This window comes from Azohydromonas lata NBRC 102462, from assembly GCF_001571085.1.
In the GTDB taxonomy this organism is placed as follows: domain Bacteria; phylum Pseudomonadota; class Gammaproteobacteria; order Burkholderiales; family Burkholderiaceae_C; genus Azohydromonas; species Azohydromonas lata.
The window spans coordinates 1-89,956 of sequence record NZ_BCTC01000017.1; the positions used below are offsets into that span (position 1 = coordinate 1).

General features: G+C 69.3%; 81 protein-coding genes, 1 other RNA gene and 1 riboswitch. Of the genes, 43 read left to right on the plus strand and 39 right to left on the minus strand.

The features are described 5' to 3' along the window. The 9 genes from ALA01S_RS08475 to ompA form a co-directional block, all read right to left on the minus strand. Positions 1-268 (minus strand): hypothetical protein (locus ALA01S_RS08475; RefSeq protein WP_157118849.1); only part of this gene is annotated, 268 nt, incomplete at its 3' end. Next, complete coding sequence (locus ALA01S_RS08480; RefSeq protein ID WP_066334706.1) at positions 265-645, minus strand: helix-turn-helix transcriptional regulator; 381 nt, start codon at positions 643-645, stop codon at positions 265-267. The genes ALA01S_RS08475 and ALA01S_RS08480, both read right to left, overlap by 4 nt. A gap of 89 nt (positions 646-734) precedes the next feature. Beyond that, positions 735-1,484, minus strand: a complete 750-nt coding sequence (locus ALA01S_RS32720; RefSeq protein WP_157118850.1) for a hypothetical protein — start codon at positions 1,482-1,484, stop codon at positions 735-737. Between the two features lie 142 nt (positions 1,485-1,626). Beyond that, on the minus strand, positions 1,627-1,875 hold the full coding sequence (locus ALA01S_RS08490) for a hypothetical protein (RefSeq protein WP_157118851.1): 249 nt from the start codon (positions 1,873-1,875) through the stop codon (positions 1,627-1,629). A 2,207-nt stretch (positions 1,876-4,082) separates the two neighbouring features. Beyond that, positions 4,083-5,393 (minus strand): tyrosine-type recombinase/integrase, encoded by a 1,311-nt coding sequence (locus tag ALA01S_RS08495; protein ID WP_084267351.1) that lies wholly within the window; start codon positions 5,391-5,393, stop codon positions 4,083-4,085. A gap of 215 nt (positions 5,394-5,608) precedes the next feature. Then, positions 5,609-5,968: a transfer-messenger RNA gene (gene ssrA / locus ALA01S_RS08500) on the minus strand. A 21-nt stretch (positions 5,969-5,989) separates the two neighbouring features. Beyond that, positions 5,990-6,655, minus strand: a complete 666-nt coding sequence (gph, locus tag ALA01S_RS08505) for a phosphoglycolate phosphatase (RefSeq protein WP_066334714.1) — start codon at positions 6,653-6,655, stop codon at positions 5,990-5,992. Positions 6,656-6,675: 20 nt separating this feature from the next. Beyond that, positions 6,676-7,380: a bifunctional 2-polyprenyl-6-hydroxyphenol methylase/3-demethylubiquinol 3-O-methyltransferase UbiG gene (gene ubiG / locus ALA01S_RS08510; protein ID WP_373862983.1), complete on the minus strand. Its 705-nt coding sequence runs from the start codon at positions 7,378-7,380 to the stop codon at positions 6,676-6,678. A 79-nt stretch (positions 7,381-7,459) separates the two neighbouring features. After that, positions 7,460-8,113, minus strand: a complete 654-nt coding sequence (ompA, locus tag ALA01S_RS08515) for an outer membrane protein OmpA (RefSeq protein ID WP_066334718.1) — start codon at positions 8,111-8,113, stop codon at positions 7,460-7,462. A 280-nt stretch (positions 8,114-8,393) separates the two neighbouring features. Between ompA and gyrA the strand changes: the two genes are divergently transcribed. The 16 genes from gyrA to ALA01S_RS08600 all read left to right on the plus strand — a co-directional run bounded on the left by gyrA (position 8,394) and on the right by ALA01S_RS08600 (position 29,180). Continuing rightward, a complete protein-coding gene (gene gyrA, locus ALA01S_RS08520) occupies positions 8,394-11,036 on the plus strand; it encodes a DNA gyrase subunit A (protein WP_066334721.1) in 2,643 nt (880 codons plus the stop codon). Next, the gene (locus tag ALA01S_RS08525) at positions 11,036-11,602 is read left to right on the plus strand and encodes a DUF2059 domain-containing protein (RefSeq protein ID WP_066334724.1); all 567 of its coding nucleotides are present in this window, start codon (positions 11,036-11,038) and stop codon (positions 11,600-11,602) included. The genes gyrA and ALA01S_RS08525 overlap by 1 nt, the downstream gene beginning before the upstream one ends. 11 nt (positions 11,603-11,613) lie before the next feature. Beyond that, a complete protein-coding gene (gene serC / locus ALA01S_RS08530; protein WP_066334727.1) occupies positions 11,614-12,711 on the plus strand; it encodes a 3-phosphoserine/phosphohydroxythreonine transaminase in 1,098 nt (365 codons plus the stop codon). Continuing rightward, positions 12,704-13,810 carry a prephenate dehydratase gene (gene pheA / locus ALA01S_RS08535; protein WP_066334728.1) on the plus strand — a complete coding sequence of 369 codons (1,107 nt, stop codon included), beginning with the start codon at positions 12,704-12,706 and terminating at the stop codon, positions 13,808-13,810. The genes serC and pheA overlap by 8 nt, the downstream gene beginning before the upstream one ends. A gap of 2 nt (positions 13,811-13,812) precedes the next feature. Next, positions 13,813-14,697, plus strand: a complete 885-nt coding sequence (locus ALA01S_RS08540; protein ID WP_066334730.1) for a prephenate dehydrogenase — start codon at positions 13,813-13,815, stop codon at positions 14,695-14,697. Between the two features lie 61 nt (positions 14,698-14,758). Further along, entirely contained in the window at positions 14,759-16,804 is a 2,046-nt protein-coding gene (locus ALA01S_RS08545) for a bifunctional 3-phosphoshikimate 1-carboxyvinyltransferase/cytidylate kinase (RefSeq protein ID WP_066334731.1), read from the plus strand. A gap of 184 nt (positions 16,805-16,988) precedes the next feature. Continuing rightward, positions 16,989-18,704 (plus strand): 30S ribosomal protein S1, encoded by a 1,716-nt coding sequence (gene rpsA / locus ALA01S_RS08550; protein WP_373862984.1) that lies wholly within the window; start codon positions 16,989-16,991, stop codon positions 18,702-18,704. 21 nt (positions 18,705-18,725) lie between these two features. After that, a complete protein-coding gene (locus tag ALA01S_RS08555; protein WP_066334739.1) occupies positions 18,726-19,046 on the plus strand; it encodes an integration host factor subunit beta in 321 nt (106 codons plus the stop codon). Positions 19,047-19,229: 183 nt separating this feature from the next. Beyond that, positions 19,230-19,538, plus strand: a complete 309-nt coding sequence (locus ALA01S_RS08560) for a LapA family protein (protein WP_066334742.1) — start codon at positions 19,230-19,232, stop codon at positions 19,536-19,538. A gap of 1 nt (position 19,539) precedes the next feature. Continuing rightward, the gene (lapB, locus tag ALA01S_RS08565; RefSeq protein WP_066334744.1) at positions 19,540-20,685 is read left to right on the plus strand and encodes a lipopolysaccharide assembly protein LapB; all 1,146 of its coding nucleotides are present in this window, start codon (positions 19,540-19,542) and stop codon (positions 20,683-20,685) included. A 35-nt stretch (positions 20,686-20,720) separates the two neighbouring features. Next, a complete protein-coding gene (locus tag ALA01S_RS08570) occupies positions 20,721-21,455 on the plus strand; it encodes a glycosyltransferase (protein ID WP_066334745.1) in 735 nt (244 codons plus the stop codon). 58 nt (positions 21,456-21,513) lie between these two features. Continuing rightward, positions 21,514-22,239: a glycosyltransferase family 25 protein gene (locus ALA01S_RS08575; protein WP_169805879.1), complete on the plus strand. Its 726-nt coding sequence runs from the start codon at positions 21,514-21,516 to the stop codon at positions 22,237-22,239. 98 nt (positions 22,240-22,337) lie between these two features. Next, a complete protein-coding gene (locus ALA01S_RS08580) occupies positions 22,338-23,093 on the plus strand; it encodes a hypothetical protein (RefSeq protein WP_157118852.1) in 756 nt (251 codons plus the stop codon). Between the two features lie 416 nt (positions 23,094-23,509). After that, positions 23,510-25,747, plus strand: a complete 2,238-nt coding sequence (locus tag ALA01S_RS31620; RefSeq protein WP_084267352.1) for a glycosyltransferase — start codon at positions 23,510-23,512, stop codon at positions 25,745-25,747. Positions 25,748-26,043: 296 nt separating this feature from the next. Next, positions 26,044-28,089: a glycosyltransferase gene (locus ALA01S_RS08595; protein WP_157118853.1), complete on the plus strand. Its 2,046-nt coding sequence runs from the start codon at positions 26,044-26,046 to the stop codon at positions 28,087-28,089. A gap of 77 nt (positions 28,090-28,166) precedes the next feature. Further along, positions 28,167-29,180, plus strand: a complete 1,014-nt coding sequence (locus ALA01S_RS08600) for an acyltransferase family protein (RefSeq protein WP_157118854.1) — start codon at positions 28,167-28,169, stop codon at positions 29,178-29,180. A gap of 83 nt (positions 29,181-29,263) precedes the next feature. On the opposite strand, the gene ALA01S_RS08605 is transcribed toward ALA01S_RS08600, so the two are convergent. Together ALA01S_RS08605 and ALA01S_RS08610 are read right to left on the minus strand one after the other, a co-directional pair. After that, a complete protein-coding gene (locus tag ALA01S_RS08605) occupies positions 29,264-30,988 on the minus strand; it encodes an ABC transporter transmembrane domain-containing protein (RefSeq protein ID WP_066334762.1) in 1,725 nt (574 codons plus the stop codon). A 182-nt stretch (positions 30,989-31,170) separates the two neighbouring features. Continuing rightward, on the minus strand, positions 31,171-31,926 hold the full coding sequence (locus ALA01S_RS08610; protein WP_238455735.1) for a glycosyl transferase: 756 nt from the start codon (positions 31,924-31,926) through the stop codon (positions 31,171-31,173). 205 nt (positions 31,927-32,131) lie between these two features. On the opposite strand from ALA01S_RS08610, the gene ALA01S_RS08615 reads away from it, so the two are divergent. Continuing rightward, positions 32,132-32,422, plus strand: a complete 291-nt coding sequence (locus ALA01S_RS08615) for a ComEA family DNA-binding protein (protein ID WP_066334929.1) — start codon at positions 32,132-32,134, stop codon at positions 32,420-32,422. A 41-nt stretch (positions 32,423-32,463) separates the two neighbouring features. Here the strand turns inward: ALA01S_RS08615 and ALA01S_RS08620 are convergent, their stop codons facing one another. Both ALA01S_RS08620 and dnaE read right to left on the minus strand, forming a co-directional pair. Then, on the minus strand, positions 32,464-32,961 hold the full coding sequence (locus tag ALA01S_RS08620) for a hypothetical protein (RefSeq protein WP_066334768.1): 498 nt from the start codon (positions 32,959-32,961) through the stop codon (positions 32,464-32,466). An 82-nt stretch (positions 32,962-33,043) separates the two neighbouring features. Then, positions 33,044-36,571, minus strand: coding sequence for a DNA polymerase III subunit alpha (dnaE, locus tag ALA01S_RS08625; RefSeq protein WP_066334770.1), 3,528 nt, complete (start codon positions 36,569-36,571; stop codon positions 33,044-33,046). 40 nt (positions 36,572-36,611) lie between these two features. Between dnaE and ALA01S_RS08630 the strand changes: the two genes are divergently transcribed. Further along, positions 36,612-37,358, plus strand: coding sequence for a sulfurtransferase (locus tag ALA01S_RS08630; protein ID WP_066334772.1), 747 nt, complete (start codon positions 36,612-36,614; stop codon positions 37,356-37,358). 25 nt (positions 37,359-37,383) lie between these two features. Further along, positions 37,384-38,331, plus strand: coding sequence for an alpha/beta fold hydrolase (locus ALA01S_RS08635; protein ID WP_066334773.1), 948 nt, complete (start codon positions 37,384-37,386; stop codon positions 38,329-38,331). A 66-nt stretch (positions 38,332-38,397) separates the two neighbouring features. On the opposite strand, the gene ALA01S_RS08640 is transcribed toward ALA01S_RS08635, so the two are convergent. Beyond that, complete coding sequence (locus ALA01S_RS08640; protein ID WP_066334776.1) at positions 38,398-39,117, minus strand: DUF599 domain-containing protein; 720 nt, start codon at positions 39,115-39,117, stop codon at positions 38,398-38,400. Between the two features lie 58 nt (positions 39,118-39,175). Continuing rightward, a complete protein-coding gene (locus ALA01S_RS08645) occupies positions 39,176-39,877 on the minus strand; it encodes a pirin family protein (RefSeq protein WP_066334781.1) in 702 nt (233 codons plus the stop codon). Positions 39,878-39,954: 77 nt separating this feature from the next. Here ALA01S_RS08645 and ALA01S_RS08650 point away from each other — a divergent pair, with 77 nt between their 5' ends. The 3 genes from ALA01S_RS08650 (at position 39,955) to ALA01S_RS08660 (ending at position 42,385) form a co-directional block, all read left to right on the plus strand. Then, positions 39,955-40,950 (plus strand): LysR family transcriptional regulator, encoded by a 996-nt coding sequence (locus ALA01S_RS08650; RefSeq protein WP_066334782.1) that lies wholly within the window; start codon positions 39,955-39,957, stop codon positions 40,948-40,950. 21 nt (positions 40,951-40,971) lie between these two features. Beyond that, positions 40,972-41,883 (plus strand): tRNA glutamyl-Q(34) synthetase GluQRS, encoded by a 912-nt coding sequence (gene gluQRS, locus ALA01S_RS08655; protein ID WP_066334785.1) that lies wholly within the window; start codon positions 40,972-40,974, stop codon positions 41,881-41,883. Between the two features lie 106 nt (positions 41,884-41,989). Then, on the plus strand, positions 41,990-42,385 hold the full coding sequence (locus ALA01S_RS08660; RefSeq protein ID WP_066334793.1) for a response regulator: 396 nt from the start codon (positions 41,990-41,992) through the stop codon (positions 42,383-42,385). A 75-nt stretch (positions 42,386-42,460) separates the two neighbouring features. Here the strand turns inward: ALA01S_RS08660 and ALA01S_RS08665 are convergent, their stop codons facing one another. After that, entirely contained in the window at positions 42,461-43,093 is a 633-nt protein-coding gene (locus ALA01S_RS08665) for a response regulator (protein WP_066334932.1), read from the minus strand. A 25-nt stretch (positions 43,094-43,118) separates the two neighbouring features. On the opposite strand from ALA01S_RS08665, the gene ALA01S_RS08670 reads away from it, so the two are divergent. The 3 genes from ALA01S_RS08670 (at position 43,119) to ALA01S_RS08675 (ending at position 45,417) form a co-directional block, all read left to right on the plus strand. Continuing rightward, the gene (locus ALA01S_RS08670) at positions 43,119-44,543 is read left to right on the plus strand and encodes a CHASE3 domain-containing protein (RefSeq protein WP_238455734.1); all 1,425 of its coding nucleotides are present in this window, start codon (positions 43,119-43,121) and stop codon (positions 44,541-44,543) included. 292 nt (positions 44,544-44,835) lie between these two features. Beyond that, positions 44,836-45,006 carry a DUF1328 family protein gene (locus tag ALA01S_RS31625; RefSeq protein ID WP_084267354.1) on the plus strand — a complete coding sequence of 57 codons (171 nt, stop codon included), beginning with the start codon at positions 44,836-44,838 and terminating at the stop codon, positions 45,004-45,006. 54 nt (positions 45,007-45,060) lie between these two features. Then, positions 45,061-45,417: an FKBP-type peptidyl-prolyl cis-trans isomerase gene (locus ALA01S_RS08675; protein WP_066334801.1), complete on the plus strand. Its 357-nt coding sequence runs from the start codon at positions 45,061-45,063 to the stop codon at positions 45,415-45,417. Positions 45,418-45,533: 116 nt separating this feature from the next. Here ALA01S_RS08675 and ALA01S_RS08680 read toward each other — a convergent pair whose 3' ends face one another. Further along, entirely contained in the window at positions 45,534-47,177 is a 1,644-nt protein-coding gene (locus tag ALA01S_RS08680) for a DEAD/DEAH box helicase (protein WP_084267355.1), read from the minus strand. Positions 47,178-47,531: 354 nt separating this feature from the next. Then, the gene (gene orn, locus ALA01S_RS08685; RefSeq protein ID WP_066334804.1) at positions 47,532-48,089 is read right to left on the minus strand and encodes an oligoribonuclease; all 558 of its coding nucleotides are present in this window, start codon (positions 48,087-48,089) and stop codon (positions 47,532-47,534) included. Between the two features lie 62 nt (positions 48,090-48,151). On the opposite strand from orn, the gene ALA01S_RS08690 reads away from it, so the two are divergent. After that, positions 48,152-49,414, plus strand: coding sequence for a M48 family metallopeptidase (locus tag ALA01S_RS08690; RefSeq protein ID WP_066334806.1), 1,263 nt, complete (start codon positions 48,152-48,154; stop codon positions 49,412-49,414). Between the two features lies 1 nt (position 49,415). Next, the gene (rsgA, locus tag ALA01S_RS08695; protein ID WP_066334808.1) at positions 49,416-50,324 is read left to right on the plus strand and encodes a ribosome small subunit-dependent GTPase A; all 909 of its coding nucleotides are present in this window, start codon (positions 49,416-49,418) and stop codon (positions 50,322-50,324) included. Between the two features lie 56 nt (positions 50,325-50,380). On the opposite strand, the gene ALA01S_RS08700 is transcribed toward rsgA, so the two are convergent. From ALA01S_RS08700 to rpsP, 6 genes are all read right to left on the minus strand, one after another. Then, positions 50,381-51,370 (minus strand): CobD/CbiB family protein, encoded by a 990-nt coding sequence (locus tag ALA01S_RS08700; RefSeq protein WP_066334814.1) that lies wholly within the window; start codon positions 51,368-51,370, stop codon positions 50,381-50,383. Positions 51,371-51,440: 70 nt separating this feature from the next. Further along, complete coding sequence (locus tag ALA01S_RS08705) at positions 51,441-52,124, minus strand: CoA pyrophosphatase (RefSeq protein ID WP_066334816.1); 684 nt, start codon at positions 52,122-52,124, stop codon at positions 51,441-51,443. A 173-nt stretch (positions 52,125-52,297) separates the two neighbouring features. After that, positions 52,298-52,651 carry a 50S ribosomal protein L19 gene (rplS, locus tag ALA01S_RS08710; protein ID WP_066334822.1) on the minus strand — a complete coding sequence of 118 codons (354 nt, stop codon included), beginning with the start codon at positions 52,649-52,651 and terminating at the stop codon, positions 52,298-52,300. Between the two features lie 164 nt (positions 52,652-52,815). Then, positions 52,816-53,613, minus strand: a complete 798-nt coding sequence (gene trmD, locus ALA01S_RS08715; protein ID WP_066334934.1) for a tRNA (guanosine(37)-N1)-methyltransferase TrmD — start codon at positions 53,611-53,613, stop codon at positions 52,816-52,818. Between the two features lie 39 nt (positions 53,614-53,652). Beyond that, positions 53,653-54,237 carry a ribosome maturation factor RimM gene (gene rimM / locus ALA01S_RS08720; protein WP_066334825.1) on the minus strand — a complete coding sequence of 195 codons (585 nt, stop codon included), beginning with the start codon at positions 54,235-54,237 and terminating at the stop codon, positions 53,653-53,655. Positions 54,238-54,272: 35 nt separating this feature from the next. Beyond that, on the minus strand, positions 54,273-54,569 hold the full coding sequence (gene rpsP / locus ALA01S_RS08725; protein WP_066334828.1) for a 30S ribosomal protein S16: 297 nt from the start codon (positions 54,567-54,569) through the stop codon (positions 54,273-54,275). Positions 54,570-54,843: 274 nt separating this feature from the next. Between rpsP and ALA01S_RS08730 the strand changes: the two genes are divergently transcribed. Next, positions 54,844-55,335, plus strand: coding sequence for a TM2 domain-containing protein (locus ALA01S_RS08730; RefSeq protein ID WP_066334830.1), 492 nt, complete (start codon positions 54,844-54,846; stop codon positions 55,333-55,335). 49 nt (positions 55,336-55,384) lie between these two features. Here ALA01S_RS08730 and ALA01S_RS08735 read toward each other — a convergent pair whose 3' ends face one another. The 8 genes from ALA01S_RS08735 to murJ all read right to left on the minus strand — a co-directional run bounded on the left by ALA01S_RS08735 (position 55,385) and on the right by murJ (position 63,441). After that, positions 55,385-56,395: an inorganic phosphate transporter gene (locus ALA01S_RS08735; protein ID WP_066334832.1), complete on the minus strand. Its 1,011-nt coding sequence runs from the start codon at positions 56,393-56,395 to the stop codon at positions 55,385-55,387. Between the two features lie 31 nt (positions 56,396-56,426). Next, positions 56,427-57,074, minus strand: coding sequence for a DUF47 domain-containing protein (locus ALA01S_RS08740; RefSeq protein ID WP_066334839.1), 648 nt, complete (start codon positions 57,072-57,074; stop codon positions 56,427-56,429). A 214-nt stretch (positions 57,075-57,288) separates the two neighbouring features. After that, complete coding sequence (folK, locus tag ALA01S_RS08745; RefSeq protein WP_066334841.1) at positions 57,289-57,798, minus strand: 2-amino-4-hydroxy-6-hydroxymethyldihydropteridine diphosphokinase; 510 nt, start codon at positions 57,796-57,798, stop codon at positions 57,289-57,291. Further along, on the minus strand, positions 57,795-59,360 hold the full coding sequence (pcnB, locus tag ALA01S_RS08750) for a polynucleotide adenylyltransferase PcnB (protein ID WP_066334845.1): 1,566 nt from the start codon (positions 59,358-59,360) through the stop codon (positions 57,795-57,797). Before pcnB ends, folK begins: the two co-directional genes overlap by 4 nt. Beyond that, positions 59,357-60,025: a histidinol-phosphatase gene (locus tag ALA01S_RS08755; protein ID WP_066334936.1), complete on the minus strand. Its 669-nt coding sequence runs from the start codon at positions 60,023-60,025 to the stop codon at positions 59,357-59,359. The genes pcnB and ALA01S_RS08755 overlap by 4 nt, the downstream gene beginning before the upstream one ends. Positions 60,026-60,053: 28 nt before the next feature. Continuing rightward, positions 60,054-60,716, minus strand: coding sequence for a DnaA regulatory inactivator Hda (gene hda, locus ALA01S_RS08760; protein ID WP_307189672.1), 663 nt, complete (start codon positions 60,714-60,716; stop codon positions 60,054-60,056). Positions 60,717-60,966: 250 nt separating this feature from the next. Next, positions 60,967-61,833, minus strand: a complete 867-nt coding sequence (locus ALA01S_RS08765) for a SirB1 family protein (RefSeq protein WP_174548613.1) — start codon at positions 61,831-61,833, stop codon at positions 60,967-60,969. 36 nt (positions 61,834-61,869) lie between these two features. Beyond that, complete coding sequence (gene murJ / locus ALA01S_RS08770) at positions 61,870-63,441, minus strand: murein biosynthesis integral membrane protein MurJ (protein WP_066334853.1); 1,572 nt, start codon at positions 63,439-63,441, stop codon at positions 61,870-61,872. A 180-nt stretch (positions 63,442-63,621) separates the two neighbouring features. On the opposite strand from murJ, the gene rpsT reads away from it, so the two are divergent. Next, complete coding sequence (gene rpsT / locus ALA01S_RS08775; RefSeq protein ID WP_066334856.1) at positions 63,622-63,939, plus strand: 30S ribosomal protein S20; 318 nt, start codon at positions 63,622-63,624, stop codon at positions 63,937-63,939. A gap of 183 nt (positions 63,940-64,122) precedes the next feature. Here the strand turns inward: rpsT and ALA01S_RS08780 are convergent, their stop codons facing one another. Then, positions 64,123-64,497 (minus strand): DUF3579 domain-containing protein, encoded by a 375-nt coding sequence (locus ALA01S_RS08780; RefSeq protein ID WP_066334858.1) that lies wholly within the window; start codon positions 64,495-64,497, stop codon positions 64,123-64,125. Positions 64,498-64,742: 245 nt separating this feature from the next. Between ALA01S_RS08780 and ALA01S_RS08785 the strand changes: the two genes are divergently transcribed. The 8 genes from ALA01S_RS08785 to ALA01S_RS08820 all read left to right on the plus strand — a co-directional run bounded on the left by ALA01S_RS08785 (position 64,743) and on the right by ALA01S_RS08820 (position 73,104). Further along, a complete protein-coding gene (locus ALA01S_RS08785) occupies positions 64,743-65,942 on the plus strand; it encodes an aspartate aminotransferase family protein (protein WP_066334869.1) in 1,200 nt (399 codons plus the stop codon). Further along, a complete protein-coding gene (argF, locus tag ALA01S_RS08790; protein WP_066334872.1) occupies positions 65,939-66,871 on the plus strand; it encodes an ornithine carbamoyltransferase in 933 nt (310 codons plus the stop codon). The genes ALA01S_RS08785 and argF overlap by 4 nt, the downstream gene beginning before the upstream one ends. 101 nt (positions 66,872-66,972) lie before the next feature. Beyond that, entirely contained in the window at positions 66,973-67,716 is a 744-nt protein-coding gene (locus ALA01S_RS08795; RefSeq protein WP_066334875.1) for a metallophosphoesterase family protein, read from the plus strand. Then, positions 67,706-69,160, plus strand: a complete 1,455-nt coding sequence (locus ALA01S_RS08800) for a serine/threonine protein kinase (RefSeq protein ID WP_066334881.1) — start codon at positions 67,706-67,708, stop codon at positions 69,158-69,160. Before ALA01S_RS08795 ends, ALA01S_RS08800 begins: the two co-directional genes overlap by 11 nt. Before the next feature lie 56 nt (positions 69,161-69,216). Then, a complete protein-coding gene (locus tag ALA01S_RS08805; RefSeq protein ID WP_066334938.1) occupies positions 69,217-69,591 on the plus strand; it encodes a YkgJ family cysteine cluster protein in 375 nt (124 codons plus the stop codon). A gap of 32 nt (positions 69,592-69,623) precedes the next feature. Further along, positions 69,624-69,822: riboswitch (yybP-ykoY riboswitch) on the plus strand. Positions 69,823-69,832: 10 nt separating this feature from the next. Then, complete coding sequence (locus tag ALA01S_RS08810; RefSeq protein WP_066334888.1) at positions 69,833-70,411, plus strand: TMEM165/GDT1 family protein; 579 nt, start codon at positions 69,833-69,835, stop codon at positions 70,409-70,411. An 84-nt stretch (positions 70,412-70,495) separates the two neighbouring features. Next, positions 70,496-72,292 (plus strand): aminopeptidase P family protein, encoded by a 1,797-nt coding sequence (locus tag ALA01S_RS08815; protein WP_066334889.1) that lies wholly within the window; start codon positions 70,496-70,498, stop codon positions 72,290-72,292. Between the two features lie 218 nt (positions 72,293-72,510). After that, complete coding sequence (locus ALA01S_RS08820; RefSeq protein WP_157118855.1) at positions 72,511-73,104, plus strand: hypothetical protein; 594 nt, start codon at positions 72,511-72,513, stop codon at positions 73,102-73,104. Between the two features lie 98 nt (positions 73,105-73,202). Here the strand turns inward: ALA01S_RS08820 and ALA01S_RS08825 are convergent, their stop codons facing one another. Both ALA01S_RS08825 and ettA read right to left on the minus strand, forming a co-directional pair. Beyond that, positions 73,203-76,079: a zinc-dependent metalloprotease gene (locus ALA01S_RS08825; RefSeq protein ID WP_084267357.1), complete on the minus strand. Its 2,877-nt coding sequence runs from the start codon at positions 76,077-76,079 to the stop codon at positions 73,203-73,205. 169 nt (positions 76,080-76,248) lie between these two features. After that, positions 76,249-77,913, minus strand: a complete 1,665-nt coding sequence (ettA, locus tag ALA01S_RS08830) for an energy-dependent translational throttle protein EttA (RefSeq protein ID WP_066334893.1) — start codon at positions 77,911-77,913, stop codon at positions 76,249-76,251. A gap of 298 nt (positions 77,914-78,211) precedes the next feature. Here ettA and ALA01S_RS08835 point away from each other — a divergent pair, with 298 nt between their 5' ends. After that, positions 78,212-79,828 carry a DEAD/DEAH box helicase gene (locus ALA01S_RS08835; protein WP_066334895.1) on the plus strand — a complete coding sequence of 539 codons (1,617 nt, stop codon included), beginning with the start codon at positions 78,212-78,214 and terminating at the stop codon, positions 79,826-79,828. Positions 79,829-80,444: 616 nt separating this feature from the next. On the opposite strand, the gene ALA01S_RS08840 is transcribed toward ALA01S_RS08835, so the two are convergent. From ALA01S_RS08840 to ypfH, 3 genes are all read right to left on the minus strand, one after another. Continuing rightward, the gene (locus ALA01S_RS08840) at positions 80,445-81,302 is read right to left on the minus strand and encodes a 2OG-Fe(II) oxygenase (RefSeq protein WP_066334896.1); all 858 of its coding nucleotides are present in this window, start codon (positions 81,300-81,302) and stop codon (positions 80,445-80,447) included. Positions 81,303-81,357: 55 nt separating this feature from the next. Further along, positions 81,358-82,146: a peroxide stress protein YaaA gene (yaaA, locus tag ALA01S_RS08845; RefSeq protein ID WP_066334898.1), complete on the minus strand. Its 789-nt coding sequence runs from the start codon at positions 82,144-82,146 to the stop codon at positions 81,358-81,360. A gap of 417 nt (positions 82,147-82,563) precedes the next feature. Continuing rightward, positions 82,564-83,271 carry an esterase gene (ypfH, locus tag ALA01S_RS08850; protein ID WP_066334900.1) on the minus strand — a complete coding sequence of 236 codons (708 nt, stop codon included), beginning with the start codon at positions 83,269-83,271 and terminating at the stop codon, positions 82,564-82,566. Between the two features lie 214 nt (positions 83,272-83,485). Here ypfH and ALA01S_RS08855 point away from each other — a divergent pair, with 214 nt between their 5' ends. From ALA01S_RS08855 to ALA01S_RS08870, 4 genes are read left to right on the plus strand one after another with little or no spacing between them, the layout of a single operon-like run. Then, entirely contained in the window at positions 83,486-83,893 is a 408-nt protein-coding gene (locus tag ALA01S_RS08855) for a VOC family protein (protein WP_066334908.1), read from the plus strand. Positions 83,894-83,912: 19 nt separating this feature from the next. After that, positions 83,913-84,371, plus strand: coding sequence for a metallophosphoesterase family protein (locus ALA01S_RS08860; RefSeq protein WP_066334911.1), 459 nt, complete (start codon positions 83,913-83,915; stop codon positions 84,369-84,371). Between the two features lie 27 nt (positions 84,372-84,398). Continuing rightward, on the plus strand, positions 84,399-85,418 hold the full coding sequence (locus tag ALA01S_RS08865; RefSeq protein WP_066334914.1) for an XdhC family protein: 1,020 nt from the start codon (positions 84,399-84,401) through the stop codon (positions 85,416-85,418). Continuing rightward, positions 85,415-86,011: a nucleotidyltransferase family protein gene (locus ALA01S_RS08870; RefSeq protein WP_066334916.1), complete on the plus strand. Its 597-nt coding sequence runs from the start codon at positions 85,415-85,417 to the stop codon at positions 86,009-86,011. Before ALA01S_RS08865 ends, ALA01S_RS08870 begins: the two co-directional genes overlap by 4 nt. A gap of 87 nt (positions 86,012-86,098) precedes the next feature. On the opposite strand, the gene ALA01S_RS08875 is transcribed toward ALA01S_RS08870, so the two are convergent. Next, positions 86,099-88,618 carry a YgiQ family radical SAM protein gene (locus tag ALA01S_RS08875; protein WP_066334922.1) on the minus strand — a complete coding sequence of 840 codons (2,520 nt, stop codon included), beginning with the start codon at positions 88,616-88,618 and terminating at the stop codon, positions 86,099-86,101. Positions 88,619-88,844: 226 nt separating this feature from the next. Between ALA01S_RS08875 and ALA01S_RS08880 the strand changes: the two genes are divergently transcribed. Next, on the plus strand, positions 88,845-89,956 hold a 1,112-nt coding region (locus ALA01S_RS08880; RefSeq protein WP_169805880.1), incomplete at its 3' end, for a methyl-accepting chemotaxis protein.

Sequence of the window (89,956 nt, forward strand, 5' to 3'; positions counted from 1 at the left end):
CTAGGTCAAACAGGGCAGCAGAAAGATCGTTGGGCGTGTAGCAGGGGCGGCCCAGCGTTGCCAGAAAAGCGCTCAGGGCGGCCGGCGTCACCAGGTAGCAGACGCCACCGCTTCCATCGGGCCAGTGGGTGCGCACGCCACACCATTGATTCATGTAGATGGCGCCTGCGGCATCGTGCAACCACGGGAAGCGGCCCATGCCTTCTTGCTGCTTGAGCCACTGCGCCATGCTGGCAGCCAACTTCGGAGCCTGTACGGGGGTGCTCACCGGGCGCCCCTTCCTGCAGCAGCTTGGCGATTGGCCTGCGCGGCGCTGCTGGCCTTCTTGGCGCGCTCTTGCTGGCGCTGGTTCACGTCATCCTGCGGCGCTTCGATCTGCTCACGCAGCCACTGGCGCACCTTGCCGGCCGGCCAGCGAGTGCAGCGCGCGCCCATGCGCACCGGCTCGGGGAAGGTGCCGGCCCGCACCCGCTCGAAGATGGCCGTTGACTTCAGGCCCACCAGCGCGGACACGGCCTTGATGTCCAGCAGCGCCAGCTCTGCCAGGTCGGCAGGCAGGGCGTTGATGAAGGATACCGCCGTGCAAGGCGCGGCAGGCGAAGGGGCAGGCGCTGCGGCCTGCAAGGTGTGAAGCGTGGCGGTCATTTGCGGCCCTTTGTGAAGAAGGCCGCAGGTTCGGGGAGTCGCCCCCTATCGCACCAGACAGACAGGGGATAGATAGGATTTACCGACCATCAGGCGCGGCGCCGCTGGCGTTGGTTTGTCACTTCCTTGCGCGCTTTGCTCAAATAGGCTTTCACGGAATTTGGCGCCATTGCCCACGCATTGCCAATTTCGGCGTGTGCCACTTCGGCTTTCAATTTGTATGGGCTGGCGGTCAATTGCTGGAACTGGCGCAGCAGCTCGGCAAGGTGTGCAGGCGTCCACACGTCGCCGGGACTCTTGGCCGGCCGCAATTCAGGCACGGGTGGACTAGAGCCAGCAACGGCCGGCGCTGGCGCAAGGGTCAGCACTGGCGCAGGCGTGGGCATCAGACCCAGCGTCTGGGCATCACGGGCTGACATGGCAACTTCACTGACTTCAAACATGTCCAGGTCAGACGGCTTCTCAGCAATGTCCACCCAAAACTCATGTAACGCGGCAAGGAAGCCATTCCAGCCAACCCAATTGCGAGTTGGCTGGGTATCCCAAAACGAAATTACCAGTTGATCCGCCTGACAAAGCCAGCGTGCATCTTCTTCAACAAGGCTTGCCCAATCCCCGGGGCGGAGCTTGTAGAGCTGCAGGGGGCCATGCTCTTGCAAAACGGCAATTACTCGTTTGGCAGCCGGCTTCAAAGGTATTTCTTTGGCGTTGACGAAATACCGAACCATATCCGCCAGGCGCACTAAAGCCACTCCGCGCCCGTCCTCGCCTTCAGCCTTCAGCGGCCCCCACTTATCAACGTCATGCGGCGGCATTGCACCGCCGTGCTCTTGTTGCATGTTGCGCCTCTTCTCGCGCCCTTCGTTGAAAGAGCTGCACCAGGCAAGGAAGGGGCTCGCTGTTCGCCATTGGGGATCAGTCGCAGGCTAGGTGCAGCAGCTACTAGTTTGCCGCAGCGTAAGTAAATGCCTTGGCAACAGTTCACGTACCGGCTGCCCGGTGCTGGCGCTGGTGGCCGGCACCGTGCAGGCCTGCGGCAGCCCACAGGCGCGCATGCCCATGGCCCACCGAGGCCAGCGCGGCGCCGTGGTGGCGCTGGCCGCCGGCACAGTGCCCTGCCAGCAGCGCCAGCAGCTCGAAGCCCTGCAACTCGGTCAGCACCTGGCGCAGCAGCTCACGCACCGTCCGGCACATGAGCGTGGAGCTGTGGCGGGTGTGGAACCGTTCCACACCTAGGACGCCAACCGCGAAATAGCTTGCAGCCCACCCCTCACCAGCCATAGCAGCCCAGGCGCTACTTGCCCTGCCGCTACCGCGTTGGTGGCGTTGCATGGTGCAACACCCTTGGCCGTACAACCGAACACGAGGGGTGTTGCCCGGGGCAACACTGGCAAACGAGGTAAGGCGGCCAGCCAGTGGCCTGCAGCCCTGAATCCCGATCTGCCCGAGCGCAGCAGCTCGCACGGCCTGGCACGCAGGCACAACGCCACGGCAGGGGTGGAACCGTCCACCCCCTACAGCTCCGGCAGCTCACGCACCGCCTAGCCGGCGCTGGCAGTAAAGGCCGGTGTTGTACCGTACAACACCCCCGCGAGAACGGGCCGGTAGCAAGCTGCGGCGCCAGTGGCTGAGGCCTTGTACCCCACCAAACGCAACAGCTCACGCCCCCCTGGCACGCAGGCGCAACGCCGCGGCAGGGGTGGAACCGTTCCACCCCCCTACAGCCCTGGCAGCTCACGCCGGCCGCCGACAAGATTGACGGTCTACCGAGACCAGCGCGGCGCCGTGGTGGCGCCAACCGCCGGCGCAGCGTCCCGGCCGACAGCGCCAGCAGCTCGAAGCCGTGCGGCTCGGTCAGCACTAGGCGCAGCAGCTCACGCACCGCCTGCCGCGTGAGCGCGGCGCTGCGGCAAATGTGGAACCGTTCCACACCCGGGGCGCCTGCAACTCGAAGCCCTGCAGCCCGGTCAGCACCAGGCGCAGCAGCTCACGCACCGCCGGGCACGCAGGCACAGCGCCGTGGCAGGGGTGGAACCGTTCCACCCCCTACAACTCCGGCAGCTCACGCACCGCCTGGCCGGCGCTGGCGGCCGGCCACGTCGCCGGCACCGCGTAGGCCTGCGGCAGCCGGCGCAGCGCCCGGCCGGCAGCGCCAGCAGCTCGAAGCCCTGCAGCTCGGTCAGCACCAGGCGCGGCAGCTCACACACCGCCCGGCCGCCGCTGGCCGTAAGGGCCGGTGTTGTACCGTACAACGCCACCGCCAGCCCGGGCCGGTGGCAGGCTGCGGCGCCAGCAGCTTGAGCCTTGCACCCCACCAGGCGCAGCAGCTCACGCACCGCCTGCCGCGTGAGCGCGGCGCTGCGGCAACTGTGGAACCGTTCCACACCCGGAGCGCCTGCAGCTCACGCACCGCCCGGCCGCCGCTGGCAGTAGGGGCCGGCGTTGTACCGTACAACACCACTTCCACCGCCAACCCGGGCCGTGCCGTGTGCCGACACAACGGCGAGGCAGGGGGTGAAACCGTTCCACCCCTACAACTTCGGCACCTCGCATGCCGCCAGCCAAGCGCAGCCCAACGAGGCCAGAGCGGCTTACCTGCAAGCTCAGTGCAGACGCCTGCACCGTCAGGAGCGGCCACACCAAGCGCGCGCAACGCTGCGGCGCGGGGTGAATCTTTCGCGCGGCTTTGGCAGGGAGTGATGCGAGCACCAGGCACACAGGCCCGCCTAGCCTGCTCATGGCTGGCCGTTCGTGGGCGTATGCAGCTTGCGCCTCACCGTGGGCCGCAAAGCGACAGAGGGCCCTAAAAGGCTTCAACCCCCCCACCCCAAAAACTCGCGCGCATAAAAATCCGATGAACCGATCGGTCCTGGAACTCGATTACACAAAGTTTTTGGCCCCCCCTACCCCCGGTCGGCCGCGTGTCCACCCCCACGGGCAGCAGCTCGCACACCATCAAGGCACCGGCCATGCGCCGGCCTACAGCCTCTGGTGCGCCACCCCACCACCTAGGAGAAGACAGAAGAGAAGAGGAAGAGTCCTTCCCCTTCCCTTCCTTCCTTTGTCCCCGCTGTCCCCGCCGTGTCCCCGCTCTGTCCCCGCCGCTTTTCCACCCTGCCGGACCCACTCAGCGCCTTACAGATCAAGCACTTAGCCCACGCTTGCCGGCTTGTCCCCGCTGTCCCCGCTCACAAATGCCGCTGCACCGAGTCGTTTTGCCTTCTGGTGCCGCCTTCCGCAGCCCTTTCAAGCCGTTTTCCCGCGCGAAGAGTGGCCCCGCTCGCCGCCCCCCGGCGGCACACGGCAGCACCCGGCCCCGGGCCGATGGCGCCTACGGCCACACCGAGGCAGCCGGCGCGGTGCCGGCCAAGTCGAAAGCAGGAAAGACAACACCCGGCAGTGCCGGGCGTGGAAGTGATGGACGAAGCGTCAGCCCTTCAGGCTGCCGCGCTTCGCAAGGGCCGCACATCGGCTCCGGCCCGCAGCCTGTCCAGGTAGTCGGCCCACGCCTGCATCATCTGCCGGCGCTGCTCTACGAACTCGGTGCGGTTGTAGGCCCGGCCCAGCGTGTCCTTCACGCTGTGGGCCAACTGCGCCTCAATGACGGCATCGGGCACACCCAGCCGCTCGGCCAGCATCGTGCGCGCCATGGCCCGGAAGCCGTGGCCTGTCATCTCGTCCTTGGGGAAGCCCATGCGCCGCAGCGCCGACAGCACCGCGTTTTCGCTCATGGGGCGCTGCGCGGTGCGCAGGCTGGGGAAGACGTAGGCACTGCGGCCCGCGGTCAGCGGCTGCAGCTCCCGCAGGATCGCCACCGCCTGGCGGCTCAGGGGCACCAGGTGGGCAGGCCCTGAAACCTTCTCCTGTACGGTGCGCTTCATGCGCTCGCCCGGGATGGTCCACATCCCCGCCTCAAGGTCGAATTCCGCCCACTCGGCTTGCCGCAACTCGCCCGGCCGCAGGAACACCAGCGGCGCCAGCGCCAACGCGGCCCGCGTCACCGGGTGGCCTTGGTAGTCGGCCACCGCCCGCAGCAGCGCGCCCACGCGCAGCGGGTCCGTGATGGCCGCGTGGTGCTTGACCACCACCGGGCGCAGGGCGTCCCGCAGGTCGGCCGCCGGGTTGCGCTCGCACGCCCCGGTGGCGATGCCGTACCGGAACACCTGCCCGCATGCCTGCTTGACGCGGTGCGCCGTCTCGATGGCGCCCCGGGCTTCCACCCGGCGCAGGCACTCCAGCAGCATCGGCGCCGTGATGCCGGCCAGCGGCAGCCGGCCCAGCCAAGGAAAGATGTCTTGCTCCAGGCGTATGCGGGTGCGCTCGGAGTGCCCGGCACTCACCCGGCCGGCGTGGACCGTGCCCAGCCACTCGCGGGCCACGGCCTCGAAGCTGCCCGCGGCAGGCAGTCCCGCCGCCTCGCGCCTGGCGTCGAGCTGCTGGCGCTGCTGCTCCGCCTTGTCGGCTTTGCAGGCCTCGCTGGGGTTGATGCCGTCCGCGATCTGGCGCCGGGCTTCGTCCCGCCGGCCGCGCGCCTGCTGCAGCGTTACTTCCGGGTACGTGCCCACGCTCAACAGCCCTTCCCGGCCGGCGATCCAGTAGCGCAGCCGCCACCAGCCCTTCCCGTTGGTTTGCACGTGCAGGGACAGCCCGCCGCCGTCCTGCAGCGGCTTGGGCTTGGTGCCTGTGTCGGCCGCCGTCTTGATTGCCGCCTTGATCGCCCTGTCCGTCAGGGTGTTGATTGCCGCCATGGTGAAGCGCCCTTTCAGCCGCCGCGCTGGTGCCGGGGCTACCGGATAGGTCCGAGGCCTGTTATCCGGTCCCCCCGGAGTTATCCGGAAAGTTATACGGGCGATTGTCCGGCTTCAGGCGGTCTTATACGGAGTCATGCGGACATGAAAAAAGCCCTAGAGCGTTGATTCTCTAGGGCTTTTCGGTCTTTTGCGGCCTTAGCCGGACCTATGAATGGTGGAGCCGGGGGGAATTGAACCCCCGTCCGCAAGCCATCACCGGACAGTTCTACATGCTTAGCTGACTGATTTGAGTCTCGCCCCGCAGGTCGCGCAGCAGCACGCTACCTGCGAAGCCAGTCACTTGATCTCGCTACCGACCGAGTGACCCGGTCAGCAACCAGCCGATGTGAATGACCTCTCAGCCCTTGCGGGCCCGGCCCATCGGCCTGCCGTTGAGAGGCTCACCGGTGTTAAGCGGCGAGAGCGAAACGTTCGTCGTTCGCAGTTACTTTGTTCCAGTGGATTTACGAGCGAACTGGTGCTCGGCATGCCCTGCGCCGGATCCGCACCCACGTCGAAACCGGGTCGGCCCCTTTGCACAGAAGTCCACTAGTTTAAGGCATTCCCAACCACTTCAAGAGGACCAGGGGATTTTCAATCACGGCGTCCGCGCCCCACTCGTGCACGGGCTCGCCCTCGCCCAGGTAGCCCCAGGCGGCCGCCAGCGTGGCCATGCCGGCGGCACGGCCGGCCTGCACATCGCGCAGGTCGTCGCCCACGTACACGCATTCCTGCGGCGCCACGCCCGCGCGGCGCGCGGCCTCCAGCAGCGGCTCCGGGTGCGGCTTGGCATGTGCCGTGGTGTCGCCGCAGATGAGGGCGGCTGCGCGCTCATGCAAGCCCAGCCCGCGCACCACCGGCTCGGCAAAGCGCGCGTGCTTGTTGGTGACGATGCCCCAGGGCAGCGCCGCGCGCTCCAGCGCCTGCAGCACGGCCACCATCTCGGCAAAGACGGCCGTGCGCAGCAGCAGGCCGTCTTCGTAGCGCTGCAGGAACTCGTCGCGCAGCGCCTCGAAGCCTTCCTGCCCCGGCGCCACGCCGAAGGCCGCGCCCACCATGCCCCGAGCGCCTGAGCCCACCATGGGGCGCAGCCGCTCGTAGGGCAACTCGGCCAGGTCGCGCGCCACGCGCATGGCGTTGGCGGCACCGGCCAGGTCTGGGGCGCTGTCTATGAGCGTGCCGTCCAGGTCGAAGAGCACGCAACGGATGGAAGCAGTCATGGGCAGAACAGCGGCCACGCTCAGCCCGGCTTGCGCAGGGCAAAGAGGTAGTTGACGCTGGTGTCGTTGCTCAGCGCGTAATGGCGCGTGAAGGGGTTGTATTCCAGCCCGCGCGTGCGCTGCAGCTCCAGCCCGGCGTCGCGGCACCAGCGCGCCAGCTCGCTTGGACGGATGAACTTCTCGTATTCGTGCGTGCCGCGCGGCAGCAGCTTGAGCACGTACTCCGCGCCCACGATGGCCAGCAGGAAGGCCTTGGCGTTGCGGTTGAGCGTGGAGAAGAACACCCAGCCGCCGGGCTTGACCAGCGTGGTGCAGGCGCGCACCACCGACTCCGGCGCGGGCACGTGCTCCAGCATCTCCATGCAGGTCACGACGTCGAAGCTCGCGGGCCGCTCGGCCGCCAGCGCCTCGACGGCGATTTCGCGGTAGTCCACGTTATGCACGCCGGACTCCAGCGCGTGCAGCTGCGCGACCTTCAATGGCTTGACGGCCAGGTCTATGCCCAGCACCTGCGCGGCACCGCGCTGCGCCATGGCTTCGGACAGGATGCCCCCGCCACAGCCCACGTCGAGCAACTGCTTGTTGGCCAGCGGCACCAGGGAATCGATCCACTGCAGCCGCAGCGGGTTGATCTGGTGCAGGGGACGGAATTCACTCTCGGGATCCCACCAGCGGTGGGCGAGCTCGCTGAACTTGGCCAGCTCCTGGGGGTCGGCGTTGATCATGGCGCGCATCGTAGCGGTACTAAAAAGCACAAACCCCGCCGGGGCGGGGTTTGTGACTCAAGCGGTCCGGGAAACCGGATTACTTGTTGCGCGTGCCGACCACTTCGATTTCGACGCGGCGGTTCTTGGCGCGGCCGTCGGCAGACTTGTTGTCGGCCACGGGCTGCTTCTCGCCCTTGCCTTCGGTGTACACGCGGTTCTTCTCGATGCCCTTGCTCACCAGATAGGCCTTCACGGCTTCGGCGCGGCGCACCGACAGGCGCTGGTTGTAGGCATCGGTGCCGACGGAGTCGGTGTGACCCACGGCGATGATGACCTCCAGATTCACGCCACCGGTCTTGCCGACCAGCTCGTCCAGCTTGGAGCGGGCTTCGGGCTTGAGCACAGCCTTGTCGAAGTCGAAGAAGGCGTCAGCGGCGTAGGTGACCTTCTCGCTCACCGGGGCCGGCGGCACCACGGCCGGAGCCGGAGCCGGGGCGGGAGCCGGAGCCGGAGCAGCAGCCACCGGAGCCACAGGGGCGGGAGCCGGCGGCTTCAGGGCGCCGTCGCAAGCCTGGTCAGCCGTGGCCGGCGTCCAGGTGGAGTTGCGCCAGCACAGTTCGTTCGTACCGTTCTTGACGACCGTGCCGTCCGTGGCACGCCAGTTATCAACCGTCTGGGCAAAGGCACTCGACAGCGGGGCAGCAAGCGCGGCCGATGCAAACAGCACCGCCACGGCATTCAGTTTCTTCATTGATTCTCCTCTCAAGGAAAGCCGCAGGACTCTGCGAAACGTCCGAATCGGAAGCAAGAAAACCCGGCAAACACCCGGTCTCGCGAGCGATCACCACCGACGACCCATTGTGCCATCGGGGCTTCTTGACTCCTCCATTTTGGCTCGCGCCTCCCCAAGCGGCCTCCACCCCTGTTGCGCGGCTGCGACAAGCTGCGCGGCTTAGAATCGCCGATCCGCTGCTTCTTTTTAATGCGGAGCCAGCTTCGCGCCCGCGCGCGACGGCCGAGCCCGTCTGCCCATGACCCAGTTCGCCAAGGAAACCCTGCCCATCAGCCTCGAAGAGGAGATGCGGCGCTCGTATCTCGATTACGCCATGAGCGTGATCGTGGGCCGTGCCCTGCCTGACGCGCGAGACGGCCTCAAGCCCGTGCACCGCCGCGTGCTCTACGCGATGCACGAGCTCAACAACGACTGGAACCGCCCCTACAAGAAGTCCGCCCGCATCGTCGGCGACGTGATCGGTAAGTACCACCCTCACGGCGACAGCGCGGTGTACGACACCATCGTGCGCATGGCGCAGGACTTCTCGCTGCGCCACATGCTCGTGGACGGCCAGGGCAACTTCGGCTCGGTGGACGGCGACAACGCCGCGGCCATGCGCTACACCGAGATCCGCCTGTCCAAGATCGCCCACGAGATGCTGGCCGACATCGACAAGGAAACCGTCGATTTCGGTCCCAACTACGACGGCTCCGAGAAGGAGCCGCTGGTGCTGCCCACGCGGCTGCCCAACCTGCTGGTCAACGGCAGCGCCGGCATCGCCGTGGGCATGGCCACCAACATCCCGCCGCACAACCTCAACGAGGTGGTGGACGCGTGCCTGCACCTGCTCGGCAACCCGCAGGCCACGCTCGATGAGCTCATGGAGATCATCCCGGCGCCGGACTTCCCCACTGCCGGCATCATCTACGGCCTCTCCGGCGTGCGCGAGGGCTACCGCAGCGGCCGCGGCAAGGTGGTCATGCGCGCGCGCTGCCACTTCGAGGACATCGGCAAGAACGGCGAGCGCCAGGCCATCGTCGTCGACGAGATCCCCTACCAGGTCAACAAGAAGACGCTGCTGGAGCGCATCGCCGAGCTGGTCAACGAGAAGAAGCTCGAAGGCATCAGCCACATCCAGGACGAGTCCGACAAGTCCGGCATGCGCGTGGTCATCGAGCTCAAGCGCGGCGAAGTGCCGGAGGTGGTGCTCAACAACCTCTACAAGCAGACGCAGCTGCAGGACAGTTTCGGCATCAACATGGTCGCCCTGGTGGACGGCCAGCCCAAGCTGTGCAACCTCAAGCAGCTGCTGGAGATCTTCCTGGAGCACCGCCGCGAGGTCGTGACGCGGCGCACCGTGTACGAGCTGCGCCGTGCGCGCGAGCGCGGCCACGTGCTCGAAGGCCTGGCCGTGGCGCTGGCCAACATCGACGAGTTCATCGCCATCATCAAGGCCGCGCCCACGCCGCCGCTGGCGCGCAGCGAGCTCATGGCGCGCAGCTGGGATTCGTCGCTGGTGCGCGAGATGCTCGTGCGCGCCCAGGCCGATGCCATCGGCGGGCGCGAGGCCTTCCGCCCCGAGGGCCTGCCCACGCACTACGGGCTGCAGCCCGACGGGCTCTACCGCCTCTCCGACGAGCAGGCGGGCGAGATCCTGCAGATGCGGCTGCAACGGCTCACCGGCCTGGAGCAGGACAAGATCATCGGCGAGTACCGCGACGTGATGGCCACCATCGCCGACCTGCTCGACATCTTGTCCAAGCCCGCGCGCGTGACCGTCATCATCAGCGACGAGATCAAGGCGCTGCGCGCGGAGTTCGGCCAGGCCAAGGTCGGCGCGCGCCGCTCCACCATCGAGCACAACGTGCAGGAGCTCGGCACCGAGGACCTGATCACGCCCACCGACATGGTCGTGACGCTCTCGCACACGGGCTACATCAAGAGCCAGCCGCTGGCCGAGTACCGCTCGCAAAAGCGCGGCGGCCGCGGCAAGCAGGCCGCGCAGACCAAGGAAGACGACTGGATCGACCAGCTCTTCATCGCCAACACGCACGACTGGATCCTGTGCTTCTCCAACCGCGGCCGCGTGTACTGGCTCAAGGTCTGGGAAGTGCCGCAGGGCGGGCGCACCTCGCGCGGCAAGCCCATCGTCAACATGTTCCCGCTGCAGCCTGACGAGAAGATCACCGTCGTGCTGCCGCTCACGGGCGAGTTCCGCACCTTCCCCGGCGACCACTACGTGTTCATGGCCACGGCGCTGGGCACGGTCAAGAAGACCTCGCTGGACGAGTTCGCCAACCCGCGCAAGGCCGGCATCATCGCCGTCACGCTGGACGAGGGCGACTACCTCGTGGGCGCGGCGCTGACCGACGGCCAGCACGACGTGATGCTGTTCTCCGACGGCGGCAAGGCCGTGCGCTTCCCCGAGGACGACCTGCGCCCCATGGGCCGCAACGCCCGCGGCAACCGCGGCATGAACCTGGAGCCCGGGCAAAGCGTGATCGCCATGCTCGTGGCCGAGGACGAGTCGCAAAGCGTGCTCACCGCCACCGAAAACGGCTTCGGCAAGCGCACGCCCATCGCCGAGTACACGCGCCACGGCCGCGGCACCAAGGGGATGATCGCCATCCAGCAAAGCGAGCGCAACGGCAAGGTCGTGGCCGCCACGCTGGTGCGCGAGGCCGACGAGATCATGCTCATCACCGACCGCGGCGTGCTCGTGCGCACCCGCGTGGCCGAGATCCGCGAGATGGGCCGCGCCACGCAGGGCGTGACGCTGATCGCGCTGGATGACGGCGCCCGCCTGGGTGGCCTGCAACGCATCGTCGAGAACGACGCCAACGTGGACGGCGCAGCCGCCGCCGACCCTGCCGCCGACGCCGGCGAGGAGAACAGCTGATGTGGAAATCGATCGCGCTGGCCGCGGCGCTGGCCGTGGCCGGCGCCGGCGCCCACGCGCAAAGCAAGAAGGAGCTGGCGCAAAAGGCCGTGCAACTGCAGGCTGAAGGCGTCGAGGGCATTGGGCGCAGCATCGCCGACCAGACGGCCAACCAGGTGCTCAGCGCCGTGGGCCCGGCGCTGCAGGCCGTGCCGCCGGAAAAGCGCGAGGCCACGGCCAAGGACTTGCAGGCCGAGGTCAAGAAGTTCCACGCCGAGATCGAGACCGTGCTGCGCAAGCGCGCCGCCGAAGCCGGCCCCGCCACGCTGGGCGCGCTGCTGGAGTCGCGCTTCAGCGAGGACGAGCTCAAGACGCTCATCGCCTGGCTCGAATCCCCCGTGTCCAAGAAGTTCGAGCAGATCGTCCCCGAGATGCACCAGGCCCTGTCGCAAAAGGTGGTGGCCGACACCAAGGGCACCGTGGAGCCGCGCCTGAAGGCACTGGAAGCCACCCTGCGCAAGCGGCTGGAGGCCGGCGGCGCCCAGCTCTCGGCCCCCGCGGCCGGCAGCGCGCCCGGCAAGAAGTGAGCGAGGCCCGCATGAAGCAGCGTCCCTACAACTTTTCCGCCGGCCCGGCCGCGCTGCCGGCCGAGGTGCTGGAGCAGGCCGCCGCCGAGATGCTGGACTGGCACGGCAGCGGCATGGGCGTGATGGAGATGAGCCATCGCGGCAAGGAGTTCATCTCCATCGCCCACCAGGCCGAAGCCGACCTGCGCCGCCTGCTGGCCGTGCCGCCCAACTTCCACATCCTGTTCATGCAGGGCGGCGGCCTGGCCGAAAACGCCATCGTCCCCATGAACCTGAGCGCCGGCGCGGCGGCGGACTTCGTGGTCACCGGCAGCTGGTCGCAGAAGTCGTTCAAGGAAGCCAAGAAGTATTGCGACGCGCAGCTCGCCGCCACCAACGCCGTGGAGGGCCGCCACACCACGCTGCCTGCCCCGGCCTCGTGGAAGCTGCGCCGCGAAGCGCGCTACGTGCACCTCTGCAGCAACGAGACCATCCACGGCGTGGAGTTCCACGAGCTGCCGGACCTCCAGGCGCTGGGCAGCGGGCTGCCGCTGGTGGTGGACTGCTCCTCGCACATCCTCTCGCGCGCCATCGACTGGTCGCGCGTGGGCCTGGCCTTCGCCGGCGCGCAAAAGAACATCGGCCCCGCGGGGCTGACCCTCGTCATGGTGCGCGAAGACCTGCTGGGCCACGCCATGTCGGTGTGCCCCTCGGCCTTCGACTACAAGACCGTGGCCGAGCACGGCTCCATGTACAACACGCCGCCGACGTATTCCATCTACATCGCCGGGCTGGTCTTCCAGTGGCTGCTGCGCCAGGGCGGCGTGGCCGAGATGGAGCGCCGCGCCATCGAGAAGGCCACCCTGCTCTACGGCGCCATAGACGGCTCCGGCTTCTACAGCAACCAGGTGGATGCCGGCTGCCGCTCGCGCATGAACGTGCCCTTCTTCATGCCGGACGAGCGGCTGTACGCCCCCTTCCTGGAAGGCGCCGCCGAGCGCGGGCTGCTGCAGCTCAAGGGCCACAAGTCCGTGGGCGGCCTGCGCGCCTCCCTCTACAACGCCATGCCGCTGCAAGGCGTGCAGGCGCTGGTGTCCTACATGACCGAGTTCCAGGCGCGCCATGGCTGACCACGACGACACCCTCCCCCAGGACCTGCCGGGCCTGCGCGTGCGCATCGACGCGGTGGACCGCGAGCTGCTGGCGCTCATCAACCGCCGCGCCGCGCTGGCGCACGCCGTGGGCGAGATCAAGAAGAAGGAAGGCTCACCCGTCTTCCGCCCCGAGCGCGAGCAGCAGGTCATAGAGAACCTCAAGTCCATCAACCCCGGACCGCTGAAGAACGAAAGCCTGGCGCCCATCTGGCGCGAGGTCATGTCCGCCTGCCGCGCGCTGGAGACGCCCACGCGCGTGGCCTTCCTGGGCCCGGCGGGCACCTTCAGCGAGGAGGCGGCGCTGAACTACTTCGGCAGCTCCATCGTCCGCGTGCCTTGCGCGAGCATCGACGAGGTGTTCCGCGCCACCAGCGCCGGCTCGGCCGACTTCGGCGTGGTGCCGGTGGAGAACTCCACCGAGGGCGCCGTGGCCCGCTCCATGGACCTGTTCCTCACCACGCCGCTGAACATCGTGGGCGAGACCAGCCTGCTGGTGCGCCACAACCTGCTGCGCCTGCGCGAGGATCTGCAAGGCATCACCGCCGTGTGCGCCCACCCGCAGGCCCTGGGCCAGTGCCACGAGTGGCTGTCGCAGCACCTCCCGGGCGTGGAGCGGCGTCCCGTCACCAGCAACGCCGAAGGCGCACGGCTGGCCTCCAAGGACCCGTCGCTGGCCGCGCTGGCCAGCACGCGCGCGGGCAACGAGTTCGGCCTGCACGTGGTCGCGCCCGGCGTGCAGGACGACCCGCGCAACCGCACCCGCTTCGTGATGGTGGCCGACCCGCTCAAGCAGCCCCTGCCCGCGCCCTCCGGCGTGGACTGCACCAGCCTCGTGATCGCCGTGCCCAACCTGCCCGGCGCCATGCACGACCTGCTGGTGCCGCTCAAGGATGCGGGCGTGTCCATGAGCCGCTTCGAGTCGCGCCCGGCGCGCTCCGGGCAGTGGGAGTACTACTTCTACATCGACCTGCAGGGCCACCCCGACGAGCCGCGCGTCGCGCAGGCGCTGCAGGTCCTGCGCGCCAAGTGCAGCTTCTTCAAGCTGTTGGGCGGCTACCCGCTGGACAGGCACTGAGCATGCGCGTGCAGCGGCTGGCCCTGGTGGGCTGCGGCCTCATGGGCGGCTCCTTCGCCCTGGCGCTGCGCCGCGCCGGGCTGGCCGGCCGCATCGTGAGCTGCGGGCCGGACGCGGTGGCCCTGGCCAAGGCGCTCGAATTGGGCGTGATCGACGAAGTCGCCCCCGGCGCCGCGCAGGCCGCCGAGGGCGCGGACCTGGTGCTCGTGGCCGTGCCCGTGGCCGCCACCGAGCCCGTGCTGGCCGAGATCGCCCCCGCGCTTGGGGCCGAGGCGCTGCTCATGGACGTGGGCAGCACCAAGCGTGACGTGGAAGCCGCCGCGCGCCGCGTGCTGGGCCCGCGGCTGGAGCGCTTCGTCCCCGCCCATCCGATCGCCGGCAAGGAGACCGCCGGCGTCGCCCATGCCGACGCCGCGCTCTTTGCCAACCGCCACGCCATCCTCACCCCGCTGCCGGAGAACCCGGCGGCGCTGGTGCAGCGCGCCGCCGCGCTGTGGGAGGCGCTGGGTGCGCGCGTGCGCCGCATGAGCCCGCAGGCGCACGACGCCGCCTTCGCCGCCGTCAGCCACCTGCCCCACCTGCTGGCCTACGCCTACTTCGACGGCGTGGCGCGGCAGCCGTTGGGCGCGGACTTCCTCTCGCTGGCCGGCCCGGGCTTTCGCGACTTCACCCGCATCGCCGCCAGCGATCCCGCGGTGTGGCGCGACATCCTGCTGACCAACCGCGACGAGGTGCTGCGCCAGGCCGGCGAGTTCCGCCGCGCGCTCGACGGCTTCGAGCAACTGCTGCGCACCGGCGACGCCCAAGCGCTGGAAGACCACATCCGCGAGGTGGCCCAGGCGCGCGCGGGCTGGCATCCGGGCGCCCCACCCTCACAGTCCCGCTGAACATCCCCCCAGCGCGCCGCCCGGCGGCGGCGCGCCCAACGCGACCCACGCGCCCCTTCGCATGTACGACATCCCCTTCCTCGACCTGCCCCCGCTCATCGGCGCCGCCGGCACGGTGCGCCTGCCGGGCTCCAAGAGCATCTCCAACCGCGTGCTGCTGCTGGCCGGCCTCTGCGAGGGCCAGACCCTGGTGCACGACCTGCTGGACTCGGACGACACCCGCGTGATGCTGGACGCGCTGCGCCGCCTGGGCTGCGGCGTCGAGGCCACGGCCGAGGGCCCGCTGCGCGTCACCGGCCTGGGCGGCCGCCTGAGCGTGCACGACGCCGAGCTGTTCCTGGGCAACGCCGGCACGGCCATGCGCCCGCTCACCGCGGCGCTGGCGCTGCTGGCGGCCACGCAGGGCGGCACCTTCGAGCTCAGCGGCGTGCCGCGCATGCACGAGCGCCCCATCGGCGACCTCGTGGACGCGCTGCGCCAGCTCGGCTGCGGCGTGGACTACCTGGGCCAGGACGGCTACCCGCCGCTGCGCCTCACCGGCAGCGCCGGCGGCCGCGCGGACACGGCCGCGCCCATCCGCGTGCGCGGCGACGTTTCCAGCCAGTTCCTCACCGCGCTGCTGCTGGCGCTGCCGCTGGTGAGCGAGCGCGGCCCAATCACCGTCGAGGTGCAGGGCGAGCTGATCTCCAAGCCCTACATCGACATCACGCTCAAGCTGCTCACGCGCTTTGGCATCGCCGTGCAGCGCGAGGGCTGGGAGCGCTTCACCATCCCGCAGGGCAGCGCCTACCGCTCGCCGGGCGAGATCTGGGTGGAAGGCGACGCCTCCTCGGCCTCCTATTTCGTGGCGCTGGGCGCCATTGCCGCCACCGAGGCACCGCTGCGCATCGAGGGCGTGGGCAGCGAGTCCATCCAGGGCGACGTCGCCTTCGTGGACGCCGCGCGCGCCATGGGGGCTGCCGTGACGCTGGGGCCCAACTTCATCGAGGTCAGCCGCGGCGCCTGGCCGCTGCGCGCCGTCCACATGGACTGCAACCACATCCCCGACGCGGCCATGACGCTGGCGGTGATGGCGCTGTACGCCCGCGGCAGCACGCGGCTGACCAACATCGCCAGCTGGCGCGTGAAGGAAACCGACCGCATCGCCGCCATGGCCGCCGAGCTGCGCAAGGTGGGCGCCACGGTGGTCGAGGGCGAGGACTTCATCGAGGTCTCGCCCCCCACCACCGGCGGCTGGCTGCCCGCGGCCGTCCACACCTACGACGACCACCGCATGGCCATGTGCCTGTCGCTGGCCGCCTTCAACCCGCTGGCCTCGGCCGACCCGGTGGTGCCCGTGCGCATCCTGGACCCCAAGTGCGTGGGCAAGACCTTCCCCGACTACTTCGAGACGCTCTTCGGCCTGGCGCGCGCCGAGCGCTCGCTGGTGCCCGTGATCACCATCGACGGGCCCACGGCCTCCGGCAAGGGCACGCTGGCCAGCACCGTCGCCCAGGCGCTGGGCTACCACACGCTGGACTCCGGTTCGCTCTACCGCGTCACGGCGCTGGCCGCGCTCAACCGCGGCGTGGACACCACCGACGGCGAGGCCATGGCCGCGCTGGCGCGCGGCCTGAACCTGCGCTTCGAAGGCGAGCGGCTGTGGCTGGACGGCCAGGACGTCAGCCACGAGCTGCGCCGCGAGGAAGTGGGCTCCACCGCCTCGCGCATCTCCGCGCTGGGCGAGCTGCGCGCCGCGCTCTACGCCGTGCAACTGGCCTTCCGCCGCGCGCCGGGGCTGGTGGCCGACGGCCGCGACATGGGCACCGTCATCTTCCCGGACGCGCCGCTCAAGGTGTTTCTGACCGCCAGTCCGGCCATGCGCGCGGAACGCCGGTATAAGCAATTGATTTCAAAAGGAATTTCTGCTAGCATCGACGAGCTTCGTGCCGACCTTGAGGCGCGCGACGAGCGGGACAGGAACCGCTTGATCGCCCCCTTGAAGCCGGCGCAGGACGCGCTGCTGCTGGACAACTCGGCGCAGACGGTGCAGGCCTCGACCGGCATCGTGCTGCAGTGGTGGGCCCAACGCGGCCCGTTCCGGGACAGCGGCGCGCCGCAGTCCTGAAGGGTTTCTCGACAAGCCCACGAAGCCTACGGGCCCGCTTTCCCGCTGCCTTCGCACCGCCTGGGCAGTGTCCCCGCACCGCAAGGCGCGCCGGGAAAGCGGATTCACAACCTAACCCCGCAACGGCAGTTGCACGAAACGCCGGCACCGCCTTCGACGCGGCCCACCGGCCAGGAAACACCCCATGATGGATACCCAAAACGCCACCCAGGGCGGCGAGTCTTTTGCCGCCCTGTTCGAAGAAAGCCTGCAGCAGCGCGACATGCGCGCTGGCGAGGTCATCTCCGCCGAGGTGGTGCGCATCGAGCACAACTTCGTGGTGGTCAACGCCGGCCTGAAGTCCGAGGCCTACGTTCCCATCGAAGAATTCAAGAACGACCAGGGCGAAGTCGAAGTCCAGGTGGGCGACTTCGTCTCGGTGGCCATCGACGCGCTGGAAAACGGCTACGGCGACACCATCCTGTCGCGCGACAAGGCCAAGCGCCTGGCCTCTTGGCTGTCGCTGGAAAACGCGCTGGAATCCGGCGAGTTCGTCACCGGCACCGTCTCCGGCAAGGTCAAGGGCGGCCTGACCGTCCTGGTCAACGGCATCCGCGCCTTCCTGCCCGGCTCCCTCATCGACACCCGCCCCGTCAAGGACCTGACTCCTTACGAAGGCAAGACGATGGAGTTCAAGGTCATCAAGCTCGACCGCAAGCGCAACAACGTGGTGCTGAGCCGCCGCGCCGTGGTCGAAGCCTCGATGGGCGAAGAGCGCGCCAAGCTGCTGGAAACGCTGACCGAGGGCGCCATCGTCCACGGCGTGGTCAAGAACATCACCGAGTACGGTGCGTTCGTTGACCTGGGCGGCATCGACGGCCTGCTGCACATCACCGACATGGCCTGGCGCCGCGTGCGTCACCCGAGCGAAGTGGTCCAGGTGGGCCAGGAGCTCGACGCCAAGGTGCTGAAGTTCGACGCCGAGAAGAACCGCGTCTCCCTGGGCCTGAAGCAACTGGGCGACGACCCCTGGCACGGCGTGTCGCGCCGCTACCCGGCCGGCACCCGCCTGTTCGGCAAGGTCACCAACATCGCCGACTACGGCGCGTTCGTCGAGATCGAGCCGGGCATCGAAGGCCTGGTGCACGTCTCCGAAATGGACTGGACCAACAAGAACGTCGCTCCCGCCAAGGTCGTCACCCTGGGCGAGGAAGTCGAAGTCATGGTCCTGGAGATCGACGAGGACAAGCGCCGCATCTCCCTGGGCATGAAGCAGTGCAAGCCCAATCCCTGGGAAGAGTTCGCCGAGACCGTCAAGCGCGGCGACAAGGTCAAGGGCCCGGTCAAGTCCATCACCGACTTCGGCGTGTTCGTGGGCCTGGCCCAGGGCATCGACGGCCTGGTGCACCTCTCCGACCTGTCCTGGAACGAGACCGGCGAAGCCGCCGTGCGCAACTTCAAGAAGGGCCAGGAAGTCGAAGCCGTCGTGCTGGCCGTGGACGTCGAGCGCGAGCGCATCAGCCTGGGCATCAAGCAGCTCGACGGCGACCCGTTCGCCACCTTCACCACGCTCAATGACCGCGGCTCGCTGGTCAGCGGCAAGGTGAAGACCGTCGACCCGCGCGGCGCCGAGATCCAGCTGACCGAAGAGGTGACGGGCTACCTGCGCGCCTCCGAAATCAGCCGCGACCGCGTCGAAGACGCCCGCAACGTGCTCAAGGAAGGCGACGACGTCTCCGCCATGATCATCAACATCGACCGCAAGACGCGTTCGATCCAGCTGTCGATCAAGGCCAAGGACAACGCCGACCAGCAAGAAGCCATGCAGCGCCTGTCGCAGAGCAACGAGCGCGAGACCGCCGGCACCACCAGCCTGGGCGCCCTGCTGCGCGCCAAGCTGGACAACCGCGACAACGGCTGAGACTGAAGGCGGCCCACGGTCATGACCCGTTCCGACCTCGTGGCCGAGCTGGCCGAGCGCTTCGGCCAGCTCACGCACCGCGACACCGAGTTCGCGGTCAAGACCATTCTCGACGCGATGTCCGACGCCCTGGCGCGCGGCCACCGCATCGAGATCCGGGGCTTCGGCAGCTTCTCCATCAACCGCCGTCCGCCGCGCATGGGGCGCAATCCCCGCAGCGGCGAGCCGGTGCTGATCCCGGAGAAGCTGGTGCCGCATTTCAAGCCCGGCAAGGCACTGCGCGAGGCGGTGGACGCCAACGTCCCCGTCGCGCCGGAGCCCGCCGAGCTGGCCGCGGACTGAGCTTTCAGCCCCGCCGCCCCGACAGCGGTCTTTTCCATCCCGTCCCATCGCAAACGGCGCCTTCACGGCGCCGTTTTTCCGTGCGCCGGGCCTTGGCCTGGCGCAAAGCCGAGCGCGGGCCAGGAGTCCGCGGCTCCTCCCATACCGGGGCGCGTGGTGAGCGCTCGCTAAAATCGCCCGCCCATGCGCTTCCTCGTCTGGCTCTTCCGGGCCTTCCTCTTCTTCGCGCTGTTCGCCTTCGCGCTCAACAACCGCCAAACCGCCACCGTGCACTGGTTCTTCGGCCAGGAATGGCACGCGCCGCTGGTGATCGTGGTGCTGGCGGCCTTTGCCGCGGGCTGCGCCGTGGGCGTGCTGGCCATGGTGCCGGCGTGGTGGCACCACCGCCGCCAGGCCACGCGCCAGGTCGAAGGCGCCACGCCCGCAGCCGCTGCGCAGCCGCAGCCCGCGGCCGAGGTGCTGGCCGAGCATCCGCCGCGCGAGGGACTCTGAGATGGTGCTCGATCCGCTGTGGCTGCTGCTGGCGCTGCCCGTGGCCTTCGCGCTGGGCTGGCTGGCCTCGCGCCTGGAAATGCGCCAATGGGTGCGCGAGCAGCGCGACGCGCCCAAGGCTTACTTCAAGGGCCTGAACCTGCTGCTCAACGAGCAGCAGGACAAGGCCATCGACGCCTTCGTCGAGGCCGTGCAGGACGACCCGCACAGCGCCGACCTGCACTTCGCGCTGGGCAACCTCTTTCGCCGCCGCGGCGAGTTCGAGCGTGCCGTGCGCGTGCACCAGCACCTGCTGCGCCGCGGCGACCTCTCCGGCGGCGAGCGTGAGCGCGCGCAGCATGCGCTGGCGCAGGACTTCATGAAGGCCGGCCTCTTCGACCGCGCCGAAGAGGCCTTCCGCGCGCTGGAGGGCACGCCCTTCGACACCGAGGCCCGCCTGGCGCTGCTGTCGCTGCACGAGCGCTCGCGCGACTGGCGCGCCGCCGCCGAGGTGGCGGCCAAGCTGGAGCGCAGCGGCATTGGCTCCTTCTCCACCCGCATTGCGCACTACTGGTGCGAGCTGGCGCTGGAGGCCGACGCCCGCGGCGACGCCGAGGGCGCGCAGGCCGCGCTGCAGCGCGCGCGCGAAGCCGCCCCGGCCGCGCCCCGCCCCTGGCTGGTGGAGGGCGAGCGCCACCTGCGCGCCGGCCGCGTGGCGCAGGCCCTGCAGGCCTGGGACGAGCTGCGCGCACGCCATCCCGGCACCTTCCCGCTGGTGGCCCAGGCCTACGCCCAGGCCGCCATCACCGCCGGACAGCGCGTGCACGCACGCGAGCAGTTGCAGCCGCTGTACGAGCAGCAGGCCGACACCGACCTGCTGGGCGCGCTGCGCCGGCTGGACGAGCCGCCGCAGGCCGCACAGCGGCTGCTGCAGCACCTGCGCCAGCAGCCCGCGCTGACCGTGGCGGCGCAGGTGCTGGAGATCGCGCCAGCCGATTGGGCCGAGGACACGCGCACCCGGCTGCAAGCCACCGTCGCCCGCGCCGCGCAGCCCATGCAGCGCTACCGCTGCGCCGCCTGCGGCTTCGAGGCCCGCAACTACTTCTGGCAATGCCCGGGCTGCCAGGGCTGGGACACCTACCCGCCGCGGCGCATCGAAGACCTCTGACACGCCCCTGCCCGTCTCTAACGATCACAACACCCATGAGCCAGCAGCAGCGCGTCATTCTCTGCATGAAGTGGGGGACCAAATACGGCCCCGAGTACGTCAACCGGCTTTACGCCATGGTGCGCCGCCACCTGCGCGGGGATTTCAGCTTCGTCTGCCTCACCGACGACGGCGCCGGCGTGCGAGCCGAGGTGCGCTGCCTGCCCATCCCCGACCTGGCGCTGCCCGCGGGCATCCCGGAGCGCGGCTGGAAGAAGCTCACCACCTTCGAGGCCGACCTGCACGGCCTGCGCGGCACGGCGCTGTTCCTGGACCTGGACGTGGTGATCGTGGACGACATCACGCCCTTCTTCGAGCAGCCGGGCGAGTTCCTCATCATTCACGACTGGAAGCGGCCCTGGCGCGTCACTGGCAATTCCTCCGTCTACCGCTTCGAGCTCGGCGCGCATGCGGACGTGCTGGCGCAGTTCAGGGCGCGGCCCGACGAGGCGCGGGCCAACTTCCGCAACGAGCAGGCCTTCCTCTCCGACGTGCTCAACCAGCAGGGCAAGCTCGCCTACTGGCCCGCGGCCTGGTGCGCGAGCTGGAAGTACCACTGCATCCCGCGCTTCCCCACCAACTACTGGCGCGTTCCGGCCATTCCGGCCGGCGCGCGCATCCTCATCTTCCACGGCGTGATGAATCCGCCGGACGCGCTGGCCGGCAAGCGCAACGGCAACTGGCGCCACGCCCGCCCGGCCGGCTGGATCGCCTCGCACTGGCGCGAATGAGTGGCCGCGCCCGCCCAATGCGCCCGCTGTCCGCCCCGCACCCATGAACGCCGCCGCCATGCCTGTCTACGTCATCAACATGCCCAGCGCCGCGCAGCGGCGCCGGCGCATGCAGGCGGCGCTGCAGGCCGTTGGGCTGCAGGCCGAGTGGGTGGAAGCGGTGGTGGGCCGCGAGCTCGACGCCCAAACCCTGGACGCCCTGTACGCGCCGCGGCTGAACCGGCGCCAGTTCTACCGGCCGCTCACGCCGGGCGAGATCGGCTGCTACGCCAGCCACCTCAAGGTCTGGCAGCTCATGGTGCAGCGCGGCCAGCCCTGCGCGCTGGTGCTGGAGGACGACGTGGCGCTGGGGCCCGCGCTGCCCGCCGTGCTGCAGGCGCTGGCGCACCGCGCCGACTGGGACATGGTCAAGCTGGTGGGCCGCGACAGCGAGGCCCCCGCGCAGCGCCTGCCCCTGGCCGGCGGCGCGGAGCTGGTGCGCTACCGCCGCGTGCCCAGCCTCACCGGCGCCTATGCCATCAGCCTGGAGGGCGCGCGCAAGCTCACGCAACGTCTGCCGCCCTTCGGCCGCCCGGTGGACGTGGACCTGCGCCACCACTGGGAATTCGGCCTGCGCATGTTCGGCGCCCTGCCCTACCCGGCGCGGCTCAACGAGGACAGCCTGGTCTCCACCATAGACGGACGAAACGCCCCCGGGCTCAGCCTGGTCCCGCGCCTGCGCAAGCTTCGCTACCAGCTTCGCTACTCCTGGTACAACCATTTCTTCAGCCGACGGTCCTCGTGACGTCCGGTAGTCCCGTTATGTCGCAAGCGCGATCCATTTCCCGTCCCGTTGTCCTGTTCTCGTGGGATGGCCGCAGCCCACCGCTGCGCATGCTGCACATGGACGTGCCACCGCAGTTCGAAGTGCTGCTTTTCGACTACTCGGGCTCCACCACCGAGCCCTATGTCGTAGTACACGGCGTGCAGTGCCGCGTGCTGGCGGGCGTGACCGAGTGCAAGGGCGAGATCTACAGCGCGCTGGCCCGCCACCTGCAGCAGCGCGGCACGGTGCCGCCATTCGTTGGGCTGATAGACGATGACGTCGTCCTGTCGGTCAGCGGCATCAATTACGCGCTGCACCTTGGGAACTGCCTGGAATGGAGCTCCTTCTCGCCCGCGCTCAGCCACGACAGCATCTACACCCACCGCTGGTCGCTGCGCCAGCCCAGCCGGCTCTACCACGCCACCGACTGGGTCGAGGTCATGATGCCCGTCTACCGCGGCGATCTGTTCATGGCCGGCGCGCCGTACTACGAGGGCAACGTTTCCTCCTGGGGCATAGACAAATACCTCATGCCCACGCTGCAGCAGCTCATGGGCATGCAGCGCACGGCCATCGTCGATGCGGTCATGGCCGCGCACACGCGGCCCGTGACCAGCGGCATGAAGGTGTACCGCAACGGGCTGACGGCAGCGCAGGAGCGCGAGCGCATGAAGCAGCTGTGCCTGGAGCTGCTGGCTGAGCGCCAGCCGGCGCTGCTGGGCAGCAGCTGGTTCCAGCGCATCTTCAAGCAACGCCACAGCCGCACGCTGGGCCAGCGGCTGCTGCTTGGGCTTGGGCGGCCCATACGGCGCTGGCTGGAGAGCAGCACCTGAGCTTGCGGCAACGGGGGGTGCCGACCGGCCGCGGGTGGCCTGTTGCTCTCTGGCCTGACTCAAGGGGCCCGCAAGCCTCGTGCAGCAGGGCCGATGTGCATTGCCGCTGCCCCCGTAAGGCAGCCTTCGAGGCAAGTCTTTTACACTGTGGGGCTGTTGTCACGCCGCCCCGAAAGGCCCCTTATGGAAACATCACGTATTGCTGACGCGCCTGTCAGTGGTTATGGCGCACTTGGCCTCAGGAAAATGGCATAGATTTGCCGATGCTCGACCAACAACGCTGGCATTAACGCATCCTGGCTTTTCCCTACATTTCTTTTCCATCCAGATCAACGGCTGCACGGCATTACTTATTTGACGCAATTGCCCCGGGCGACGTAACAACTGCTTCAGTTTGATCCTCTGCAAAACGCTTCATGAAACACCCTCGCACGGCGCCCAAGCATCACAAGCCGGCTCAATCAATTCTCTTGGAAAAAGCCGACTCCATAACGCCCCAAAAAAAATCTCCCACATATAAAGTTCCCAATAAATCCTTGCTGCATGGCACGGGCCATTTGACAAAGAATTTTTTCCAATATTTTGCTCACTGGGTACGCATCGCCAACAGGGCCCGATTGATGCGCCGCCGAGCAAAGCAGGGACGCATGGCGGCGCCACTGCCAACTCAGACAATGAGCCAGGATTTGCCGCTACACAAGAATGCGCGCATAAATCCGACAGAAATTGGATTAAATACCTCGCAGACGCCAGAAATATCCATCATCGTTCCGGCTTACGGCAAGGCCGACCTGACGTTACGCTGCCTGGCCTCGCTGTATTTGGCCGCCCCCGACGTACCCTACGAAGTCATCGTAGTGGAAGATGCCTCGGGTGAGCCGGACGCCGATCGCGTGGGTTTGGTGCCTGGCGTGCGCTTCATCAATAATGAGCAGAATCTGGGTTTTCTGCGCAGCTGCAATGCCGCAGCCAAAATGGCACGGGGCCAGTATCTTCTGCTGCTCAACAATGACACACAGGTTTTGCCCGACACAGTGGAGGCGCTGCGGAGAACTTTTGACAGCCATCCTCAAGCCGGATTGGTGGGCTCCAAGCTGGTATACCCTGATGGCCGGTTGCAGGAAGCAGGCGGTATTGTCTGGAGCGATGGCTCGGCCCGTAACCATGGCCGCTTCGATAATCGTCTCGCGCCAGAATACAACTACCTGCGAGAGACAGACTATATATCCGGTGCCTCCATCATGGTCGACGCCAAGTTGTGGCGACAACTCGGTGGCTTTGATGAACAGTTCTGCCCCGCCTATTACGAAGACACGGACCTGGCCATGCAGGTCAGGCAGGCCGGGCGCCAGGTTATCTACCAGCCGGCCTCCACGACCATTCACTTCGAAGGAATATCAAACGGCACCGATACCGGCTCCGGCATCAAGCGCTTTCAAGACATCAATGCCGTTAAGTTTTTTGAAAAATGGCGTGAGGTACTGCAGCGGGATCATTATCCCAATACGGATGCGTCCATCTTTCCCGCAAGCGACCGTGCGCGGCACCGGCCCATCGTCCTGGTGACGAACGACATGGTGGTACAGCCCGACGTGGATGCGGGCTCCCGTGCCATTGCGCAGTCCATGGAAGCGCTGCTGGCCATGGGTTGCATCGTCAAATTCTGGCCGGAAAATCCGTTTGAATTCAACCAGTATGCCGAAGATCTGCGCGAGCAGGGCATAGAAGTGATTGCGGGCTTGCGCCGGCCAAGATTCAAGGATTGGATTGCCGCGCATGGTTGCCATATTGACCATGCAATTCTCCACCGGCCGGCACAGACTGCAGTGTTCTTGCCGCTGGTACGGCAATACGCGCCTCAGGCCCAGGTTATTTACTACGGCCATGACTTGCACTACTTGCGCATGCAGGCGCAGGCCAGGCTGCATGGCGACGCCAAAACGGAAGCCTCGGCCGCCAAGTTTCACGATATTGAATCCAAGCTGTGGAAGGACGTCGATATTGCCGTTTACTTCTCGCAGGAAGAGGTGGACACCGTGCGCGCGCAGTGCCCCGGGGCTGATGCACGGGCGGTGCAGGCTTATTGCTTCGACGAAGTCGTGATTCCCCGCAGCGCCACGCAAAGCAACCAGATCATTTTCGTGGCCGGCTTTGGCCACCCGCCCAATGTGGATGCAGCCATATGGCTGGCCAAGAACATCATGCCCAAGGTGTGGGTCCAGGAACCCCATGTGAAACTCTGTCTAGTGGGCTCCAAGCCCACGGTGGAGGTACAGGCCCTTGCCTCGCACCAGGTGGAAGTGACCGGCTGGGTCAGCGAGGAAAAGCTGTCGGAACTCTATGCCGCCAGCCGGGTTGCCGTCGTGCCGCTGCGATTTGGCGCGGGTGTAAAGCACAAGGTAGTAGAAGCCATGTCCAGCGGCGTGCCGCTGGTCACCACGTCGGTGGGGGCGCAAGGCCTGCCTGGCCTGGAAAACGCCTCCGCCGTTGCCGACGACGAGAATATCCTGGCCCATCACATCGTGACGCTGCTGCGCAGCGACGAGGCATGGATGAGCTTGGTGGAACGGGCTGCCGCCTATATTCACGGCAATTTTTCGCGCTCAAGCTTGCAGCATCAAATGCTTGGCTTATTCCATGTGCAGGATGACTAACATTTGATTTTCAGATTAGCGGCGTGGCCACACAGATGGAAAAGCAATTACACACCTGTGGGTAATAACTGGCGCCCGCTGAACAAAGCCGCAGCGCCACGCAGCAACATGAGGCCGACTTGAATAAAAACCGCAACTCCGTTCGACTGCAACCCCGCTCCGCAGTCGTTGCCCACCAACGGGCAGAGGCGACAACGGCTGTTCGCAAGCAGCCCTGGCTGAAGAGCGTCCACCATGCGGCAACCAAGTCCGCACAAGATCTGGTGCACTGGGTACGGGACAAGAACCACCTGCGCGTGACGCAAAGACGCATCAAGCGAGGCACGTACGTCATCGCCACGCCGTACGAGCCGCCCGCCATGCTCGAGCTGCCCGTGGCGCAGCAGGCGCGCATTGATCCCAGGACGATTGAGCTGGACACGAGCGAGGCGCCGGACGTCTCCATCATCATTCCCGCTTACGGCAAGGCCGACGTGACGCTGCGCTGCCTGGCGTCGCTGCATCGCTTCCAGCCCACCATGCCTTATGAAGTCATCGTGGTGGAAGACGCCTCGGGGGAACCCGGTGCCGAGCGTCCCGGGCTGGTGCCCGGAGTGCGTTTCGTCGTCAACAAAGCGAACCTGGGATTCCTGCGCAGTTGCAATGCTGCGGCCCAAATGGCCCGCGGGCGCTACTTGCTGCTGCTGAACAACGACACGCAGGTCATGGCCGAAGCGGTGGACGCGTTGCGCCAGACCTTCGAGGCGCACCCCCTGGCCGGCCTGGTCGGCTCCAAGCTGATCTACCCTGACGGCCGCCTGCAGGAAGCCGGCGGCATCATCTGGAGCGACGGCTCGGGACGCAACCACGGCCGCATGGGCGACCGTTTCGCCCCCGAGTACAACTATCTGCGCGAGACGGACTACGTGTCCGGCGCCTCGATCATGGTGGAGGCGGCGCTATGGCGCCAGCTTGGCGGCTTCGACGAGCGGTTCTGCCCCGCGTATTACGAAGACACCGACCTGGCGATGCAGATCCGGCAGGCCGGGCGCCTGGTGATCTACCAGCCGGCCTCCTCGGTGGTGCACCTGGAAGGTGTCTCCAACGGCACGGACGCCAACCCCGGCAGCGGCATCAAGCGCTTCCAGTACGTCAACGCCACCAAGTTCCTGGACAAGTGGCGCGCAGTCCTCAAAACGGACCATTTTCCGGATACGCAGGAAAACATTCCCCTGGCGGCCGACCGCGCGCGCCACCGGCCCGTCGTGCTGGTGACCAACGACCTGGTTGTGCAGCCTGACGTCGATGCCGGCTCGCGCGCCATCATGCAATCGCTGCAGGCTCTGGTCGCATTGGGTTGCATCGTCAAGTACTGGCCCGAGAACCCGAACGATTTTGGGCATTACGCCGACGCGATGCGGCTCGCGGGTATCGACGTGATCACGGGGCCGCACCGCGGCAACTTTGGCGACTGGGTATACCGCCATGGAGCGCATGTGAGCTACGTCATCATGCACCGCCCGCACATCACGGCGCCTATCCTGCCGCTGGTGCGCCAGTTCGCGGCGCAGGCGCACACCATTTATTACGGCCACGACCTGCACTACCAACGCGTGCGGGCACAGGGCAAGGTGCAGACCGACGCCAGCTTGCTCAAGAGCTCCACGAGGCTGCATGAGATCGAGGCCGGCATCTGGCAGCACGTGGACGTCTCGGTGTACTTCTCGCAAGAGGAAGTGGACGCCATCCTTGCACAGTGCCCCTGGGTCCAGGCGCAGGCCGTGCAGGCTTACTGTTTTGACGAAGTCGTCGTGCCGCCCAAGGCCACCGCGCTGCAGAGATTGATCTTCGTGGCCGGCTTCGGCCACCCACCCAATGTCGATGCCGCGTTGTGGCTGGTCGAAGAGGTGATGCCCAAGGTCTGGGCCGAGGAGCCCGCGGTGGAACTCAGCTTGGTCGGCTCAAAGCCGACCAAGGAAGTGCTGGCGCTCAAGTCGGATCGGGTGAAAGTGACCGGCTGGGTCAGCGACGAAAAGCTGGCCGAGTTGTATGCCGACAGCCGCGTCGCCGTCGTGCCGCTGCGCTTTGGCGCGGGCGTCAAGCACAAGGTCGTGGAAGCCTTGGCCCAGGGCGTGCCGCTGGTCACGACCTCGGTGGGCGCACAAGGCCTGCCCGGCGTGGACAAGGCTTGCCGTGTCGCCGATAACGCCCAGGCCCTGGCGCGCCACATCGTGACGCTGTTGCGTGACGATGCTGCATGGGTGGCCCAAGTGAACGAGGCAGCCACTTATATCCACGACCATTTCTCGCGCAGCAGCCTGCAGGCCCAATTGGCCGAACTGCTGCAGGCCGCCGCGGACTGATCACCGCCCCTATCGGCCCCATCGGCACTGTGACACAGGCCATATGGGGCCGAAACTGGAAAGCAGACTCAAGGAATATGATGTACCTTGGCCTAGGCAGTTGGCGCTTTTTCCTGGCTTTTCTTGTAGCCATATCCCACCTTTACGGGAAAATGATTCATGGGCCAGCCGCCTATGCAGTATGGGGATTCTTTGTCCTCAGCGGATATTTAATGACCTTTGTGTTGACCACAAAGTATGGCTTTGACAGCAAAGGCCTCAAAAATTACGCCTTCAACCGTTTTCTGAGAATTTATCCAGGGTATTTGGTGACGCTGCTCCTGGGCGTGGCCACGCTCATGGCCTTGCATGCCATGCAGATTGAGCCTGCCCGTCTCAACCCTCAGTTCAACATGCCGCAAACACTGGGGCAATGGCTCACGAACATCACGATGTTCCCCTTTGGGCCGCAACCGGCCCTGCCCGTGCCGGTGGCAGGTGCGTTGTTTGTCGAGGTTTGGGTATATGTTTTGATGCCTTTGTTCGCCCGCAGCAGGCATTCAGCCTTGCTTGCATTGCTGGTCGCGCTGGCGGCAAATCAGCAATATGGCTTTGCGGTCGACACTTTTGGCATTCGATATTCCGGTTTTGGCACCGGCTTGGTGGCCTTTGCTGCCGGCTCAGTCGTGTGCCATTATCGGACCGCACTGGCCCGATTTTCAGCGCCGGTGCTGAGTGTTTTTGTCTGGTGTTTGCACGCCGTGTACTGGCTGCATGACAAAAGCTGGCCGTGGCAGTGGGGAATTCTGGTTTTCGTACCCCTGTCGGCATGGGTTGTCATATCCCTTGCCGAAGTCAAAACCGCAGCCATGGACCGGTGGCTGGGCGATCTGTCCTATCCTATTTACCTGCTGCACACGACCGTGGGCGCGTGGTTTCTCGTCAAGTATGGATATGAAAGGCCGCTGAAGTTCTTCATTGCGTCTTTCGCTGTGACGCTGTTGCTTTCCTGGCTGATGGTGATGCTGATGGACCGGCCGCTGCACGGCAGAAAAGCCCGCCCCGTGTTGGACGGCCAAGCCAAGCCCCTGGCCAAAACGCAGCATTCCTGAACACGCAGAGAGGGAGAGCGGCACAGATGCGGTCCCGGCTTGCGGGACGGACCAGATGCGCGCGTGCCCATCACGGCAAAGCGTCAGGCGCTTTGCTGCACCAGCAGCATCGCCGCGTAGCGGCCCTGTTTCGCAAGCAATTCGGCATGGCTGCCGTGTTCCACGATGCGGCCGTTGTCCATCACGCAGATAACGTCTGCCTTGCGAATGGTGCTCAGCCGGTGGGCGATGACGATCATGGTCTTCTGCCCTTGCCAATGCTCCAGCGCCTGCTGGATGGCGCGCTCGGACTCGGTGTCCAGCGCCGACGTGGCCTCGTCCAGTACCCACACCGGCGCATCCTTGTAGAGCGCGCGCGCAATGGCCAGGCGCTGACGCTGGCCGCCTGAGAGCCGGCTGCCGTTGACGCCTATGGGCGTCTCCAGCCTCTCCGGCAGGCTGCACACGAAGTCCCACAGCGCCGCGGCGCGCAGGCAGCTCTCCACCCGCGCAGCATCGAAAGGCTGGGCGTACACCACGTTGGCGGCGATGGAGCCGTCGAACAGCACGATGTCCTGCGACACCACCGCGAACTGCTTGCGCAGCGACGCCTTGGTCATCTCCGGCAGCGGCACGCCGTCCAGCCGTACCTGGCCGGACTGCGGCTCGGAAAAACCCAGCAGCGTGCTCACGACGGTGGTCTTGCCCGCGCCGGAGCTGCCCACCAGCGCCACCGTGGTGCCCGGCGTCACTGTCAGCGACAGCCTGTCCAGCGCGGGCTGATCGGCACCGGGGTAGCGCACCGTCACGTCGTCGAAAACGATCTCGCCCCGGGCACGCTCCAGCACCCGCTCTCCCGCATCGGGCTCCGGCGGCGTGTCCATCACCTCGAAGCTGGCGCGCGCAAGGATGATGCCGCCCACGATGGGCTGCGACACGTCGGTCAGCGGCCGCGTTTTGGACACCACCAGCAGCAGCGCCGCGACGTAGGCGGCGAACTCGCCCACCGTGGCGCCGTTTTTCTGCGCCTGCCACATCGCCAGCGTCACGATGGCCGCCACGCCGAAGCTGGCCACCAGTTGCGACATGGGCGTCATCATGGCCGCGGCCGCGGCGCTCTTGACCGCAAAGCGTTGCACCTGCCGGGCCTCGCGCTCGAAGCGACCCTGCTCGAAAGCCGCGGCGTCGAAGGTGCGGATCACGCGCCAAGCGCGCGCTATGTCGTCTACCACCGACACCAGCCGTATCTGCGCCTCATAACCCACTGAGCCCACGTGCTGCACGCGTCGGTGCACCGAGCGCATACCTATGCGCAGCAGTGGCACAGTGATGAGCGACAGCAGCGTGAGTTGCCAGTTCAAGTAGAACAGGTAGATCAGCAACGCAATGACCGTGGTGCCGTCACGCAGCACCGTGATGATGGCGCCGCCTAACATGCCGGCCATGTTCTGCGGGTCGTTGATGACCTTGGTGACCACCACGCCGGGCGTGAGCCGCGAGTAAAGCGGCGCATCCGCGCGCAGCACGGCGTTCGAAAGGTCTCGGCGCACGTACAGCACCACGCGCGAGATGCTGCGCTGGAGCATGTAGGTGCCTGCAAAGCTCAGCGCGCCGCGCGCCATGAACAGGCCGATCAGCGCCACCGGCACCATCCACAGCGGGAAAGCCGGCTTTTCCAGAAAGCCCTTGTCCAGCGCCTGCTGCAGCAGCAACGGAATCAGTGGTTCGGTGGACGAGCCCACCAGGAAGGCCGCCAGAGCGCCGCCTATGCCCCAGCGCTCAGGCTTGAAATAGCGGCTCAGCCGCTGCAGGACCTGCCAATTCGTCATCGGAATGCTGTTCGTGCGGGGAACCGGCCGCGGCCGGCCCCGAAAAGGTGCTTGGTCATCAGGGCGGGGATGCTAGCGGTGTTTTCCTGCATGCTCGCCGGCAACCGGCGCGGGCCGTGGAGATCGCGGTAAAGAAGCACGCACGGCGCCCAGGCAAGGCGGGCCGGACGCCGCGGCATGTCTCAATCACGCCACTGGCGCTCGATCCACGGCACCGGCAGCACGTAGCGCTGCAGATGGCGCCAGCGGCTCTTGTCCACGCGCTCGCCGCTGAAGGTGGCCTTCAGGTGCTCCCAGCGCGATCGGTGCGCGGGCACCATCTTGTTCCAGCGCCCGTCCTGCACGTCGTCGGGGTTAGGCCCGCCGGGGAAGGTGACGATGCGCACGCCGCGCGGGATGCGCGCCGTCATGAAATAGCGCAGCGGGAACTTGGGCAGGCAGTGCAGCCGGAAGTGGCAGGTCCAGGCTTCGGGCCACAGCTTGATGCCGCCCTTGACCGCATGCGTCACCCAGTGCTGCTCGAAGCCGTGGCGGTCGGCCACGCCTTGCGGGTCGGCACGAAAGCCTTCGAGCACCTGCGGGTTGCCGCCCACGGGGAAGCGGAACACCGAGGTCTGCCCAAGCCGCGCCATAGGCCGCGCCCAATTGCGCGCCAGGATCACGTCTTGCGGGTCGCCGTAGGTGAAGTAGTCGTCCAGCGAACCGACGATCACGGAATCCAGGTCGATGAACAGCGCCGGCTGCCCCGGCTCCAGCCCCGGCACGGTGTGGTCCCACAGGATCTGCTTGCGCCACTTGCCCATGGTGCGTTCCGGGTGCGGGCAGCCGATATCGGGCAACGCATGGCACTCCACCTCCGGCCGGATGCCCGTGGCGTCGTCGGTCAGGCAAACCATGCGAAACGGCGGCGTCAGGTGCCGCGCCACCATGGCGTACATGTGGTTCACATACTCGGGTCCGTACAGCGTGCCCCACTTGACACAGACGATTTGCTTCAAAACGACAACCTCTCAGCGCTGCGGCGCCCGCGAAAACAGGGGGCACCCCCTTGACGGGCGGGCAGCGTATCACAGGGTTTGCCACGACTCGCCGGCCAGGGATTGCAGCACCGTGACGCGCGTTGCGCACCGCACAATGCGCCGCATGAAACGTTTTGTCACGTCGGCCTCGATGGCCTTGCTGTGGAGCTGCGGCATCCAGGCTGCTGCGGCGCTGGACGCCAACACCGCTACCCAGGCGCAACTGGAGCAGCTGCGCGGCATCGGCGTGGCGATGTCGGAAAAGCTGCTGGCCGAGCGCGCACGGCAGCCCTTCACGGATTGGGCCGACCTGCTCGCGCGCGTGCCCGGCGTGGGCCCGCGCGGCGCGGCGCGCCTCTCAGGCCAGGGCCTGCGCGTGGACGGCCAGGCCTACGAACCGCCGCCGCCGCGCTGAAACGCGGGCCGTGACAGGGCCCGCGCCCCGAAGGCCAGATCTCAGTCCTTGTGCTTGCCGTGGCCATGCCCGTGGCCATGGCCATGGCCATTCCCATGGTCGGGATGGTCGTCCCAGTCGCGGCCGCCGCCCCCGCGCTCGTCGCGCCAGTCGCCGCGGCCACCGCGATCATCGCGGTCATGGCGCTCGTAGCGCTCGCCGCGGTGCGGCAGCACGTGGTCCCGGTACCAGCGGTCCTGGACGAAATACACCGGCACGCCGCAGGCGTTGTAGCGGCCGCAATAGTTGCGCCATTTCTTCTGATGGCCCGGTGGCACCCACAGGTACACCGGCTGCGGCTGCGCCACCACGTAAGCCGGCTGCTGGACGATGACGGGCTGCGCCACCATCACGGCCGGCTGTGGAAAGCGGCCGATGTCCAAGCGGCCATACACGCCTGGCTCGCTGATCTGCACCGACACGCCCACATCCGTGGCGTGGGCGCTGCCCAGCGCCAACAGCGACACCGCGGCCAGTGCGGCAGTGACCAAGACCTTCATTCAAATCCCTTGCGTTGTCGTTCAGGTGGCTCAACGTGCCACGCCCGCCACCCGGCGGACAACGGCGATGCACCAGATTGAATCAGCTTGTTGCTTCGGCGCCATACACGAGGCGGCTCTTGCCATGCGTGCCGCGCGACCAGCATGCCAGCGCTTCGTCGGTGGGATAGAAGCGCGCCGCGTCGCCCAGGTCCAGCTCGGCCTGCGCACCCTCGCGCTGCAGCAGCAGCCGCACGGTCAAGCCCTGGAACTGCTCGCCGGCCTCGTCCTCGAAGCGCCGCGCCGGGAAGTCGCGCAACACCTCCTCCACCGGCGGCGCCGTGCCGTTGACCGGCACGCGCAAGAAGCGCGCGAAGCGGCAGCGCGCCGCCGCCAAATCCCACACCTGCTGCACGTTGAGCCGCAGCCCGCCGCTGAAGCGGTCGGGCTGGCACTTGGCCTGGACAATGACCAGCTCGTCGTCGCGCAGCAGCTCCTTGTTGGCGTCCAGCAGCCGCTCGTCGGCCACGGCCTCGATGAAGCCGCTGCGGTCGTCGAGCTTGAAGATGCCCACGCGCCCGCGCGCGCCGTTGACGATGCGCAGCTCGGTGACGATTCCGGCCAGCAGTTGCGGCTCGCGGCTGTCCTGCAGGTCGGCCACGCGCAGCCGCGCAAAGCGCCGCACTTCCTCCTCGCACTGGTCGAAGAGGTGGCCGCTCAGGAAGAAGCCGATGGCCGTCTTCTCCTGCAGCAGCCGCTCCTTGATGCTCCAGGGCTCCACCGCCACCAGCGGCGGCTCCTGCGCGCTGGAGCCGTGGCTGTCGTCGCCGAAATCGAAGAGGCCACCCTGGTCCACATGCGCCGCCTGCGTGTTGGCCCACTCGAAGGCCAGGCCCACGCTGGCCAGCAGGCTGGCGCGCTGCTCGCTCGGGTAGAGCGAATCGAAGGCCCCGGCCTTGACCAGCGCCTCCATCACGCGCTTGTTGACGCGGCTGCGGTCCACGCGGGCGCAGAAGTCGAAGAAGCTCTTGAACGCCCCGCCCTCCTTGCGCGCGGCCACGATGGCCTCGATCGCGCCCTGCCCCGTGCCCTTGATGGCACCCAGGCCGTAGCGGATGCGCTTGCTCTCCACCGGCTCGAAGCGGTAGACGCTGGCGTTCACGTCCGGCGGGTCGAACTGGATGCCGAAGTTGTTGCGCGCATCGGCCAGCAGCACCTTGAGCTTGTCGGTGTCGTCCAGCTCGATGGTCATGTTGGCCGCGAAGAACTCGGCCGTGTAATGCACCTTGAGCCAGCCCGTGTGGTAGGCCAGCAGGGAGTAGGCGGCGGCGTGCGACTTGTTGAAGCCGTAGCCCGCGAACTTCTCCATCAGGTCGAAGACCTCGTCCGCCTTGGCCTGGTCGATGTTCTTCTCGGCCGCGCCCTTGCGGAAGATTTCCCGGTGCTTGGCCATCTCCTCGGGCTTCTTCTTGCCCATGGCCCGGCGCAGCATGTCGGCGCCGCCGAGCGAGTAGCCGCCCAGCACCTGCGCCACCTGCATCACCTGCTCCTGGTAGACCATGATCCCGTAGGTCTCGGACAGGACGGGCTCGGTCAGCGGATGCGGGTAAATCACCTCCTCGCGGCCGTGCTTGCGCGCCACGAAGGTCGGGATCAGGTCCATCGGACCCGGCCGGTACAGCGCGTTCAGCGCAATCAAATCTTCCAGCCGGCTCGGCTTGGCGTCGCGCAACATGCCCTGCATGCCGCGGCTTTCAAACTGGAACACCGCCTCGGTCAGGCCCTTGGAGAAGAGGTCGTAGACGCGCCGGTCGTCCAGCGGAATCGTCTCGAAGGCGAAGTCCTTCTGGTCCGCGTGGCGCGAGACGATGAAGTGCCGCGCCAGCTCCAGGATGGTCAGCGTCGCCAGGCCCAGGAAGTCGAACTTCACGAGGCCGATCGCCTCCACGTCGTCCTTGTCGTACTGGCTGACCGCCGAGTCGCTGCCGGGCTGCTGGTACAGCGGGCAGAAGTCGGTGATCTTGCCCGGCGCGATCAGCACGCCCCCGGCGTGCATGCCGATGTTGCGCACCATGCCTTCCACGCGCATGGCCAGCTTCAAAAGCTCCGCGACCTCCTCTTCCGCGGCCTCGCGCTGCTCCAGTTCCGGCGCCTCCTGGCGCGCGTAGATGACGTTACTCTCCGGCTTGTCCGGCACCTTGGCCAGCGTCACGCTCTTGCCCGGCGGCGCGGGGATGAGCTTGGCGATGCTGTCCACGTGGCCATAGCCCATGCCCAGCACGCGGCCCACGTCGCGCAGCGCGGCCTTGGCGGCCATGGTGCCGAAGGTGGCGATCTGGCTCACCGCCTCGCGGCCGTACTTGTTCTTGACGTACTCGATGACCCGGTCGCGGTTGCCCTGGCAGAAGTCGATGTCGAAGTCGGGCATGGACACCCGCTCCGGGTTCAGGAAGCGCTCGAACAGCAGGTTGTATTGCAGCGGGTCGAGGTCCGTGATCAGCAGCGCGTAAGCCACCAGCGAGCCCGCGCCGGAGCCCCGGCCCGGCCCAACCGGGCAGCCGTTCTCCTTGGCCCACTTGATGAAGTCCGACACGATCAGGAAGTAGCCCGGGAAGCCCATCTTCAAGATGGTCCCGATCTCGAATTCCAGCCGGTCCACGTAGCGCGGCCGCTCGGCGTCGCGCTTGGCCTCGTCGGGGAACAGCATTTTCAAACGCAGCTCCAGCCCCTCGAAGGACGCCTGGCGGAAGTAGTCCGCAATCGGCATGGGGCTGCCGTCGGCCAGCGGCGGCGTGGGAAAGTCAGGCAACTGCGGCTTGCCCAGCACCAGGCTCAGGCTGCAGCGCTTGGCGATCTCCACCGTGTTGGCGATGGCGCTGGGCACGTCGGCGAAGAGCTTTTCCATCTCCGCCTGGGTCTTGAAGTGCTGGTCGCGCGTGAAGCGCTTCACCCGCCGCGGGTTGCCCAGCGTCTCGCCCTCGGCGATGCACACGCGCGCCTCGTGGGCCTCGAAGTCGTCCGGCTCCAGGAACTGGATGGGGTGCGTTGCCACCACCGGCAACCGCAACTGCCCGGCCAGCGCCACGGCGGCGCGCACATGCGCCTCGTTGCCCGGCAGGCCGGCGCGCTGCAGCTCCAGATAGAAGCGGTCCGGGAAAATCTCCGCCAGCCGCAGCGCGGCGGCCTTGGCTCGGCGCGTGTCGCCGGCATTCAGGGCCAGGCCCACGTTGCCGCAATCGGCGCCGGACAGGGCGATCAGCCCGCCGCCCAACTCCTGCAGCCACTCCCACTTCACCCAGGCCTGGGCGCGCTGGGTGTTGCGCGTCCAGGCGCGGGCCAGCAGCTCGCTGAGGTTGTGGTAGCCATCGACGTTCTGCACCAGCAGCGCCAGGCGGCTGGGCTGCGCCTGACCTTCCTCGGGCTCCATCCACACGTCCACGCCCACCACGGGCTTGAGGCCCTTCTTGCGGCAGGCGCTGTAGAACTTGAGGGCGCCAAAGAGGTTGTTGAAGTCCGTGATGCCCAGCGCCACCTGGCCGTCGGCACGGGCCGCGGCCACGGCGTCGTCGATGCGGAGCGTGCCGTCGACGACGGAATATTCGGTATGAGTGCGCAGGTGAACGAAAGGCATCCCGGGATTTTACGGACGCCCCCCTGACAGAATCCCGCCCGTGAAAGCCGTACTGAACATCTCCGCCTACAAGTTCCACCTCCTGGCCGACGCCGCCGAGCTGCGCGCCACCCTCTACGAGCGCGCCCTCGCCCTGGGCCTCAAGGGCACCGTGCTGCTGGCCGAGGAAGGCATCAATTTGTTCCTGGCCGGCTCGCCGGAAGGCGTGCGCGGCTGGGTGCATCAGTTGCAACAGGACGAGCGCTTCGCCGACCTGGCGCCCAAGGAAAGCTTCAGCGACACCGTGCCCTTCAAGCGGCTGCTGGTGAAAGTGAAGCGCGAAATCATCCGCATGAACCGCCCGGCCGTCCGCCCCGCCGCGGGCCGCGCGCCCGCGCTGCCCGCCCCCACGCTGGCGCGCTGGCTGGAGCAGGGCCACGACGACACGGGCCGCCCCGTCGTCATGCTGGACACGCGCAACGGCTTCGAGGTGGACGCCGGGGCGTTCGAAGACGCCATCGACTGGCGCCTGACGAAGTTCAGCGAGTTTCCCGACGCGCTGCAGGCGAACCTGGCCGCGCTGCAAGGCAAGACCGTGGTGAGCTACTGCACCGGCGGCATCCGCTGCGAGAAGGCCGCGCTGCTGATGCAGGAGGCGGGCCTGGCCAACGTCTGGCAGCTCGAAGGCGGCATCCTCAAGTATTTCGAGGAGACGCACGCCCCGCGCTGGCGCGGCGCCTGTTTCGTCTTCGACGAGCGCGTGGGCCTGGCTGCCGACCTGCAGCCGGCCGAGCCGGCGACGGCCTGACGCACCAGCGATTTCCGCTGCCCGCATGGACCTGCGCGCCTCCCTGCTGCGCCTGCTGGGCCTGGCGCTGATGGCGCTGGCCGCCGCCGCGGCCTGGTGGCACACGCCGCCGCAACCGGCGCAGTCGCTGGTGGAACGCTGGGGCATGCCGCCCTCGCAGTTCGAAGAGGTCGCGGGCCGCATCGTCCACCTGCGCGACGAGGGCCCGCGCGAGGACAGGGAGCCTCTGGTGCTGCTGCACGGCTTGGGCGGCAGCCTGCACGACTGGGAGCCCTGGACCGCAGCGCTGCGCGGCACGCACCGCGTCATCCGGCTGGATCTGCCCGGCAGCGGCCTGTCCTCCACCGCCGCTGGAGGCGACTACCGCGTGGCCACCGACGCCCGCGCCGTGCTGGCGCTGCTGGACCACCTGCACGTGCAGCGCTTTCGCCTCATCGCCCAAGGCCGCGGCGCCGCCGTGGCGGCGCACGTGGCGCTGCTGGCGCCGCAGCGCGCGACGCGGCTGCTGCTGTTGGCCGGCGCGCCCGTCCCGATGGAGCACATCCCCCCGGCCCCGCGCCTGGCCGCCGCGCTGCCGTGGCCGGCGGTGCTGGTCAACGGCCTGATGCCGCGCCCGCTGCTGGCCGAAGTGCTGCGCAGCCTCTACGCCCATCCCTCCCAGCTTTCAGACGCCCAAATCGACCGCCGCCGCGACCTGCTGCTCAGCGAGGGCAACCGCTGGGCACTGCTGCAGCAATGGCGCCAGAGGCCCACGGGCGAGGACGCGTCAGCTCCGTTCCGGCAATTGCGCCTGCCCGTGCTGCTGCTGTGGGGCGCGCAAGATCAACTCACGCCGCCCGCGCTGGGCGAGGCGCTGCAGGCAGCCATCCCGGGCAGCCGGCTGCAATTGCTGGATGGCGTGGGGCATGTGCCGCAGGAGGAGGCGCCGGGGCAGAGCTTGGCGGCGGCACAGCCGTTCATTGAGAAGCAGTAGGCCGAGCCTCTTCCAAGCTGCAAGGCGCATCGTTCAGAAATCTGAACGACGCGCCCCATGAACCCCTTATCCCCTCAAGGCCTCCAACACGTCCGACCTGAATTCCCGCTGGTAAAGCACATAAATCACCCCCGTCGTGGCGACCATGAAAAACAGCGGCGAGAAGAACCAGCCCACCACGGCGAAGGCCATGTAATAGGCGCGCAGCCCGTCGTTGAAAGCCTCGGCCGCCAGCGCCATCACGCGCCCGGCGCGATCGGCAAAGGCCTCGCGCTGCGCCGCGGCCTTCTCGCCCATGGCGGCGAACACGTCCCGGTCCGCCGCCGCGCCCACCAGCAGCGCGCCAAAGCTGTATTGCCGGATGCTCCAGGTGAAGCGGAAAAAGGCGTGGACGAAGATGCCCGTCAGCAGGACGAGCTTCATGTCGAATATCAGCACGCTGGTGCGCGCGGCAAAGGGAATTTCCTTGACCAGTTCCGCCACCCGCTCCGTCGTGGACAGCATGGCCAGCAGGCCGCCGATGATCAGGATGGTGGTGGAGGCAAAAAAACTCGGCCCCGAGGACATGCTTTGCACCACCACGCCGTCCAGCACCCGGTTGTCGCGGAAGGTGGTCTGCAGCATCCACTGCCGCCGCACGCGGTTGCTGATGGCCAGCAGCGAGCGCTCCCTGAAACCCTGGCGCCGCGCGAAGGTGGCGTAGCCCACCCAGCCGGCCAGGAAGGCCGCCAGCGCCAGCCAGTCCAGCCAGGGCAGCTCGCTCAGCACATCTAAGAAATTTTTCATTGGGCGCCACTGTAGCGACGGCCCGCGCGGCGCCAGCGGCTGCCCCGTGCAGTAAGTCTCAGGGCGCGAGATCGAACACCAGCACCTCCGCGCCCTGCCCCGCGCGAAGCAGCACGCGCGGCTCCTCGCTCAGCAGGGCGGCGTCGCCGGTGTTCAAGCGCCGGCCGTTGACCTCCACGCTGCCGCGCGCCACGTGCACGCAAGCCAGACGGCCGGGCTCCAGCGCCAACGCCGCCGCCTCGTCGCCCTCGAAACGGCCCGCGTACAGCCGCGCGTCGGCGTGCCAGCGCAGCGTGCCTTCGCCGGCCTCGGGGGCGGCCACGAGCGCCAGGCGGCCGCGCATGCGATGCGGCGCCACGTCCAGTTGCGCACAGCCCGGCTCCACGGCCTTGCACGTGGGCCGCAGCCAGGCCTGCAAAAAGTGCGTGGCCTCGCCCTTCACGGCATTGGCCTCGCGGTGCCGCACGCCACGGCCGGCGCTCAACACCTGCACCGCCCCCGGGCGCAGCACGCCGGCACGGCCCGCGCAGTCCTTGTGCGCCAGCGCGCCTTCCAGCACCCAGCTCACGATTTCCACGTCCTGGTGCTCGTGGGGGCCGAAGCCCGTGCTGCAGGCCAGGCGGTCTTCGTTGAGCACGCGCAGGTTGCCGAAGCCCCTGTGCGCCGCATCGAAGTAGTCGCAGAAGGAGAAGGTGTGAAAACTCTTGAGCCAGCCATGGTCGGCATACCCACGGTCCTCGCTCTTGCGCAGGCTGATCATGGCCAAGGACTGTAGGTTTTTGGGTTCAAATTCAGACACTTGCGTGTTCGAACCTGCCGTTCAAATAAGATGAAAACATGATGAAGCGGCACAACGCGCTGACCCCCGATGCCCTGGCGATGATGGACACCATCGCCCGCTGCGGCAGCTTCGCCGCCGCCGCGCGCGAGCTGGGCAAGGTGCCCTCGGCACTCACCTACAGCGTCCGCCAGCTCGAAGACGCGCTGGACGTGCTGCTCTTCGACCGCCGCTCCGGCCAGGCCAAGCTCACCGCCGCCGGCGAGGAGCTCCTGAGCGAAGGTCGCCGCCTGCTGGCCGAGATGGAGGCCGTCGCCCACCGCGTGCGCCGCGTCGCCGGCGGCTGGGAGACGCAGCTCACCATCGCCATGGACGGCGTGATCTCCCGGCTGACCATGTTCGAGCTGTGCGAGGCCTTCTATGCGCTGCGGCCCAACAACGCCGGGCAGGACGGGCCGGGCACCCGGCTGCGGCTGCGCACCGAGGTGCTGGCCGGCACCTGGGAGGCGCTGGTGTCCGGCCAGGCCGACCTCGCCATCGGCGTGGACGTGGACCACAGCGCTCCGCCCGGCATCGAGCTGCGCACGCTGGGCGAGATCGACTTCGTCTTCGCCGTGGCACCCCACCACCCGCTGGCGGAATGGGAAGGCGTGGTCACCGACGCCGAGCTGCTGCGCCACCGCGCCGTGGCCGTGGCCGATTCGGCCCAGCGCCTCACGCCGCTGACCGTGAACCTGCTGCCCGGCCAGGACGTGTTCACCGTCGCCAGCCTGCAGGCCAAGATCGAGGCACAACTGCGCTGCCTGGGCTGCGGCTTCGTGCCTGAGCCCCTGGCGCGCGAGCACATCCGCGCCGGGCGGCTGGTGGTCAAGACCACGCAGCGCAAGCAGACCCGCGCCCGCCTGGGCTACGCCTGGCGTGCCTCGGCCGCTCCGCAACCGCGCAAGGCGCCGCAGGGGCTGGCGCTGCAGTGGTGGCTGGAACAACTGCAAAGCCCCGCCACCCGCCAGGCGCTGCTGGAGCGCCATGCCGGCATGGTGTCGCCGGTGGATTGATCGCGCGGGCCCGGATCGGAAGTGAAAGAACAAGCCTACGTCGGCCGCTTCGCGCCCTCGCCCACGGGCGCGCTGCACGCGGGCTCGCTGGTGGCGGCGCTGGCAAGCTGGCTGGACGCGCGCGCCCACGGCGGGCGCTGGCTGGTGCGCATGGAAGACACCGACGCGCCGCGCTGCGTGCCCGGCGCCGACCGCGAAATCCTGCGCCAGCTCGCCGCATTGGGCCTGCAGGCCGACGAGCCGCCGCTGTGGCAGTCGCAGCGCGAGGCCGTCTACCAGCAAGCGCTGGACGACCTGGCAAGCCGCAACCTCGCCTACCCGTGCGCCTGCACCCGGCGCGACATCGAGGCGGCGCTGGCCGCGCAAGGCCACGAGCACCGGCGGCACGAGGAGCGCGTCTACCCCGGCACCTGCCGCGACGGGCTGCGAGGAAAACCGGCGCGCGCCTGGCGGCTGCGCTGCGGGACGGACGCGGCGCCGGTGCGCATCGCCTGGGACGACCGCCGCCTGGGCGCGCAGTCGCAGGACGTGACGCACGAGGTGGGCGACTTCGTGCTCCAGCGCGCCGACGGCATCTGGTCCTACCAGCTCGCCGTGGTGGTGGACGACGCGCTGCAAGGCGTCACCCACGTCGTCCGCGGCGAGGACTTGACGGACAACACCGCGCGCCAGATCTGGCTGCAACAGCAGATCCACGCGCCGCGGCCGGTGTACCTGCACCTGCCGCTGGTGCTGGATGCGCGGGGCGAAAAGCTCTCCAAGCAGCACGGCGCGCCGGCGGTGGACGTTGCCGATCCGCTGGCCGCGCTGCGCGCCGCCGCCCAGGCACTGCAGTTGCCAGTGGAAGAAGCCGGTGACGTGGATGGCTGGCTGCAGCGGGCGGTGCGAGCCTGGGCTTGCCGCTGGGCCAATGGAAATTCCCGGGAACGGTAGGAAGCCTCCTACAAGGAGCAGCCGCGGGCGACTACAGCCAGCGGCCGGCGCGGCGGCCTAACATGCGCACACGCCGATTGGGGCGCACACCACGGCAGTCCGGCCCATGTCATCACCACTGAGCACCTACATCGTTGAAGACAGCCCCGTGATACGGGAGAACCTGATCGCCACGCTGGAGGAGCTCGTCCCGTTGCAGGTCGTGGGTTCGGCCGAAGATGAGCCCACCGCGCTGCGCTGGCTGGCCGAGGCCGGCCGGCCCTGCGACCTGATGATCGTGGACATCTTCCTCAAGGGCGGCACGGGCCTGGGCGTGCTGCAGGCGGCGCAGAAGCTGCGCCCGCTCACGAAGAAAGTGGTGCTCAGCAACTTCGCCACGCCGGACATGCGCCGCCGCTGCCTGGAGCTCGGTGCGGACGAGGTGTTCGACAAGTCCAACGAGATCGACACCCTCATCGCCTGGTGCATGCAGCTCGCCGGGGCCAGCTCCACCAGCAACTGAAAGGCCCGCGCACGCCGCTTGCTCATCCCCGCGAATCCGCGCCCGTGCAGCGCGGCTCCGGCCAGGGTGCCTGGCTTACTGGATGAGGCCGTGCTTGAGCGCGTAGTAGGTGAGGTCGCTGTTGGAGGACAGGTTCATCTTCTCCATCACGCGCGTGCGGTAGGTGCTCACCGTCTTGACCGACAGCGCCATGTGGTCGGCGATGTGGCCGATGGTTTCGCCCTGCGCCAGGCGCAGGAAGACCTGGAACTCCCGCTCCGACAGCAGCTCGTGCGGCGCCTTGTCGCCGCCGCCGTCGAGCTGGTCGGCCAGCAGCTCGGCCACGGCCGGGGTGATGTAGCGCCGCCCGCGCGCCACGGTGCGAATCGCCTTGACGATCTCCTCGGGCTCGCACTCCTTGTTCAGGTAGCCGCTGGCACCCTGGCGCAGCAGCGTGGTGGCGTAGTGCTGCTCGGGGAAGCCGCTGAGTATCAGCACCGGCAGCTCCGGGGCGCGGGCCTTGATGGCCTGCAGCGCGTCCACGCCACCGTGGCCGGGCATGGACAGGTCCATCAGCATCACGTCCAGCTCGCCCTTGCGCAGCAGCTCCAACGCCTCGCGCCCGTTGGCGGCTTCGCCGGTGACCTGAAGGTCTTCCTGCTCGGCCAGGAACTGCTTCAGGCCGGCCCGCACGATGGCGTGATCGTCAACGATGGCAACGCGAATCATGGGCTTGACTACCTCGAACACAGCGATGAAACACATCTTAGCCACCATGCCCCGGCTGGCGTTTTGGTTCGACCGTCTCAGCCGCAGTGCCTTCGCCTTTCCGCTCGCGATGGTGGCGGCGCTTGGGCTGCTGGTGATCAGCGAGCTCTCCTTCCGCCACGCCGTGCAGGACATCGAGCGGCTGCGCGTGCAGAACGTGGCGCGCGTGGCCACGCATCAACTCCTGCTGGCGGTGGTGGACGCCGAAAGCGGCCAGCGCGGCTACCTGCTCACCGGCCGCGCCGAGTACCTGCAGCCCTACCAGAAGGCCGTGCAGGAGATTCGCGAGGCCACCGTGGCGCTGCAGCAGCGCTACGGCGCGAACGACCCGCAGCGCCCGCAGCTCGACCGGCTGCTGCAGCTCGTGGCCGACAAGCTCTCGGAGCTGGAAACCACGCTGCAGCTGCGCACCCAGGGCCGCGAGGAGGCCTGGCGCGCGCTGGTGGGCAGCGGCATTGGGCGCGAGGCCATGCAGGCCATGCGGCTGGCAGCCGACCAGCTCATCGCCAGCGAAACGCGCGCCATCTCCGAGCAGGGCGACGGCATCAAGGAGACGCTGCAGGTCAACCGCATAGGCGTGGGCACCGTCACCGCCATCGGCCTGCTGGCCTTCTTCATGTACCTGCGCCAGAGCGTGGCGCTGGACCTGGAGCGCCAGTCGCGCCAGCACTCGCTGCAGGAGGAGCGTGACCGGCTCGAAGCCCAGGTGCGCCAGCGCACGGCCGACCTCACGCACCTGGCCCAGCACCTGCAAAGCGCCCGCGAGGACGAGAAGAGCCGCCTGGCCCGCGAGCTGCACGACGAGTTGGGCGCCCTGCTCACCGCCGCCAAGCTGGACCTGGCACGCATCCGCTCGCGCCTGGTGCAGATGGGCAGCGCCGCGCCGGAGCTCTTCACGCGCATAGAGCACCTGACCAGCACGCTCAACAGCGGCATCGCGCTCAAGCGCCGCATCATCGAAGACCTGCGCCCCTCGGCCCTGAGCAACCTGGGGCTGGTGGCGGCGCTGGAAATCCTGACGCGCGAGTTCGAGCAGCGCTCGGGCCTCAAGGTGGCGTGCTCGCTGCAGGACGTGAAGCTGACCCCCGCCTGCGAGCTGACCGTCTACCGGCTGGTGCAGGAAGGGCTGACCAACGTGGCCAAGTACGCGCAGGCGCGCGAGGTGCACATCACGCTGCGCGAGGAAGGCGCCTGGGCCCTGGCCAGCGTGCAGGACGACGGCCAGGGCTTCGACACCCGCGTGCAAAAGCCTTCCGCCCACGGCCTGCTGGGCATGCGCTACCGCGTGGAGGCCGAGGGCGGGCGGCTGCTGTTGCAAAGCACGCCCGGTGCGGGCACGCGCATAGAAGCCGTGTTGCCGCTGCGCACGGAAGAAACGCAGGCGGCGGCACTGGCCGGGCCTGCTGCCTGAAACAGGCGGCGCGACCTCGGCGTGCAGGAGGGCCGCTGGCGGGCCGAATTGCAGCCAGGCGACGGTTCGGCCCGCCAGCGGGCCTCCTACAACCTGATCGCTGCCTGTAGCAACGCAGCGGCACGGACGCACGCCTGTGGGCATCGTCCTACAGGCCGATTCAGGCATGGCCGACAGGCACGGGCTGCCGCGTCCCATCCCACCGGCACGGGCGTTTACCTACGCTGTGAAGCATGAAGACGGCGCGCCCCGCGCGCCTTGGACCCCTTCAAGAACTACAGGACGGCCGACCATGCTTCCCTACGCCATCGTCTTCTTCATCGTCGCGCTGCTGGCGGCGCTTTTCGGGTTTGGCGGCATTGCCGCGGGCGCGGCCGGCATCGCCAAGATCCTGTTCGTCCTCTTCATCGTCCTGAGCCTGATCAGCTTCGTGGTGGGACTGTGGCAGCGCAAAGGGTCGTGAAAGACCGCTGGCGGGCGCTGGCATGATGCGCCCTTTGCCCAGGAGACCTTCCGCATGATCACCACCGCATCCGGCCTGCAGTACGAAGACACCACGCCCGGCACCGGCGACACCGCGCGCGCCGGCGCACCGGTCACCGTGCACTACACCGGCTGGCTGCACGACCCCGCGCAACCCGACGGCCGCGGCCGCAAGTTCGACTCCAGCAAGGACCGCCGCGACCCCTTCCGCTTCAACCTCGGCGCGGGCCAGGTCATCGAGGGCTGGGACGAGGGCGTGCAGGGCATGCAGGTCGGCGGCACGCGCGTGCTGCTGATCCCGCCGCAACTGGGCTACGGCGCCTACGGCGCCGGCGGCGTCATCCCCCCCAACGCCACGCTGGTGTTCGAGGTCGAGCTGCTCAAGGCCTGAACGGCGCCCTCGCCTTCCCCATTAAAAAACCCGCCGGGCTCGCGCCGGGCGGGTTTTTTAATGGCTGGTTGAGCCTTCAACGGTTCAGCGAAGCGGCGCACCAAGCGCCGCCGGCATCAACGCTCCCAGCCGCCGTCACGGCGCGGGCCGCGCGAACGCTCGCCGCCGCCGAAGCCACCGCGGTCAGCCTGGCGGTCGCCGAAGCGGCCACCGCGTGCGGCCGGACGATCGCCACCGCGGTCGAAGCCGCCGTGGCCTTGCGGGCCGTCGCTACGGCGCTCGAAGGGGCTGCGGTCACGCGGCGCGCCGTGGTGGGCGCCACCGCCATGGTGGCGGGCACCGTCGCCCTGGCGGCTGAAGGCGCCTTCGGGGCGGCGCTCAAAGCGGCCCTGGCCTTCAGGACGCGGGCCGCCGAAGTGGCCGCCACCTTCGTGGCGCGGCGCGAAGCCTTCGCCCTGGTGGCGCGCTTCGAAGCCGCCTTCACGGCGCGGGCCGCGGTCGAAACCTTCACGGCGCGGGCCGCCGAAAGACTTGCCCTTGCCGAACGGCTTGCCGCCGCGGGGGCCGCCGTCAGGGCGTCCCGGGTAGATGCGCGGCTCGGGCTGACGCGGCTCCAGGCCGGTGACCGTGGCCACCGGGATCTGCTGCGTCGTGAACTGCTGGATGCGCTTGATCATCACCACGTCGCGGCGCTCGGCCAGCGTCACGGCCAGGCCGGAGCGGCCGGCGCGGCCGGTGCGGCCGATGCGGTGCACGTAGTCCTCGGCCTTCATGGGCAGGCCGAAGTTGATGACGTGGCTGATGGTGGGCACGTCGATGCCGCGGGCGGCCACGTCGGTGGCCACCAGCACGCGCAACTGGCGGTTGCGCAGGCCGTTGAGCACGCGGTTGCGGCGGCCTTGCGGCATGCCGCCATGCAGCGCGGCCACGGAGTGGCCCAACTCGCCCAGGCGGTCGGCCAGGCGGTCGGCGTCGACCTGGGTGCTGGTGAACACCACGGCCTGCTCGACTTCACGGCCGGTGAGCAGGTGGTCCAGCAGCGCGTTCTTGTGCGCGACGTCGTCGGCCCAATGCAGGCGCTGCTCGATGTTCTCGTGCGTGTCGGTGTGGGAGGCGACGTCCACGCTCATCGGCTCGCGCAGCAGCTCGTCGGCCAGGCGGCCCACGTGGCCGGCGAAGGTGGCGCTGTACATCACCGTCTGGCGCGCGGCGGGCGTGCAGCCGGCGATGAAGTTGATGTCGTCGATGAAGCCCATGTCCAGCATGCGGTCGGCTTCGTCGAGCACCAGCATCTCCACGTGCTCCAGCAGCGCCTTGCCGCTTTGCACGTGGTCGATCAGGCGGCCGGGCGTGGCGATGAGGATGTCCACCGGGCCGCGCAGCGCCTTGAGCTGCGCGCCGTAGGGCACGCCGCCCACGACGGTGACCACGCGCAGGCCCTGCACATGGCGGCCATAGTCCATGGCGGCCTTGGCCACCTGCTGCGCCAGCTCGCGGGTGGGCGCCAGCACCAGCACGCGCGCGCCGGTCATGCCGCTGCGGCGCTTGGTGTTGTCGCCGCGGGCGGCCAGGATGCGCTGCAGCGCCGGCAGCACGAAGCTGGCGGTCTTGCCGCTGCCCGTGCTGGAGGACACGCGCAGATCACGGCCTTCCATGGCCGGCGGAATGGCGCGCGACTGGACTTCGGTCGGGTTCTCGTAGCCGGCGTCGGCAACAGCGCGGGTCAGGGCTTCGTGCAGGCCCAGGGAATCAAAAGACATTCGGAGTTCTCTTCATCGGCGCCGGCTGACAGCAGCCGGCTGCGGCGACGCCAGGCAAGGCGCTGCCGGATACACAAAAGTCGCGGGAGGAACATTCAGCCAGACCCTGAGAAGCAGGGCTGGCGCACCGGTCCGGAAGCGACGGCATCGCCGCCGACCGGTTCCGCGGAAGCCCTTGGGGAGGGGTCCACCGGAGGAATCAAGCTCCGCCACGCGCTGTCGTGCGGGAGAACTCGATGGAGGTCAGAGGGGATGTACGAACGGTGCCAGAACGACACCGTGCCCGCATTGTAGCGCGACTTGGTGCAAACCCTTGCACCACGCCGGGGCTTAGGTCCCGGCAGCCCTGCGGCCTCAGGCCGCCAGGAAGGTCTTGCGGTAGTGCAGCAGCTCGTCGATGGACTCGTGGATGTCGGCCAGCGCGGTGTGCTTCTGTGCCTTCTTGAAGCCTTCGAGCGCGGCGGGCTTCCAGCGCTTGGCCAGCTCTTTGAGCGTGCTCACGTCCAGGTTGCGGTAGTGGAAGAAGGATTCCAGCTGCGGCATGTAGTTGGCGAGGAAGCGCCGGTCCTGGCAGATGGAGTTGCCGCACATGGGGCTCTTGCCCGCGCCCACGTACTGCTTGAGCCATTCGATAACGGCGGCCTGCGCCTGCGCCTCGTCCACGGTGGAGGCTTTCACGCGGTCGATCAGGCCGCTGCGCCCGTGGGTGCCCTTGTTCCACGCGTCCATGGCGTCCAGCGCGGCGTCGCTCTGGTGGATGGCGAACACCGGGCCTTCGGCACGCTGGGTGAGTTGGGCGTCGGTGACAACCACGGCGATCTCGATGATGCGGTCGCGGTCGGGGTAAAGGCCGGTCATCTCCAGATCGATCCAGATCAGGTTCTGGTCGCTGGCGGCGAGCTCGGTCGTCATGGGAAAAGGTCCTCGTGGGCTGTATTTGAGGGGGCAATTGTCGCAGCCCTACACTTGACACCATGTCTGCCTTGACCCTGCTCTTCGCAGGCGCCGTGCTGTTGGCGCTGCTGCTGAAACTCTGGCTGGCCACGCGCCAGATGCGCCACGTGGCCCTGCACCGCGACAGGGTGCCGGCGGCGTTCGCGGGGTCGGTGTCCTTGCAGGCGCATCGGCGCGCGGCCGACTACACGCTGGCGCGCGGGCGCTTCGGCCTGCTGCAGGCGGCCTTCAGCTCGGCGCTGCTGCTGGTGTGGACGCTGCTCGGCGGCCTGGACGCGCTCAACGTGGCCGTCCGCGACACGGTGCAGCCCCTGTTGGGCGACATGGGCTACCAGCTCGCGCTGCTGGCGGCCTTTGCCGTGATCGGCGCGGTGCTGGACCTGCCCTTCGACCTCTACCGCACCTTCGTGCTGGAGCAGCGCTTCGGCTTCAACCGCATGACCTGGAAGCTCTATTTGGGCGACCAGCTCAAGGGTGTGCTGGTGGGCGTGGTCGTGGGCCTGCCGCTGGCGGCGCTGGTGCTGTGGATCATGGGCGCCACGGGCAGCCTGTGGTGGCTGTGGGCCTGGGTGGCGTGGACGGTGTTTCAACTGCTGGCGCTGGTGCTCTACCCCACGCTGATCGCGCCGCTGTTCAACCGCTTCACGCCGCTGCCTGACGGCGAGCTCAAGGCGCAGGTGCAGGGGCTGATGAGCCGCTGCGGCTTCGCGGCCAAGGGCTTGTTCGTGATGGACGGCAGCCGCCGCTCCGCCCATGCCAACGCCTACTTCACCGGCTTGGGCGCGGCCAAGCGCGTGGTGTTCTTCGACACGCTGCTGTCCAAGCTCAACGGCAACGAGATTGCCGCCGTGCTCGCGCACGAGCTGGGCCACTACAAGCACCGCCATGTGCTCAAGCGCATGCTGCTGGTCTTCGGCCTGAGCCTGGCGGGCCTGGCGCTGCTGGGCTGGCTGGCGTCCAGCGCCGGCTTCTACACCGGCCTGGGCGTGCGCCCCAGCCTGGATGCGCCCAACGACGCGCTGGCGCTGCTGCTGTTCATGCTGGCGCTGCCGCCCTTCATGTTCCTGATCTCGCCGCTGGGCGCGCGGCTGTCGCGCCGCCACGAGTTCGAGGCCGACGCCTACGCCTGCGCGCAGGCCGACGGCCGCGACCTGGCCAACGCCCTGCTCAAGCTGCACGAGGACAACGCCGCCACGCTCACGCCCGACCCGCTGTACGCGCGCTTCTACTACTCGCATCCCCCGGCCACCGAGCGCCTGGCGGCCCTGCGCGCGCAGTCCTGACATGGGGCGGCATACGGAGCTGGATGTCGGCCTGGTCGTGACGGCCCATGGCCGCCACGTGATGGTGGAGACGCCCGACGGCGCGCGCGTGCAATGCCACCTGCGCGGCAAGAAGAGCGAGTGCGTGGTGGGCGACCGCGTGCGCTGGCAGGCCAGCGGCGACGAGGGCGTGGTCGAGCACGTCGAGCCGAGGCGCAACCTGCTCATGCGGCAGGACGAGTGGCGCACCAAGTCCTTCGCCGCCAACCTGGACCAGATCCTGGTGCTGGTGGCCGGCGAGCCCATGTTCAGCGAGTCGCAGCTCAGCCGCGCACTGATCGCCGCCGAGACCGCCGGCATTCCCGTGCGCGTGCTGCTCAACAAGGCCGAGCTGCCGCAGGCCGAAGCTGCGCGCGAGCGGCTGCAGCCCTACCGCGACATGGGCGTGCAGGTGCTGGAGGCCTCGCTCAAGACGCGGCCGCAAGAGTCGCGCGAGCTGCTGCGGCCGCTGCTGCAGGAGTCCGCCACGCTGGTGCTGGGCCCCAGCGGCACGGGCAAGAGCACGCTGGTCAACCTCATGGTGCAGGACGCGCAGGCACAGGTGGGCGACATCTCGCAGGCGCTCAATTCCGGCCGCCACACCACCACCACCACGCGCTGGTACTGGCTGGACCCGGCCGTGCGCCATGGCGCGCTGCTGGACTCGCCCGGCTTCCAGGAATTCGGCCTGCGCCACGTCAGCGCCGAGGAGCTGCCCAGGCTCATGCCGGACCTGCGCGCGCATCTGCCGGACTGCCGCTTCTACAACTGCACGCACCGCCACGAGCCCGGCTGCGGCGTGCGCGCGGCCGTGGAGCGCGGCGAGATCGCCGCCAGCCGCTACCGCATCTACGGCGAGATCCGCGAGGAGCTGGAACGCACGAAGTGGTGAGCCTGCGGCTCAGCCACCGGCCCTGAGCGGACGCCGGGGCCGCAGCAGCGCAGCCGTCAGCCGAGCACGTTGGCCAGCGTCAGCAGCGCCAGCAGCAGCAGCCACAGCACCACCGAGCGCCACACCAGGCCCACGATGCTTTGCAGGTGGCCGGGCTGCGGCGGCAGCCCCGGCGTGGAGCCCAGCGAGCCTTCGATCTCGCCACCCGCACCCACCTGGAACGTCTTGCTGCGGTCCGGCGTGATGCCGGGTGCGGCGCTGCCGCCGAGCTGCACGCCCAGGGCGCCCGCGGCGGCGGCAAGGATGATGCCTTCGTTGTGGTGCACCCACAGCCCGGCGTCGCGCCGCCAGCCGTTGACGGCTTCCTCGAAGTTGCCCACCACGGCGAAGCCGAAGGCCGTCATGCGCGCGGGCACGTGGTCTATGCCGGTGAAGAGCTGCTGCGACAGGCCCATGAGCCTGTCGTTGGCCGGCGCCCCCAGGCTGCGGCTCTTGAAGGCCCAATAGCGGCCGGCGAACTCGGCCATGCGGTAGAGCACCGCGCCGGCCGGGCCCAGGCCCAGCGAGGACAGCAGGACGAACCAGAAGAACACGCCGAACACGTGGCGGTGCGCAGCCAGCAGCGCGTGCTCGATGACGTGGCGCAGCAGTTCCGTGCGCGGCAGCTCGCTGGTATCCAGGTGGCGCCACTCGGCCAGCAGGCGGCGCGCTTCGTTCTCGTCGCCGCGGTCCAGCGCGTCGCGGATGTCGGTGAAGAAATGGCTGAACTGCCGAAAGCCCAGCGTGAGGTAGAGCACCAGCACGTCGAAGGCCAGGCCCACCAGCGCGCTCAGGTGCGCGATGCCCGCGTACAGCGCCGCCACCAGCAGCGTGGGCGCCACCACCGTGACGCCCCACACCACCCAGGCGTGATGCTCGCGCCCGGCGTCGAAATTGCGTCCGGTCCAGCGCACCCAGGTGATCAGGGCGTCGTGAATGCGATTGTCACGAGGCAGCGGCTTGAGCTGCTCGATCAGAAGGGCCAGCAGGACGGCGAAGAAACTCATCGCCGCGGATCATACCGACGGCAACACCCTCTTCCGGTGCCCAGGCAACGGCTGGAACACGGTGCTGCGCTCAGGCCGCGAGAAAGCGGTAAAGGTTGCGCAGCATCGCGGCGGTAGCGCCCCAGATGAAGTATTCGCGCCGGCTGCCGCTGGCCGTCCAGGGCATGGACAGGAACTGCCGCGGCGCGCCGTCAAGCTCGATGTGGTGGCGGCGGTGGTGGGCCGGCGTCATCAGCCACGCCAGCGGCACCTCGAAGGCTTCGGCCACTTCGAACGCGTCCAGGCGCAGCTCGTAGGGCGCGCGCAGCAGCCCAACCACGGGCGTGACGCGAAAGGCGGTGATGGTGGTATAGGCCGGCAGCGACCCGATGACTTCCACCTGCGCCGGCTCCAGGCCCACCTCCTCCTGCGCCTCGCGCAGCGCGGTGAACACGGCGTCGGCATCGCTGGGCTCGGCACGGCCGCCGGGGAAGCTGATCTGCCCCGCATGCGCATTCAAATGCGCCGTGCGCTGCGTCAGCAGCACGTGCAGCGAGCCGTCGCCGTGCTCGACCAGCGGCACCAGCACGGAGGCATCCGCCTTCACGGGCAAGCCCTCCCGGCCGTCCGCGCGGGTCTCGGGCTGCCAGGGCGGCGGATGCGCGAAGCGCCGGCGCAGCGCGGCAGCCGTGAGCGCGTCGGCCGGCACGGCGGGCAGGTGTTCGTCCATGCCGATCACGGGCACCGACTGGGGATCGAGGATCAAAGTGGCCATGGCACGAGCATAGGCGCCCGCCGCAAAAACCCGGCGCCGGGCGCCCAAGCGGAATTCGGCTAAGGCGCGGCGGAAAAACAAAAAGCCGCCCCGGAGGGCGGCTTCGTCGCCGGCACGGGGCCGGCTTGTGGAGGCGGGCGACGCAGGCCGCGGTCGCCTCCACGGCTGGGCAATTAAGCCAGCTTTTCCTTGATGCGGGCCGACTTGCCGCTGCGCTGGCGCAGGTAGTACAGCTTGGCGCGGCGCACGTCGCCACGGCGCTTGACGTCGATGCTGGCGATCAGCGGGCTGTACAGCTGGAACGTACGCTCCACGCCTTCGCCGCTGGAGATCTTGCGGACGATGAAGCTGCTGTTCAGGCCACGGTTGCGCTTGGCAATCACGACACCTTCGTAAGCCTGCACGCGCTTGCGGGTGCCTTCGACCACGTTCACGTTCACGATCACGGTGTCGCCAGGCGCGAAGGCCGGGATGGTCTTGTTCAGGCGAGCAATTTCTTCCTGCTCGAGGGTCTGGATCAGGTCCATGGGGTTCTCCAAGGGATCGTGCCGGCACGTCGGTTGTTCAGCAGCACCGGTCAGGATGACCGGCACGGCCTGCGAAAGAATTTCGCCCGGCAGAGGATCGAAAAGCCTTTGATTATATCCCAAGCAACGGGGGCTTCTTGGAGCACCCCGGCGCCGGCACAAGGTTATGGCGCGGCGTCGAGCTTGAGCGAGCGCAGGAAACGCTCGTCTTCCTTGCTCAGCCGCCCGGCGGCGCGCGCCGCTTCGATCAGGTCGACCCTGCGCCGCGCCGTGATTTCCAGCGAGCGCTCGCGGCGCCAGCGCGCGATGCGGCCATGGTGGCCAGAGAGCAGCACGTCCGGCACCGCGTCCACGCCGCCGTCGGCACGCGGCAGTTGCTCGGGGCGGCTGTAGTGCGGGCAGTCGAGCAGGCCGTCTTCGAAGCTGTCCTGCTGGTGCGAGGCGGCGTCCTGCAGCACACCGGGCTGCAGCCGCGCCACGGCATCCAGCAGCGCCAGCGCGGGCAGCTCGCCGCCCGAGAGCACGAAGTCGCCCAGGCTGACTTCCAGGTCCACGTGGCGGTCCAGGAAACGCTGGTCTATGCCCTCGTAGCGGCCGCACAGCAGCACGGCGCCAGAGCCGGCGGCGATCTCGCGCACCAGCGCCTGGTCGAGCTTGCGGCCCGTGGGCGAGAAGTGGATCAGGGGCGCGCGGGGCGCTGCACCCTCACCTTCGCCCGCCTCCTGCGCGCGCGCACCGCGCACGGCGGACAGAGCACGCTCCAGCGGCGGGGCCATCATCACCATGCCGGGGCCGCCGCCGAAGGGGCGATCGTCCACGCGGCGGTAGTTGCCCTCGGCAAAGTCGCGCAGCGGCCAGAGTTTCAACTGCAACGATCCGCCGGCGTAGGCGCGGCGCGTCACGCCGACTTCCAGGTGCGGCGCGAACAGCTCGGGAAACAGGGTGATGACGTCGAAGCGCAGCACGGCTTGAGGCCGGCGCCGCGCGCGGCGCCGGATGCGTCAGTAGTCGGCGCCCCAGTCGACCGTGATGCGCTTTTGCGCCAGGTCCACCTGGTCGATGTAGGCGGCAACGAAGGGGATGAGCCGCTCGGCCTCCAGCTCGGTCATGCCCGCGGGCACTTCCTTGGGCTTGATGCGCAGCACGCTGTGCGGGCCGGTGGCGAGCAGATCGGTGACCGTGCCCAGGGCAACGCCCTCGCGGTTCACCACGTCCAGGCCGATGAGGTCGACCCAGTAGTACTCGCCCTCTTCGGCGGTAGGGAAGCTCGCGCGCGAGACGAACACCCGCGCGCCCTTGAGCGCCTCGGCCGCGTTGCGGTCAGGCACTTCCTGTGCGCTGGCAACCACCCCGTCGCCATGCTCGCGCGCGGCGGTGATCTTCAGCAGTGGGGGGAATGTGGTCGCGGCGGCGGCCGGCAGCCGCTCAGGTGGCTGCAGGAACCAGCGCCGCGAGGAAAACAGCGCCTGCGGATCGCCCGCGTAGGGCTGGACCTTGATCCAGCCCTTGATGCCCCAGGGCCCCGTCACGCGGCCCACTTCAACCGCGTCTTCAGGCCAGGTGGGCTCGGGGGGCGTCCAGGACATGGGCGAACGACAACTGCAGGCGCTTGCGGCCGGAATTACTCGGCAGCGGCGGCCGGCTCAGCGGCAGCGGCGGGGGCGGCACCGGCGGTGGCCTTCTTGGCTTCACCGACCAGACGGGCCACGGTGGGCGACAGTTGGGCACCCACGCCAGCCCAGTAGCTCACGCGCTCCAGGGCCACGCGCAGCGGCTGCTCGGCGCCGGAGGCCACGGGGTTGTAGAAGCCCACGCGCTCGATGAAGCGACCGTCGCGGCGCTCGCGCGACTCGGCAACCACGATGTTGTAGAAGGGGCGCTTTTTGGAACCGCCGCGGGCCAGACGAATGACGACCATGTTTTTGACTCGATGTGCAGGAGAAGACGATCGCCGCACCAGGGACACGGGCAGGCCAGGCAGATCGAAACTGTGCCGCGGCGCCTGAAAGCAGCAAATCCCTTTGCAGCACTCCAAACCCACGGCTCGCTTGTCCGGTGCCGTTAGATACGCGCAAGGCTTCGCAGCCCGGCCAGCACCGAAACCGCGCATTATAAACTGCCCGCCCGCTCCTTTCCCTTGGCCTGCAAGAAGCACGGCCCTTGAGGAACATTCCCATGCATTCCCGCACGCCATGAGCCCCTTGCCGATCCATCCAGCCGCGCAGGCCGCATTGCCCGCGCGCGGCGCCTACAAGTCCAAGACGCTGGCGACCTGGATCGCGCTGCTGGGCGGCAGCCTGGGCCTGCACCGCTTCTATCTGCGCGGTTGGCGCGACGTGGCGGGCTGGCTGCACCCGCTGCCCACGCTGCTTGGGCTGCACGGCGTGCGCCGCATGCTGGAGCTGGGCCAGGACGACCACGCCGCTTGGGCGCTCATTCCGCTGCTTGGGCTGATGCTGGCGCAGGCCATGCTGTGCGCCATCCTCTACGGCCTCACGCCGGATGAGCGCTGGGACGCGCGCCACAACCCGGGCTGGCCCGTGCAGGACACGCGCTGGGGCCCGGTGCTGGGCGCCATCGCCGGGCTGGCGCTGGGTGCGGGCGTGCTCATGGCCACCGTGGCCTTCAGCGGCCAGCGCTATTTCGAGTGGCAGGTCGAGCAGGCGCGCCAGCTCAGCCAATGAAAAAGGCCCGCCGGGAGGCGGGCCTTGCGAAGCGGGAAGCCGGCAGCCGTCAGAACAGCAGCTCGCTCACCCAGTAGGACACGGCGGCCACGGCGGCCGCGGACGGGATGGTGAGAATCCAGGCCCACACGATGTTGCCCGCCACGCCCCAGCGCACGGCCGAGGCGCGCTGCGTGGAGCCCACGCCGACGATGGCGCCGGTGATGGTGTGCGTGGTGGACACCGGCACGCCCAGCGCGGTGGCGAAGAACAGCGTCATCGCGCCGCCCGTCTCGGCGCAGAAGCCGCCCACGGGCTTGAGCTTGGTCAGGCGCTGGCCCATGGTCTGGACGATGCGCCAGCCGCCGAACATGGTGCCCATGCCGATGGCGATGTAGCAGCAGGCGATGACCCACTGCGGCGGCATGCTGTCGCTGGCCGAGGCGTAGCCCGACGAAATGAGCAGCAGCCAGATGATGCCGATGGTCTTTTGGGCGTCATTGCCGCCGTGGCCCAGCGAGTACAGGCCCGCGGAGAAAAGCTGCAACCGGCGGAACCAGTTGTCCACGCGCAGCGGCGAGCTGCGCCGGCAGATCCACGACACCGCCACCATCAGCAGCGAGCCCAGCAGGAAGCCCAGCGTGGGCGACACCACGATGAACAGCACCGTCTTGAGCACGCCGGACCACACCAGCGGGTCCGGGCCGGCCTTGGCCATGGTGGCGCCCACGATGCCGCCGATGAGCGCGTGCGAGGAGCTCGACGGAATGCCGTAGAGCCAGGTCACGACGTTCCACACGATGGCGCCCACCAGGGCGCCGAAGATGACGTGCAGGTCCACCACCGACGGATCGACGATGCCCTTGCCCACGGTGGCCGCCACCTTGAGCTGGAAGATGCCAATGGCCACCACGTTGAAGAAGGCGGCGAACAGCACGGCCTGCTGGGGCTTGAGCACGCCGGTGGACACGACGGTGGCGATGGAGTTCGCCGCGTCGTGGAAGCCGTTCATGAAGTCGAACACGAGGGCGAGCAGGACGAGCACTGCCACGACCCAGAAACTGGTCTGGATGGGATCCATGAGAAGAGTGAAAAAGCCGGAGCCGGCTTCTTCAGGAGTTCTCGAGGACCACGCCCTCGATCAGGTTGGCCACGTCCTCGCAGCGGTCGGAGATGGATTCGAGCTGCTCGTAGATCGCCTTGAGCTTGATGAGCTCGCGCACGTCGGGCTCCTGGCGGAACAGCTTGGACATGGCGCTGCGCATCACGCGGTCGGCGTCGGATTCGAGCTTGTCGATCTCCTCGCAGGTCTTGATGGCGGCCTCGGCCACGGCCGGCACGTTGAGCTTGGGCAGCAGCGACACGGCGTGCTGCACGCGCTCGCAGCACTTGACGCTGAGCTCGGCCAGCGAGCGCAGCTCCTCGGTGACGGCATGCACGTCGTACAGCGCCATGGTCTCGGCCGTGTCCTGCAGCAGGTCCAGCACGTCGTCCATGGCGTTGATCAGCGACAGGATCTGTTCGCGATCGATCGGGGTGATGAAGGTCTTGTGCAGCAGCCGGTTGACTTCAGCGGTGACCTTGTCGGCATCGTGCTCGGCGGAGTCCACGCCGTCGGCGTAGCGCTGGCGCAATGCCGGATCGGCGTAGTTCTCGATCATCAGCATGAAGGCCCGGGAGCCTTCGGCAATCTTCGCGCCGTGCTGGTTGAACAGCTCGAAGAAATTGCCCTCCTTGGGCAGCAGCTTGGAAAACAGCATGTCGTCCTCTCGTCCGGGCCACAAAGGCCGGCGAGCCGTGGGCGAGCGCAAGCCGCCACGGCTGGGTTCAGTTGGCAAGCCCGCGATTCTATTAGGGGGCCGGTACGGCACCCGGGGTGCCTGGGGGGGCAAGTCGTCGTGTCTGTGACATTCGCGAGACACGACACCGTGACGTCATGCACGGTGAAAACCGTAACGCGTTGTCAATCCGGCGTCAGATCCAGAGACCCGCCAGCCGCTCCACCGCCTGGTCCTGCACCAGCGGCAACAGCCGCGCCGGCGTGGCGTCGCGCCCCGGCCACGCCAACTCCGGCGAAAGCTCGGCCAGCGGCGCCAGGACGAAGGCGCGCTCGTGCGCACGCGGATGCGGCAGCGTGAGCACCGGGTCGTCCTGCCGCAGCTCGCCGTAGAGCAGCAGGTCCAGGTCCAGCGTGCGCGGCGCGTTGCGGTAGGGGCGCTCGCGTCCATGCGCCAGCTCGATGGCCTGCAGCGCGCGCAGCAACGCAAGCGGCGCCAGCGTGGTGTCCAGTGCCGCCACGGCGTTGAAGAAGTGCGGGCCCGCGGCGTCCACCGGCGCGCTGCGCCACAGCGAGGACACCGCCGCCAGCCGGCAGCCCGACAGCGAGGCCAGGGCCTGCACGGCCTCGCGCAGCGTCTGGCGCGCGTCGCCCAGGTTGGCGCCCAGGCCCACCCAGGCGCGCACAGGCGCTGGGACCGGGCTCACTCGGAGGCCACCGCGTCGCCGCCACTCCCGCCGGAAGGCTTGCGGCGGCGGCGGCGCTTGCGCGCGGGCGCATCGCCACCCTCCCCACCCTCGCCTTCAGCCGGCACTGCGCCGTCCCCGGCCACGGCGGCCGCGGGCTTGGCGCGCGCCGGCGCCGCGGCGCCGGCGGACGAGCCCCGGCGCTTGCGTTGCGGCTGCGAGGCCTCGCGCACGGCCTGCACCAGGGCGTCGCGCTCCTCGGACGTGCCCAACGAGAAGTCTTCCCACCACTCGGCCAAGTCGGCGTCGGCCTGGCCCACGTCGGCGCGCAGGCGCAGGAAGTCGTAGCCGGCGCGAAAGCGCGGCTGCTCCACCAGCGCGAAGGGCGCGTTGCCCGTGCGGCGATCGAAGCGGGGCTGCATCAGCCAGATCTCGCGCATGTCGGCGGCGAGCTTGCCGCGGCCGGAGATGTCGCCGATGCGCGCGTCGAACACGGCGTCGATGGCCTGCTGCAGCGCGGGCACGGGCGGCTCGCCCGCGTCCTTCAGTTGCGCCCAGCGCGACTGCACGTCATGCCACAGCATGCACGCCAGCATGAAGCTGGGCGCCACGGCGCGGCCATCGGCCACGCGGCGGTCGGTGTCCTCCAGCGCCAGGCGGATGAAGCGCTCGCGCACCTCGTCGGCATTGAACACCACCTCCAGCAGCGGGAACACGCGCTGCATGCCCTGCTTGCGCAGCTCGTCCAGGCTGCGCAGCGCGTGGCCGGTCTGCAGCAGCTTGATCATCTCGTCGAACATGCGCGAGACGGGCACGTTGTCCAGCAGCTCCATCACCCGCGGCATGGGCTCGCGCGTGCGGGCCTCGATCTCGAAGCCCAGCTTGGCCGCGAAGCGCACCATGCGGATGAGGCGCACCGGATCCTCGCGGTAGCGCAGCTCCGGCTCGCCGATGATGCGCAGCAGCCGCTTCTTCACGTCGCGCACGCCGCCGTGGTAGTCCACCACGATGCGCGTGGTGGGGTCGTAGTACATGGCGTTGATGGTGAAGTCGCGCCGCGCCGCGTCCTCGATCTGCGGACCCCAGACGTTGTCGCGCAGCACGCGGCCGCTGGCGTCCACCACGTGGCTCTTGCCGGCCAGCTCGCTCTTGGAGGTCTTCTCGTTGCCCTCCACCTGCTCGGCGGCGCTGGCGTCCAGGTAGGCGCGGAAGGTGGACACCTCCACCACCTCGTGGTCGCGGCCGCGGCCGAAGATGACGTGCACGATGCGAAAGCGCCGGCCGATGATGAAGGCGCGGCGGAACAGCCCCTTCACCTCCTCGGGCGTGGCGTTGGTGGCGACGTCGAAGTCCTTGGGCCGCAGGCCCACCAGCAGGTCGCGCACGGCGCCGCCGACGATGTAGGCCTCGAAGCCCGCCTCCTGCAGCGTGCGCACCACCTTGACGGCGCGGTCGTCCAGCAGCGAGGCATCGATGCCGTGCTTGCTCTCCGGCACCTCCACGCGTTCGCCCAAGGGAATGCGCGGCGCCTTGGGCTCGGACTTGCCGCCGCCGAGCAGCCGGCCGATGAGGGTCTTGATCATGCGAACAGCTTGAGGATGGGCCAGCCGCGCGCGAGGGCGATCGCCTCCAGCGCGGAGCCCGGGTTGGTGGCCACCGGGGAATCGACCTGCTCCAGCAGCGGCAGGTCGTTGGTGGAGTCGCTGTAGAAGTGCACGCGGCTGAAGTCGGCTTGCGTGCGGCCCAGGCCGGCGAGCCAGTCGCGCACCCGCGCTATCTTGCCCTCGCGGTAGGAGGGCACGCCGTCGATGGCGCCGGTGACGCGGCCCTGCGCGTCGCGCGCCAGGCGCAGCGCGATGAGGTGCTCCACGCCGAAAGCCTGCGCGATGGGCGCGGTCACGAACTCGTTGGTGGCGGTGACGACAGCGCACAGGTGGCCGGCGTCCTGGTGCTTGCGCACCAGGGCCAACGCCTGCGGATGCATCTGCGGGCGGATCACCTCCGCCATGAAGCGCTCGCGCGCGGCCAGCGCCTCGGCCTCGGGGCGCGCGCGCCAGGCGGAGGTGGCGAAGTCGATGTAGGCCGGCAGGTCCAGGCGCCCGGCCTGGTAGTCGGCGAAGAAGCCGTCGTTGCGCGCGCGCCAGGCCTCGCCGTCCGCCCAGCCCAGGCGGACCATGAATTCGCCGAAGGCGTGGTCGGAGTCCCCGGGCAGCAGCGTGCCGTCCAGGTCGAATAGAGCCAGTTCCATGTTGTCCTTGTTCTCGTGTGCGGCCACTTCAGGCGCCCTCCTCGGCCAGCATGCGCCGCAGCAGCGGCACGGTGACGGCGCGGCGCTGTGCCAGCGCGAAGCCGTCGAGCCGGTCCAGCAGCGCCATGAGGTGCTTGAGGTCGCGGTCGAAGTGGTTCAGCAAGTAATCCATCACGTCGTCGGTGAGCTCGATGCCGCGGCGCTGCGCCTCGTGCTGCAGCGTGACGCGGGCCTCGTGCTCGGCCAGCGGCTGCAGCGCGAACACGTCGCCCCAGGCCAGCCGGGTGCGCAAGTCCTCGCGCACGGGCAGGTCCACGGGCGGCACGCGACCGGCGGCCACCACCTGCACCTGGAACGTGGCGGCGTCGATGAAGGCCGCGAACGCGGCCTGCTGGTGCAGCGGGTCCAGCCGCTCGCAGTCGTCCATGACCAGCAGCGTCCAGCCCTCGTCCACCTCCCAGGGCACCGGATCGGCGGCGTTGAACCAGCCCACGCGCTCGCCGGCGAGCTGGCGCTCGTGCACCAGCGCCTGCAGCAGGTGGGTCTTGCCGCTGCCTTGCGGACCCCACAGGTACAGCGGCGCGAGCGCGGCCGAGCCCCGGCCGAGCCGGCGCAGGTGCTGCACGGCGGCCGCGTTGGCGCCGGGCACGAAGCCATCGAAGCTCGGTACCCGCTCGAAAGCGATCGGCAAGGGAATCTGTTTCATCCGGATTCGGGTCCGGCCGGCCCGCGCCGGCACCGCGGCCCGGTGCGACCGGCAAAGGGACCGGTTCCACCGGCGGCACGCGCCGGCGCGGTCGGCGGCGGCACCGGCGCCACCAGTGGCGCACTGGCGCGGCCGGCCGCTGGCGGACTGCGGGCGCGATTGTAGGGGGCTGACGCCCCTCAACCCCGGGGCACGGAAATGGCACGCGCCGGGCGCGGGCACGGCACCGGGGGCGTCAGTGCAGCCGCGGCTGGCCGTGGCGGCGCAGCTCTTCCAGCCGTTCGGTGAGCGCGGGCGCGTCGGCCGCCTGCGGATGCTGGCGCAGGTACTGCGCCAGGTCCTGCGCCGCGGCGGCGTACTGGCCCAGCTCGGCCTGGCAGAGGCCGCGGTCGCGCCGCTCCTCCCAGTCCTGCGGCAGCAGCAGCACCAGGCGCTGCTCCACGGCCAGCAGCCGCACCCAGTCGCCGGCACTGCGGTGGATTTCCTTCAGGTTGCGCAGCAGCCGCGCCAGGATCTCGCGCGGCGGCGCGGCTTGCAGGAACAGCTCCAGCGGCGCCTCGAAGTCGCCCACCAGGCCCTGCTGGCGGCGGTAGGGCTGCAGCCGCTCGTCGAGCTGCTCGCGCGAGAGCGAGCGCCCGTTGAACGGGTCCAGCACCACCTCGCCCTGCGGCATGTGCAGCTTCACCAGGAAATGCCCGGGAAAGGAAACGCCGTGCGCCTGCAAGCCGATGTGGTCGGCGATCTCGATGTAGAGCAACGCCAGCGTGATGGGAATGCCGCGCCGCGTCACCAGCACCTGGTGCAGATAGCTGTTGGCCAGGTCGTAGTAGTCGTTGACGTTGCCCGCGAAGCCCAGCTCCTGGAAAAAGTAGCGGTTGAGGCTGCGCAGCTTGAACATGGGCGCCGCGTCGGCCGGCAGCCGCCGGCGCAGCCGCTCGGCCAGGGTGTCCACCTCGTGCAGCACGGACTGGGTGTCCAGCTGAGGGTAGTCGTCCTGCGCGACGCTCACCGCCGCTTCGAAGGTGGAAAGGCTCGCGTCGTCGGCCACGAGCGCCGCGAAATACTCCAGCGCCGTCGGAGGCTGGAACTGCCGGAAATGCATGCCGCCGCTCATGAGAGGCAGTGTAGGCCCACGCGCTCAGCCCCGGCGCAGCAACTGCTTGGGCTTGAGGCCGGAAAGCATCAGCGTGCCGAAGTAGATGACGCCCGCCCCCACCATGGCCGCGGCCATGCAGGCGATGCGCACCAGCTCGCGCATGTGGGCCCAGTCCAGGTGGTCGTTGAGCCAGGACAGGCCCGCGCCCATGGCCGCGCTGGCGGCCAGCAGCTGCATCAGGTAGCGGACCCAGCCCGGCCCCGGCCGCCACAGGCCCCGGCGCCACAGCAGGAACAGCAGCGTGCCGGCGTTGACCAGCGCCCCGAGGCTGGTGGAGAGCGCCAGCCCCGCGATGCCCAGCCCCCCGCCGAACACGAACACGAGGTTGAAGAGCTGCGTGAGGACGAGCACGGCCACGGCCACGCGCACCGGCGTGCGCGTGTCCTGCCGGGCGTAGTAGCCCGGAGCCAGGATGCGTATGGAGACGATGCCGATCAGCCCAACGCCATAGCCCACCACCGCCAGCGCAGCGCCGCGCAGGTTGTCCGCGTCGGCGGCGAAGGCGCCGCGCTGGTAGAGCGTGGCCACCAGCGGCTCGGCAAAGACCAGCAGCGCCAGCGCGCAGGGCATGGCCACCAGCAGCAACTGGCGCAGGCCCCACTCCAGCATGCCGGAGTAGGCGGCTTCGTCCTTGCGCGCGTGCGCGGCCGAGAGCTGCGGCGTGAGCACCACGCCCAGCGCCACGCCCAGCAGCGCGGTGGGGAATTCCATCAGCCGGTCGGCGTAGGTCAGCAGCGAGACCGCGCCCGCGCCGAGCTGGGAGGCGATCTGCGTGTTGATGAGCTGCGAGATCTGCGCCACCGACACGCCCAAGAGCGCCGGGGCCATCTTGCGCAGCACGTCGTGCACGCCCTCGTGGGTCCAGGCCGCGCGCACGCCGCGCCAGCTGAGGCTGAAGCGCGGCATGGCGTTGATGCGCCGCAGCGCCGGCACCTGCACGGCCAGTTGCAGCACGCCGCCCACCATCACGCCGGCGGCCAGCGCGTAGATGGGCTCGATGCCCAGCCGCTCGAACAGCGGCACGCCCAGCATGAGCGCGACGATCCAGGCCAGGTTGAGCAGCACCGGCGTGGCCGCCGGCACCATGAAGCGCCGCCAGGTGTTGAGGATGCCCGCGGCCAGCGCCACCAGCGACATGCAGGCGATGTAGGGGAACATCCAGCGCGTCATCACCACGGCGTGGTCGTAGCCGCCGCTGTCGCGCAGGCCCTCGCCCATGAGCCACACCAGCAGCGGCGCGCCCACGATGCCGATGGTGCAGATCACCACCAGCGTCCACAGCAGCATCGTGGCCACGGCATTGATGAGGCGCTGCGTGGCCTCGTCGCCGTCGCGCGCATGCGAGGCCGCCAGCAGCGGGACGAAAGCCTGCGAGAAGGCGCCCTCGCCCACCAGGCGGCGCAGCAGATTGGGAATGCGAAAGGCGACGTTGAAGGCGTCGGTGAGCGCACTGGCGCCGAAGACCGAGGCCTGCAGCAGGTCGCGCACCAGCCCCGTGATGCGCGAGGCGAGCGTGAGCAGGGAGACGGTGGACGCGGCCTTGAGCAGGTTCATGAGGCGGGCCGCGGTGCGCGCGCTTTGGGCATGAAGCCCGCGCGGCAAAAGGACACGGCAATAGCGGCGAAGAGCCGGCGATTATAGGAAGACCACCCGCGCGGCTCGGACCAGGCTTTCGCCCATCAACTTCGGAATGCTATACTCGCCGGCTTTCCACCCTGGACCCACCACACCAGCATGGCTACCTCTTCCAAAGCCAAGAAGAAAACCGTCCGCATCGCGTCTGGCCGCAAGCGCGCTCGCCAGGACGTGAAGCTGAACGCCGCCAACACCGCGCTGCGTTCGAAGTTCCGCACCGCCATCAAGAGCGTGCAGAAGGCCGTTGCCGCCGGTGATGCCGCCAAGGCCACCGACGTGTTCAAGGCCGCCCAAAGCGTGATCGACTCCGTCGCCGACAAGGGCATCTTCCACAAGAACAAGGCCGCCCGCCAGAAGAGCCGCCTGGCCGCCAAGGTCAAGGCCCTGTCGCTGGCTTCCTCCGCTGCTGCTGCCTGACAAGGCGGTTCCCAGGGGGATATGAAAAAGGCCCGCAGCGCGGGCCTTTTTTCATGGCCGCCCGCTGCTTGAGCGTCGGCTCGCACGGGCATCGCGACCCCCTGCCGCGATGGCAGGACGGCTGAAGCCGTCGCGTCGGCAGCGCGCCTTTCGGTTGCGCGCGCCACCTTCCGCTGAACAGACTTACTTGACCGCGTCCGCCTTCTCGGCGGGCTTGGCGGGGCTTTGCTGCGGCTGTGCCGCGGCGGCCGGCTTGTCCGGCAGCAAGCAGGCCTCGGCCACCTGCAGCTCGTTGTCGCGCGCGAAGTTCATGACGAAGTCCCAGGCGCGCACGTCCACGTCCTTGAGCGCCTCGCTCACGATCACGCACTTGACGCCGTTGATCACGCGCGGCACGCACAGCGGCGAGTAGCCGATGTGCGCGCCCGGGCCGGTGCGCGCGCCGCCGGGTCGGAAGGAGGACATGGCACCCGCCAGCCGCTCGGCCCAGTCGCTGGGCCTGAAGGTGCGACCTTGGAGAGTGATCCCCTGGATAAAAACTTCTCGGGGTTTGGACATGCGAACGGGGGGTGGAGTTCGATGGGAGAGCCGGCCCGGTGGCCGCGCAAAGCGGGCGACATTGTGCCTCCATACGGGTTTCCCCGGCCTGACGCCCCTAACAGCTCACGGCCGACCTGCAGCGCAATGTGCGCTTTGGCCGAAACAAGCCATCCCGCAAGCGCGGCATAGAATCCCGGGCTTGGCCGGCCCATGTCGCGCAAGACATGCCCGGCTTCGGTTTTTTTGTGCGGAGCCCCCCACCGATGAACGCCACTTCCCCGTCGCCCCTGATGAACACCTACGGCCGCCTGCCCTTTGCGCTGTCGCACGGCCGGGGCTGCAGGGTGTGGGACACCGACGGCAAGCAATACCTCGATGGCCTGGGCGGCATCGCCGTCAACACGCTGGGCCACGCCCATCCCAAGCTGGTGCCGGCGCTGCAGGACCAGATCGCCAAGCTCATCCACTGCTCCAACTACTACCGCGTGCCGCTGCAGGAGCAGCTCGGCGCCAAGCTGGTGGCGCTTTCCGGGCTGACCAACGCCTTCTTCTGCAACTCCGGCCTGGAAGCCAACGAGGCCGCGATCAAGATCGCGCGCAAGTACGGCCATGACCGCGGCATCGAGTTCCCCGAGGTCATCGTCTACGAGAAGTCCTTCCACGGCCGCTCCATCGCCACGCTGTCGGCCACGGGCAACACCAAGGTCCAGGCCGGCTTCGGCCCGCTGGTGGAAGGTTTTGTTCGCATTCCGCTCAACGACTTGGCCGCCGTCGAGGAAGTGGCACGCACCCGCCCCAACGTGGTCGCGGTGTTCCTGGAGACCATCCAGGGCGAAGGCGGCATCAACCCCGCGCGCTGGGAATACCTGCAGGGCCTGCGCAAGCTGTGCGACGAGCGCGAGTGGCTGCTCATGCTCGACGAGGTGCAGTGCGGCATCGGCCGCACCGGCAAGTGGTTCGCGCACCAGTGGGCCGGCATCCAGCCTGACGTGATGCCGCTGGCCAAGGGCCTGGGCTCCGGCGTGCCCATCGGCGCGGTGGTGTGCGGCCCGCGTGCGGCCAACGTGTTCCAGCCCGGCAACCACGGCACCACCTTCGGCGGCAACCCGCTGGCCATGCGTGCCGGCCTGGAGACGCTGACCATCATGGAAGAGGACGGCCTGCTGCAGAACGCGGCCGAGGTCGGCGCCCACCTGCGCGCCGCGCTGGAGCGCGAGCTCGCGGGCAACGCCGCCGTGGTCGAGATCCGCGGCCAGGGCCTGATGCTGGGCATCGAGCTGGACCGCCCCTGCGGCGAGCTGCTGGGCCGCGCCGCCCAGGCCGGCCTGCTGCTGAGCGTCACCGCCGACCGCGTGGTGCGCCTGGTGCCGCCGCTGATCCTCACCCGCGCCGAAGCCGACGAGATCGTTTCGATCCTGTGCCCGCTGATCGCGCAGTTCGTCGCAGAAACCACCGCGCCATGAAGCCCGGAATGAGCCTGATGAAGCACTACCTGCAGTTCAAGGACTTGCGCGCCGAGGAGTACGCCTACCTCCTGGAGCGCACCGCCATCATCAAGAAGCGGTTCAAGAACTACGAGAAGTACCAGCCGCTGGCGGACCGCACGCTGGCCATGATCTTCGAGAAGGCCAGCACCCGCACCCGCGTGAGCTTCGAGGCCGGCATGTACCAGATGGGCGGCTCGGTGGTGCACCTGACCACCGGCGACAGCCAGCTCGGCCGCGCCGAGCCCATCGAGGACAGCGCCCGCGTCATCAGCCGCATGGTGGACCTGGTGATGATCCGCACCTTCGAGCAGTCCAAGCTCGAAGCCTTCGCGGCGCACTCGCGCGTGCCCGTCATCAACGGCCTCACCAACGAGTACCACCCCTGCCAGATCCTGGCCGACATCTTCACCTTCATCGAGCACCGCGGCTCCATTGCGGGGAAGACCGTGGCCTGGGTCGGCGACGGCAACAACATGGCCAACACCTGGCTGCAGGCGGCGGAAGTGCTGGGCTTCACGGTGCACGTGAGCACGCCCAGCGGCTACGAGATCGACGCCGCCGTGGCCGGCATCAAGAACGCCAACTGCTACAAGGTCTTCGCCGACCCGCGCGAGGCCTGCCGCAACGCCGACCTGGTGACCACCGACGTGTGGACCAGCATGGGCTACGAGGCCGAGAACGAGAAGCGCAAGCTGGCTTTCGCCGACTGGTGCGTGGACACCGACATGATGGCCGTGGCCCAGCCCGACGCCGTGTTCATGCACTGCCTGCCCGCCCACCGCGGCGAGGAGGTGACGGCCGAGGTCATCGACGGGCCCCAATCCGTCGTCTGGGACGAGGCCGAGAACCGCATGCACGTGCAAAAGGCGCTCATGGAGTACCTGCTGCTCGGCCGCATAGGCTGACGCCGCCGCGCCTTGCGCTGCCGCAGCCGCGAAGGCGGGCGGCAGCGTCGGGTAAGCCGGGGCGTGCAGCATGCGCAGCCCCCGCCTTTGCTTCCAGCCCGATGAAACTCGCCCTGATCACCGACCTGCACGCCAACCGCGAGGCGCTGGAGGAAGTGCTCGCCCACGCCCGCGGCCACGGCGCGCAGCAGTTCGCGCTGCTGGGCGACTTCGTGGGCTACGGCGCCGACCCGGGCTGGGTGCTGGACCAGGCGCGCGCCCTCGTGGAACAGGGTGCCTTTGCCGTGATGGGCAACCACGACGCGGCCACCGTGCGCGGCGCGCAGCCCACCATGCGGCCCACGGCGCGGCTGGCGGTGGAATGGACGCGCACGCAACTGGCGCCGGCGCAACTGAGCTTCCTGGCCGCCCTGCCGCTCACGCGCGAGCACGGCACCTGCCTCTTCGTCCACGCCAACGCCCACGCGCCGGCCGAATGGGAATACGTGCTCAGCCGCGCCGAGGCCGTGCAAAGCCTGCAGGCCACGCCCGCACGCCACGTCTTCTGCGGCCACATGCATCTGCCCATGCTCTACCACCTGTCGGGCACGGGCAAAGCCGGCGACTTCGCGCCCGTGCCGGGCGTGCCCATTCCCGTGCTGCCGCACCGGCAGTGGCTGGCCATTCCCGGCGCCTGCGGGCAGCCGCGCGACGGCAACCCGGCCGCCGCCTACGCCATGTTCGACGACGAGGCCATGACCCTCACCTTCCACCGCGTGCCCTACGACCACGACGCCGCGGCGAAGAAGATCCTGGCCGCCGGGCTGCCGCCGGAGTTCGCGCAGCGCCTGCACGATGGACGCTGAGGCACAGCCCGCTGCGCCACACGAGGACGCGCACCACGCCCCGCTGCGCGCGGGCCGCGTCATAGACGGCTTCACGCTGCAGGAGCACCTGCACCAGGGCGGCATGGCCCACCTCTGGCGCGTCACGCACCCGGCGCACCAGCTCCCGCTGATCATGAAGGTGCCGCGCATCAAGGGCGGCGAGGACCCGGCCACCATCGTCGGCTTCGAGGTCGAGATGATGATCATGCCCATGCTGGCGGGCGTGCACGTGCCGCGCTTCATCGCCAAGGGCGACTTCGCGCGCCAGCCCTACATCGTCATGGAGCTCATCTCCGGCCACTCGTTGCGCCCGCGACTGGATGCCGCCCCGCTGCCGCTGCGCGAGGTGCTGGACCTGGGCGCACGCGTGGCTACCGCCCTGCACGACCTGCACCGCCAGCACGTCGTCCACCTGGACGTGAAGCCCAGCAACATCCTCTTCCGCCCCGACGGCAGCGCCGTGCTGGTGGACTACGGCCTCTCGCGCCACGACCACCTGCCGGATCTGCTGGACGAGGAGTTCACGCTGCCCATAGGCACGGGGCCCTACATGTCGCCGGAGCAGGTCCAGTTCGTGCGCAACGACCCGCGCAGCGACCTCTTCGCGCTGGGCGTGATGCTCTACCACTTCGCCACCGGCGAGCGTCCCTTCGGCCAGCCCACCAGCGTCGCCGGGCTGCGCCGGCGGCTCTACACCGAGCCCACGCCGCCGCGCACGCTGCGAGCGGACATGCCGCCGTGGCTGCAGGAGGTCATCCTGCGCTGCCTGGAGGTGGACCCCGACAAGCGCTGGCCCAGCGCCGCGCAGCTCGCGCTGGCGCTGCAGGAGCCCGCCCAGATAGAGCTCACCGAGCGCGCGCACAAGGCGGCCACGGCCGGGCGCTGGCGCACGCTGCGGCGCTGGCTGGCCTCGGTGGGCAGCGAGCCGCGCGCCACGGTGAGCGCGGGCGAGCAGGTGGCGCGCACGCCCATCGTCATGGCCGCGGTGGACGTGGACAACGCCGGCGAGGCGCTGCTGGAGCAGTTGCGCGAGACGGTGCGCCGCATCCTCTCCACCGAACCCGGCGCGCGGCTGGCCTGCGTGAGCGTCATGCGCACCGCGCGCATCGGCATGGACGAGCTGGTCGATGAGCAGGGCCGCAGCCACCACGTGCGCCAGCTCGTGGGCTTGAAGCACTGGGCCCGCCCCATCTCGCAGGCGCTGGACCTGGGCCACGGCAGGTTGACCTTCCACGTGCTGGAGGCGCCGGACCCGGCCGCGGCCATCATCGACTTCGCCCAGCGCACGCAGGTGGACCACATCGTCATGGGCGCGCGCGGCAACTCCGCGCTGCGCCGCTACCTGGGTAGCGTCTCGTCCCAGGTCGTGGCGCAAAGCGAGTGCACGGTCACCGTCGTGCGCGCAAGCGCGCCGCAAACGTGACGCGGCGCACGCTGGCGCGCTGACCCGCCCGCCGCCGCTGCGGCACCATGCGCGCCATGAGCAGTCCCACCGCCCCCGCCTCCTCCCAAGCTTCCCAGGACGCCAACGCCTGCACGGCCTGTGGCGCCTGCTGCGCGAGCTTCCGCGTCGATTTCGCGCGCGACGAGCTGTCCAGCGAGGGCGGCCACGTGCCGGACGGCTTGGCGGTGGACGTCAACGACAGCACCTGCCGCATGCGCGGCACGGACCACGCGCAGCCGCGCTGCGCGGCCCTGTACGGCAAGGTGGGCCAGAAGGTTCGTTGCGGCATCCACGAGTGGCGCCCGTCGCCCTGCCGCGAGTTCGGCATGCTGGCGCCGCTGGGCCTGCCCGACGACGCCTGCACCCGCGCGCGGCTGCGCCACGGGTTGCCACCACTTGCGCCGGCCTGAAAAAAGAGGCCATCGGCGGCCCGGTTAGAATGCCGGCTGTCATTGGGGAGTAGCCGCCCTCCGAGTCCAGCCCTGGACACTCAGCGAGAGGGACCTGCGTCAACAGACTTGACCGCCTTGGAGCGGACATGGCGCAGGTGGTTCGTTTCAGCTTGGCGAGACCTTTGACCGATGTGCCTCCGGACATGGCCGGGGAGGCGCTCGGTCAATGGTGTGCACTTGCCGGCCGGAGAACCTTGTTTTGGAAGCCTTCCTCATCTCCACCGGCATCGTGGCCCTGGCCGAAATGGGCGACAAGACGCAGTTGCTGTCGCTGCTGCTGGCCGCGCGCTTCAAGCGTCCCGTGCCCATCATCCTGGGCATCCTGGTGGCCACCCTCTTCAACCATGCCGGCGCGGGCGCGCTGGGCACGTGGATCACCGAGTGGCTGGGCCCGGACGTGATGCGCTGGATCCTGGGCCTGTCCTTCATCGCCATGGCGGGCTGGATGCTCATCCCCGACAAGCTCGACGAGGACGACAAGCCGCGCGGCCACTTCGGCGTCTTCGGCACCACGCTGGTGGCCTTCTTCCTGGCCGAGATGGGCGACAAGACGCAGATCGCCACCGTGGCGCTGGCCGCGCAGTTCGACGCCTTCTTCGCCGTGGTGGCGGGCACCACGCTGGGCATGATGATCGCCAACGTCCCCGCAGTGCTGCTGGGCGAGCGCGCCACGCGCAAGCTGCCCATCGCGGCCATTCACCGCATCGCCGCCATCATCTTCGCCCTGCTGGGCCTGGCCGTGCTGCTGCGGCTGGATGCGGCGCTGTCGCTGTCCTGAGCGGCACCCGCCGATCGCCACGCTGCGCCGCGGGTCCGCGGCGCCGTGGTCACAATCGCTGTGGACAGACCAAGAAGGACGCCCATGGACCATCTCGCCGTTTCCCGCCTGCAGCGCCTGCGCCAGGCGCTGCGGCAGCGCACGCTGGACGCGCTGCTCGTCCCCTCCAGCGACCCGCACCTCTCCGAGTACCTGCCCGAGCGCTGGCAGGGCCGGCAGTGGCTCTCCGGCTTCACCGGCTCCATGGGCACGCTGGTGGTGGCCGCCGACGCCGCGGCGCTCTTTGCCGACAGCCGCTATTGGGACCAGGCCGAGCGCGAGCTCGCCGGCAGCGGCATAGAGCTGGTGAAGATCCCCACCGGTGCCATCTCGCACGTGGCCGAGTGGCTTGCGCGCGTGCTGCCGCGCGGCGCCACGCTGGCGGCCGACGGCAGCGTGCTGGGCCTGGCCACGGCGCAGGCGCTGCGCGGGGCGCTGGAGCCCCTGGGCATCGGGCTGCGCACCGACGCCGACGTGCTGGCCGACATCTGGCCGGACCGCCCGGCATTGCCCGCCGCGCCCGTGTACGAGCACGCCGCGCCGCACGCCACCGTGCCGCGCGCCGACAAGCTCGCGCAGGTGCGCCAGGCCATGGCGCGGCGCGGCGCGGCCTTGCACTTCATCTCCAGCGTGGACGACGTGGCCTGGCTGCTCAACCTGCGCGGCGCGGACGTGGACTACAACCCCGTCTTCCTCGCCCATCTGCTGCTGGACGCGCAGCGCGCCACGCTCTTCGTGGGCGAAGGCAAGGTGAGCAACGCCTTGCGCGAGCGGCTGCAAGCCGACGGCGTGCACCTGGCGCCCTACGCCGACGCCGCCGCCGCGCTGGCCGGCGTTGCGGCCGACGCCGTGCTGCTGCTGGACCCCAAGCGCGTGACGCTGGCCTTCCGCGAGCAACTGCGCTGCGAGGTGGTGGAAGCCATCAACCCCAGCACCCTGCTCAAGAGCCGCAAGACGGCCGAGGAAGCGGCGCACGTGCGCGAGGCCATGGCCGAGGACGGCGCCGCCATGTGCGCCTTCTACGCCCGCTTCGAAGCGGCGCTGGCGCGCGGCGAGCGGCTGACCGAGCTGACGGTGGACGAGTGGCTCAGCGCCGAGCGCGCGCGCCGCGCCAACTTCGTGGGCCTGAGCTTCCCGGTGATCGCCGGCTTCAACGCCAACGGCGCCATGCCGCACTACCGGGCCACGGCGGAGCTGCACGCCGCCATCGAAGGCGACGGGCTGTTGCTCATCGACTCCGGCGGCCAGTACCTGGGCGGCACCACCGACATCACGCGCGTGTGGGCCATAGGGACGCCCTCGGCGGCCATGAAGCGCGACTACACGCTGGTGCTCAAGGGGACCCTGGCGCTGTCGCGCACGCGCTTTCCGCGCGGCACGCTCAGCCCCATGCTGGACGCCATCGCCCGCGCGCCGCTGTGGGCCGAGGGCATCGAGTTCGGCCACGGCACGGGCCACGGCGTGGGCTACTTCCTCAACGTGCACGAGGGGCCGCAAAGCATCAGCAAGGCCATGCCGGACGCCAGCATGGCCATGGAGCCGGGGATGATCACCTCCATCGAGCCCGGCGTGTACCGCAGCGGCCGCTGGGGCGTGCGCATCGAGAACCTGGTGCTCAACGTCGCGGCGCAGACGGCCGAGGACGGCGCCTTCGGCGAGATGCTGGAGTTCGAGACGCTCACGCTGTGCCCCATGGACACGCGCTGCATGGACATGGGCCTGCTGCGTCCGGACGAGCGGGCGTGGATCAACGCCTACCACGCCACCGTGCGCGAACGCCTGGCGCCGCGCGTCGAGGGCGACGCCCTGGCCTGGCTGATGAAGCGCACCGAGCCGATCTGAGCCTGCCGCGCCGGCCGCCTCGGCGGCCCGCCATGAGCGCTCGCCAACGCCGACGGCCGCCCTCACCGGCGGCCGTCTTGCTTGGGCGAAGGCGGCCGGCGGCCTCCCCCAGTTGGGGGAAGGAAGAACTACCGACACCGCGGCGGGAACAGGCGCTGCCCCATTGGCCTCACCCGAAAGGGGGCCCACACTGGTGTGGAGCTTCGAGGGCATGCCGCATGGACCACCTGTCGCCTGAACCACGTTGCTGTACCTCCGGCCGCCAGCCCTGCAGGCTGCGACGTCCGGAGTGCCTGCCGGCCGCGCTGCCGGCGGCTTTGCTCATCACGCTGCTGGCCGCCGCCTGCGGCGCGCAGGCCCAGGAGCGCACCCGGGTGGCCGCCGTCACCTACACGCTGGGCAGCACGAGCGTGCCGCAGCAAGGCGAGCAGTCCGAGCACCGCCGGCTGGAAGTGGTGCGTTGGGCGGCGCAGGGCGACAGCGCCTGGGGCATGTCCTTGGGCGCCAGCCGCGATGGGCTGAACCCGCCGCGGCCGGAAGTCGGCGTGCGCTGGCGCTCGCGGCTGGAAGGCAACCAGCGGCTGGACCTCTCGGCCTGGCGCCGCATCACCGCCAACGGCGCCGCCGCCTCGCCGGAGGCCCAGGACGAAGCGGCGCTGCAAACCCGCATCGAGCTGCAGTTCACCAGCCCGCGCAGCTCGGCTTCATTGGGCGAGCTGGGCGCCCTGGGCGTGCAGTTGGGCGCCGATTCCAAGCTCTCCATGCGCGTGCGCCGCGGCGGGCCCATGCTTTATTACCGCATGCAGTTCTGAGGGCTGGGGGCGCCCCGCGCGCCACCGACGGGCGCCGCAGTACGCCTTGTAGGAGGCCCGCTTGCGGGCCGAACGCCAGCCGGGCGAGACCCGCCCGCTCAAGCCCCCGCCCGCTCCAGCCGCGCCGACAGCGCCGCCGACAGCGTGTCCGCGCTGTCGAGCAGATGCGCCCTCGCCTCGGCGCTGAGGTCCCCGCGCTTGGCCGCGGCCTGCAGGCGCGGCAGCAGCGCCTGCGCCTCAGCGCGCAGCAGCGAGCGCGCGTCGGCCCGCGAGAGCGACTGCGGCCGCAGCAGCATCTGCGCCAGGCGGTTGACGTGCTCGCGCTGCAGCTCGCGCCGCGCGGCGGGGATGTCGCCGCGCGTGGACAGCTCGCGCCACACCTCGCGCGTGAGCCGGCCGTACAGCTCGGACAGGTGAAACGCGTCCTGCGCGCGGGCGAACTTGCCCTCGCTGTCCAGCAGCCGCTGCGCCACGTCGTCGCTCATGAGCTGCGCCAGCAGCGCGCGCTGCATGCCGGTGAGCATGGGTGCCACGGAGAAGTCGGTGGATACCGAGCCCGCGCCCGCGCTGAGCGCCTCGCCGCGCTCCTGGAAGTCCGGCGCCAGGCGGCGCTGCAGCGCGGGCGAGAGTTTCAGACCGTCCGGCGACAGCACCTGCGAGGCCAGCAGCTCCAGCGCCGCGCGCTGCGTGGCCGGCGCCACGGGCTGCAGCGGGTCGCGGCCGCTGCCGGGGAAGTCGCGCAGCGTGCGCACGCCGCCAATCTGGCGCGCGGCCAGGCCGGCGGCGCGGCCCGCGTCGCGCACGGCGTAGACCACGCTGCGGCGCAGCACGGCGTAGTCCTCGTCGGCCTTGAGCGCTCGCGTCTCCAGCCGCTGCAGCAGCTCGCGCGCGATGTCCATGCGCTTGCGCGCGAACTCCAGCACGTCGGCGCTGAGATCGAACATCAGCGTCTCGGGATCGACGCCCAGGTAGTTGTCCTCGTCCGTGCCGAAGCTCAGCGCCGGCTCGCTGCTGCGCGCGGCAATGCGCGCCAGCGCCGCCGCCTCGTCCTGGGCCGGCGTGCCCGGCGGGAAGGTCTTGTAGGCGTACTCGATCGCCCAGTAGTCGTAGGGACCGAGCCGCGTCTGGAAGGGCGTGCCGCCCTTCTGGCCGTTGCGCGGCAGGTTGATGGGCGCGTACTCCATCACCGAGCCGGTAAGCGCGTGGCTGTGCGTGAAGTCGGGGTCGGAGAGCTGCGCGTCGCTGTACAGGCGCGAGGCGCGGAAGTTGTGGCGCAGCCCAAGCGTGTGGCCGACCTCGTGCATGGTGGTGTCGGTGAGGTAGTCCAGGACGAACTGCTGCGCCTCGGGGCTGGACGGGTCCAGCTCGCCGCGGGCCTCCATCACGTCCAGCGCATAGCCGAGCTGCTCGGCCGCGGCCTCGGCGTAGTGGCAGCTCTCGCCTGAGGCCTGCGACAGCGCCGTCTGCACGCCGCCCGCGGCCTCGCGCGGCGAGGCGGCCATCTGCGCGTCGGCGCCGGGGCCGGACTGCATGAGCGCGGGCCAGTCCTGCATCAGCTTGGCGCCCAGCACCTGCGAGCGCAGGTTGCGTATGGCGCGCGAGGACAGGCTCTCGAAGCTGATGTCCGCGTCCAGGATCTCGCCGGTGCGCGGGTCCACCTGGCTGGGGCCTATGGCGCCGAAGCTGGCCTCGGCGTTGGTCATCCAGCGCACCGAGGGCATGCCCACGTCGAAGGTGTCGAAGTCCGCCCCGGCGGGCTGCACCTGCACGCGGATGGCGTTCTTGAAGCCCAGGGGCTCGAAGGCGGCGTTCCAGGCCAGGATGCCCCGCGAGATGGCCTCGCGGTACTTCTCGGGAATGGTGCGGTCCAGCCAGAAGGTGATGGGTTTCACCGGCTCGGACAGCGGCGCGGCCGGGTCCTGCTTCTCCAGCCGCCAGCGGTTGACGAAGCGCTGCTTGGGCGTGCGCGCCAGGTCGTCGCTGAAGTCCTGGACCACGGTGGTGAAGTGGCCGATGCGCGGGTCGGCCTTGCGCGGCGCCATGGGCTGCTCCGGCAGCTTGGCCAGCGAGTAGTACAGGCCCACGAACATGCTGCGCGCGTCCGGCAGCGTGTCCGGCGCGCTGGGCTGCGGCGCGCCCGGCGGCGAGCCGGGTTGCGGCACGGCGATGGTGGCGGTGGCGTAGTGCGCCTGCACGTTGAACACCACCTGGTCGGCCGTGGCGCGCACGCTGGTGAAGCTCGTGTGCCGCCCGTCCAGCGCGTAGCCCTGGCGGTACGCGCGCTGCAGCGACTGCGACAGGCCCAGCAGGTCCACCAGGAACAGCGGGTTGGCCTCCACCAGCACGCTCTTGCGCTCGGGGTGCGGCTGGCTGGCGACGCTGGAGCTGGCCAGCAGGCTTTGCGCGAAGCCGGCCTCCACCGCGCGCGCCTGCGGCGTGCCGGGGCGGGCGACGTACTCGGGGTTGGTCGCCACCATCTGCACCTGGTTGTGCACGCGGCGGAACTCCACGACCTGCGCCCGCCCCACCTTGCCGTTGCGCTGCACCATGGTGCCGCCCAACACGCCGCCCTCGCCTATGCCCTGGGCGATCTTGGGCGAGAGGAAGAAGGGGCGGTTGAAATCCTCGGGGTCCAGCTCCAGCCAGACCTTCTCGTCCTTCTGCCACAGGGTGATGAAGCCCTCCGTGCGCTTGGCGCCGCGGATGACGCTGGCAAAGGGCTGCAGCCCGCCGGGCGGCGTGGCGGCCGCGGCGGGCAGCGGCGCGCCGGGCGGCTTGGGCGTGAGCTCGCTGGACGAGGAGGACGACGAGGGGATGAGCCCCTGCAGGAACGAGGGCACCTGCACCGAGGCGCAGCCCGCCAGCAGCAGCGGCAGCAGCGCCGGGGCGGCCAGGCGCGGCAGCCAGGCGCGCAGGGATGAGACGCTGCGGGAAGAACCGCAGGGGGAACGGCGGGGGGAGCGGCGGAACGACATCGCGGGCGGCACTGCGGGGTGAAAAGTGACTGCGGCCGCCGCAGGGCGGCCGCTTGGGCACATGGTCTGGGACTTTGCCCAGGCCGGGCGGGTTCCGCATCGCTGCGCCCTGCGGCGCGGATTCGTTCACGCCACGGGGCGCGTCGCAGCGCGCCCCGGGCCGCCGGCCTTACTTCAGGGCCTTGAAGCGCAGGCGGTGCGGGCGGGCGCCCTCTTCACCCAGGCGGCGCTTCTTGTCGGCTTCGTACTCCTGGTAGTTGCCGTCGTAGAAGTACCACTGGCTGTCGCCTTCGGCGGCCAGGATGTGGGTGCAGATGCGGTCCAGGAACCAGCGGTCGTGGCTGATGACCATGGCGCTGCCGGCGAACTCCAGCAGCGCGTCTTCCAGCGCGCGCAGGGTTTCGACGTCGAGGTCGTTGGACGGTTCGTCCAGCATCAGCACGTTGCCGCCCTGGGCCAGGGTCTTGGCCAAGTGCAGGCGGCCGCGCTCACCGCCGGAGAGGTTCTTGACCAGCTTCTGCTGGTCGTTGCCCTTGAAGTTGAAGCGACCGATGTAGGCGCGCGAGGGCATGACGAACTTGCCCACCACGATGTTGTCCAGGCCGCCGGAGACGTCTTCCCACACCGTCTTGTCGCCGGCCAGGCCTTCGCGGCTCTGGTCCACGAAAGCCAGCTTGGCGGTCTTGCCGATGGAGACTTCGCCCACGTCCGGCTGCTCCACGCCCTGGATCAGCCGGAACAGCGTGGACTTGCCCGCGCCGTTGGGGCCGATGATGCCGACGATGGCGCCGGCCGGGACCTTGAAGCTCAGGTTGTCGATGAGCACGCGGTCGCCGAAGGACTTCGAGACGTTCTTGAACTCGATCACTTCATTGCCCAGGCGCTCGGCCACGGGGATGAAGATTTCGTTGGTCTCGTTGCGCTTCTGGTATTCGACGTCGCTCAGCTCCTCGAAGCGGGCCAGGCGCGCCTTGCTCTTGGCCTGGCGGCCCTTGGCGTTCTTGCGCACCCACTCCAGCTCCTGCTTCATGGCCTTCATGCGGGCGTCTTCGGTCTTCTGCTCCTGCTCCAGGCGCTTTTCCTTCTGGTCCAGCCAGTCGGAGTAGTTGCCCTTCCAGGGGATGCCGTGGCCGCGGTCGAGCTCCAGGATCCACTCGGCGGCGTTGTCCAGGAAGTAGCGGTCGTGGGTGATGGCCACCACGGTGCCGCCGAAGCGCTGCAGGAACTGCTCCAGCCATTCCACCGATTCGGCGTCCAAGTGGTTGGTGGGCTCGTCCAGCAGCAGCATGTCGGGCTTGGACAGCAGCAGGCGGCACAGCGCGACGCGGCGCTTTTCGCCGCCGGAGAGGTTGCCGATGGTGGCGTCCCAGGGCGGCAGGCGCAGCGCGTCGGCGGCGACTTCCAGCAGGTGCTCGGTGTTCTCGCTGCCGGCGGCGGCGATGATGGCTTCCAGCTCCCCTTGCTCGGCGGCCAGGGCGTCGAAGTCGGCGTCCGGCTCGGCGTAGGCGGCGTAGACCTCGTCCAGGCGCTTCTTGGCTTCCAGCACGCCGCCGATGCCCTGCTCCACGGCCTCGCGCACGGTCAGCTCAGGCGCGATCAGCGGTTCCTGGGGCAGGTAGCCGATCTTGATGCCGGGCATGGGGACGGCTTCACCGTCGATTTCCTTGTCCAGGCCGGCCATGATCTTGAGCAGCGTGGACTTGCCCGACCCGTTGAGGCCCAGCACGCCGATCTTGGCGCCGGGGAAGAAGGACAGCGAGACCTCCTTGAGGATCTGGCGCTTGGGGGGAACCGTCTTGGTGACGCGGTTCATGGTGAACACGTACTGGGCCATGGGCGTTTCTTTGCTGGATGAGACTGTCGTAAGGGATGGCCGCGCGCACACAAAGCAGACCGGCCGGCCGAATCCTCCATTGTCGCCGCTCGCGCCATACCCGGCCGTATTCAACGCCATTGGCGAGCACGTGAAGGATGCCCGCTCGGTGCTCACTACAATCACAGGCTTGCGGTGCCGCTTCCAGTCATGGCGCCGCAGTCGTTTCGGACACTCTTCCTTAGTGCCGCCTCCGACTGGTGCCCTGCACACGCAGCGGCAGCAGGCGCGCCCAGAGCCCCCCACGGGGGCCCATTGCATGAACTTCCAAGATCTCGGCCTGGCCGAGCCCATCCTGCGCGCCGTCAGCGAGCAGGGTTACGAAACGCCCACCCCCATCCAGGCCCAGGCCATCCCCACCGTGCTGCGCGGCGTGGACCTGCTGGCCGGCGCCCAGACCGGCACCGGCAAGACCGCCGGCTTCACCCTCCCGATGCTGCACCGCCTGGCGTCGCAGCCCGCCGTGCGTGACGCGCGCGGCCGCGTGCCCATCCGTGCGCTGGTGCTGACGCCCACCCGCGAGCTGGCCGCCCAGGTCGAAGAGAGCGTGCGCACCTACGGCAAGTACCTCAAGCTGACCAGCATGGTGATGTTCGGCGGCGTGGGCATGCAGCCGCAGATCGACCGCCTCAAGCGTGGCGTGGACATCCTGGTGGCCACGCCGGGCCGCCTGCTGGACCACCACCAGCAAGGCACGCTGGACCTGAGCAAGGTCGAAATCTTCGTGCTCGATGAAGCCGACCGCATGCTGGACATGGGCTTCATCCACGACATCAAGAAGGTGCTGGCCATCGTCCCGGCGCAGAAGCAGAGCCTGCTGTTCTCCGCGACCTTCAGCGACGACATCAAGGCGCTGGCCGAGCGGCTGCTCAACAAGCCCGAGCTGATCGAAGTGGCCCGCCGCAACGCCACGGCCGACACCATCGCGCAGAAGGTCCACCCCGTGGGCCGCGACGGCAAGAAGGGGCTGCTGGCGCACCTCATCCGCCAGGGCGACTGGCACCAGGTGCTCGTCTTCACGCGCATGAAGCACGGCGCCAACCGCCTGGCCGAGTACCTCAACGACGCCGGCATCAGCGCCATGGCCATCCACGGCAACAAGAGCCAGGGTGCGCGCACCAAGGCGCTTTCCGAGTTCAAGGCCGGCACGCTGCAGGTGCTGGTGGCCACCGACATCGCCGCGCGCGGCATCGACATCGACCAGCTCCCGCACGTCGTCAACTACGAGCTGCCCAACGTGCCCGAGGACTACGTGCACCGCATCGGCCGCACCGGCCGTGCCGGCGCGCAGGGCGAGGCGCTGAGCCTGGTGTGCGCGGACGAGGAGCTGTTCCTGCGCGACATCGAGAAGCTGATCAAGCGCAGCATTCCGCGCGAGACGGTGGCCGGCTTCGAGCCCCCGGCGGGCGAGAAGGCCGAGCCCATCGTGCTGGGCCGCATGGTCATCGGCGTGGGTGCCGGTGCCGGCGGGCGCGGTGCGCGTCCGGCCGGTGGCGGCGGTGGCCGCGGTGGCCAGGGCCGTCCGGCCGCGGGCAACAGCGGCGGTGGCCGGCCTGCGGGCCAGGGCGGCGGGCGTCCGGCTGCGCAAGGCAGCGGTCGTCCGGCGGGCCAGGGTGGCGGCCGTCCGGCGGGCCAGGGTGGCGGCCGTCCGGCGGGCCAGGGCAGCGGCCGTCCGGCCGCGGGTGGCGGCAACGGCGGCGGCCAGGGCCGTCCGGCCGCGGCGGCACCGCATGGCGGGCATCGCCCGCATGGCTCTGCGCCGGCCAGCGCGCCGCGCGCGGCCCAGCCGCAGTCGGCCCAACAGCCGCGCCGCGACGAGCCCCGCCGCTCCGCCCTCACCGGCGGCGGCGCGCGGCTGACGCAGCCCAAGCGCTGAGGTCGTCAAGGCCAGCGGCCCGCGTGCAAGGCGCGGACCGCCCATGAAAGTGAAAACGTCGCCACTTCGGCGACGTTTTGCATTGAGCGCTCGGGAAAGCTGGGGTGCTTTGGCCTCCCGTCAGCCAAGGCGCTTCGCCCCCTGCGACGTCATGCCCGCGAAGGCGTGCTGCTGTCCGGGGAACACGGTGGGAACTCGGCATCGCGTCAGCAACGACGCTTCGCTCCTCTATTCCGTCATTCCCGCGAAGGCGCACTGCTGTCCGGGGAACCCTGTGGGGACTCGGCATCACGTCAGCAACGACGCTTCGCGCTCTATTCCGTCATTCCCGCGAAGGCGGGAATCCAGGCGGCCCTAACGTCAGAGCGCAGGGACAGCGCAGGAACAACGCGTTTTTGGCCTTGTGGCGCCGACTTGTGAGCTGGCGGCCGACTTGGGGGCCGCCTGGATTCCCGCCTTCGCGGGAATGACGAGGTAGTAAGCGAAGCTGACCGGCTACCGGCTACCGGCTACCGACCCGGCTGCGGACTGCGGACTGCGGACTGCGGACTGCGGATTGCGGACTGCGGACTGCGGCTTCCCAGCCAGCCAGGCGCCACTGCCGCCGCTCAGCCCCTCACACGAACACCCGCTGCCGCAGCCACTTCGTGGCGACCCACTTCTCCCCGGTGATCACCGGCGCGCCGCCGTGCAGGGTGCGGGTGTCGGGGTGCGGGCGGGCGTAGCTGAAGAACACGGCGTTGCCCTTGATGGGCGCGACTTCCAGGCCCACGTCGGGGAAGATCGTCGCGCCGCCCTGCTCCGGGGTGTTCAGGTACATCACTAGCGTGCCCACGCGCTGGCCGCCGCGCTGCAGGATGGCCGGCGTGCCCGGCTGCGCGGGGTCGAAGTAGTCGTGGTGCGGCCGGTACTCGGCGCCCGGCCCGTAGCGCAGGATCTGCAGCCCCTCGCCGTGGTCCACCGGCCAGTTCACCAGCGCGCCGATGCGCTCCTCGATGCGCTGGTGCAGCGCCGTTTCGCACCGGCTGAAGAACATGCCGGAGCTGGTGCGGGCGGCGTTGACCTCGCTGCCGCCCGTGGTCGTGTCCACCGTTTCCGAGCGCGCCAGGCGCGGACGGGCCAGCTCCACGAGCTGGTCGCACTCGTCTTCCGACAACAGCCCGCCAAACACCACCACGCGCGGGCTGTGCATCGCCATCAGCACCTTCACCTCATGCCCGCCCACCGCCACGATGCTGGGCTGCTGGCGCAGGTCAGGCTCGGGCACGGCCGACAGCGCCGGCGGCGCGGGCTGCACGGCCGGCTTCTGCAGCGAGTCCATGAAGCCCTGCAACGTGGTCTCCAGCGCGTCCAGCGCCACGGCCTCATCCCAGCCGCTGGCACGCATGGCCGCCACCACGGCCTCGGGCCGGTGGCCGGCGCGGGCCTGGTCGATGATCCATTGGCGCAATTCCGGCGTGATCTGCTGGCTCATGTCGAATTCCCGTGATTGGTCGTGAGGTCTCGCGGCGGCCCCGCAGGGCGCGGGCTCAGGCGGCCGCGCGGCGGCGGAAGACCAGCCTGTCGTCGGTGGAGGCGGCGGCATCGAAGCGGTAGCCGTCGGCGTCGAACTCGCGCAGCGCCTCCACGCGGGCGGCGCGGTTGAGGATGGCCCAGCGCGCCATCAGCCCCCGTGCCCGCTTGGCCCAAAAGCTCACCACCTTGTAGCCGCTGCCCTTCCAGTCCTCGAACACGCACTCGACGATGCGCAGCGCCGGCAACGCCTTGCGGTCCACCGCCTTGAAGTACTCCTGCGAGGCGAGGTTGACCAGCACGGGCTGCGGGTCCTGCGCGAGCTGCGCGCGCAGATGGTCGGCAATGCGCGTGCCCCACCAGGCATACAAATCCTTGCCGCGCGGATTGGCCAGGCGCGTGCCCATCTCCAGCCGGTAGGGCTGCAGCCGGTCCAGCGGGCGCAGCACCCCGTAGAGGCCGGAGAGGATGGCCAGGTGCTGTTGCGCCCATGCCAGGTCGTCCACGGCGAGGGTCTTGGCGTCCAGGCCGTCGTAGACGTCGCCGTCGAAGGCGAGCACGGCGGGCTTGCTGTTGTCGTCGTCGCAGGTGGTGGACCAGGCGGCGTAGCGGGCCACGTTGAGCGTGGACAAGGGGCCGGAAAGGTCCATGAGGGCGCCGATCTCGGCCGGCGTCTTGGGCTTGAGGAGGTCGATCAGCCCGGCCGCTTCATCCGTGAACGCAGGCAGCGTGGCGCGCTGCAGCGCGGACGGCGGCGTGGGGGTGTCGTAATCCAGGGCTTTGGATGGCGAAAGCAGGAAGAGCATGGGAATGAACAGTCGGCAAGTGAGCGGACGGCCGGGGAAAGTGGCGGCGGATGCCGGATTTTGCGGGGTGGCGGCGTAGGGGCGGTGACTGATCGGGACTGTGCGGTGTTGTCCGTAGAAGGTTGCCCAGCCGCGGCACCCCATCAGCGCAGACGTTTCGCTCCCTACCTCGTCATTCCCGCGAAGGCGGGAATCCAGGCAGCCCCCAAGTCAGCCGTGAGCTTCCAGGCCGGTGTAGCGAAGCCAAAAACCGCGGTGTTCCTGCGTCGTCTCTGCGCTCCAGCGTGGGGCCTCCTGGATTCCCGCCTTCGCGGGAATGACGAAGTTGAGAGCGCGGTGCCTGCGCTGGCGAGATACCTCAGCCTCCCAGCCTGCCGCGCAGCGCACGGCTGCGGTGCCGTCCGCCTCCCGCCCTCCTCAATGCTCGCCATCCCCCCCGCGCTGCGCGCTGGACACCGCACCCAGCGCCGCCTGCCAGGTGCGGTGCGGGATGTGGGTGCGCAACCGGTGGATGGCCTCGTCCAGCAGGGCGGGGTGCAGCTCGTGGCCCACGCCCTCGGCGATGTCCAGCGTGGCGTCGCCGCCCAGCAGCGCCAGCCGCTCCAGCGCCTCGCGGGCGTGGCGCGTGGGCATCACCGTGTCCTGCGCGCCATGCAGCAGGTGCAGCGTGGTTTCGCGCGGGGCGTGGTCCGGCAACACGGCGTAGCGGCCGCCGAAGGCCAGCACCCGGCCGGCCAGCCCGTCCTCGGCCTGCGCCGTCTCCAGCGCCAGGATGGCGCCCTGCGAAAAGCCTACCAGCGCCGTCACCGCGGGCGTGGCGCGCAGCCGCTGCTGCGCCGCGCGCAGCCACGCCACGAAGCGCTCGCGCGCCGCGGCCACGCGCTGCGGCCGGTTCTCCTCGGTGACGCCGCTCACCGAGAACCACTGCCGCCCCTGGGGGCCGCCGTCGAAGTCGTCAAAGCCTTCCGGGATCAGCAGCGCCGCCTGCGGGAACTCGCGCTGCAGCGCGCGGGCCGTGGGGATCATGGACGCCGCGTCCGCCCCCACGCCATGCAGCAGCACCATGAGCTGCGGCGGGGGCAGGCCCTGGCTGTTGTTGGGAATGAATTCAATGCAATCACTCATTCCGGGATTGTGGGCGAGGCCGAAAGCACCGGCGAAGCCCGCCGCGCAAACCCCATGTCAAGCGCAACGACTCCGGCGCCCGCCCCGGCCCGCACTTTGCCGGTGCCTGTACACCAGCCGCTCTGCCGGGCCTACCATCGCGCCCGCCGCGCCCAGCCGCGGGCGCGCGCCCTGCCCTGTTGGCCCGCCCATCACGACCCGAGGAGAGCCCGCCATGCACGACCAGATCTACGTCAACCTGCCGGTCAAGGATTTGCAGCGCTCCATCGACTTCTTCACCCGGCTGGGCTTCACCTTCGACGAGCGCTTCAGCAACGAGCTGGCGACCTGCATGGTGGTGGGTCCCAACATCCACGTGATGCTGCTGAGCGAGCCCTTCTTCCAGGGCTTCATCGGCGACAAGCGGATCGCCGACGCCCACCGCGCCACCGAGGCGCTGATCTGCATCTCCTGCAGCAGCCGCGCGCAGGTGGACGGCCTGGTGGCGCAGGCGGCCGCCGCGGGCGGGCGCATCCCGCGCCCGGCCCAGGACCACGGCTTCATGTACGGCCACGCCTTCGAGGACCTGGACGGCCACATCTGGGAGCTGATGTTCATGGCCGGCGAGCCGCCCAAGGCCTGACCGCTCACCCTCGCCCGCCATGCCCCGCATTGCCCTCATCTCCGACACCCACGGCCTGCTGCGCCCGCAGGCGCTGGCGGCGCTGCAAGGCTACGACGCCGTGATCCACGCCGGCGACATCGGCCCGCCAGAGCTGCTGCGACAGTTGGAAGCCATCGCCCCGCTGACGGTCGTCCGCGGCAACAACGACCGCACCGCCTGGGCGCTGGAGCTGCCCCACACCGTGCTGCTGGACGTGCAAGGCGTGCGCGTGTGCGTGGTGCACGACGTGAAGGAAGCGCCCAGGCCGCTGCCGCCGGGCGTGCGCGTGGTCGTGTCCGGCCACTCGCACAAGCCGGCCTGCGCCGAAAGCGCCGGCGTGCTGTGGGTCAACCCGGGCAGCGCCGGGCCGCGCCGCTTCAAGTTGCCGGTGTCGGTGGGCGAGCTGCTCATCGACGGCAACGACGTGCGGGCGCGGCTGCGCATGCTGGCGGTCTGAGCCCAGAAAGAAACGAGGGATAGATCCATGGACGCCGTCGATCTGGAAATCATGCGCGCCGCCCTGGCCTGGGCCGGCCAGGGCCAACGCTGCTGGAGCGCCACGGTGCTGGGCACCTACGGCTCGGCGCCGCGCCCGGTGGGGGCGATGGCGCTGCTGTGCGAGGACGGCCGCGTGGCCGGCTCCGTCTCCGGCGGCTGCGTGGAGGACGACCTCATGGCCCTGCTGCAGGCCGACGCCACGGGCCTGGCCGCCCCGCGCCGCCTGGTCTACGGCCGCAGCGACGAGGAGCGTGCCCGCCTGCGCCTGCCCTGCGGCGGCAGCCTGGACCTGTGGGCCGAGCCCGCGCCGCTGGCGGATTTTCAAGAGGCGCTGCGCCTCATAGACGCCGGCCAGGGCTGCGTGCGCGAGATCGATTTGCCCGGCGGCGCCTCGCGCGTGCGCGCCGCGCTGCCCGGGGACGCGAGCGCGCTGAGCGAAGGCGTCTTCACCCAGCGGCTGGGCCCGCGGCGGCGCCTGGTGCTCGTGGGCGCGGCGGAGGTGTCGCGGTATCTCGCGCCCATTGCGCGCACGCTGGACTTCGAGGTCTTCGTCATAGACCCGCGCCCCGAGTACCTGCAGAGCTGGCCGGCGGACCTCCCCGCGCGGCGCCTCTCAGGCATGCCGGACGACGAGCTGATCGCCCTGAAACCCGACGCCGGCACCGCCGTGGTGGCCCTGTCGCACGACCCCAAGCTGGACGACCTGGCGCTGCTGGAGGCGCTGCCCGGCGCGGCCTTCTACGTGGGCGCCATGGGCTCGTTCAAGAGCACGGCGGCGCGGCGCGAGCGGCTGGCGCTGTTCGACCTGGCGCCGCAGGCCATCGCCCGGCTGCGCGGCCCGGCCGGGTTGGACCTGGGTAGCCGCACGCCGCCGGAGATCGCGGTGGCCATCGCGGCCGAGCTGGTCCAGTGCTGCCGCGCCGAGGAGACGCGCCAGCGCCGCGCTGCCGTGTCCGCGCTGGAGGCGGCCGCCGCCGAGGCGCCGGCCTGCCGGGTGGACGCGTGAGCGCGGTTCAGGCCCTGCTGCTGGCCGGCGGCTTTTCCAGGCGTTTCGGGGCCGACAAGCGCCAGGTGCGCCTGGCGCAGGGCGACACGCTGCTGGAGCGCAGCCTGCGCACCTGGGCAAGCGCGCTGGGTGCCGTACACGTGGCGCTGCGCGGCACGGACGAAGCGTTGGCGCGGCGGGTGGAGGCCTTGGGCGGCGTGCCGCTTCTTTGCTCCCGCAGCGAGGAGGGCTTGGGCACGACGCTGGCCCAGGCCGTGGCGCAACTGCCGCCCGGCCCGGTGCTGGTGGGGCTGGCCGACATGCCTTTCGTCCAGGCCGGCACGCTGCAGGCGCTGGCGCGGCGGCTGGAGGCCGGAGAAGCGGTCGTGGCGCCCTACTTCGACGGACAGCGCGGCAACCCGGTGGGGTTCGGCGTGGAGCACCGGCCCAAGCTGCTGACGCTGCAGGGCGACCGCGGCGCGGGGCCGCTGCTGGTTGGGCTGGCGCTGGAGCAGGTGGACGTGGACGACGCGGGAGTGCTGGTGGACATCGACCAGCCGGCGGATTTGCAGGCGTCCGGCGACGCCGCCCAACCGCCCGCCGCGCCCGGATGACGCCTGGATAAGGCTCAAATCACGAACAGGTCGGCCGCCGACAGTGCCCTGCCCGGCGCGCCCCAAGAGGGCGCGGGGTCCGGCGGTTCAGCGCCCCTTGCGCCCGCCCGCCTTGGCCGGTGCCGGCCGCCCGCCTGTCTCGCGCGGCGGCAGCCCCGTGTGCTGCGTCAGCAGCGTGCCGCGGCGCGGCGCCGCGCCGGCGGGCTTGGCGTAGGAGACGCCACCTTTGGGCGCCTGTGCACCGGCCGCACCCGGTCGGCCGCCAGCCATCCCGGCCTTGCCGCCTGACACGGCGGTCTTGCCCCCGGACAGCACCGTGGGCGCCTTGCCGCCCGTCGCCGCCTGCGGCATCCCCACTTTCCCGCCCGGCTTGGCCACGGACGCCCGCGCCCCGGCCGCCGTGCTGTTCTTGCGCCGCGCGCTTTGATACGCCCCGTCGGTGGCCGGCTGGAAGGTCGGGATGAGGTGGTGCTTGCCGTTGCCGATGAGGTCGGCGCGGCCCAGGTCCTTGAGCGCGTCGCGCAGCAGCGGCCAGTTGTTGGGGTCGTGGTAGCGCAGGAAGGCCTTGTGAAGCCGGCGCCGCCGCTCGCCGCGGACGACGTCCACCTTCTCGCCCTTGGCCGCGTCGCGGCTGATGCCCTTGAGCGGGTTCATGCCGGAGTGGTACATGGCCGTGGCCGTGGCCATGGGCGACGGATAAAAGGTCTGCACCTGGTCCGCCCGGAAGCCGTTGCGCTTGAGCCAGAGGGCGAGGTTCATCATGTCCTCGTCGCTGGTGCCCGGGTGCGCGGCGATGAAGTACGGGATCAGGAACTGCTGCTTGCCCGCCTCGGCGCTGAACTGCTCGAAGAGCTGCTTGAAGCGGTCGTAGGTGCCGATGCCGGGCTTCATCATCTTGGACAGCGGCCCGCCCTCGGTGTGCTCCGGGGCGATCTTCAAGTAGCCGCCGACGTGGTGCGTGACGAGCTCCTTGATGTACTCCGGCGACTTCACCGCCAGGTCGTAGCGCAGGCCGGAGCCGATGAGGATCTTCTTGACCCCGGGCAGCGCGCGGGCGCGGCGGTACATCTTGATGAGCGGGGCGTGGTCGGTGCGCAGGTTCTGGCAGACGTCCGGGTAGACGCAGCTGGGCTTGCGGCAGGCGGCTTCGATCTCGGGGCTGCGGCAGCCCAGGCGGTACATGTTGGCCGTTGGGCCGCCCAGGTCGGAGACCACGCCGGTGAAGCCCGTCACCTTGTCGCGCATCTCCTCGATCTCGCGGATCACGGAGTCCTCGCTGCGGCTCTGGATGATGCGGCCCTCGTGCTCGGTGATGGAGCAGAAGGTGCAGCCACCGAAGCAGCCCCGCATGATGTTCACGCTGAAGCGGATCATTTCCCAGGCCGGGATCTTGGTCGCACCGTCGTGGCGGCCGCTCTCGTCCGCGTAGCGCGGGTGCGGGCTGCGGGCGTAGTGCAGGTCGAAGACGTGGTCCATCTCCGCCGTGGTCAGCGGGATGGGCGGCGGGTTGATCCACACGTCGCGCTCGCCATGGCGCTGCACCAGCGCGCGGGCGTTGCCGGGGTTGGTCTCCAGGTGCAGCACGCGGTTGGCGTGGGCGTAGAGCACGGGATCGCTCTTGACCTGCTCGAAGCTGGGCAGCCGGATCACGGTCTTCTCGCGCGGCGGCAGGGCGATGCGCCCGGTCTTGCGGCTCACGGGCATGGCGACCACGGCCACGCCGGGCTCGCCTTGCGGCGTCGCGGCGCCCTCGCCGGCCTGGCCGTCCGCCGGGCCCTGCTGGCTCTCCTCCTTGGCGCAGGAGCCGCCTTTCGCGGCAGCCTGCTCCTCGGTCGTGAGGTAGGGGTTGATGTGCTCGTCAATGCGTCCCGGGCGGTCCACCTCGGAGGAGTCCAGCTCGAACCAGCCCAGGGCGGTGGGGTCGTTGCTGCGGCGCATGAAGGCGGTGCCGCGCACGTCGGTGATGCTCTCCACGGGCTCGCGGCGGCCCAGGCGGTGGGCGACCTCGATGAGCGCGCGCTCGGCGTTGCCGTAGAGGAGCAGGTCGGCCTTGGCGTCCACCAGGATGGAGCGGCGCACCTTGTCCTGCCAGTAGTCGTAGTGCGAGATGCGGCGCAGCGAGGCCTCTATGCCGCCGATGACGATGGGCACCTCGGGGAAGGCCTCGCGGCAGCGCTGCGCATAGACCAGGCAGGCGCGGTCGGGGCGCGAGCCGCCCTGGCCGCCGGGGGTGTAGGCGTCGTCGCTGCGGATCTTCCGGTCGGCCGTGTAGCGGTTGATCATGGAATCCATGTTCCCCGCGGTGACGCCCCAGAAGAGGTTGGGCTTGCCCAGCGCGCGGAAGGGCTCGGCGCTTTGCCAGTCCGGCTGGGCAATGATGCCGACGCGAAAACCCTGCGCCTCCAGCACCCGGCCGATGACGGACATGCCGAAGCTCGGGTGGTCCACGTAGGCGTCGCCGGTGACCAGCACCACGTCGCAACTGTCCCAGCCCAGCGCGTCCATCTCCTCGCGGCTGGTGGGCAGGAATTTGGCCGTGCCGAAGCGCTTGGCCCAATACGGGCGCCACGAGGTGATCGGCTTGGCGTTCAAAGGCAGTTGGGACACGGCGGCAGGACTTCTTCAGGCAAACCCCGCATTGTCCCCGCTCACGCCCAGGCAAGCCCTGATCAGGGTTGTGCAGCCTGCCTCGCCCTCCCCGCTCTAAGGGTTAAACACCCTGTTTCCCGGCGCCATCCCATAACAAGATGACACAAATTCCTGACCGATGGGTCGGCATTGCGCTCAGGGACAGGCCCGCAGGCGCACAAGAAGAGCGACGAGGGAGACGAACATGAGGCTGAGGAACCTGTCGGTGCGCAACCGGCTGGCCATGGTGTTCGGCGTGCTGGTGCTGCTGTTGTGGGCGGTATCGGCGGGCACGCTGCACACGCTGGGACGGGAGCACCAGTCCTTTGAGCGCTATGCCGGCGAGATGAGCGTGCGCCAGGAGCTGGCGCACCAGCTCCTGCACGCCGCCAGCGCGCGCGCCATGGCCGTGCGCAACGTGCTGCTGGCCGACGACGACGCGCAGCGCCAGGCGCAGCGCGCGGGCTTCGAGCAGGCGCAGCACCAGGTCGAGGCCGCCTTGGCGCAGCTCAGGCAAGCGCTCAACGGCGCCGGCGGCGGCACGCCGGCCGAGCAGCAGCACTTGCAGCAGATCGCGCAGGCCGACGTCCAATCCGGCGCGACGGCGCTGGAGATCGTGAAGATGGCGCTGGAGGACAGGCGCCAGGAGGCCGTGGCACGCCTGGGCCGCGACGGCACGCCGCAGGTGCAGGCGCTGCTGGCGGCCGTGCAGGCGCTCATCGCGCTGGGCACGCAGCAGGCGGGCGACGAAGTGCAGGCCGCGGCGCAGGCCTATGCCCAAAGCCGCTGGCTGCTGCTGGCGGCCTGCGCGCTGGCCGGGCTGCTGGCCGTCGGCCTGGGGGCCTGGGTGACGGCCTCCATCACCCGGCCCATGGCGCAGGCGCTGGGCGTGGCGCAGGCCGTGGCCCAGGGCAACCTGAGCATGGACATGGACACCAGCGGCCGCGACGAGGCCGCACGCATGCTGCAGGCGCTGGCGGCCATGCGTGACCATCTCGCCCACACCGTGGCCGACGTGCGCCGCAACGCCGAGGGCGTGGCCTCGGCCAGCGCGCAGATCGCCCAGGGCACGCAGGACCTCAACCAGCGCACCGAGCAGCAGGCCAGCTCGCTGCAGCAGACGGCCTCCTCCATGGAGCAGTTGGGCAGCACCGTGCAGCACAACGCCGACAACGCGCTGCAGGCCAATCAGCTCGCGTTGGGCGCCTCGGAAGTGGCCGTCAAGGGCGGGGAGGTGGTGGCGCAGGTGGTGGGGACGATGCGGCGCATCGAGTCCGGCTCGCACCGCATCGCCGACATCATCGGAACGATTGACGG

Coding starts and splice junctions, on each gene's coding strand:
- ALA01S_RS08800 (WP_066334881.1), top strand. CDS start 67,706: ATGGACGCTGAGGCACAGCCCGCTGCGCCACACGAGGACGCGCACCAC.
- ALA01S_RS31620 (WP_084267352.1), top strand. CDS start 23,510: ATGAAACACCCTCGCACGGCGCCCAAGCATCACAAGCCGGCTCAATCA.
- ALA01S_RS08640 (WP_066334776.1), bottom strand. CDS start 39,117: ATGAAAAATTTCTTAGATGTGCTGAGCGAGCTGCCCTGGCTGGACTGG.
- ALA01S_RS08735 (WP_066334832.1), bottom strand. CDS start 56,395: ATGGATCCCATCCAGACCAGTTTCTGGGTCGTGGCAGTGCTCGTCCTG.
- ALA01S_RS32720 (WP_157118850.1), bottom strand. CDS start 1,484: ATGCAACAAGAGCACGGCGGTGCAATGCCGCCGCATGACGTTGATAAG.
- ALA01S_RS08785 (WP_066334869.1), top strand. CDS start 64,743: ATGAACGCCACTTCCCCGTCGCCCCTGATGAACACCTACGGCCGCCTG.
- rpsT (WP_066334856.1), top strand. CDS start 63,622: ATGGCTACCTCTTCCAAAGCCAAGAAGAAAACCGTCCGCATCGCGTCT.
- ALA01S_RS08780 (WP_066334858.1), bottom strand. CDS start 64,497: ATGTCCAAACCCCGAGAAGTTTTTATCCAGGGGATCACTCTCCAAGGT.
- ompA (WP_066334718.1), bottom strand. CDS start 8,113: ATGAAGAAACTGAATGCCGTGGCGGTGCTGTTTGCATCGGCCGCGCTT.
- ALA01S_RS08820 (WP_157118855.1), top strand. CDS start 72,511: ATGGACCACCTGTCGCCTGAACCACGTTGCTGTACCTCCGGCCGCCAG.
- ALA01S_RS08545 (WP_066334731.1), top strand. CDS start 14,759: ATGTACGACATCCCCTTCCTCGACCTGCCCCCGCTCATCGGCGCCGCC.
- ALA01S_RS08525 (WP_066334724.1), top strand. CDS start 11,036: ATGTGGAAATCGATCGCGCTGGCCGCGGCGCTGGCCGTGGCCGGCGCC.
- ALA01S_RS08795 (WP_066334875.1), top strand. CDS start 66,973: ATGAAACTCGCCCTGATCACCGACCTGCACGCCAACCGCGAGGCGCTG.
- ALA01S_RS08575 (WP_169805879.1), top strand. CDS start 21,514: ATGCCTGTCTACGTCATCAACATGCCCAGCGCCGCGCAGCGGCGCCGG.
- orn (WP_066334804.1), bottom strand. CDS start 48,089: ATGACGACCGAGCTCGCCGCCAGCGACCAGAACCTGATCTGGATCGAT.
- ALA01S_RS08700 (WP_066334814.1), bottom strand. CDS start 51,370: ATGAGTTTCTTCGCCGTCCTGCTGGCCCTTCTGATCGAGCAGCTCAAG.
- ALA01S_RS08805 (WP_066334938.1), top strand. CDS start 69,217: ATGAGCAGTCCCACCGCCCCCGCCTCCTCCCAAGCTTCCCAGGACGCC.
- ALA01S_RS08855 (WP_066334908.1), top strand. CDS start 83,486: ATGCACGACCAGATCTACGTCAACCTGCCGGTCAAGGATTTGCAGCGC.
- ALA01S_RS08570 (WP_066334745.1), top strand. CDS start 20,721: ATGAGCCAGCAGCAGCGCGTCATTCTCTGCATGAAGTGGGGGACCAAA.
- ALA01S_RS08620 (WP_066334768.1), bottom strand. CDS start 32,961: ATGAAGGTCTTGGTCACTGCCGCACTGGCCGCGGTGTCGCTGTTGGCG.
- ALA01S_RS08650 (WP_066334782.1), top strand. CDS start 39,955: ATGATGAAGCGGCACAACGCGCTGACCCCCGATGCCCTGGCGATGATG.
- ALA01S_RS08825 (WP_084267357.1), bottom strand. CDS start 76,079: ATGTCGTTCCGCCGCTCCCCCCGCCGTTCCCCCTGCGGTTCTTCCCGC.
- ALA01S_RS08835 (WP_066334895.1), top strand. CDS start 78,212: ATGAACTTCCAAGATCTCGGCCTGGCCGAGCCCATCCTGCGCGCCGTC.
- ALA01S_RS08680 (WP_084267355.1), bottom strand. CDS start 47,177: ATGTCTTTTGATTCCCTGGGCCTGCACGAAGCCCTGACCCGCGCTGTT.
- ettA (WP_066334893.1), bottom strand. CDS start 77,913: ATGGCCCAGTACGTGTTCACCATGAACCGCGTCACCAAGACGGTTCCC.
- ALA01S_RS08635 (WP_066334773.1), top strand. CDS start 37,384: ATGGACCTGCGCGCCTCCCTGCTGCGCCTGCTGGGCCTGGCGCTGATG.
- ALA01S_RS08605 (WP_066334762.1), bottom strand. CDS start 30,988: ATGACGAATTGGCAGGTCCTGCAGCGGCTGAGCCGCTATTTCAAGCCT.
- ALA01S_RS08555 (WP_066334739.1), top strand. CDS start 18,726: ATGACCCGTTCCGACCTCGTGGCCGAGCTGGCCGAGCGCTTCGGCCAG.
- ypfH (WP_066334900.1), bottom strand. CDS start 83,271: ATGAGTGATTGCATTGAATTCATTCCCAACAACAGCCAGGGCCTGCCC.
- ALA01S_RS08660 (WP_066334793.1), top strand. CDS start 41,990: ATGTCATCACCACTGAGCACCTACATCGTTGAAGACAGCCCCGTGATA.
- ALA01S_RS08815 (WP_066334889.1), top strand. CDS start 70,496: ATGGACCATCTCGCCGTTTCCCGCCTGCAGCGCCTGCGCCAGGCGCTG.
- lapB (WP_066334744.1), top strand. CDS start 19,540: ATGGTGCTCGATCCGCTGTGGCTGCTGCTGGCGCTGCCCGTGGCCTTC.
- ALA01S_RS08765 (WP_174548613.1), bottom strand. CDS start 61,833: ATGCATTTCCGGCAGTTCCAGCCTCCGACGGCGCTGGAGTATTTCGCG.
- pheA (WP_066334728.1), top strand. CDS start 12,704: ATGGCTGACCACGACGACACCCTCCCCCAGGACCTGCCGGGCCTGCGC.
- ALA01S_RS08610 (WP_238455735.1), bottom strand. CDS start 31,926: ATGTACGCCATGGTGGCGCGGCACCTGACGCCGCCGTTTCGCATGGTT.
- ALA01S_RS08580 (WP_157118852.1), top strand. CDS start 22,338: ATGGACGTGCCACCGCAGTTCGAAGTGCTGCTTTTCGACTACTCGGGC.
- serC (WP_066334727.1), top strand. CDS start 11,614: ATGAAGCAGCGTCCCTACAACTTTTCCGCCGGCCCGGCCGCGCTGCCG.
- ALA01S_RS08675 (WP_066334801.1), top strand. CDS start 45,061: ATGATCACCACCGCATCCGGCCTGCAGTACGAAGACACCACGCCCGGC.
- dnaE (WP_066334770.1), bottom strand. CDS start 36,571: ATGCCTTTCGTTCACCTGCGCACTCATACCGAATATTCCGTCGTCGAC.
- ALA01S_RS08645 (WP_066334781.1), bottom strand. CDS start 39,877: ATGATCAGCCTGCGCAAGAGCGAGGACCGTGGGTATGCCGACCATGGC.
- ALA01S_RS08480 (WP_066334706.1), bottom strand. CDS start 645: ATGACCGCCACGCTTCACACCTTGCAGGCCGCAGCGCCTGCCCCTTCG.
- pcnB (WP_066334845.1), bottom strand. CDS start 59,360: ATGATCAAGACCCTCATCGGCCGGCTGCTCGGCGGCGGCAAGTCCGAG.
- yaaA (WP_066334898.1), bottom strand. CDS start 82,146: ATGCTCTTCCTGCTTTCGCCATCCAAAGCCCTGGATTACGACACCCCC.
- rimM (WP_066334825.1), bottom strand. CDS start 54,237: ATGTCCTGGACGCCCCCCGAGCCCACCTGGCCTGAAGACGCGGTTGAA.
- ALA01S_RS08860 (WP_066334911.1), top strand. CDS start 83,913: ATGCCCCGCATTGCCCTCATCTCCGACACCCACGGCCTGCTGCGCCCG.
- ALA01S_RS08705 (WP_066334816.1), bottom strand. CDS start 52,124: ATGGCCACTTTGATCCTCGATCCCCAGTCGGTGCCCGTGATCGGCATG.
- gyrA (WP_066334721.1), top strand. CDS start 8,394: ATGACCCAGTTCGCCAAGGAAACCCTGCCCATCAGCCTCGAAGAGGAG.
- ALA01S_RS08600 (WP_157118854.1), top strand. CDS start 28,167: ATGATGTACCTTGGCCTAGGCAGTTGGCGCTTTTTCCTGGCTTTTCTT.
- ALA01S_RS08730 (WP_066334830.1), top strand. CDS start 54,844: ATGAGCCCCTTGCCGATCCATCCAGCCGCGCAGGCCGCATTGCCCGCG.
- ALA01S_RS31625 (WP_084267354.1), top strand. CDS start 44,836: ATGCTTCCCTACGCCATCGTCTTCTTCATCGTCGCGCTGCTGGCGGCG.
- murJ (WP_066334853.1), bottom strand. CDS start 63,441: ATGAACCTGCTCAAGGCCGCGTCCACCGTCTCCCTGCTCACGCTCGCC.
- ALA01S_RS08865 (WP_066334914.1), top strand. CDS start 84,399: ATGGACGCCGTCGATCTGGAAATCATGCGCGCCGCCCTGGCCTGGGCC.
- ALA01S_RS08560 (WP_066334742.1), top strand. CDS start 19,230: ATGCGCTTCCTCGTCTGGCTCTTCCGGGCCTTCCTCTTCTTCGCGCTG.
- ALA01S_RS08755 (WP_066334936.1), bottom strand. CDS start 60,025: ATGGAACTGGCTCTATTCGACCTGGACGGCACGCTGCTGCCCGGGGAC.
- ALA01S_RS08665 (WP_066334932.1), bottom strand. CDS start 43,093: ATGATTCGCGTTGCCATCGTTGACGATCACGCCATCGTGCGGGCCGGC.
- ALA01S_RS08690 (WP_066334806.1), top strand. CDS start 48,152: ATGTCTGCCTTGACCCTGCTCTTCGCAGGCGCCGTGCTGTTGGCGCTG.
- ubiG (WP_373862983.1), bottom strand. CDS start 7,380: ATGATCAACGCCGACCCCCAGGAGCTGGCCAAGTTCAGCGAGCTCGCC.
- ALA01S_RS08615 (WP_066334929.1), top strand. CDS start 32,132: ATGAAACGTTTTGTCACGTCGGCCTCGATGGCCTTGCTGTGGAGCTGC.
- ALA01S_RS08495 (WP_084267351.1), bottom strand. CDS start 5,393: ATGGCGGCAATCAACACCCTGACGGACAGGGCGATCAAGGCGGCAATC.
- ALA01S_RS08740 (WP_066334839.1), bottom strand. CDS start 57,074: ATGCTGTTTTCCAAGCTGCTGCCCAAGGAGGGCAATTTCTTCGAGCTG.
- rplS (WP_066334822.1), bottom strand. CDS start 52,651: ATGGACCTGATCCAGACCCTCGAGCAGGAAGAAATTGCTCGCCTGAAC.
- rsgA (WP_066334808.1), top strand. CDS start 49,416: ATGGGGCGGCATACGGAGCTGGATGTCGGCCTGGTCGTGACGGCCCAT.
- rpsP (WP_066334828.1), bottom strand. CDS start 54,569: ATGGTCGTCATTCGTCTGGCCCGCGGCGGTTCCAAAAAGCGCCCCTTC.
- ALA01S_RS08670 (WP_238455734.1), top strand. CDS start 43,119: ATGAAACACATCTTAGCCACCATGCCCCGGCTGGCGTTTTGGTTCGAC.
- rpsA (WP_373862984.1), top strand. CDS start 16,989: ATGATGGATACCCAAAACGCCACCCAGGGCGGCGAGTCTTTTGCCGCC.
- gph (WP_066334714.1), bottom strand. CDS start 6,655: ATGACTGCTTCCATCCGTTGCGTGCTCTTCGACCTGGACGGCACGCTC.
- argF (WP_066334872.1), top strand. CDS start 65,939: ATGAAGCCCGGAATGAGCCTGATGAAGCACTACCTGCAGTTCAAGGAC.
- ALA01S_RS08840 (WP_066334896.1), bottom strand. CDS start 81,302: ATGAGCCAGCAGATCACGCCGGAATTGCGCCAATGGATCATCGACCAG.
- ALA01S_RS08540 (WP_066334730.1), top strand. CDS start 13,813: ATGCGCGTGCAGCGGCTGGCCCTGGTGGGCTGCGGCCTCATGGGCGGC.